The sequence below is a fragment of the Bacillus sp. MZGC1 genome (assembly GCF_002998605.1).
Taxonomy (GTDB): Bacteria; Bacillota; Bacilli; order Bacillales; family Bacillaceae; genus Bacillus.
Genome location: NZ_PVRE01000001.1, coordinates 403,700 through 519,042, shown reverse-complemented (window position 1 = coordinate 519,042; position 115,343 = coordinate 403,700). Strand labels below are relative to the sequence as shown.

The following is a 115,343-nucleotide window of genomic DNA, read 5'->3' as shown; positions in this document are numbered from 1 at the left end:
CATCGGGACACCACGTGATGCATCTTCGTCAAATAATTCAAAAATACGTGAAATGGCTTTTTTCCGTGTACGAATCTTCTCAAAAGGGACAATTAGCTTGTTGTCAAAATGCAGTATAGGCTTTACCTTTAAGAGGCTCCCAATAAAAGCCTGAGCACCATTTAATCTGCCGCCTCTTTGTAAATGAGTTAAATCGTCTACCATAAAATAAGCTCTCTGATTCTCTTTCAGATAATTGAGATGGGCTAACACTTCTTCTAGAGAAGCACCACCTTGGATTTTTTCAGCAGCTTCTATCGCATAAAAACCTTGCGCCATACAGCTAGTTTCTGTATCAAACGGATAAATATCAATCCCGTCAACTAGGTCATTTGCTGAGGCTGCACTATTATATGTTCCACTAATTCCGCTTGAAAGGTGAATACTAATCACGGCATCGTATGTTTCACTTAGTTTTTCATATAATTCTATTAACTCACCGAAAGCAGGCTGAGAGGTGGTTGGAAGGTCTTTATGCTTTTTGACTTCTTCATAATATGTCTTCCAATCCATTTCTATTTCTTCACGGTATGATTCGTTGCCAAAAATGACATTAAGAGGGATCATATGAATATGATGTTTATCACGCAGTTCTTGTGGTATATAAGCAGTACTGTCTGTTACAACGGCTATTTTCATTCTTAAATACCTTCCTTATCCGTTAAGTTGCTCTTTTTTATTTTCAAAGAATGATCATTGTTATTCATTAGATTTATAATAGTAATCAAAAAAGCCTGCCTAATCAATAGGCAAGCCCGTTATATCCGAAAAAGACTCCTTATCTACCTATCATTTCTCTCCAATTAACATGTGAGAGAACCAAAAACAGGCGAAAAAGGAGTACTTGTCCGGAACATTATCTCATTTCTACCCAGCCGTTTTTAATTGCTACAACAACAGCTTGTGTACGGTCGTTTACATTCATTTTTTGTAAAATGTTACTCACGTGGTTTTTGACTGTTTTCTCACTAATAAAGAGCGACTCACCAATTCCTCTATTGCTCTTTCCGTCAGCTAACATTTGAAGAACTTCGCACTCACGTCTCGTTAAGATATGAAGTGGTCTGCGAATTTCAGGATATACCTCGTGCTGCGGATGTGCTGAAACGCCACTAGTCGCTAGGCGTCGGAATTCATTTACTAAGTTATGAGTAACTTTCGGATGTAAATAAGATCCTCCGTCAGCTACGACTTTCACTGCTTCAATGAGCGTGTCTGCATCCATTTCTTTTAACAGGTAGCCTCTTGCCCCTGTTTTCAATGCATGTGTCACATAGTTTTCATCGTCATGAATAGATAGAATAATGACTTTTGATTCGGGATAAAGCTCAACTAGCTGCTTTGTAGCCTCTACACCATTTACATTCGGCATATTAATGTCCATAATGACAACATCCGGATGATAGTGTTCTACGATACGTGCAGCTTCGTCACCGTCGTCTCCTTCTGCAACTACTTCAAAAGTAGGTTCAAAATCTAAAATCCGTTTGACACCTTCACGGAATAATTGGTGATCATCAATAATTACAATATTTACTTTAGTCACAAGCTACGCCTCCCCATGTTTATTGTTCTACACCTGAACTTTATGGTCAATATGTCTTTTGTCTCTATTTTACAATTTTATTTTGCAATGTTAATGGCACGCGAATCATGATGAATGTCCCTAGACCTATTTTTGAGTCTATGGTCATTTTACCTTCCAGTAAGTCTACGCGTTCTTTCATGCCAAGTAAACCGAAGGATTTGTTTTTGTTTGTTTTCACATCTTTCATATCAAAGCCTTTTCCATCGTCTTTGATAATTAACGTGACAAAGTCTTTCGTCACTTCTACTTTTACAGAGATTTCTTCAGCTTCGGAATGCTTTAGTGAATTTGTGACAGCTTCTTGGGCTAGTCTAAACAGTGCCACTTCAAATTGAGAAGCAATTCTTTCGCTTTCTGTATCCCCTAGGCATTGGAACGTAATCTTGGTTTTTCCATCATACTCTTCGATTGTGTTTAAATATTTTCTTAGCGTCGGAATGAGACCCAAATCATCTAAAGCCATTGGTCTTAAATCATAAATGATTCTTCTCACTTCGTACAGAGCATTTCGCACATTCTGTCTGAGACTTCTAATTTCTTTAAAGCCTTCTTCTGTCCCACGGTCTCTGAAAATCCGTTCAATTAATTCGGAACGCATCATCACGTTTGCCAGCATCTGGGCCGGACCGTCATGAATTTCCCGGGACACCCTTTTGCGTTCTTCTTCTTGGGCTTCAATAATTCTTAGTCCAAAATCTTGTTTTGCCTGAGCATCTTCAAGTAACACGCCAACTTGGCGTAAGTCCTGATTGAGATAGTTGAGAACAACTGTGATCTGACTCACAAGCGTTTCAGAGCGTTCAATGACGTCTTGCAGGCTTAACAATCGTCTTTCCAGATCGTCTCTTCTTTCTCTCAGCTGCTTTTCGCGCTGCTGGATCATGGTGAGTTCCACTTGTAGATTATGTGCTTTTTCGTAGGCCTCCCGTATTTCTTCTTCGCTAAATTTGTTGAAGTTTCTGCTGACCTCAGATAAGCGATTTCTAGCATGTCTCGTATGGACTTCGAGTTTATCCCCAAAATCAATTACTTCGTTTACTTGCTGCTTGATTTGCTTCAGCTCTTCTACTAGGCTTTCATATTGTTGACGGGACTGTTCGCCTATCCTAAATACTTCGTCCTTGCTGCCATCAACTGTACTTAGCATTTTCATGATGATTGAATCCAATAATTTCGGATCCATTTTAGGTGTTGTCATGGCTTTTCCCTCCCGTAACAGTGATGTCATCTTTTTTTATTATAAATGTCATTGATCTGCATTTTATGTCGAATTATAATGAAAGAATGCGTATAAATCATGAAGTTTTTATGACGACCCTTTTTCCGCCCCTATCATCATAACAAAATACGCTGTAAAATTCTAAAATCAATGCAAATTTTCTCTAGTCTTACAATTTGCTTGTCAGGAGGGTAAGTCTTTTGCTGAATCGCTATCTTACAGTAAAAAGTCGTGGCGAGCATGAGATCGTCATTGAAAAATCACGTTTTATTTGTCATATACAGCGTGCTGTCTCAGAAGAAGAAGCACAAGCATTTATACAATCCATTAAAAAACAACATTGGAATGCCACACATAATTGTTCTGCCTATCTCATTGGAGAACATGACCTGATTCAAAAAGCGAATGATGATGGTGAACCAAGCGGTACAGCAGGTGTGCCAATGCTTGAAGTGTTAAAAAAACGGAAGCTGAAAGATACAGTCGTAGTGGTCACTCGTTATTTCGGCGGTATTAAGCTAGGCGCCGGTGGATTGATTCGTGCCTACGGAAAATCTGTATCAGAAGCCATCAACCATGTTGGTATGGTAGAACGCTGTTTAATGCGTACGATGCACACAACAATAGATTATACATGGCTTGGAAAGGTAGAGAATGAGCTTAGAGCCTCATCTTTTCAGCTAAAAGAAATTCATTATGCAGAAGATGTTATTTTTGAGACGTATGTAGAAGAAACACAAACAGAGCAGTTCATTGAATGGATGACTGAGCTGACAAATGGAAAGAGTGTTACAAAAGAAGGCGAACTGATTTATTTAGAAAAGGACATTGGTCCGATAAAGGAGACAGATGAATGGCACAACGAGTAAGAGTGCGTGTACGAAAGAAAAAGAGTAAGAAGAAGAAAATTTTCAAACGTATCCTGGTCTTATTTTTACTTCTTATCATCTGCATGGGCGGATTTGCAGTATATAAAATAGTCAATACACTTCAGGCTGCTGACAAAACATATGATGAGCTAGACCGAGGAGAGAAATCGAAGCTTCGTGATGCGGTCATTGATATTAAGAAGAAACCTTTCTCTGTACTATTTGTCGGAATTGAGGATTATGCCACAGATGGTGATCATGGCCGTTCAGATTCACTCATTGTCGCAACGATTAACCCTCAAGACAAAACGATGAAAATGGTTAGTATCCCTCGTGACACACGCGTACAGCTTGCAAGTGACACGACAGGAAATAAAGAAAAGATCAATGCAGCATTTGCTAAAGGTGGAAAAGACGAGACGATTGAAACTGTCGAACAATTCTTGCATATTCCGATTGATAAATATGCAACCGTTGATTTTGACGGATTCAAGGATGTTATTGATGAAGTCGGCGGAATTGATATCGATGTTCCATTTGACTTCAATGAAAAAAGTGATGTGAAAAAATCGAAAAAGATTTACTTCAAAAAAGGCAATATGCATTTAAACGGGGAAGAAGCACTTGCTTACGCGCGGATGAGAAAACAAGATCCACGCGGTGATTTCGGACGTAATGATCGTCAGAAACAAATTTTACGCGCAATGATTGATCAAATGTCGAAGGCAAATAACATTGCGAACGTCGATAATATCGCTAAAGAAGTAAGTGATCACATTACAACCAACTTCCGTATCACAGAAGGTCTTGCGCTTCAGCAAATCTACAGCGGATTTAAAGGAAACGACACAGAAACACTTTCTATTAAAGGAACAGACCTTTATTTAGGACCAAATCGAACGTATTACTTTGAGCCAGATCAAACCAATCTAGCTAACGTACAAAATGAATTACGGACGCATTTAAAGCTTCCTGCTGAATCCTCGAGTGAAACAGATTCACAAACCAATCCACCCTCTGGTGAAACAGGGTCAAGTGATACAACTAATCCTTCGACCAGCACACCAGGACAATAATAAAAACAGCCCAGTTCCTAGGAACGGGCTGTTTTTTATTGTCTTTTCACCATTCGTTTATAGAATTTCGTAAATGGTTTGAACTCTTCGTTGACCAAACCCGTGACTTCCGCAATCACTTGCATAAACATTACCAGTAAAAAGATAATGATGAGCGATAACCAAATGGTGGCGCTTGTCAGCAAAATCGCACTTAAGCTAAAGACTAAGCCAATCATGTAAATCACGATAACCGCCATGCGATGGGACAAGCCAAAGGCCATTAGTCTATGATGAATATGGGATTTGTCCGGCGCTGAAATCGGCTGTTTGTTTAATATGCGTCTAATGATTGCAAAGGTCGTATCAAATATAGGAACACCTAGAATGATCACAGGGACAACGACGCTAAACAAAGTGACACTTTTGTATAATCCTAAAAGTGACAGCACCGAGATCATATACCCTAAAAATAGCGAACCGGTATCCCCCATAAAAATCTTCGCTGGATGAAAGTTGTAAAAGAGAAAGCCGATCGTACTGCCAATGACGACAAGAGATAAAGAAAGAATCAGAATCTTATCAGCAGAGAATGCCATCACTGCAATCGTTGATAAACCGATGACAGAAATACCGGCAGCTAGTCCATCAAGACCGTCAATTAAATTAATGGCATTTGTGATGCCGACAATCCATAGCACGGTGAGGGGATATGCCATCCAGCCTAACTCAATTCGATCTGTTAAAAAAGGAACAGAGAAAAAATCCATTTTTAAGCCTGTGCTCACAATCAAACAAGCAACAAGAACTTGTACGAGAAATTTAAATTTTGCACTTAAATTATATTTATCATCAAATATACCTAAAATGACGATGAGTACGGCACCAACTGAAATTGCTGTAATTTTATTATGTAGAAACAGCCCGCCTGCTAATGCTCCAGCCGCTACCCCAATAAAAATTGCCAAACCACCCATTCGAGGCATTACTTTATCATGAACTTTTCGTTTATTCGGCTGGTCCACTGCACCAATCTTAATTGCAAACTTTTTGACGATTGGTGTCACAATTAAAACTGTAGCCAGAGAGACAAAAAACGCTAATAAGGCGCGTTCGTAATCCATAGGTCAGTCTCCTTCTAAATTGAAATCTGTATTTTGTATATTGGCCGCTCTTTCCATTATACAATTGAATAGAGGATGATCACAAGCTCCCCCGGTGAAGAAGAAACAAATAAAAACGCACAATCCCGAATGAATTATGCGTTTTCTTTAATATTCGTTAGTTCCACCATGTTTGTGAACAGCGCGTGCCAATCTTTTTTCATTGCACGGCTTTGTCTTAGATGTCTATAGGTCGTGTCGTCTTTTTTGCTGATCACTTTCAGGCAGGCTTCTACGAAGAGCGCAGGATCATCGCCCTCTAAATATTCATACACATCCTTCTCTTTTAGCCTTTCCGTTGACGGGAGATTTAAACCGACAACCGGTATTCCAGCTGCTAAAAATTCATAAAGCTTGAGAGGGAACACCGCTTGATTGTAAGGGGATTGTTTGTATGGCATCATGCCTACATCAATCAGCTTCATATAAGCAGGTACTTCTTCTGGTGCAACAGCTCCTGTCCAAATCACATTTGGCAGTTTGAGTGCATGCTGAAAAGATGGATCTCCATTCGTTCCATCCGGACCGACAAATAAAAATGTCCAATCAGGCCGCATGCGAGCAGCTTCAGCCATCATGTCAAAATCGAGCTTTGGCTTGATTCCTCCGATAAAACCAAGCACGGTTCCTTCTCTTCCTTCCAGCACATCTTCTTTACATGGAAGATTGCTTTTCGCAAATACATCGTACTCGACGCCATTTTCCACAGTAAACACATCTTTCGGTTCTCCCATAAGACGTTTTTTGATTTGATCGTGTAAATATTGAGAAGAGCATGTAATGCTGTGTGCGTATTTAATGATTCGATTTTCTGCTTTGACAATGACACGCTGCCTCATATAAGAAAGAATGTTGTGTTTGCCGCTTATCGGCTCTCCCCACAGGTCACTGCAATCATAGACAATGTGTTTCCATTCAAATAAGGAAGATAAGAGCGGAAAGCCCGGAAACGTATACCATAAACAAACAGCAATCCCCTTCATTTCCTCCATCCGCAAATGCTCAAGAAGAGGGGACAATTTATGAATATAGAACATGTCTTGATATCGGCCAAAGCGAAATAATTTACTCTTGAGCACATCAGGAATGGCCAATTGCTTCATTCGATCTGTTATGGGCTGAAAGGGAGCTGTATGACGAGATGATGACGGGCATACCCAGATGACCTCTTTCGTTTCCGGATCAGATGCTAAAAATTCGGCCAACCGATGCCGTCTGTACCTCAGTCCGTCCTGTCCCCATTCTCCCGTCGCTACGACAACATGTATGATCGAGTCTGCTTTCACCTTTATCACCTTTTTTCCCTTCTGTTTATAAGCGCTTCTTCACAGCATTTGTCGCATAGTGCATAAAACACCAGGACGCTTTGACAAAATGAAGCTGCTCAATTTCTCTGTAGACAAACCACGTTTTTTTCGCTGCTTTCCACTTGTTGCTAGAGATGGAGTTTCCAACGATGCGATATTCACTGAGCGGTTCGCTCATACCATAGGCTGTAAATCCTCTTTTTAATATAGACAGCCATGTAGCTAAATCCTGCCTTGTGCGAATGTTCGGCATTTCCACATGTCCTACCTTTTGAAGATCAAGCATGACCGTTAAACAGCCGATAATGGTATTTTTCAAGGCTTCATTATAATCTAATCTCGCTGGCGCAGTGACGGTTTTTTCTAACGGTTCTCCATTTTCTGCAATGATGTCATATGCCGTAAATGTAAAGGCATAATCATTTGTCAGCATGAAGTCTACCTGTTTTTCAAGCTTCGTCTCTTTCCACTTATCATCGCTGTCTAAAAAAGCAATAAAGCGCCCTTTTGCCTGGTTGATGGCTGCGTTTCTAGCAATGGCAGCTCCCCCATTTTCCTCTAAATAAATGACGTTGATTCTGTCGTCCGCTTGACTTAAATCCCCTAATAGCTTTCTCGTTCCATCTGTAGAACAATCATCTGCAATGATCAGCTCCCAATTGGAATAGGTTTGGGCAAGGACGGAATGAACTGTATCCGTTAAATAACGTTCCGCATTATACGCCGGTGTAATGATGGATACTAACGGTTGATTGTTCACCTAAGACTCATCTCCAGTTCATCATTAAGATTCTTTGAACACTTCGGGTAAGACCACAAACATGAGCGAGATGCTAAAGCCAATGACAAGCCCAAGCAGTGCACGTTTTTTGGCTGACATGCCTTTATTGCCCTCATCAAGTACTTGTGCAGGATCGACAATCTTTGCCTGCTTCATTCCAAGCTTTGTCGACTCCAATTCATATAAGAATCGTTCTTTATCGACTTTGGAATCATTGCTGACAGATTCGTCTTCAAGAGCAGCTAATCTACTTTCAATCACCTGCTGCCTTTTTGTAAATAATGCTTTGTCTTGCTTAAGAAATGTATCCGACACCTGCTTCACGACAGCCAAAGCGCGATCCTTATTGGCATCTGTGAAAGACAGCTGTAATTGTGTATCTGATTGATTGGTAAGGATGAGACGGGTTTTCACATCCTGCCTTTCTTCTTCTTTGACATCACTGAGTGCTTCATTTAGAAATGCATCGCTTTTTAATAGAGATGTCACTTCTGCCATATTGTTATACACCCCATCATCATATTTACCAAGAGTGAGGGTAACAGCAGCTGTGTAACTGGACTGCTGCGTAGTTCCTTTAGCAAAAAAGAAACCAAAGGCGCCTAATATGACAGGCAGCAGGATGAGCCATACGATGTACTTTTTGATTCGCTTCCCTATCCTAGATATGAAACCAGACATGTTCATTCTCCCAACATTGACGTATTTGCTCTTTCACTAGTGTAGCCATACACACGCAGCATCACACACGGTTTACCACAGCTTGAGTCGTTGTTTATTTTTCAACATATTCACCGCTGCGATCACCAGTCCTAAAAATACCCAGTGGAAATATAAATTCGAGACGGAGCTAGGACTGATACTTGAAACGAGAAAGCTCAGCATGGCTGCAAACAACCCCTCAATGATCATTTTTGCCGATCTTGTGTCAGCCCATTGGTATTGTTTGTACAGTGTGAACATGAGATAGGCGTATACTGAGATATAGCCCAGCATGACTGCAAACCCAAAGTTCGTCATCAATTCCAGCAGCCAATTGTGCACTTCTACGACCTGGTCTGTATCAAAGATCGAAAAGTGAGCTAAGTAGTAAGACACATTCCCCGCTCCAACCCCGAATCCGTATGAATTCGTAAAGAAGTGCCAAGCATTTTTGATCAAATTCGCTCTCGCGATGTTAGACGGGAGTGGTTCACTAAAAGAATGTGCGACCTGAGAAGCGAGAAACAAGTCATAAAAAACCGAATAAATCTTGGCTGAAAAGACAGCGATACCGATGACTACAAGTCCGCTTGCTGCAATGATTGACCACTTTTTGAGAAATCGCGGCAGCAGCAGCCATACATAGACCGCCACTCCTGCAAATATGCCAAGCAGACTGGCTCGGGATTCGGTTAACAAAATGAGATACAGTGCGGCGATTGCCCCTAATAATCCAAACGCTTTGATATAACCGTTTTTCATTTGACGCATGCACGCTAGATATAAAAAGAAACTAATCGATAAAAACGTCGCAAAGTCATTTTGATTAAAAAAGACAGATGTAGGATAGTGCTGTTTATACGCTGGTCCTAGATACAATGAGGTATTCGGTAAATGGTTCAATGTAAAGTGATTATAGAAACCAATCCCCATCACAAACACAGTCATGACCAGCCAAATGCTATAAAAGGTCACCACTTGATCCATTCGCTGAATGAACATGACGACAAGAAAGACAAACCCCATCCCCATTGCAAGCAGGGACATATATTTCAGGCCGTCTGTGACCGAATGAGCCCAAAGCAGTGAGATGAGCCCGTAAAGAAACCATGCAGCGAAAAAACCAAGAATTCCTTTGACACGAATCTGCTGCCACTGCGATATGTACGTCCCCTTATCTCTCATCCGCCATATGAATAAAGCAAAGACGGCGATAAGCATAATACGGTAGAGAAAAAGACTAAAGAATCCGGCACTAATAGAAAAGAAAGCGTTGTTGAGAAAAGTCAATGCAATCAAAAGATAGATGGCTGACATGAAGATTTGCTCACCATTCATGTATAGCTTCATCAACACGAGAGCAGCCGACAGGATCAAAAGTATAACCGGAACAGCCACCATCTTCTTTAACCCGACGGGCTGGGCGGTTGCCATTTGTACAAGCCCGATCCCTGCTGCAAACAAAATACATCCAATCATGATTTGCCATGCTGTTTGTTTCACACTCATACCCATTTTCCTCCTAAGCAACCCATCCGATTTGAGGGATTAAGCCTTGACTTCCTGTTCATAGTAGGAAATGGTACGAGCCAAACCTTCCTGTAAACTCACAACAGGCTCCCATGCTAAGACTTGTTTCGTTTCCTCATTTGCCAATGTACTATGCACAATATCTCCTGCACGCTGCGGCTTGTAAATTGGTTCAAGATGCGACCTCGTCACCCGCTTCATCGTTTGAAACAGCTCATTCACAGTGATCGAATCACCACATGAAATATTTAAACAAACGTTTGATTGAGCTGTTAAAGCCGCAACATTCGCTGCTGCTAGATCACCTACATAAATGAAATCTCTTGTTTGTTCCCCGTCTCCAAAAATGAAAGGAGCCTCATCTTTTGCAAACTTATCAGAGAAAATAGAGACAACTCCACCCTCGCCAAGTGCGTCTTGTCGCGGACCATAAACATTGCTGTACCGTAGAATACAATAGTCCACATCATACAGTGATTTTGCCATTTCTAAGTATCGCTCTACTGTGAGTTTCGCTAACCCATAAGGCGAACCAGGCTTTAGCCGGTGAGCGGTATCCACTGGCAGATACACTGGATCTCCATAGACAGCTGCTGATGAGGCAAATACCACTTTCTTGACACCAGCCTCTGAAGCCGCTTTGATCACATGCAAAGATCCTTTAATATTCACTTCTTGATCATATATATAATCATTGACCGATACTGCGACACTTACTTGTGCAGCAAGATGAATGATGTAGTCTGGTGCGATTTGTTTAATGATTTCAATCACTTCTGGTTTTGTTACATCCTCTTCAATACATGGAACAGATAAATGTGCAATATTTTCCTTCCTACCTGTTGAAAAGTTATCAAGCACGATGGCTTCATATCCCTTTTCTATTAATTTTTCAACAGTATGTGAACCTATAAATCCACTACCTCCAGTAACCAATACTTTCTTCATCCAAGTTCCTCCTAAAATCAAGCTTCTAATAACATCTTAACATCCTGTACATGAGGACGACCGATCGAATGATAAATAAAACCGTTTTTTCTCATTTGTTCTGGTTCAAATATATTACGTCCATCAATGATAACTGGACGTTGAAGTAGTCTTCTGACTTTCTCCATATCCATTTTTAATACTTCTTCCCATTCAGTCAAGATTAAACAGGCATCTGAATGTTCTATTGTTTGATATAGATTGTCACTAAATATCGTTTGGTTCCCAAGGATCTTCTTCGCTTCTAAGTGAGCAATTGGGTCATACGCTTTTACATAAGCTCCTAGATCTTGCAGCATTGGAATAATATCAAGAGCAGGAGAGGATCTTAAATCATTTGTATTAGGTTTAAATGCCAATCCTAATACAGAGATCGTTTTCCCCTTTATTTCACCATAGACATCCATCAATTTCTTTACGAGATACGCTCGTTGATGTGTATTTGTTTCGACAACTGATTCAATTAGTTTAAAACGATAGCCTACTGTTTCAGCTATTTTTAATAGCGCCTTGGTATCTTTTGGGAAGCAGGAACCTCCAAACCCGACTCCAGCTTTTAAAAACTTCTGCCCAATTCGGCTATCTAGGCCAACGCCTTCTGATACTTTTTCAACATCTGCGCCCACCCGATCGCAAATATTGGCAATATCATTGATAAAGGAAATTTTGGTTGCAAGCATCGCATTTGCTGCGTATTTAATCATCTCTGCACTTTCTAGATTGGTTTCAACCACTGCTGTTTGAAATGGTTCATGTAACTCCTTAATGATCTCCAATGCATGAGAGCTTGTAGACCCTATGACCACTCGCTCCATACTCATCGTATCTTTAATAGCAGAGCCTTCTCTAAGAAATTCTGGATTTGACACAACGTCAAAGGGGTATTTACTTCGTGAAGCTTTCTCTACTATGGCCTTAACAAGCCGGCCTGTTCCAACGGGCACTGTGCTTTTATTAACGATGATTTTATAGCCATTTAGATGTTCACCAATTGTTTGAGCGACGGCTTTCACGAACGTTAAATCTGCTTCCCCCTGTGCTGTCATCGGTGTCCCTACAGCAATATAGATAATCTCTGATTCCCTGATAGCGGCAGGAATATTGGTTGTAAAAAACAGTCTTCCTTCCTCCGTATTCTTTTCAATCAATTCCTTTAAACCCGGTTCATAAATGGGAACGACACCACTTTTTAAGCTGTTGATTTTTGATTCATCGATGTCACAGCAGATGACACGATTTCCGATATCAGCAAAACAAGTACCCGATACTAACCCGACATACCCTGTTCCAATCACAGCAATTTTCTTCAACATTTTTCATCCTCTCAGTAAAAGCATATTGTCCGTTCCAAGCGGTTTATCTATCTATCATTCTTTGCACATTTCATCTTGTTTAAACGATGGATATTGATTGATTAAGCACCTTTTCATATTGCTGTATGAGCTGTTTCGCATTATTTGCTGATGAATATTCTGTGTGAACGATTTGATGAAGATCGTTCTTCACTTGCTCATTCCATCTGTTTTCATAAAGATAGGCGTGAATGGCCTCTTTTAACTGATTCGTCGAACGCGGATCAACGAGCAGGTGTTGATAGCTAGAAAATAAAGATGGGAGACCACCGACTCGTGTCGCAATGACAGGTACTTTTAAAGCAAGCGCCTCTAGGACGACGGTAGGCATTCCTTCACTATAGGAAGGAAGTGCAAACAGATCAGCTGCCATTAAGTAGTCTTTCACCTGCTCATTCGGCACCTGTCCTGGGAGTACAATGGATGCTCCAGCCCGTTCTTCCAGCTCCTTTGCAAGGGGGCCTTTTCCAACAAAGACTGCTTTCACACCATCCATGCCGCTGACAGCATCAGCTAATTCAAGTAAGCCCTTCTCTTTGACTAATCGCCCGACGAAGACAACGAGCTTGTCGTGAAGGGGTAAGCCTAACTTTTTCCTGATGCCTTGTTGATCTTCTTCCGTTTTAGAAAATGACTGAAGCGGAATACCGAGCGGGAGACATTGCGCTTCCACCTTTGTCATGTCATTTGTCTTTTTAGCAAGCTCCTCGCTCACCGTCAGAACAGCAGATGCCTGTTTCACCGCCGTTTCAAAGGCTGCATGTGCCCCTTTGCTATAGCCCGGATACACGTTCACATCACTGCCATGTAAGGTCAAAAGATAAGGAATTTGCGTTTCTTTCTGAATCACAGCCGCCGCTCCGCCAGACGGCATCGCAAAGTGCGCATGGATAAAATCTGGTGACAGCTGAAAACGCTGCATGGCGCCTAGAACAGAAGCCGCTATTCGTTTACTCGGCTGTGCCCATTTCAGCTGTCCAGGGAGCGCTGTATAGGGCGGCCTGTATACTGTCACTCCGGTTCTCACTTCCTGTTCAAGCAGATTTTTTTTCTGCCGATAGGACGCCTTCAGCATCCGCAAAACCGGTGGAATTACCGGATTGGGACATACGACGGTCACTTGTATTCCTTGTTTGAGCAGCTCTTGCACTTGCGTTTCATGGAATACACCTTCACTTGGATGTTTTTCACTAGGATATACACTTGTCAGCCATAGCACCTTCATGACGAACGACCTCTTCTCAATAATCTGCCTGCCACCTGCGGATACATTTTGATGAGCAGCAAGCCATACAATGCAGCACTGACACAAATCGTCAATCCTAATTGAAGTAAAATATCCGCTGACGTCAGCTTCATGCCTTGATGCAAGAAAACCGCACAGGCGGCCATCAACAGCGTCATGACAGCAGGCTTTCCAAGTGATTTTAAATACACCTTCATATCAAGCTGAATGACATACGCCATGAGCCATCTGCCAACAATAAAGTTGAGCAGGCTGACACCTGAGTAAACCCAAGCTACTGTGAGCAGACTGCCTGTGCTGACACCTGCATATAAGGCGCATCCATACACGATGAGCATCCCCGTATCCCAATAAAAGGCTAAGTCCGCTCTCCCTTTGGCAAGAAGTATTGAACCGTTTGGATTCATCAGCACACGCAAAAGGCCGACAATGCACAAAATGTTAAGAACCGGAACGGCTACGAGCCATTTCTCTCCAAACACTACTTCTATAAAGCTATCTGATACGGCAGCAAGACCGATTAATAATGGAAAACTAATCAATGCGAGCATATTCGTCATACTGAGGAAGCCCTCTCGCAGCATGGAGTGATCACGCTGACTTTTTGCGAAAACAGGGAAAGCCACTCTCGTCACGATTGGGTTAATCTTCAGCACCGGGATCGTTACAATTTGATACGCCAAGCTGTAAATACCTAATGCTTCTGCTCCAAGAAAACGGCCAATTAAAATCATGTCTATGTTCGATCCTGCTCGATTGACCAGTCTGGATGCGAGCTGAAATGCTCCAAATGAGAAAAATTCTTTCACTTCCCCTAATGCAAAAACAGGTGCTGGGCGCCACTTCTTCCAATAAGCTGCGGCATACATTAGCCCTTTTCCTGATTGCAGCAGCACTTGAGAAATGACATAGGCAATAATCGGATTGATGAAGAAGGCCAAAGCGAGTAAAACAAACAGCGATATCATGGTTGCAATGGCTTCAATGGTACTTAATGTTTTAAAGGCTAAGTCCTTTTGCATCATGTATTGGTATTGCTGGCCAATTGGTGCAATCAGAAACATGATGGATAATAGTTTGAGCAAACCCTCCAGCTCCGGCCGGTTATAAAAGGCGGCAATCATTGGGCTTACTAGAATGAGTAAACAGAATAAGACAATTCCAGTGAGCAAATTGATCCAATATAATGTAGATAATTGACGTTCTGTTGTTTGTTCCTTTTGGATGATCGCTGCCCCAATCCCTAGATCAAGTAAAATCTGCGTAAATATTGTGACAGTTGTGATCATGCCAACGAGTCCAAACTCCTTCAGTGACATCACGTTCCCTAAAAAAGCGAACTGTGCGATTTGGATAATCGTAATGATGAATGCGGACAAGCTTGTCCATTTTGCCCCGCCTAGCATGCGTTTTTTCATACTTGCCATTTCTCTTCCCTACTTTACTTATCTGGCTCCGTCACCCGTCATGATGACTTTTAACGTTTTTACCATAATCTTCGTGTCGAGAGAAAATGTCAAGTTTTGAATATACTGTAAGTCGTGCGTTAATTTTTCGCTCGGACTCATTTCATATCCGCCATTTACTTGAGCAAGACCTGTCAATCCCGGCTTGACCGCTAATCTTTTCGTAAAACCTGGAATCGTCCGATTAAATTCTGCGGTAAACATCGGTCTTTCCGGCCGCGGACCTACGATACTCATTTCTCCTTTTAACACGTTGATAAATTGCGGAAGTTCATCGATTCTTGTTTTACGAATGAAGGCTCCCACTTTGGTGATACGCGGGTCATTTTTTTGTGCCCATTTCGCTCCTCCGCTTTCAGCGTCGGTTCTCATCGATCTGAGCTTCCATAATTTAAAGTAAACACCGTCTTTCCCGACCCTCTCCTGCATATAAAAGGCTGATCCCGGTGTTTCCAGCTTAATCAAGAGAGCAAACAGCAAAATGATTGGCGTACTCAACATCAATCCGATGAACGAGAACATTAAATCTATGAAACGTTTTGCAAATAAATAACGAACCATATGTTCTGTTAAGGCAAAAGAGTGGTTTCGTCTCACTTCATATTCTCTATAAAGATTCATCGCTTTCTCTGCACTCACTGACCTGCACCTCACCATCTAAAGTAGTTGTTGTGTAAAGAGATGTTCTATGAAAGTCAGTTTATCAGAGCAACATTAAGCAAATGTAAATGCGCTGTTAAGTCTTGTAAAACTGTGTTAAGAATGTGCACTTATATCAAGTTATGCCCTTTTCAACGTAAAAAAGACCCGCAATTCTGCGGGTCTTTGGGTCTTTTCTTTATTTTGCTTTGACGGATTCGATGGTTTTTAATCGAAGGGTTCCGTTTGCATCTTTTGTATAGGTTACTTTCACTTTTGATTCTTCTTTTAAGCTGTTCACTTGTTTAGAAAACGCATTTCCGAACTGAATAGCTACTTCTTTGCCATCAATGTTCACAGCAATGGTATGTCCATCAGCCAAACCGACATATGTGCCTTCTTTGGTGACTTCATTTTTCTTATTTGTTGTTGATTCTTTCTTTGTTTTAGAATCAGCTTTTGATTGATCCTTAGCAGGTTCTTCTTTTGTGATTTCTTTACTTGAGCTGTCTTTTGCCGCTTCATCAGATTGACCAGCTTGCTCTTCTTTTTGAGCAGCTGTTTCTTTGCTTTGATCATCTGCTTTTTCATTAGATGACTGATCTTCTGTTTTTTCCTCTGAAGCATTTTCTTTCTTTTGATCAGCCGCTTCGGTTGTTTCCTTTTTGCTGTCATCCTTATTGTTGTCGCTTGATTGATTTGTTGTGCCGCATGCTGTAAGTACTACACCTAGAAGCAATACTAGAAACGGCATTGTGATTAATTTTTTCAAGATCGTCACCTCTTCATGATTTGTCGATTTGCTGTCGCTTGAAGATTCATGCGTAAACCATTCACCTTCTATGTTTCAATTATAACAAAGATAACCAAAAATGAAATGTATTTTTAACTTGACACTCATCCGTCAGTTCATCTTGTGTCAAAATAAGAGAATGCCAGAAGCAAGTTGATCTCTTGTAGCAAGATCATGATTAGTACATACATTTGATACCATATGAAAACATCTACTTTAAAATAAATTCTTGCTCTTGTACGATTGATCAAAAAGGCTGCCGAGAGACGTTCTCGAGCAGCCTAAGAGGAGCAACTTAGGCATCCCTCATGTTTATGTTTTCTTATTTAAAATAACCTGACACACCACTTGAAATACCTGAAGCTAATCGATCTTTATATGTCGCCGATTTCAAAATATTTGAATCAACTGGGCTAGTGATAAAGCCAGTTTCAAGCAAGACACTCGGCATCTTTGAATACTTAATAACATAGAAACCTGCTGTTTTCACACCACGATCTCTTGTACCTAGTGCACTAACCATTTTAGGCTGGATGTTTTGCGCAAGTTTCAAGCTGTTCGAAGCCGCATATGTTTTGTCATAATACGTTTCTGTTCCATTTGCGCTGCTGTTGTCATTTGCATTCGCATGGATACTAATAAAGATATCTGCGTTCGCAGAAGCACCTTTACTTACTCGCGTTTGAAGACTGTCAAATGTATCTGATGTACGTGACATAACGGGCAGTGCTCCAGAACTATTTAATTTTGTATTGAGACGCTTAGCGACATCAAGGTTCACGTTCTTCTCAAGAAGACCATATCCAGTGGCACCAGAATCTTGGTTTCCATGTCCAGGATCAATAAACACTTTCTTCCCAACAACTGGACTTTTCAATTGGGAAATCACAGTATTCGTCACAGTTGATGTACCACCTAGAACACTAAATGAAGTGATCTTCTTTGAACCAATGATTTGTCTAGTTGCTTTCGGTAATGTTTTTTCATTTGTGAAAATAAAAGCTTTACCTTGCTTAGCAGCAATACTAGCTCCTGAAGCGGCATCCGCATAGGCAAAACCATTACTAATATACGTATTACTTGTACTCATATTGTATTTCTTTACAATATTTGCTGCGACTTCATAACGATTTGCTCCGCCAATTCTTCCAGGTGAAGGCAACTTAGCATAAGCTGATTTATTTACACTAGACTCCCCACCAATGACAATGGTCTTTTTAATCCCTCGGCTTTTCATCACCGATGAAGTTTCCGAACGTAAACCTTTATCATTTGTTAATAAGATTGGATAGCCTTGCTTTGCAGCATAAGGTGCAATCGCAACTGCATCTGCATAAGCAAAGCCGTTTGCTACAACAGCCGTACTAGAGCTTTTCATTTGTTTGGCGATATTTGCTGCTAAGTCATAACGGTTCTTACCACTAATACGTTTCACAGAGATACCCATTGATTTTAGCTGAGTTGTCACCTTGCTAGAGACACTCTTTGTTCCACCGAGAATAGTCACATTCTTTGTTTTTAGACCTTGAAGGCCTTTTTTTGTATCTGTAGATAAACTGCTACTGTTTGTAAAAAGAACAGGTGCATTTTTTTGGTATGCATAAGGAACCGCACTTAATGCATCCGCATATGCATCTTTCCCTACAAGAACAGCCGTGCTTGATGTTGCCCAGCCTTTTTTCGCCGCATTCACCGCAACAACATACCGGTTCTTTCCATCAATTCTTGTGACTGAATTGTCAGCAAGTGCAGATGGAAGAAACAAACACATGGTTATTACACTTAAAAATACAACTTTTATGATAGAGCGCACGTTTATAACCTCCTTTGATGTTTTAATTTGTTGTTAATTTTGCACCCGGATAATAGAATGACAAAATACTTGAGTATGAGCTTCCTGATTCAGCTCTCATTTTCGCTCCATATTGGCTCATCCCAACTCCATGTCCATATCCTTTTCCTGAGATAGTGAAATCATTGGTGTTGTTCTTCACCGAAGCATACGTGCTTTTTAAATTAGTGGCACCAAGAATTGATCTAAATTCAGTCATTTTAAAGCTAAGTGTCGCTGATTTATTCATACTATAGGAACCCGTTTTATTTTTTAAGTGATAGCTGACTTTCAAAGAGGCTGTTTTTGCTCTCTGCCCTTTTGTTTTTCCAGAAAAGGTTACACTAGAAATATTAGCTATCTTGATGTCTGAAGCTGACGTTTCTTTATTTTTTAGAATCCAGCTCTTCAAGCCTTTCAACTGACTTGCATTTGTTTCTGTTGTCTTACTCCACCAAGATGCTGGTGATGACGTACTTAGTGATGTACTCAATTGTTTTTTTGATAGTTTAAGTGTCCAAGCATTCTTTGGATCTTTTGTATCTGTTTTTGCGACCAGGTAAGGAAATGCACTTGACCATACTTCTTCACTAGCCTCAGTGTAGCCCCCATTACTAGAATAATAGGTTGCAGAAATCAGTTTATTATTATATTTTAGTACCTTGCCTTTTGTAGCATCTACAGCTTTCGTAGAGTTTGTATACCAGTTATATCCTCCATATACTTGGAATGCTGTAGTATCTGGTACAACCTTCCCTATACTGTTTACAGAATATGTACGTGCTGCAACAGCCTGTGCTTTTAATGCCTCAACATGCCAGCTTGCTGGCATTTCATTCGGTACAACCCCTTTAAGATAATCTTCAAAAGGGATGTTTTCATTTGTTGGTCGAATATAGCCTGATTCTACAGCAAAATTCATGTTCCCCAAGTATGCTTTCCCAGCAACTCGAATGACATTTGTAGTTGAATATTTCTCTGGAACAACTCTTACTGAAGATCCAAACGTCTTGATGCCTTTGATTGAAATTTTCCCGTTAGAAACATTCAATTGATAATCCTTATTATTCTTCAAATAAAATTCTTTTGATAATTTTGCTTGTACACTTGCTGAAATGGATTTTATTCCGCCAGACAATTGAAACGAGTACGTCCCCTGTTTTTTGACAATTGATGTCACAGGTGATGTTAGACTATTTTCTTTTACAAGTACCATTGGGCTGTTATTCTTGGCTGCTAAAAGCGAAAATGTAATAGCATCTGTAAAGATAGAACCATTTGCTAGGTATAGCTTATTAGCATTCATGTTTAATTCAGTTACAATATTTGCTGAGACCTCATATCTATTTGCTCCACCTATTCTTTTCACTGTGGACGTTTTTTTAATTTGAGATTCAACTTTTTTACTAACACTCTTTTCTCCACCAACAATGACAACATTTTTTGGAAGTTTGTAAGTTGGTAAACTGTCTTTCTTCGTTAACAGAATAGGATAGCCGTTTCTTGCAGCGTATGGTGTTACTGACGCACTGTCAGTAAAAATGCTTCCTGTTGCCACTATAGCTTGACTATAGTTCCCCATCTCTTTTGCGATATTTTGGGAAACGGCGTATCGGGATTTACCACTGATTCTTTTGATCTTTCCGTATTTCTTCAATGTTTTCTCAGTTGCTGAAGAAACACTTGTTGTACCACCGATAATGAGAATATTATCAGGACTCATTTTTTTAATTTGCTTTTCAGTGGTTTTTGTTAATTTTTCGGCATTCGTATATAAAATAGGTGCATTCAACTTATAAGCTAAAGGTGTAGCGGAAATAGCATCTGCAAACGCGTCACGATTTACAATGACAATGGTAGATGGATTTTTCCAACCTGCTGAAGCGATACTATTGGCTACCTCATAACGGTTCTTACCATCATATCGAGCGATTGAAGATACATTTGTACCAGTTACTTTGTATAAGCCTGATGATGATATGTTAAAGTTGGTTTTATTCCCAACATAGTTTGATAATTTAACAGAAATTGTTGAGCTTGCCGCTGCAGCATCATTTGGCATAAATACAAGCAATAGTAAGATGAACGTTGTAAAAGTTAGACTTAATTTTTTCAATTTAATGATCCCACCAACTCTCTATTGAACTTTTTTAATTTCTTGGATTTCCTTTTGACCACTGTCATTGATAAAGTAAGAGATTTCTACTGTGTCTCCTGGTTTGAATTCATTTAACACATCTTTAAAATTATCCGTAAATTCATAGCTTAAGGTCGTATTCACTTTTTTCACTTCGACTGTATGTGCATCAGCCATTCCAATAAATTCAGCTTTTTCTTCCAGCACCTGAGGAGTTGAACTGCTTGTCTTGTTTTCTCCCGAGGACTGCTCAGCCGTTCCACATGCTGTGAGCACGATACCAAGTAGTAGTATTAAGAACGGTAAAACGACGATTTTCTTCATTTTTTTCACCTCATGTCTTTGTATCGTCTTATAACTTAATATTTTAAGGTAAATTTAAGGTTTTTTGAAACCTTTTTTTTGTTACAACGTCTATATCTAGGTTCAGAGTAAAAAAATAACTTGTTTATCAAGATTCGTAAACCTATAATCATGGAAGAATCATAGAAAAGGTGAGGGACATTATGAGAGCTGAAAGAAAACGAAAGAAAAAGAAGGTTCTTTGGATTGTTTTATCGATTATTGGCTTATTCGTATTAGCAACTGGCGGATATGCATATCATCTTTGGAATACAGCAGCATCAACCGTGGCAGGCATTCAGGAGAATTTAAAGAAGTCAGATAAGCGTGACAAAGATGTCGATTTAAATAAGAAAGACCCGATTTCTATTTTAGTCATGGGTGTGGACGAAAGAAAAAATGACCGAGGCCGTGCGGATACATTAATATACATGACCGTTAACCCAAAAACCAAAACGACCGAGATGGTGAGTATCCCGCGTGATACGTATACAAAAATTGTCGGAAAAGGCACAATGGATAAAATCAACCACTCCTATGCATTCGGCGGCACACAAATGGCAGCAGATACAGTAGAGGAATTGCTTGATGTACCTGTTGATTACTTTGTGAAAGTCAATATGGAAAGCTTTAAGGATATTGTCGATACACTTGGCGGCATTACAGTGAACAGCACATTTGCTTTCAGCTATGACGGCCATTCATTTGGTACAGGAGAAATTAATCTAAATGGTGATCAAGCCCTTGCCTACACAAGAATGAGAAAGCAAGATCCAAAGGGTGACTTCGGACGTCAGCAAAGGCAGCGCCAAGTCATTGAAGGCATCATTGCAAAAGGGGCAAACATTTCATCTATTACGAAGTTCGGCGATATGTTCAAAGTCGTGGAAAACAATATGAAGACCAACATGTCATTTGATGATATGTGGACGATGATGAATGACTACCGTGACGCAAGACAGCGTGTGGAGCAGCATGAGCTGAAAGGAACAGGAGCACGCATCAATAACATCTATTATTATCAGCTTGATGATAACAGTCTGGCTAAGGTGAAGAAGGAATTGAAGGAAAGTTTGGAAGCCTCATAATTAAAAAACACCTTTCATTAGACTGACATAGCAGAATGAGACACAAATAAAACACCCTTATTAGGCTGACATGCTACCAAATGTTTTTGGTGCGTGGTAGCCTAATTTTTCTTGGATACGCTCTTCATTATAATACTTGATGTAACGGTCGATTCGTTGTCTGACACCTTTTTCTGATATAGAGTTGAACTTTGTAAACATAAATTCCTCTGATTTTAAGCTAGAATGGAATGATTCAATTACTGCGTTATCCCAACAGTTACCTCGTCTGGACATACTGCTTGTGAGGTTCCTTGCCCCCAGCTCCTTTTGATATGCTTACGAACTGTATACACTTCTTTGATCTGAATGCACAAGTACACCTTTAGGAAAATTTCTTTTCTCTAAAGCCGCCCTCAATGTGTCCAATATGAGTGACGTCTGTTGGTGGTCATCTAGGGTATAGGCAACAACTTCGTTGTTGTACAAATCCATAATGGTCGAAAGGTAGAGCGTTCTCGGTCCATACTGAATATAAGTAATATCTGTTACCCATTTTACATTCGGGTGTATTGCGGTGAAGTTCCGATTTCATATATTTGAGGCAATGATGACAGATTCCCCTTGTGATTTCCATTTCCTTTTACGCTTCACACGACATTGAAGATGGTATTTTTGCATGATACGCTGTACAGTATTTCGGTTTCGTTTGATACCATATTGACGCTGAAGTAGCTTTCGGATCTTACGGTGCCCGTACCGGAACGATGTTTCGGTACATAAGGTAATAACAGCCTTCTCCACTTGTTATTTTTTACGTATTCCTTCGGATACCCAACGATAATAGGTCGATCTGGCGACCTGCAAAATACTTAAGACAGACGTTACTGTATATTTCTCCCTTTTATTTCTCGATCAAATACAAGGTTACTCCCTTTTCAACCCCTCTACGATCTCCAAATACTTTTTTAGAATTTCATTCTCCATCTTAAGCTGTTCAACCTGCCTATTCACTTTTTCCTCTTTGGATACATTGTCAGGTCCATGCCCGAAGCTATATTGTTTTCCGATTGGCTGATCGAATTGATGTAACTGATTTCCTCGATACCACTTCATCCATGTTTTAATCTGAGATACATTCTTGGTATGATATTTATCCATAATTTGTTGATTGGTAAACTGTCCGCTTAATTTATCTTTCACAACCGCCCATTTTATTTCAGCTGAATATTTGTTTTTTTTCATAAAAAATACCCTCCAAATCAGCACTTAGTTTAAGTGTATCACTTGAAGGGTGTTTTTTTATGTCCCATTTGACTAGGTTAGTCTACATGGAGAAAGGTGTTTTCTTTTTAAAGACTTTCTTTTTGCTCTACTAAGATTGCATCCACTACTCTTTTACTCGACTGACCATCCAAATCATCAAAGAAGTAATGTACAAACGAATCTAACTTCTCGAATTCATACTGATTATTTTTAACAATTGACACTAGCTCATTACATGTTTTAGCAAGTGGTCCTGGAATAAAGGAAAAATACTCATAATAAAAATCACGTGTCCTAATATACTCGTCCACATCATAGCTAAAGAAAATCATTGGTTTTTGCAGCAATGCATATTCGAAACAAACAGATGAATAGTCACTTATCAGAACGTCTGCAATTAAAAGCAATTCATTAATCTCTCTAAAATCAGAGAAATCATAGAAAAATTCACTATATTGATAAGGAATGTTTATTTGATTTTTAACAAAAGGATGAATCTTAAACAAAAAGACATATTCATCATTCAGCTCTTGATAGAGCTGATCATAATTTAATACTTCAAACGGATAATGTGCAGACTGCTGACCATTCCCTCTAAATGTCGGGGCAAATAAAATCACTTTTTTCCCTTTTAAAAAAGGATATTCTTCATATAATCTAGATCTGACTTCTTCTTTTTTTAATTCATCGAAAAAAAAGTCTGTTCTAGGTATTCCAGTCGGAATGACATTTTCAATATCTACCCCAAAGCCTTCCGCATAATGCTTGCGGATATGATCAGAACTGACAATAACCTTTGTATAATTCTTATGATTTTTTGATGTTGGTGACGGTCCGCCTGGCAGACCTATTCGGCTGTAACCAAACGTCTTAAATGCGCCCACTGCATGCCATAATTGGACAAGATCCGCGTTTTTACGAATTTTCAATGGATAGATGATTGGGTAGAAATCATCGATTAAAATATGCCGACTTGTAGCAAAATGATAAGCCATTCGTATATATTCCGCTATGCTTTTTTTAGTATTAATGCTTTCTTTTAAGAAAAACTGAAAATTAAACGTTTCTTCTCTATTTAAAAGCTCTTGATAGACAAATTCAAAGTTTCCTGATAAATCAATGCGGCTATCAGACGCGAAAGTGATTTTCTTCTGTTGTAATGGCAGGAAACAAAATAGTTGATATAAGATTTGAAACATTACACGCTTCATTTTACGCATGATTCGATTTTCATTTTTCATAGTAGTTTCTATTGCACCTTGGTCAATTTCTTGGAGTTTATGGGATGATACATGTGCGGTTTTTTCCTCTTCATCATATGTGACAATGAAATTATATTTCACTCTTTTCTTAGCTGAAAAGTGTTCCATTTTCGTAGCATAGATATCCTGCTTCAGAAATTGATTGATGTTGCCCAGCGTGTGGGTCTCATGGTACTTGATATTATTTTCATCTAGCACTTCTAATTCTAAATATAAATGAAAGTTTCCCTGCGGTAATGGCTTCCCCGTATTTACCTTTGAAAAGTTTATTTCCTGGTAGAAACCAGCCCATTCATATTCTTCTGAAAGCCCTAGCCTTTGTCTATTCGTTTCGTTTAATCTTTGATTTTTTAAAGGAATGGATTTTATAATATCCCCTTTTTGAACAATCAATAACTTTTTTCTTACTGTATCTTCCCTTTGTAAGGGAATGTCATTAATGTACATATATCCCTCAATCGTTAAAAATGATTCATTCCATTGAAACTGTGTGATTGCTCTTTGAGGAATATTTTTATTCACGATTACATCTTCTGCTTTATCGAACAGTGAGAATACCTTTTCTTCACTCACTTCCTCTACATGGTCAAGATTTTTTTGAACACTCCTTTTCTTAAATAGTGTCCCTAGTTTAAATTTCAAAAACTCTCTCTCCTTCATTCGTTGTTTCATTTATTAAACTTAGTATTAGTGAAACAACTCGCTCTGTAGAATGTCCATCACAACGATTCATGAAACGATCTGAAAATGAATGATAATTCATTTGTTTTTCATGTAACTTTATATTCCTCAAATCCTCTATCAGAGGCTCTACTTTAGTTCTTATAGGTCCTGGTGCAAACTCTGGAAATGAATAATAAAAATCTCTTTCCTTCACATAAGTCTCTAAATCAGGACAATAGAAAAACATTGGCTTATTCAAAAGACTATATTCAAAAATAACTGAAGAGTAGTCTGTAATCAATACATCAGAAACAATCATTAATTCGTACAAAGAAAACTTTTCAGATAAATTGACATCTCCAAAAACACCTTTTTGCATATAAGGGTGAACCTTAATTAAAAACTCATAATGCTCCCTGCTCAAATGCTTAAAAAGCGTTTCTTGATTCAATAGAAATTGCTCACCATATTGTTTATTTACTCCTCCTCTATAAGTTGGAGCGTATAATACTTTCACTTTATTCTTTAATTCGGGATATTCTTTATGAAACCTCTTTTTCACTTCATGTATGTGTTCTTCAGAATAGAAAAAATCTGTTCTCGGGACACCTGTTGCCAAAATTTTCTGCTTTGGCATATTGAATGCTTCAGAAAATGGAGCAATTGCTTCTACTGAACTAACAATTGCATAATCATAATTAGAATGAACAGGAACTATTTTTAAATATTCAGATGAAGGTCCTCCCTGTTTGTCTTTAATACTGTGACCAAATTTTTTAAACGCACCACAGGCATGCCAAATTTGAACTACCTTTGTTTCCGGCCGCTTTTTAATTAAATAAAGAGGATAATAGTAATCATCTAATAAGAGCACCTTACAAGTAGCAATGTGATACAGAGATTTGAATAAATAAAGAGTATAGTAAAGCTTACCCAAAAACCCGCCTTCCGACTTTCTAAATAAGAGAATAATCTTCAAACGGGGGTGGCTTTTCAATTCATCATAGACGTTTTTGAAATTTTCGTTTATCTCATTATCTCTATAAGAAGCAATCACAATTTTATGCTGAATCACTTGACATAACTTGGAAAAAATCGCATAGACTATTTGGAAAAAGAATTTCAGAATTTTTGTCATGTGCATCGTTTTTAGATTTCCCATTTCATGATTGTTTTCCCCCAAGAAGAAGTCAGATCTTCTTCAAATGCCTTTCCAATGTCCTCTATTCTTCTCACTGTATGGACTGTTCCAATCAATGTCTCCAAATAATCTATTATCTCAGGAAATTCATTTAGTAGATTTACTGTATTTGCAAAATCTTTACTACCACTTCTACTGCTTCCAATGAGAATAATTCCTTTCTCAAGAATCATTCTTGTGGCAACCTTCACAGGGTATTCAGACACACCTAATAAAGCAACAGAGGCCTCTGGTTGAGTGAAATCAATAATTTGTTCAATTGCACTTTCACTGCCACGTCCACCGACGCATTCAAATGCATGATCAACACGAACTTCTTTTGGGATGTCATTAATTTGGTAAACTTCATCAACAAAAGAGAAATGCTCTAGCTTATATTGGTTTTTCCCAAAAACGTATACTCTACAAGTTGGATAACGTTTTTTTAGAATTAAGGAGGTAATAAATCCTAGATTACCATCGCCCCAAACCCCAAATACATCTCGCTTTTGGTGAGCCACTCTTTCAAATCTACTCATCGCATGAACTGCAATAGTGATCAATTCAATAAAAGCGGCAACATGAAGGTTCATTTGCTCCGGTAAAGCTACAAGGCGATCTGGGTTCATGAACATATAATCCTGCATAAACCCATCAAAACCACTTGATCTAAAATAGCTTGAGCGCAAGTAGTTTTCTGCAATAAATTCATTTTCTTCATTTGGTATATTCGGAACCATCACCACATTTGTGCCAACTTTGAACGTCCCTGTAGGATCATACATTACTTTCCCTACACCCTCATGAATCAGAGCCATCGGAAGTTTTTTATCCATTGCTTCCTTCCCTCTTGTTCCTGTAAAATAGCGCTGATCTGCGGCACATATTGACAGATGGGTCGGTCTAACAACGACTTGGCCAGACGTAAATTCCTTGTCCTTATAAGTCACTTCAAATTGTCTAGCAGAAACCAATCGATATGTTTGATTAATCATTTTTTATATTCTCCTGTAAAATAGCATTCGCCACTTTTAAATCGTATGGTGTCGTTACTTTTATATTAAATACCTCGCCACGAACTAAGTTCACTTTCTGCCCTGCTAAAATACAAATTTTACAAGCATCTGAAAGCACTTTTTTCTGTTCTTCTGTTAGTTCGCCATACAGCCGTTTTAAGAGAGATATCTTAAAACTTTGAGGTGTTTGGCCTTGATACATGTTGTCACGTACAGGTATATCAGTGATATTTGCACCGTCTTCTGAAGTCACAATTGTATCTATAGCAGGTATAACAGTATCGACAGCATCATGTTCTAGAACGGCATTGATATTTTCCTCAATAATTCTATGGGTTAAAAATGGTCTTACTGAATCGTGTGTAACAATGACATCATCAGAATTTAGTCCATACTCTTTTTCAATAAAACGAACCCCACTCATGATCGATTCGTTTCGATCTATTCCACCCTCGATTACTACTAATCTATCATCAGCATGTATGTATTTTTCCAGTATATTCTTCGTATGGTTAATCCATTCTTTAGGAGTTACAATGATAATTTTTTCAAAACGATCATTTAATAGGAATTTTTCAACAGTGTGAATAATGATAGGGCGATTATTTAACGGCAAGAACTGTTTTGGCATATTGACATTACCCATTCTAGAGCCTTTCCCACCAGCTAATATTTCTGCATAAATCATACTTAATACCCCTCTCAATCATGTCAAATAAAAAATGGCAATATTTCAATATGAATAGATTGTAAATTATATTACAAAAAAACCATTCATATCTTAATATATGCCATTATAATACCACATTTTTATCATTTTTTAATGAATGTTTTAGAAAATATAACACCTTTCGACAAATTCCCTTAAACTGTAATTATCATCAGTTTTTAGAAAGACATTGGCTTTGTATTCGTCAAGCCATATTGGTATAGAAGCATCTCAACAATTCGTTTCGATGCTTGTCCGTCACCATAAGGATTAGACGCCTTCGACATGTTGTCATACTCTTTCTGGTCTACTAGGAGCTCTTTTGCCATTTTGTAAATGGTGTTTTCATCTGTACCTGCTAGCTTAAGCGTACCGGCTTTCACGCCTTCTGGGCGTTCTGTTGTATCACGGAGTACTAGTACTGGCTTCCCTAGAGAAGGTGCTTCTTCTTGTACACCGCCAGAATCCGTTAAGATAAAGTGCGAAGCGGCAGCAAAGTTATGGAAATCAACGACTTCGAGCGGTTCAATTAAGTGTACACGATCGAGATCACTGAATTCTGTCTGAGCTGCGTCACGTACGGCAGGGTTTAAATGAACAGGATAAACGACCTGAACATCTTCAAATTCTTCTACAACACGTCTAATGGCTCTAAACATATTTTTCATCGGCTGTCCAAGATTCTCTCTGCGATGGGCCGTTAACAAGATCATTTTATCCGTGCCTATTTTCTCTAAAATAGGGTGTTGATACTGCTCAGTAACCGTTGTTTGCAGGGCGTCAATGGCTGTATTCCCAGTTACAAAAATTGTTTCTTCTTTTTTATTTTCTGTTAGAAGATTCTGTTTCGCTTCATGTGTAGGTGCAAAATGAATATCGGCAATACTCCCAGTCATTAGACGGTTCAATTCCTCTGGAAATGGCGAGTACTTATTGTGAGTTCTTAGTCCCGCTTCAACGTGTCCAACTGAGATTTGATGATAAAATGCGGCCAAGCTTCCAGCAAAGGTTGTTGTTGTATCCCCATGAACAAGGACAATATCAGGTTTTTCTTCTTGGAATAATTGATCTAGCTTTAACAGTGCATTTGATGTAATTTCAGATAACGTCTGGCGTTCTTTCATAATATTTAAATCATGATCCGGTTGAATGTCAAAGGCTTTCAGCACTTGATCAAGCATTTGCCGATGCTGAGCAGTCACAGTGACAGAGGATTTGATTTGCGGATGTTTTTTTAGTTCAAGGACAAGGGGGGCCATTTTGATCGCTTCAGGTCTCGTCCCGAATACAGTCATTACATGTAATGTTTTCAATAGTCGATGCCTCTTTCCTTCTCATTTATCATATGTTTATTATACAAAAGAATAGAAACGAATCCTAATCATTCAATTTTCAATCTTTACATCGCCTTTACCCTTTTCAACATAAAAATTTACACGGACTCTTTACAATAGATGTTGTATCAGATCATCATACATTTATCGTAAATCATTTGTCATTTCTATCATTTGTAAGTTACACTTTATGAAAGATGAAAAATGAAGTCAAATCATTTTTTCAATATGTAAGGAAGGTGCAAAGTTCATTGAAAAAAGTACGTAAAGCCATTATCCCAGCTGCAGGTCTTGGGACACGTTTCCTCCCTGCAACAAAAGCTATGCCTAAAGAAATGCTGCCAATCGTTGATAAACCAACCATTCAATATATTATTGAAGAAGCTGTTGAATCAGGAATTGAAGACATTATTATCGTCACTGGAAAAGGAAAAAGAGCCATTGAGGATCATTTTGATTTTGCACCAGAGCTAGAGCGCAACCTGGAGGAAAAAGGAAAGAGCGAGCTTTTAGAAAAGGTGAGAAAATCCTCTAACATTGCTGACATTCATTACATACGTCAAAAGGAACCTAAAGGACTTGGACACGCCGTTTGGTGCGCACGCAACTTTATCGGTGATGAACCTTTCGCCGTTTTATTAGGTGATGATATTGTTCAAGCCGAAACACCCGGACTTCGCCAGCTGATGGATGAATACGAAAAGACTCTTTCATCTGTGATCGGTGTTCAGCAGGTGGCAGACAGCGATACACATCGCTACGGGATCATTGATCCTCTTACACAAGAAGGACGCCGCTACCAAGTGAAAAACTTTGTTGAAAAGCCGCCGCAAGGTACAGCACCATCCAATTTAGCCATCTTAGGACGCTACATTTTCACGCCAGAGATCTTTATGTACCTTGATCAGCAAGAAATTGGTGCAGGCGGAGAAATTCAACTGACAGATGCCATCCAAAAGCTGAATGACATTCAGCGCGTATTCGCCTATGATTTCGAAGGAAAACGATACGATGTCGGTGAAAAGCAAGGCTTCATCGAGACGACTCTAGAGTTCGCCCTTCAAGATGAGGATCTAAAAAAGAAACTCATTCCATTTATGAAACAGCTTCTCGAAAAAGAAGAAGTGAATTAAAAAAAGCTGCCGGGATCGGCAGCTCAGGCTGTCGAGAAAATCTCGACAGCTTTATTTTTTTCTTAAAGTTTCCATTCCTCCATTTTATAATAGATAAAAGCATACTAAAGGAAGGTGTTTTTTCTCGTGTTCCACACTAGAAATTCTTCTCAGCACGAAGCCGAATTTGTATTGCTAGATCAACTGGTCGAAGAGGATCACCTGCTTCGTAAAATTGATCAGTACATTGATTTTTCATTTATCGTAGATAAAGTAAAACCGTATTATAGCGAGAATAAAGGTCACCCTTCTCTTGATCCACTTATTTTGTTCAAAATGATGTTTATCGGATACCTGTACGGTATCCGTTCTGAAAGACAACTTGAAAAAGAAATTTACTATAACATGGCGTATAGATGGTTTTTAGGTTTGAACATCAATGACCCCGTTCCTCATCACTCGACCATTAGCTGGAATCGTCGTACTCGATTCAAAGATACAACGATTTTCCAAGATATTTTTGATGAAATTGTGCTTCAAGCCATCAATCATGATATGGTAGGAGGCCGCGTTCTTTTTACTGATTCAACTCATCTTAAAGCCAATGCCAATAAACATAAATATACGAGAAAAACGATTGAACAAGATACCCAGAACTATATAAATGAATTAGAAGAAGCGATCCAAGAAGATCGGGTGGCACACGGAAAAAAGCCCTTAAAGATAAAAGAGGAGGTGAAAACAAAAAAAGACATTCGTCAAAGTATGACTGACCCTGAAAGTGGCTATCTTTATCGTGAAAATAAACCGGAAGGCTTTTTCTACCTAGACCACCGTACAACGGATATGAAGTACAATATTATCACGGATGCCCATGTCACCCCCGGCAATATCCATGATTCTATTCCGTATCTTGATCGATTGGATCACCAAATCGCCCGATTTGGTTTTCAAGTAGAAGCTGTTGCCCTTGATTCTGGTTATTTGACAACCTCAATCTGTAAAGGTTTATCGGATCGCCATATTTTTGGTGTCATCGCACATAGACGCTTTCATCCAACAAGAGGATTATTTGAGAAGTGGAAATTTCAGTATGATTCTGAATCTGATCACTACATCTGCCCAAATGGCGAGAAGCTATTATATACGACAACTGATCGAAAAGGTTATAGGTTCTACAAATCAGACCCTAAAAAATGCGTATCGTGTCCTTTCCTTGAGAGCTGTACAAGATCGAAAAATCATCAAAAAGTGATCTCAAGACATGTATGGGAGGAACACAAAGAAAAGATCAGACAAAATCGTCTGTCTGCCTCTGGAAAAGAGCTATATAAAAAAAGAAAAGAAAAAATAGAGCGAAGCTTTGCAGATTCAAAACAACTGCACGGGCTTCGCTACTGCCGGTTGAGGGGAAAACAAAATGTGAGTGAGCAAGTGCTTCTCACAGCTGCGTGTCAGAACATGAAGAAGATTGCCACACACCTAACCTAGCTTCGCTAGGTTAGGTGTGTGGGAGGCCTTTTTCATTAAATCTCATCCATCATAATTACGCTGAAAATAAAAAAGATTGTAGAAAAACATGAGTTTCTCTACAATCTGAGCTGCCGGGATCGGCAGCTTTTTATTTGATCACTGAAATCGTCAGTGTATGCTGTTCATTATCAATGACAAACAAGTTGTTTTCGCCCTTCACTGCGAATTTCGTTTGTTTCTCATTCAGCCAAACGTTCTGTTCTGTCAGTCCAAGTGTTGAAGGAGAGATTGACATGATCTCACGGAATACCATCGTATTCGCCTGTCCATTTTGAATCACATAATCAGTTTTCTCCGTGGTCAGCCGCTCAATAGCAGCACCTTGTTCACTTTTGATCGAACTCAGGGTTTGCATTCTTTGCTTAAGCACAGATTCTTCTTTTCCAAGGAAAGAAAGTAAATACTCATATGAGCCTGCAGATGCGGGCGATACATAGGAATTGAACTGACCTGGTCCAATGGATAAAGACTTTAATTCCTCTGCATGTTGAAGCCCATCAGGTTTGACAAAATACGTCTCTGATGCATTTTTGATTTGAACGGTTTGTTTATTTTCAGCGACAGCTTGTACCTCTTGCCCAAATGGTAAAGTGACATCCGCCTTTTTTTTCATGGCTTGATCTTTGTAGACCGTGAGTGGATCTGACGTGACAATTGCCTGTCGATCGACCTTTTTCATATCAGGCGATCCCTTCGTCTGCGGATTCTTTGTATGAGACGTTCCTGTCTGATCTGATGGGATTGCACCAAATGTAGCCAGCGTACGAAGCGGGCGATCCGAAAACATAGATAAAGCAAGTAAGATAGTTAAAACAGCAATAATCGTCACTTGAAAGGCTGGTCCAAAAAATGAACGTCGTTTCCCACTTTCTTTATAACGGGTGACTTTTTCCGTCTTTTGAACGCCTTTTCTACCTTCCTTATGTTCCAATTGGTATTTTTGTTTCTCTTTTTTGGAAAGCTTGTTAAACCAGTCAACAAACTCCTTATACTCTTTCACAACCTTCTTCGTTTCATCAAACATGCGAAGCTCACCATAGTGCATCCAAGCCACCCGGTCACAGATTTTTTGAATTTGGCTAATGGAATGACTGACAAAAAAGATCGTTTTCCCTTGTTCCTTAAATTCTGTGATTCGATCCACACATTTTTGGTAGAAGGTTTGGTCTCCAACAGACAATGCTTCATCAATAATCAATATATCTGGATCAATATGCGCTGAAATGGCGAAGCCAAGACGTGATTTCATTCCGCTTGAGTAGCTCTTTACCGGCTGATCAATAAAATCACCGATATCCGCAAACTCTACGATTTTTTCATACAGCTCGTCTATTTCTTTATTCGTCAGCCCCATCATTAAGCACTTTAGGCGAATGTTGTCTTTCCCGCTCAACTGATTGTTCAGCCCTGCCGCAATGGCAATTAAAGAAGGCTGTCCGTCCATATCAATTTCACCACTTGTTGGTGGAATGATTTTCGCAAGAAGGTTCGACATCGTTGATTTTCCAGATCCATTGATCCCTACAAAACCAATTGTCTCGCCTTCATATACATCAAAGGACACATCACGAATAGCAAAGAAACCTTTTTCATTTTTATTGGGTAAAAACAGCCCCTTAATCTTATCTGACTGCTTTTTATATAGGACGTATTGCTTGGATACGTTTCGAAACGAAACCTTTAGTTTCATCGTATAATCTCCTTACTTTTTAAAGAAAATCGACAAATTTATCCCTAAATTTCATATGAAGCAATGAACCGACTGTTAAAAGAAGCAGCGTGATCAGCCAAAAATAAAGCGTATATTTCACATCATGGAAGAACCATTCTCCCTTTAACAAGCTATTTCTAAAACCATCAATAATGTAGAAAAGAGGATTCAATCTTAATATATCCCCGATCCATGCTTTGTCTCCAGTGAGCTTCTCTGAGATATTCCAAAAAATCGGCAGCAAAAAGAAAAGTAAACGTGTCACGGATTGTAAAAGAAATTGATAGTCTCTCACGAGTACGCTAATCGTGGAATTAAACAAACTAAACGAAAACATAAACGCGATCATACAAATAAGATAGTATATATATTGCAGCCAGTGCGCATCAGGATATATGCCATAGGAAATGAGCACAATCAGATAGACACCCATCATGACAAAGTAGCTGAACAAGTTGGACATAATCACCACAGACGGCAGCGCACTAATCGGGAAATTCATTTTCGATACCATATTAATGCGTTTAAACACACTGTTTGATCCATCAAGTATCGTCGGACTAATGAAGAACCAAGGGATTAACCCCGCAAGCATCCAGATGATAAATGGAACTTCCATCCCTCCAATGACAATTGGCTGTCCTCCGCGAATCCCCAGACCAAAAACAAACCAGTAAGCCAGCATTTGAATCAATGGATTTAAAAACTGCCATAAAACACCTAAATAATTCATCTGATATTTTGATTTTGTTTCATAAACAGCAAGTCGCATAATCAGCGGAAATGAGCTGATTTGCTCCTTTAGTATCGTCAACATTGCGTTCATTCTAATCTTCCTTAGATATAAGTTTTTGGAATTACTTTTTTTAAAAAGCACCGCTCATAATTGTAACAGATGTTGAGAATTATTTCACTGATTAACAAATCCATCACTAGGTCTTCCCTAAATTTAATTCTACAATACTAATGATCTGTTCATTCATTCTAATTTGTTGTAATCTATTTATAGGATATTAATCACTTTTAAGATAATATCTATCTGATTATCAATTAAATTGATTTACCCATACATTAAGACAAAAGTGAGGAAGAAAATGAACTTTAATTACGATATGACTGTAATTATTCCTTTGTTTAATTCAGAGGAATATGTAGAAGATACCATTAAATCAATTATGAAGCAGACACATGATTTCACAAAAATCCAGATCATTTTTGTGGATGATGGTTCCACAGACAGCAGCTTTGATATTTGCAATGAATATGTAAAGCAGTACCAAAACATGGAGATTTATAGACAAGAAAATCTTGGCGTTTCAGCAGCTAGAAACATCGGCTTAAAACAAGCAACGGGCAAGTATATTCTTTTCTTAGATTCAGACGATTTAATTGGAAGTAACACAATTCAAGAATTATATAACTACTTTAATCAAGTTGAAGATGAGGTTTCAATTGTCGCTTACCCTCTATATTCTCTGGTGAACGGCAAAGTGAAAGATCATCCTAGGACAAAGAACTATTCGAAAACCGGTGTTTATGATGTGTCTGTTTATCCTAATATAAATCAAACAACCATAAACGTTTGTGTAAAGAATTTACCTCCTAATGAACGCATTTATTTCGACACAGATCTCGCATATGCTGAAGATGCAACTTTTAATACGGCTTATTTAATGAAAACCGGGAGAATTGGAATTTGTTCCACTGGAAGATATATATATCGCACACACCAATCTTCAACAGTTATGAAGTACAGAAGCCCCGTACACTCTTACAATATGCTTCTCTTGTACTTCGAAAAAATGATGGATTCATATTCAGATAATAATGTTGTGCACCCTTATGTCCAAAGTATGATTTTATACGAATTGAATTGGAGATTTAAGTCAAAATCCTTAATACCATTTCATCTAGATCAAGAGGACTTTTCAGATTGGAAAAAACGGATGTTTAATATCATAGAAAAGCTTGAGGATAAAATAATTTTAAATCATGATTTTATTGATATATATCATAAAGCCTCTTTGTTAAGTTTGAAACAACCTAAGCCTAATATAAAATATGATTCTCAAGGTATCTATGTTTATCGCGATGATCAGCTACTGTTTAAACAGCACCGGTTTGAGTTAGTTATGACCCAATTCACTATTAAGGATGATCAATTATTAGTAGCTGGTTTTATTAAAAGTCCGCTTAATGAATTCTTAGATTTAAGATTACAGATTGAAGTTAACGGACAACCCTTTGTGCCTAGACTCTCTTCATCTAACCATGGCTACTACAAAACAAGAATGAAAACAAATAAATTCCATAGATTCAGTTGGAAAAAAGAGCTCAATGAACAAGCATTAGATTTGAAATTCAGCATCAATTATAAAAATTACGATTATCCTGTTTCTTTTTATTTTATCAATGACGTCGTATTTCAGAGCTTTATGAAGCATAAAGCATTCAAGAAAGGTTATGCTTTAAGATTCTTGCCTAAACAACAAAAAATCATTGTTAAAAAAGCTAATAAGGACGAGGCTAATTCATATACAAAAGAGTTTGATAAAATAGTTAGAAAACATGACAAAAAGCTATATTTAGCTAGAAAGTTAATAAACAAAAAGAAAAAAGGCATTTGGCTATATAATGACAGAAAGAATATTATAGATAATGCATATTATCAGTTTAAGCATGATTTCCACAAAAAAGACGGTATAAAAAGATATTATGTATACGATGGCGATAGTATCGATCTAGAAAATATGTTTAATCAAGAAGAAAGAAAAAATGTCATTAAATTCAGGTCTCGACAGCATAAATATTTATTTCTAAATGCTACTAAAATTTTAACATCATTCAGGACAGTTCAAGAGTATAGTGCTTTTTCAGAAAAGAGAATGAAATTTATTAATGACCGTCTAGACTTTGAATTAGTTTACTTACAGCATGGTATTCTACATGCGCACACTCCTTGGATCTACTCAAGTGAAAAGAATAAAATAGATAAATTTGTAGTCTCCAGTAATTTTGAAAAACAAAATTTAATTAAGAATTACAATTACAGACCAGAAAGCATAATTGAAACTGGGATGGCCAGATTTGATTTTGTTAAAAGTCTTAAACCTACCAGCAATAAAATTATTTTTGCTCCTTCTTGGAGAGTCTCATTAGTTAACTCCTCTAAAGGTGGAGAATGGGCTATAAAAGAAGAAGCTTTTAAGAATTCTTCTTATTATACAGAAATAAATACATTAATTTCTTCTAAAGAGTTTACTGATTTACTTGAAAAAGAAGACCTATACTTTGAATTAAAGTTACATCCTATTTTTAATTCTGTTATAAATGAATTCAAAACAGATCATCCAAGAATTAAATTTGTAACAAAAGATATCAATCTAAGTGATTACAAATTATTCATGACCGATTTTTCTTCATTTGTATTTGATTTTGCATTTATAAATCGAGCTGTTTTATTCTTTATACCCGATTATGCAGAGTTTATTTGTGGAAACCACCTGTATAACAAACTAGACTTGGATTTAGATGACAGCTTCGGACGCCTAGTTACAAATAGTTCGTCAGTTATTAAGGAAATCGCTAACTTAGCGAAAAATGATTTCCAAATGGAAACTATACACAAAGAGAGAATGGATGGTTTCTTCTATCAACATAAAAGCTATCGCGAAGCACTTTATCAAAAGTTAACAAACCTAACACTTTAAAAAAGCTGTCGAGCTATGGGGCTAGTAGCCCTATATTCTCGACAGCTTTTTATCTTATTGCTATTACTTTAGAAATACTTCCACCACACGCTTCGAAGACTCCCCGCTCTCTAAATAGCAGAATTTTTCATAAAACGGTGCGAAGGAAGCTGGCAAAGTAAAGGTTGGCTGTTCTGTTTCTCTTACCCAGTCAATGACGCTCGCTGTTTCTTTCACAAGAGGTCCAGGTGCTTCTTGTTCAAAGTCGAAGTAGAAGCCTCTCAGCTTGTCACGATATGTTTCAATGTCTGGCACATAGAATAGCATCGGACGTTTGAGGTTTGCATAATCAAAGAACACAGAAGAGTAGTCAGTGATGAGCAGATCAGAAATCATATAAAGATCCCTAATATCTTCGTAATGAGAGAAGTCATAGGCAAAGCCTTCATATGGTCCTAAATCAAAGTTTTCAGCGACTAGATAGTGCATACGCAAAATGATAATATATTCGTCTCCGATAGCGGCTCTCAGCTCATGCAGATCAAGGTCTAAATCAAATTTGTACTGCCCTTTTTTATAAAATTGATCGTCTCTCCATGTCGGTGCGTATAAGATCAATTTTTTATCAAGCGGCAGGTTCATTTTTTGTTTGAGTGCTCTCATCGTTTCTTCATTGTTTTGATTATGAAGGAAGTCATTTCTCGGATATCCTGACTCAATCATGGTCTTTTGAAATTGGAATGCACGTGTAAAGATTTCAGTCGAGTAAGCATTTGGAGAAATGAGATAGTCCCAATTCGATGCTTCTTTCGTGAAATTCTTTTTGTATTTCTTCGTGTTTGTTCCAGGCATATGCACCTCGTCCATATCCATCGCAAGTCGTTTTAACGGCGTACCGTGCCATGTCTGCAAGTATGTTGTATGCTCTGGTTTTGGAATCCATAGCGGCAAACGGCTGTTGACGACCCAATACTCGGCTCTTGCCATCGCAAAAATCCATTTCAATGATAGACGGTTGATATAGTAGATGTCCTTTTCCTTGAACGGTGCTTCATGCCCTTTTTTCACACTCCAGATCAACGTATATTCAGGATGATTTTCTTTCATATACTCATAGATCCCACGCGGATTACAGCTGAATTGTTTTCCATTAAAGCTTTCAAAAACAACCGTTTTCTTTTTCACAGACAGCTTACTCGCCATCTTAAAGGTCGTTTGGAAGGTCCTTGTCACAAGGCGGTTACGGACTTTTTTTATTTTGCCAATTTTCTTTTTGAATTTCTTCCACTTGCTTTTGACGTAGTACTTCGCTCGTGTTTTCATTGTATAATCATTAATTCGAATGCCAAGCGTTTGTCTCTTTTTCTTTCGATACACCTCATATCGAATCGGTACATTGTTCTTCTTTTGTATTTGGACGAGCCCTTTTAATTGATTAGACCGATCTCCAAGCACAAGAGATGGTGTTGTTAAAGTCTCTTCTGTTCCGTTAACTTCACATATAAATTCAAAATACATTCTATAGATATATCTCTCGTCTGTAGAATAGGTTAATACTCCTAAAGGAACTTCAACATTGAATGGATATACTTCCGGCATCTCCCCATCCGTTCTATAACCATCAATATCACTTTTTTGCTGATAGTTTACGGGGAATCGATGCTCTACTTCGTCCCTTTTGAAAAGAATTTGGATTTTTTTGATTCGATAAGAGTGCTCAGCACTTATGACACCACAATATCCACTTACAGTAAGAAGATTGGTCTCATCGAGTGCTATCTGGTTTGTTTTCGTGATCTTCATCTCTCGCTTGACCTTAATAGAAGCATTACCTTTATCTGTACGATATGGCACAGCAAGCAGCAGAGCGTTTTTATTTTCTATGAAACAGAGTTCAGGCATTTCCACATCAAGCTTTAGACGATGCTTATAATAGGGATTGTCGTCTTCATCTAGGAATTGGCCATCTCCCTCTTCCAATTCAGCCTCTTCGTCATCTCCATCGGAATCATATGAGGAGTCTTCGGTTTCATCTTCGCTCTCACTGCTATCAGTCATTTCAGAAAAATCCGTCACATATAAGTTATACGTTTGCCCTTCTTCCATTTGATTCGAGAAAGAATCTTCATGAATCTCTATTTTAAACTGATTTTCCACTAGATGTTTAAGAGGAAGGTAAACTTCCTGCTTTGAGATCCTTTCTCTCATGAGTAAGTAAAATAATCGACCTTCTAACGGCCTATCATCATCTATCCTCAATAAAATTTCTATTTTTTCGTCGTGGTTCTTTAAACTTTCAACAACACTATTCTTCTGAACGCTCTCTTCAATCATTAATCATTTATCTCCTCTGTTCATCGAAATCTTATGCTTCTTCTCATACTTATAAAACGATGTATGATAAATAAAAGTTTCTATTATTTATTTATTCACCTTCCAAGAATAATTCCCTTTAATTGTCTTGTAAGAAACACCGTCAACTTTTGACACATCTTTTTCATTGAGTAAATGCTCGGCAATTGGCAAACGCTTATTGATTTCGTTGTATTCTTCGTCTCTCATTCTCATATAGAAATCAACATATTTTGTTTTGTTTCGTTTCAATGCCGCTTGTATGGATGCATGTCCAATTGGGAAGGACACCTTTAAACTTTCGACTTTTTTAGAGAATAGCTCAGCATGGTTACGCCGATCATAACCGACAAGTTCTAATATAACCTTTTTTCGTTTTTCAATGACACCTTCCATTTGCAAATCCAATGAAAGAATATGATGTTCAACACCAATTTTCACTAATTTGAAATGAATAGGCTTCATCATCCTTTGAATTTGGTCTCTTTTTTCTCGCACTTCTATCATTTTGTGAAGTGCCGCTATCCAGTTTTCATAATAGTTAGGGATTGAATATACCTCTGCAATCTCCTGACAATTTTCTGAAAAAATCTGATACTGTTCATCGTTTTTCAACAATTCAATGATTTTGTTAGCAAGCTGTTTCACTTCATATTGCTCAACAACAAAGCCATTAAACTGATTTTTCACAAGTGTGCTAGCACCATAATCGTAATTATAGGTAATCACAGGGCAATTGTTAACAATTGATTCCATGATGGACAATGGACAGCCTTCAAAGACAGAGGTAGAGATAGACATTCTAGCTGTTCTAAATTCAGCATCAGGATTTTGAGTGAATCCTTTTAAAAAGACATTCTTTTCTAAGTTTAACCTTTTAATTTCTTGTTTTAGGTGCTTTTCTTGAGGACCTGAACCAAAGATTTCAAGCCTCGCATTTGGTACTTCTTTTATCACAAATTCAAATGAACGGATGGCATCTATGACATTTTTTATTTTAGTTAATCTCGCCATCATCAGAACCTTATTCGGATCCGCAGTATAGTGATCTTGTACTTGATGTGACGAACGATCTAATGTATGTGGTGTTAAAAAGAAGATATTTTGATGACCAAATTGTTTCTCTACGTCTGTTTTCTGCTCTTCAGTGATAAAAAAGACGGCATCTACTTTTTGTTTTCTTATTTGGGTAAATAATTCATTATAATCAGAACGTAATTCTGTCTTTTCTGTTTCATAGTGTTTACTGTGAATAATTGCTGAAAAATAAGAAGAACTTCTTTTTTTCAATTGGAACACATACTTATCCTGTTTCCGGCTATCAACTAAAAAGAGCTTTTTTCGATCATTTTTATACTGAATAGTCGTAAGCCACTCTTGTCTTAATGCTTTTTCATTTTTAAAGGTTTTTATCCCTTCATGGGCATACCAAATGATGTCTCTCAATTTACTTTTAGATTCTTCCTTAAGATCCGCATACTCTTTTTTCATATAAACATAAGTGTGCTCATAAATGAATAGTTCTCGATAGACATTTCCAGTTTCCTGAGAGAAATAGGAAACTTTATGCAACTGCCCTTGTGAATTATATTCCTCTCGCTTCTCCAATTGCTGATTTGGAAGAAAATAATCAACCATCTCAATTTGATTAGATTTTTCATTCCTAATAAAACGAACAGAAGGATCTTCTTGATCACATACCACTTTATTGATGTTGTCAGCGTGATAAGATGGCTGATACTGTTCCTTTGGTTTACAATTTGGAATAAGAAAATCCACATACATATTTTGGATTTTTGTCATTTTAGGATCCACTTTCTGTTTATCAATGATCCCTTTCACTTTCTGAGAAAATTCTTGATCATATGAAAAGGTTAAAAAATGAGTTGAAACATTCTTTAACCCAAATAAGTTCGCACGTAGCAATAACGACTTCGTCATACCACCATATTTTTCTTTAATTCTTCCAGTAATAAAGTAGTACTCCATATCAGGAATTTGCAATTGTTGTTGCGGTTGACTTTGATTATTATCATGTGTCTTTTTTCTAAGCTTGTTAAACCATTTTTGGATCAAAACACTCAACCTTTCATTGTTGTCCATTTATTCCGTCGATATTTAAATAAATTTTTAAACGATATGTTAACATAAAAAAGCACTTCTCACCAAAAGATAAGAAGCACTATCTTAAATAATTAAAGTCCAGCAATTTCTTCCTTAATTTGAGTTGTCGAGATGCCTTCTGTTCTCTTCAAGTACACGACTTCGCAATGCTCTTTTAAGAAATCGAATTTACCTTCCCAGTCATCTCCCATGACAAACACATCAATATCGTGCTCCTGCACGTCACGGACTTTTTGATCCCAGCTGTTTTCTGGAATGACTTCGTCTACATAACGAATCGTTTCAAGAATCAGCTTTCGATGCTCGTAGCTATGATAAGCCTTTTTTGATTTTTGTAAGTTAAACTCATCTGTCGAAATGGCCACCACTAAGTAATCTCCAAGCTGCTTTGCACGTTCGAGCAGCTTAATGTGCCCCCAGTGTAATAAATCAAATGTACCGTAAGTAATAACTTTCTTCATTGCAAACATGAACTCCTTTCTTCATTCCTTATTCAACTGCTTTCATGCAGTAATGTTTATCCGTAATCCTATTATCATCGTTCGTATTTTTTCGCTCTTCGGAACCTCATTATATCACAGCGCCCATCAAACGTTAAGCAGATGTAAAGACAAACTATTTCCAATTTATTGGGCGGAGAAGGGAAAGTCCGAAGAATCAATGTTTCTCGCAGCATCCTTCATATGAATTGATGAAAATGTCATGAAATTTAAAGGTTTGTAAAGTTATTGTTAATATTTCATGGAGCATCTGTGATAAAATGATGAGTAGACGAAGAATGAATTTACAATGAACGTTCATAGATAACAAGATGAAAAAGGAGGTCTAAACAATGCAAACAGAAGTGGTCTCTAACCTTTCTTATGTAAACGGCGACCTAGATGAATTTATCAGCTATATGAATCACCATCATATTTCTCAAAGAAGAGGCGCCATGATTGCGACTGTCAATCCAGAGATTGGCTATACTGTTATGAAGGATCGTGCGTACCATCAAGTCGTCTCTTCTGCGGATTATGTTCTGCCGGATGGTGTAGGCGTCGTCTTGATGTCACGTTTGACACAAAGTCCGCTGAAGTCAAGAATTGCTGGCTTTGATGTCTTCATGTCTATGCTTGATCTAGCAAACAAGCAGTCTAAAAGTATCTTTTTATATGGGGCGAAAAAAGAAGTGCTTGAGGCTGTTAAACAGCGAATTGATACGGAATATCCAAATGTGGTCATCGCGGGCAGCTGTGACGGCTATCAAGCCGATAAACGTTTCGTAGCGAAGCAAATCGCCCGCTCGAAAGCAGATATGGTGTTCGTTGCTTTAGGTTATCCAAATCAGGAGAACTTTATTTATGAATACCGTCATTTATTCCCGCAGGCTGTTTGCATCGGTTTAGGCGGAAGCTTTGATGTATTTAGCGGAACGGTGAAGCGTGCACCACGATGGATGATTAAAACAAATACAGAATGGCTGTACAGACTTGTTGTGAATCCATGGAGATGGAAACGAATGCTGAACATTCCTAAATACGCTTTTGCCGTATTGAAAGAAAACAAAGGAAAAAAACGTTACTATCCTGAGCAAGTAAAGGATCAGACGAAGCAGCTGTGAGAGACTGACCAATGATGAATATACGCTCAATGATCATTTCATGCTATGCAGCTTTCGTTTCTTTAATTGGATGGCTGATGAGCGGCGTGAAACCGCGTGAAAACCAGGTGACGCTGCTTGTTTCATTTCAAGAGAATGCAGCTGCTCTCATTGATACTTATCAACAACAGGCGAACATGACGATGAAGCTTACAGTCCTCTATACGAAGCATGCTTCTGCGATAGAAAAGGACGGGTTTCATCTGTCATTTCGCTATTTTCATGAAAAAAATCCTCTCCATCTCATTCAATGTATTTATACGATGTTTAAAAGCAAGGTTGTCGTGACAGATAATTACTTTCTCATGACAAGTGTACTCAGAAAACGGCCTTCTACCACCTGTATTCAAGTATGGCATGCCAATGGGGCTTTGAAAAAATTCGGTCTTGAAGATGCATCAAATTCGGAACGAAGTCCACGTGATATCGAACGCTTTAAACGAGTCTATGCGTCTTTCGATTATATCGTTACAGGCTCAGATCACATGCGCGAGATTTTTAAGTCTTCGTTTGGGGTCAATGATGAACGTTTTTTACCAACAGGTGTACCGATGACGGATGTGTACTTTGACCAGTGCCTGCCTTCCTTGAGGCCGAATGATTTTCCTAAAGGGAAAAAGCTCCTGCTTTATGCACCGACCTATCGAGACTTTGCAATGGACGATCTTGTCCTGCCTTTTTCAAAAGAGCAATTGCAAACAGAGCTAAATGGAGACTATATTCTGCTCGTCAAGCTTCATCCTGCGGTCAAACATTTAGCAAAGGCGGAAACAGACGGTGAATGGATATTTGATGTGTCCGATCAGCCGCTCTATCCATTGCTTTGTACTTGCGATGTACTCATGACAGATTATTCGTCGATTGTGTTTGAATATGCGCTGCTTGAAAAGCCTGTTTTGTTCTTCACTTATGACTTAGACACTTATCGAGCGAAACGCGGCTTAGTCGATCGGTATGAGGACATCATTCCTGGAAAGGCTTGCGTCACTCAAGACATGCTCTTGAAGGAGCTGCTTCATCTAAACGAATCAGATCACAGAGAACGAATCAAAACCTTCGCTGAGGAATGGAACCAATATTCAAAGGGCGAGTCTAGTCAGCAGCTTCTATCATTTATTGAACAGCAGCTCTTACACAAAAAACGTCCGGCTTCTCATTAGGAAGCACGGACGTTTTTTTATTTGTTATAAACCGGGATGTCGTAATAGAGCGTATAGTTATCAAGTAAGTTATACAAGCTATACATACGAGTGACTTGCTTATAAGCCCAGCCAATATCTGTTGCATATTGATGAGTCGCTGCACTAGACCAGCGCATTTTATAAATCGTATCTTGCTTGTATGTGGCGTGATTGATATAGCTGTTGCCAATGAATTTTGCCCCGCCAATAATCGCTGCCTCTGGCGTGAACCATTGTTGTTCATACGCATACTTTGCACCGAGGTAATTCGGATTGCTGTCGTATGCGCCAATGCCATACATGTTATATACTTTCTTCCCATTAAACATCGTACCATTCGCTAAAATCGAACTTCCGTTACCCGTTTCAAGCAACGCATGAGAAATGAGATAAATTTCGTTGATATGATACGTTTTCGCTGCCGTAATAAAGGCTTGTCCTTTACCTGCAAGAATCCCTTTACCTGCTAGAATTTTGGAATTGACTTCTGCCGGATTGAGATTCGCAGCTTCAGAGAGTTTCAGAAATTGAAAATAAGATTGAGTGCCCTCAGCAATATTGGCTGGGTCTACATATTTTTGCACCTCTGCTGAACTTGCATTTCTCCAGCCCAAGCTGATCTTGATCCAGTTTCCTTCTTTCCCAAGCTGTCTTACTTTTGTTCCTTTGTTCAGCTGCGCCACGATGTTGCTTGCAGAGCTCGAATCAGGTGTAGAACGAACATTTAAGCCGTCCGTATTCACAGTTGACGTCGCCGGGTCTACATATGCTGCATAGACATAGGCTGCACCATCTGTCTGTGGTGACACCTTCATTTGCTTGTTCACCATCTCATTGACAGTGAGGTTGTAGTTCGTTTGCATGACCATTGGGCCATTTTTGATTTTTACAGCTGTGGCTGTCCAGCCATATTGGCTTTTCACAAAAGCAATCGCCGCATTTACAGTTGGTAATCCTGTGAATTGCTGCGTAATGTTGATTTTGTAGGTTGGTTTCGTTGTTGTTTTATAAGCAGCTGGTTCATTCCGTTTTTTGAAAAATGCCAGGCCTTGGTCGCGCAATGCAGCTGTGGAAATGACACCGGTTTTAATCTGATATTGACCATAATCAGTTGTACCTGTTTTTTGAGCAGCTGCTTTCATTTTTTGTTTCGTTAAATAGCTTAATGCTTGATTCAGTTTTGTCTGATTCACCGTCGGCTCTGTCGTGATCCGGTATTGCTTAACCGCTTCTGTCAGCGTTTTTGTACTGCTGGCAACGCCATTTTTCTTGATAATCTCTTGAGCCTGTTTGACTTTACTTTGCTCATATACAGGTGTTGTCTTGAGACTATACGTTTTGCTGACAGCTTGTCCCTTACCTGTTGTGATGCTGCTTGTCACCTTCTGCGTTTTTAAATATGCGGCACCTTTATTCATTTTCGCTTGGTCTGCTGATTGATTGACGACAAGTCGATACGTGCTGTCAGATACCTTACCCGTTTTTTTCGTTGTCGCAGATACCTTTTTCTTTTGGAAGAAAGCCGCTGCTTTTTTCGCTTGATCATCTCCTAATAGGTTTCCAGTCACTACTTGATATGGCTGTGTAGAAGAGATCTTTTTGGATGTGTAGCGCCATTTCTTTTTCTTGAAAAAGGCTACCGTTTTTCCGTATGCTGTATCGTTCAGTTGATTGAGTTTCACGATATAATTTTTTGTTTTTCCCACTCGCTGCACAGTCCCTGCAGCGCCGGTTTGTTTCTTGATCTGAGCCGCAGCTGAGGATGCTTGTTTGTTGTCTTTGAAATAGCCTGATTCCAAGCGATAAACATTTTTTAAAGCGCCTGTCTTTTGAATCTTCCCGCTGATCTTTGCTTCTCTTTGCAGCTGGGTAAGGAGCGTCTGTGCTTTTGACTGGCTGGCTTGTGCAGCTGATGTGACGATGTAATATGGCTTGCCTGCTGTCACCGTTTGAAGCACTGCTTTTAAACCAGACTCCTTTTGAAAGCCTTGCAGGATGGTATTCGCCTTACTTTGCCCAACGATACCGCCTGAAATCAGCTGATACACAGCGCCAGCTTTGTTTTCAGTTTGGTATGTACTGGTGACACCGGCCTGCTTTTGTAATTCGGTTTGAATATTTTTGACTTTCGTTTCAGAATCAATGGTTCCTGATATGACCTGATAAGAAGGTCTGCTTTGATTGATGACTTCATAGGTGCTATTGAGCCCTGATGTTTTCGTTAGCTCGAGCGAGAGCTTTTTTGCCTGAGCTTCATCATTGACTGGGTCAGATACGACCTTTTGTAAAGGCAGGCGGTCACCTACTGGAGACACCGTACCGCTCATGCCCGTCTCTTTTTTTAATGCAGCTGCACTTGCACTCGCTGCTGTTTGCGACTCATATCCTGAGGCAGTGAGCTGATAGGTCGACGTGTTTCCTGAGGTTTGATAAGTGGCTGTCCACTTTTTGTCCTTCTTCAATGTTTCCACTGCTTTTTTCACTTCTGATTCTGTTGTAAATACCTTTGAGGTGTTCATCGTATAAATGGATTGATCGACATAGGAGGCTGCTTGCGCTTCTTTGCCCGTCTGTACTGTCATACCAAAGGCAGCTGCGAGTAACATAATCTTGATGGTTTTTTTCACGTTCCCTGTCCCTCTCTTAACTTTGCATAATAGTCTACTAATCTCTTTATCGACAAAAACAAGTACTCTTTCAAGTCATTTATGCAATAGAAAAATAGAGGACCCCTTCGAAGTCCTCTTTTCCTTTATATATGCGACACAATCAGTTCACAAGTTCCTTCAATTGAGAAGCTCCCTGTTTCAGCCGGCAGGATAAAATGAGCTCCTTTAGGCAGTGGATATGTATGTCCATCATGCGTTAAAGACCCTTCTCCATGAATTACACTGCACAGCAAAAACGGATAATCTTGCGAAAGCTCTACTGTTTGATCAATTTCCCATTTATACACAGAGAAATACTCTGCTTCAACAAAAGTTCGAATGGTCAGCCCACGGCGTGTTTCAACTGATTCATCTGTATAACCGTCTACATGAGGAACCGTTGTGACATCAATGGCTTGCACAAAATGAAGTTCACGTTCATTGCCATCCTGATCTTTTCGTTCATAATCATATACCCGATAGGTTGTGTCTGAGCTTTGCTGCGTTTCAAGGACAAGCGTTCCTTCGCACAGCGCATGAATGGTTCCGCTTGGCACATAATAAAAATCACCAGGCTTAATCTTCACACGACGCAAAAGACCTTCCCAATCTCCACTGTTCATCATGGTCACAAGCTCAGTTCTTGTTCTTGCATTGTGCCCATAGATCATTTCTGCCCCTTCTTTGCAGTCAATGATATACCAGCACTCTGTTTTTCCAAGCTCTCCATTTTCATGTCTTTCCGCATAATCATCATCCGGATGAACTTGAACGGACAAGTCTTGGTTTGCATCTAAAATTTTGGTTAACAGCGGGAATCGATCGCCTTCTATTCCCCCGAACAATTCTCTGTGATTGTCCCATAGTTCGATCAGCGTTTTCCCTTTATATGGACCGTCTTGCACGACACTTGGTCCGTTTGGATGAGCAGAAATTGCCCAGCATTCTCCCGTTTGATCAGAAGGAATATCATAGCCAAATTGATCCCTTAAGGCTGTACCTCCCCATATTCTCTCCTTCAATTCAGGCAGTAAAAAAATTGGTGACTGCTTCATTCAGGATGACTCCTCCCTTTGCTACCCTTTGATAATCCTTGCCAAGCTTGATGAAAACTAGCAAGTCTCAACTTTTATTATGACGCTATCTAAAGAGAAGTCAATCCTTTCAGTACACCAAATGAAAACGATAACACAAAAATATTTCATCCTTTGACAGAGCCTGCGAGAAGCCCTTTGACAAAGTATTTTCCGAGCAGAATATAGACCAAAAGTGTCGGCAGTGCGGCCAATATCGCCCCTGCCATTTGGACGTTCCATTGCACAATTTGACTGCCTGATAGATTTTGCAAGGCGACCATCACCGGCTGATGCTCCGCAGTGGTCATCGTGACTGCAAATAAGAACTCATTCCACACATTTGTGAACTGCCAAATGGCGACCACAACAAACCCTGTGATCGAAAGCGGAAGAATCATATGTCTGAAAATCCCGATAAACCCTGCGCCATCCATTTTTGCCGATTCAATCATTTCATCAGGGATGCTCACATAGAAGTTTCGGAACATGAGCGTTGTGATCGGGAGTCCATATACGACATGGACAAGCACCAGACCTGGAATCGAATTATACAATCCGACTTCACGCAAAAATTGAATGAGTGGTATGAGGATACTTTGATATGGAATAAACATCCCAAACAGCATCAGCGTAAAGACCACTTCTGACCCTTTGAAACGCCATTTTGATAGGACATAGCCATTCATCGCTCCTAGTACAGCTGACAATAAGGTAGCCGGAATGACAAGATAAAGTGAATTCATTAAATTGGGCGCTAGCTTTTCAAATGCGATTTGATAGCTTGAAAAATCGAGTGTTGATGGCAGCGCCCACATTTTCTCAAGGGTCACTTCACCTAATGGCTTCAAGCTTGTGACGAGCATGACATAAACTGGCATCAGAAAAAAAAGACTGCACAAAATCAATAAAGCATAAAGGACTGGACGGACAAACCATCTAGCTGTCATGATGACGCCCCCTTCCGGCTCGACAGGAGATACGGCACGATAAAGACAGCAACAGAGATCAGCATAACAATCGCAATGGCGGCACCGCCTGCATAATGGTTTCCTCTAAAGGTCATTTCAAACATGTAAACGCCCGGAACATCTGTGACAAAGTTTGCACCCGGTCCTGTCATCGAGTAAATCAAATCGAAAATCTTTAATGAAATATGAGCCATGATGATAATGACACTTGCAGTAATCGGTTTCAATAGAGGAAAAATAATCTTCCGGTAAATCTGCCATTCGGTTGCGCCATCCATTCTAGCAGCCTCTCTTACTTCCTCTGGAATTCCTCTCAAACCCGCCAAATACATCGCTAGAGAAAATCCAGTCATCTGCCAAACCGCTGCAATCACGACTGCAATCATTGCCGCAGGGACACCAAACTCAATTTTCCCCCAGACAAATCCGGCTAAAATGTTCGTATCCGTGTACCACTTAGGCTGGATACCAAGCGTTTTTAAAAACAGATTCACCCCAGTTGACGGGTTTAAAATCCATTGCCAGACGACCCCTGTCACAACGAAGGAAAGGGCCATCGGAAAGAAAAATAAATTCCGAAATAGAGATTCACCCTTGATCTTCTGATCTAGTAAAATCGCAAGTGCGAGTCCAGAGGCAATGACGGCTCCAATAAAAAATAGAGTAAAAAAGACCGTATTTCGAAGATCTGACTGAAAGCGGAAATCTTGAAACAGCATGATATAATTTTGAAGACCTGCAAAAGAGAAATTCGGAACAAGCGAGGTCCAGTTTGATAATGACACATACCCTGTCCAGCCAATAAAGCCGTAAACAAAGATGAATAATAAAACAGCCGACGGGGTTAAAAATAGCAGCGCAAGCAGCTGATCCCCATTCCATTTTTTCCGAACACGTTTGACTTTAGGTGTTGCTGCTTTTGTGATCGGCGATGTGTCCATGCGCATGAAGCTACACTCCTTTTCAAAAAAGAGGCGGTGCTTAGCCGCCTCCTCGTCTTTATTTCATTGCATCTTTTAAAGATGAAACAAACTGGCTGCTGTCTTTTTGCGTGACGAAGATATTCACGGCTTGATTCGCTTTTGTCACAAACCCTTCTTCAGCAGCTGAACCATGTGCGAGAGACGGCGCCAGCTTTGATTCTTTAAATGCCTTCATCGCCGATTTTCCGTATTCATCATATTTAGAAACATCTGCATCCACACGTGCCGGAATCGATCCCTTCAGCGGATTAAATGCATCCTGCCCTTCCACAGATCCTAAAACAGATAAGAATTTCTTCACGTTTTCTGGCTGTTTCACGCCCTTTGGCAGTCCGAATGTATCGGTGATCACCATAAAGCTTCCCTCGGTTCCAGGAGTCGCCGCGTATCCAAAGTCTTGATTCACCTTCAGATCGAGATCATTCACAAAGTACCCCTTTGCCCAGTCTCCCATGACATTCATTGCTGCTTCCCCTTTTGCCACGAGCTGCGAGGCATCCTGCCAGTTACGGGAGCTGTGATCATTATTGACGTATTCGAGCATACGCCCAAAGATGTCTGCCGCTTCCTTCACTTTTGCGTCATCCATTTTCATGTCGCCAGCCCAAAGTTTTTGATATCCGTCAGCGCCTAAAACGCCGAGCAGCACACTCTCAAACAAATGCGTCGCTGCCCAAGGCTCTTTATCACCAAGTGCAAGCGGTGTAATGCCTTTTTTCTTTAAGGCATCTGCTGTTTTGAAAAATTCATCAAAGGTCGTTGGCGGCTCTAAGCCTGCATCATCAAATACCTTCTTGTTATACCAAAGCACATTGCCTCGGTGAATATTCACTGGTACTGAATAGATTTTCCCATCTTTGCTGACAAGGTCGATGAGTGATTCCGGAAATTTGTCCTTCCAGCCTTCTTTTTCATATAGATCATCCAGCGGCTCCATTTTGCCTGCTGCGACCCAGCTCTCATTCAGCTCCGCTCCGCCATGTACTTGGAACGTAGCTGGCGGGTCATTCCCTTGCATCCGGCTAGTCAAAACAGCCTTTGCATTTGTACCAGCACCACCTGCGACAGCTGCATTTTCAATTGGGATGTCTTTATTTTTCTCTTCAAACAATTGAATGAGTGCTTTCAGTCCGTCCTCCTCACCTGCTCCAGTCCACCAAGAGAAAATGTCTAGTTTCTCTGCTCCGCCCTCTTTTTTTGCATCTGAGTTGGTCGATGAACTACAGGCAGTGACGATAAGCATACAGAGCGCTAACAGCGTAAAACCTAATTTGAACTTCATGATTGATCCCCCATCCCTATTTTGTAAGCGTTATCAAAATAAGTATAATGGCAGATCCTCGCTTTTTTTCAGCAAACTTCTTCACTTTTTTATGAAATTCTTCACTTTTTTACGGTCTGTTTTCGATATTCCTTCGGTGAACAGCCGACCATCTTCTTAAACACACGGCTGACGTAATTGGGGTCTGTATATCCTGCCTGATAGGTAATTTCTTTTAAACTAAGCGAGCTGTCTTTGAGAAGCTTTTTGATTTTATCCAGCCGGCAGGTTGTCACATACTCTTTAAATGTCAGCCCTGTCTCGTCTTTAAAGCGCTTTGTGAAATAGGTTGGACTTAAATCAACATAGGCGGCAGTCTGCTCAAGCGTGATCTGTTCACAAAAATGCGTTTTGATGTAGCGTTTTGCCCGCTCAATGTCATTCACGGTCTGGGTTCTCGCTTCGTACACGTCAAATAAGTGTTCACAGCACTCACGGCATTCAGCTGCGGTGCTGATCGTTAATATTGGCCAGTCTGTTCGGAGCCGTGATTTAAATAAAATCAGCAGCTCTTTTAGTTGTGAAATGGTCGCTCCCTCCAGTTCAAATGCATCGAATAAAGCCAGCGCATCCTCTCTTCTCCCTTCTTCCATTGCCTGCATCATATCGTCTGCAAGCTCCGGCAGATGGATCAATGGATGGGACTGTTCTTCTGTTTGGTAAAAACCATAACGAACAACGCCGGGACTCTTTTTTCGCTGATAATAGGAAAGCTTCGCCTCTGCTGCACTTTTCTGAAGATAAAGCGGGTTTGAGACCGGGTGTCCCATGCCAACGACAGGTGAAGGCTGATCGATTGTTGTGGCAGTTCGAATCGCATGTAGGACATCTGCCTTTAACTGACCAGGCGCTTGGTGGCGATAAATGAGACATGTAAACAGCTCACCACTCACCTGAATCGGTACCGTATGAAAAAGGGGAGATGTCTGTAAATCAATCAACAGTTGATCCCCGATTGTCCGCTGAACAGCGATGACAAGACCTGCTTCATATTCGTGAAACATTTGTTGAAACTCCGTGGAGGTATAGGACTGACCATTTATGACATGAGCTTCGAGCCACTTTGACTGCTGACCAGCCGCCACCGCCTGCCGCTGAGACGCCTCCTGCTGAATCTCTGCCGCAACCGTTCGAATGGCGGCGATGGTTTCATCTTTGTCAGCCGGTTTAACGAGATATTGCTTCACCCCTTCCTGCATCGCTTGCTTGGCATAATCGAACGTATCGTACGCTGTCAGCATAATGAATTTTGTATGAGGACTGCTCGCTTTGATCTGCTTGATCGCTGTCAATCCGTCCATTCCAGGCATCTGAATATCCATGAGCACAAGATGAACGGGCTCAGTTCGCACGAATTCAACCGCCTTCTTTCCATTTTCAGCTTCTCCTGATATATGACACTCTGGAAGCCAATCGGTCATGAATTTCCGCATCGCTAGTCGTTCTATTTTTTCATCATCCACAATCAGCACGTTCAGCATGCCGATCCCTCCTTCATCGGAATAGCCAATTGAATGGTGGTGCCTTCGTTTGGCTTTGAGTCAATTTGTAGGGCATCTTTTACCCCGTAAAACAAATGCAGCCTTGACATCACATTTCGAAGACCGATCCCTGTCGAGTGCCCTTTACTCAAGGTGTTTGGACTTTCCTCTTCTTTTTCTGATAGCAATCTCCTTATCTCTTGTTCATTGATCCCCATCCCATTGTCCCGAATCCGAATCATCACATAGCCGCCTTCTTGATAGATCGAGAGTTCGACAAGCCCGTCTTCCTCCTTTGGTTCAACGCCATGAATAAAGGCATTTTCGACAAGCGGCTGTAAGGTGAGACTTGGGATATGTACAGATAAACATGATTCATCTATGGTCGTTTTGCATGTAATACGATCGGCAAATCTTGTTTCTTGTATATGAAAATATTCTTTGACCACTTTTACTTCTTGCTCCAACGTAACAGATGCACTGAGAGCTGACAGCGAATACCGCATCAACGTGGAAACGGATTGGATCAACCTCGATGTGGCATCCGCTGATTCTAAGTAAGCCATGCGTGAGACGATGTTTAATGTATTAAATAAAAAATGTGGATTCATTTGGTTTTGCAGCGTTTTCAGCTTCATGTCTTTGATTTTTTGATCTAAGGCTGCCTTTTGTTTCATCTCTTCAATCATCATTTTCATCTCTTGACGCATTCGCTGAAAGGCCTCATTTAATACAGAAATTTCATCCTTTGAGGTGACATGCAAGTCCGCTCCATCAAAATTCCCTTCTGATACTTCCTTTACGCTTCGAGACAGATGGACGATCGGCTTTGATATCCCTCCAGCAATCATATACGCCATCCATAATGCGACCCCAATGGACAGCGTAAACAAACATAAGGTAAAGAGTGCATAGGTTTGGTGTCTTTTTTGCAGAGATTGATAGAGTACTTGATACTCAGACAATTCATCATCAAGCAGGGTCATCGTTTGCTCTTGTATGTAGGAGGAGACGGTTCTCACCTCCTTTACACTTGCTGCATATTCTTTGATTTTCCCTTCTTTTACATGTGTCATGGTCGCATCACTTTCATTGATGAGCGTCCGCATCATATATTGGTATTTTTCAATAGAAGGAATCGCCGCATGAAGCCCGGCATCCTTTCGCAATGCCTGATCATAGGATTTCATTTTCTGTTTTGAGGCCAGATATTCTTTGGCAAACTGCCGATCCTTTTCAATCGCATACGCATTGACCTTTTCATACATCGTTTTTGCCTCGGTCGATATATCATTGAGCAGGAGAAAGGAACGAAAGCTTCTGCTATATTCTGATGTGATGTTCGAGCTGCTCCAATAGACGAAAAAAGCGGCCACGTTGCCAAGGAACACAAGGATTAAAAATGCCAATAACAATTTACTTCGAATCCTTCTCATGGCTGCACCCCCTGCCTTCTGTCTGTTTGCTGCAGAGGCAGATCCTCGCGCCGAATCACACTCGTTCCTGTGTACTGGAGTGGTTCTTCTTTTTCACCTTTCTGCAAACGTACAAGCGATTCCACTGCTTGATAGCCCATTTCATAAGGGTGCTGAACAACCACTGCATCAATCTTTCCATCATCGAGCGCCTGAATCGTATCTGGTAATGTGTCAAATGCGAGCACATAAAAATCTGTGGACGATCGATATTGTGCTGTTGCTTGAATGATACCTGCACCATCTAATGCACTCGTGCCGTAAAATGCGGTGAGCTTCGCATGATCGTTTAATAGTTTATACGCGGCACCGGAGGCCCCTGACTTCGTAATGGCTGATTCTTCTATTCCAGCAATATGAATACGTTTTTCAGCGGCGACGGCATCTCGAAATCCTTTGACACGCTGCTTTTGATGAACGGCATCAAGCCTGCCTGTGACAATTCCTACATACTGTTCGCCTTTTGTATCTGCGATGAGTGCCTGTCCTGCGATAAAGCCTGAATAATAATTGTCCGTGCCTACATACACTTGACGCTTGCTCCCCTCTGCATCCGTATCGACGGTGACAACATCAATGCCTTTTTCCCTCGCCTTCTGAAAAAGCGGTTTGTATTTTTTCGCATCAAGTCCCTGCGTCATAATGCCATCGACATGCCCTGCGATCGCCATATCAATGGTTTTCAGATGATCGTCTATATCTGCTTGCTTCGGACCCAAATATTCTAGATACACGCGATGAACGGCTGCCGCATCAGCAGCTCCCCTTTGTACCAGCTGCCAATATTCATTATCAAGTTCCTCCGGTACAAGGACAAAGTGATATTGATAGGTTGATGACGCTTTTTCGGGAGCGCTTTCAATTTTAAATAAATCTTGACCTAATAATGTTAAAAAAATAACAGATACGACACAAAAAGTGAGAAAGGCGCCCATCCCGATCCACTTTAATCTTTTCACCACATCCTCCCCCTTTCAAATATTGCGCATAAAAAAAGAGCTGCTTATAAGCATACTCTCTCGACCTCTATAATTCCTTTGTCATAAATAAACTGTTTGGATCTTCTTGATATGAATCGAAAGGCGGGCAAATATAAAAACCAACACTCTCATATAGTTTTCTTGCTGGCTCAAAGAAAGACATCGCACCTGTCTCTAAGCTGACACGTGAATAACCGCGCCTTTTCGCCTCTTGGAGAAGATGGTTCAGCATATACCTTGCTACACCTTTTCGCATATGGAGAGCTGCGGTCCTCATTGATTTGATTTCGCCGTGATCACTTGACAGCTCCTTTAACGCTCCGCAGCCAAGAAGCTCCTCTCCTTCCCGCACACTCCACACTGTGACATCTTGCTTTTTCAAATCAGCTAACGGAAGGGCATGAATGCTTTCTGGCGGGGAATGCTCTTTCATTTCTTCTATATGAGCGGTAATCAGCTGCTCTATTTGTCCATCCGTGAGTGTATCTTGTTGAATGTACATGTCTATCACTCCTTCACGATCATTGTACGTGAAGAGTCAGCATTCACCTGCTGTTATGTCAGATAAACGAACAAACAACCGGCCTCCATCCGCCAGTTGTTCGTTTGATATCAACTATTTATGAAGAAAGTACCGCTTGTAACTCTTCTGCTGTACTGCTTTCAAGCTGACTTCCGACTCCTACTGCCACTGCACCAGCTTTCAGCCATTTTGGCACATCGGCTGGATGAATACCGCCCGTTGGAATAAATTCAATCTCTGGAAACGGACCTTGTAAGTTTTTCATATAGGATAAACCGAAGGAACCGCTTGGAAAAAGCTTGAGCAAGCAGTAGCCATCTGCTTTTGCCTGCATGATTTCACTTGGGGTGAGGACACCTGGTACATAGAGTGTGTCGTGAAATGAGAGATGCTCTCCGATCACAGGGAGATATCCTGGACTGACAATAAATTGTGAGCCTGCGTCAATGGCTGATTGTGCCTGCTCAAGGGTTGTGATTGTGCCTGCTCCTACAATCAGATCTTGCTCACGCTGAAAGGACGCGATGATGTGTTCAGCATTAGGCGTGGTATACGTCACTTCAATGGCTCGAACGCCTTTTTTCTTTAAACGCTCAATGGTCTCAATGCCTTCTGCTTCACTCCCCGCTCTCACCACTGCGATCAGCTTACAAGCCGCGAGCTGCTCTTTAACGCTCAAACTTGCTGACTTGCCCATATCCTTCATCTCCCTTCATATATTCTCGTCTGTGATATCGTTTGGCTTCTTTCATAAAAGCCTGAAGCTCTTCCCGAGTAGGCAGTCCGTCTTTATCGCCAGGAGACATCACCGCAAGAGCCCCTACAGCATTGCCTCTTGTCACAGATTTTTCATATGATAAACCGTCCAATAAGCCGCTGATGACCCCCACGGCAAATCCATCACCGGCACCGACTGTATCAACGACATCTGGCACATAAAATCCGCTCACAATCCCCTGACTGGCTGCACTTTTATAAAAGGCACCTTCTGCACCGAGCTTCATGACCACAAGCTTGACGCCTTTTTGCAAATAAACATCGGCAATCTCTTCCGGCTCGTGACAGCCTGTGAGCCTTTGCCCTTCTGCAAGCCCCGGAAAAAACCAATCCACTTGAAAAGCCATTTGATTCACCGTATGGATCATATCTTCCTCCTCTTCCCATAGCTGCAGCCGAAGGTTTGGATCAAATGAAATGGTTTTGCCTGCTTCTTTCATTTTTTGAAGAGCACAAAAAGAAAACGCTCTCATTTCACTGGATAATGCAGGCGGAATACCTGTCATATGGAGGTGTCCTGCCTGTTTGAAATAGCTGGCGGGAAAGTCGCTTGGACTCATTGTGCTCGCAGCAGAGCCTTTACGATAATACGTGACGTCAGGGTCTCCATCCATCACTTTTGATTTAAGTAAAATCCCTGTTTGAGACCCATCATTTGAACGGATCACTGCACTTGTATCGACCCCTTCTTTTTGAAGCTCTTCTAAAATAAATGTGCCAAGTGAATCTGCTCCGACTTTGCTCATCCATCCCACATCAAAGTCAAGCCTTGCCAAACCGACTGCCACGTTACTTTCGGCACCAGCAAGCGCCTTTTGAAATGTCTGCACTTGATGAAGCTCTCCGGCTTCTTTTGCGTAAAACATCGCCATTGATTCCCCAAATGTGACTGCATCCAATGCTTTCACTCATTTCTCCCCTCTCTTGGTACCGGTTTCAAATCAGCTGAAAAAGAGAGAGTATGCACGTATGTATACTCTTCTCTTCTATCGTTTATAAAGATTTTCTTACGATGATTTCTCCATCAAGCTGAATGGTTTGGGGCGCACTTTCATCCCCTTCAAGCCGTGTCTTGATTTTTTGCATTGCGGCTTTCCCCATTTCATGAGATGGCTGGGCAACCGTTGTAATTCCAGGCCCAATCAGCTTATACCATTCTGTATCATCAAACCCTGCAATGCCTATCTCCTCTGGAATCTTTATCCCAAGCTCTACAAGTTCACTTATCAGCTTCAGCATGAGTAATCCATTGGCTGCTAAAATCGCTTTTTTCTGTTGGTTTAGTTGTACAAAACGGACAAGCTCTTCTCGCAATTGCTCCTTTTTCTTCAAATCAATTTCTGCAATAATGGACGGCTTATGTTTACTCATAGCTGTCTGTTCATATGCTTCTTTTCGTTCTTCACGAGGACTGATTCCATCGACCGGCTCAGTAAAGAAGGCGATGTGCTCATAGCCTTTCTCATACATTTGTTGAAGCAGCCGGATCGTGATATCACGGTTATTCGTTGTCACTGTGTCGACTTTTAGTTCAGGTAACTTCCGGTCAACAAGGACAATCGGTACACCGTTTTTCTTAAAATCCTGCAGAATGTCATTGTTCTGGCCTGTCGTATTGATGATGAGCCCTTCAATATAATGCGCATTCAGCTTGAGGAGCATTTCTCGTTCTTTTTCTGGACGGTTATCTGTGTTGCACACCATGATGCTGTATCCATATTCATCACAAATTTCTTCGACACCGCGAAGTGTCGCTACAGAGAATGGATTCGTAATGTCGGCTACAATAAACCCAATGACCTTGCTTTTTCTTACTTTCAATCCTTGAGCGAGCTGACTCGGACGATAATGGAGTTCCTCAATGGCTTTCTTGATTTTTTTTACCTTATCAGCAGAAATTTCATTTGTTCTGCCATTGATATATCTAGATACAGTTGATTTTGAAACACCTGCATAAGCGGCCACTTCGTTGATGGTGACTTTCGTTTGCTTTTTCTCTTTCATTCAAAAAACTCCCACAATCGATATCTTCTCATTTGTTTCGAAACCGATTTCAAATAACTTAAAAAGAGCATATCATAATTTCTTGTATTCCAGAAGATTTTTTTGCATGAAGAGGGCAAAAAATCATCTAAATAAATAAAAAGAAAACGATTTCAAAATAACGGTTGACGGCGTTCTCTTTTTCCTCTAGAATTTTCCTTGAAACCGATACCAAATAAAACATCAATATTTTGTTTCAGATGGAAAGGGAGGCTTATCTCAAATGGAAAATCGTTATGCTGTACACCCTGAGCAGGTCAAACGTTTTACAACAGAGGAACTTCGTCGTCATTTTCATATTCCTACGCTATTCGTCAGTGGTGAATTAAAGCTCTACTATTCGCATGAGGATCGCGTGGTGATTGGCGGAGTCAAGCCGTCTGCAGAGCCGCTCAAATTAGATGCCGGAGACTTTTTACGTACGGAATATTTCCTTGAAAGACGAGAGATCGGCATTGTAAATGTCGGCGGTCAAGGAACGGTCACTGTCGATGGTGAAGCCTTTGTACTGGAGCACAAAGATTTCTTATATATTGGGCTTGGACACGAAGATGTACAGTTTGCTAGTTCATCAGGCGAAGAGGCCAAGTTCTATCTTGTATCAGCCACGGCTCATCAAGCGTACCCTACACAAAAAGCAGCCATCGCTGAATTAACACCGAATCACTTAGGAGAAGCGTCTGCTTCAAACGTACGAAACCTGTATCAAGTCATCCACGCAAACGGCATCCAAAGCTGTCAGCTCATGATGGGAATCACTCAGCTGGAAACCAATAACACGTGGAATACGATGCCCGCTCATATTCATGATCGGCGTATGGAAGTGTACTTATATCTTGATATCGAAGAAGATGCTCGTGTCTTTCATTTTATGGGAGAGCCATCTGAAACAAGACATCTCGTTGTCGCAAATGAGGAAGCGGTCATTTCTCCTGCCTGGTCCATTCATTCAGGCTCGGGTACAGCGAATTATTCATTTATTTGGGCGATGGCGGGCGAGAACTATACGTTCAAAGATATGGACTTTGTCCCAATGGACCAGCTGAGGTAATGTGATGACGACGATATCCTATGTAGCGTCCCTCTTTTCTCTTGAAGGTAAAACAGCCCTTGTGACAGGTCCAGGAACCGGCATTGGGCAGGGCATTGCTGTGGCGCTTGCCCGGTCAGGCGCAGATATCATCGGCACATACCATCACACACCGCTTGAGGAAACGAAAGCGCTAGTCGAACAGGCGGGCCGCTCATTTCATGCGGTTCAGGTTGACTTTTCCGACCCTCAAACGGCAAAGCAGGCTGTCGATGCCATGTTACAAAAGCATACGATCGATATTTTAATCAATAATGCTGGCACCATTAAAAGAGAGCAGGCCGCTCATTATTCAGAGGAAGATTGGCATACGGTCATGGATGTGAATATCAATAGTCTCTTTTTACTCACCCAAAGGGTTGGACAGCAGATGCTGAAAAACAGGCAAGGGAAAATCGTCAATATCGCCTCCCTTCTTTCGTTTCAAGGCGGCGTCTTTGTCCCCGCCTATACAGCAAGTAAACACGCAGTCGCAGGGCTGACGAAGGCTTTTGCAAACGAATGGGCGAGCCAGCATATACAAGTGAATGCGATCGCTCCTGGTTACATTGCGACCAATAACACGCAAGCCATTCGGGACGATGAGAATCGAAATGAAGAGATTCTCAAACGAATCCCTGCCGGGCGCTGGGGAAAGCCTGAGGATCTAGCCGGCGCGGCTGTTTTCCTTAGCTCACCAGCCTCCGATTATATGAACGGTCATATTTTAGCTGTTGATGGCGGCTGGCTTGCGAGATAAACAGGCGAGAGAATTCCTATTTTGAGGGATTCTCTTTTTTTCTATTTGCATAATTCTCCTCCTTCCGAGTCACTCTATAAAAAAACATGACATGAGGGGTGAGGTATTATGAAAAGTCGTATTGAACAAGATATAGCGTCCGTCATCAAGCGTGTCAAAAGCTTTGCCGGGAAAAGTGATGATATCGTGTTCCACTCATTTTCATTTGGCCCTTCTGCTATCTCTGCATGTCTCATGTACGTTGAAGGACTCACAGAATTTGAGATGCTTTCTAAGCAAATCATTTCACCCATGCAAAAGGAATTGGATATCAACGAGGTTGATTCTAGTACGCTTCCGGCCCTGTCTAAAACGTTCTTTGGCATCCAAAATGATGTGCTGGAGGATATGAACCTTGCCATCGAGCAATTATATAGCGGCAGGGCTATTTTATTTGTAGATGGAGCGGCTCAAGCACTTGCGCTCCAAACGAACCTTTTTCAATTTAGAGAAGTAGAAGAGCCGCAATCGGAAGTCCTTGTAAGAGGGCCTCGGATCGGTTTTATTGAAAATCTTGAAAAAAACACGGCTTTAATCCGTGAGCGGGCAAACGACCCTAACCTTGTCATTCAAAAGGTAAATGTAGGTACTCGCAATAAAAAGTCTGCTGCCCTTGTGTACGTTCGTGATATTGTTGATCCCAAATTAGTAGAAGATGTTCTATCACGCATGACCGAAATCAAAATGGATGACATCCCTGAAACCGGCTATATTGAACAGCTGATTGAGGACAGCCACATCTCCATTTTTCCGCAGATTCAAAATACAGAACGTCCTGACCGGGTGATTGCATCTGTGCTTGAAGGCAAAGTCTCCATTTTGCTCGACGGCACACCTTTTGCCCTCATCATGCCTATGACACTTACAGCCTTGATGCAATCACCGGAGGATTATTATCAAAGATGGACAAGTGCGACTCTTTTGCGCCTACTTCGTTATTTTGCCGTACTGTTAACGATTTTTTTACCAGGGCTCTACATCGCTCTTGTCTCATATCACCCCGGTTTATTACCAACACGAATGGCAATCACCATCGCAGGCAGCCGGCAGAATGTTCCGTTTCCTCCTGTTGTCGAGGCGATTCTTATGTCTTTTACGATTGAGCTGCTGCGAGAAGCTGGACTTCGGCTTCCTAGAGCCATCGGGCAGACAATTGGGCTCATTGGCGGCGTCATCATTGGTCAGGCGGCTGTCCAAGCCAATATCGTCAGTGCCTTAATGGTGATTATTGTGTCGCTGACCGCCTTGGCCGATTTCACTGCCCCTTCGTATGACTTTAGTTTCCCGCTGCGCATCTTGCGCTTTATGGCCATTTTCAGTTCAGCGATGTTTGGGTTATATGGCTTGATCATGTGTTATTTATTTGTGCTTTGTCACCTGATGCAATTAAAGACCTTTGGTTTTGACTATTTCACACCTGTTTTGTCTTCACCGTTTTCAGATTTAAAGGATACGTACGTACGTTTACCAATTGGGCTATTTAAATCGAGACCGAAAACAGCAAAAATAAAAAATCTCAAAAGACAAGGAGATTAAACGATGTACAGAGCTGAGAAGCTATCATTGTTACAAGTCACCATTCTGTGCAGCTCTACAATGATAGGCGCTGGAATTTTAACCATTCCACGCAGTTCTGCCAATTCAGGGTTCCCTGATGGCTGGATCATTGTATTAATACAGGGAGTCATCTTTGCTTTCGTTGCTTTTTTGTTAGGATGGATTGCTGAAAAGAATGCACCGGACACCATTTTTGAGTCAAATACTAAAGGAGCCGGTGCAATCTTTGGCACGTTCTTTAATTTAATGCTGATCGCTTATTTACTAGGCATTGTCGGCTTTGAAGCGCGTGTTCTCGGAGAGGTTGTTCAGTTTTTCCTGCTGCAATCGACTCCCATGGCAGTGATTGTGATGATTTTTCTTCTTGTGGCGATCTATCATTTGAAAAGTGGTATCTTTCCAATAGTGAAAATGGTGACATACATATATCCGATGACGATGATCATTTATATTGGGCTCATGCTGTTTAGTTTGAAAATATTCGATTTTGATTACTTACGCCCGGTGATGGCGAATGGGTTTAAAGATTTCAGTAATTTGTTCTCTCAAACATTTATTCAATTTACAGGCTTTGAGGTCATTTTGTTTGTTGTACCACTCATTTATAAAGACAAATGGTCGAAGGCGAAATGGGCCGCTGCGATCGGGGTCGGAATTACCTCACTTATCTACTCTCTCACGCTCTTTATTGTGATTGGTTCCATGACCGTTGGAGAAACGAAATCCCTCACCTGGCCCACTGTCTCACTCATTCAAGCACTAGAACTTGAAGGGGTCTTCATTGAACGATTTGATATTTTTTTACTGACGATCTGGACTTGCCAGCAGTTCATTTGTATGCTTGGCTTTTTCCAATTTGCCATTAAAGGGTGCCACACAGTCTTTAAGACGACCAATGTAACGAGACTACTTTGGCTGCTGTTTTTGATTACCTCTGCCCTCTCTTTATTTCCGAGAAATATCAATGAAGTCTTTTACTTCTCTACTTTACTCGGCTACGCATTGTTCGCGGTTTTAGCCATTCCTTTTATTACAGCTGTTCTGCTGATGATACGTAAAAAATGGGGAGGTCGTTCTGCATGAGAAGAAGGCGTTTGTTGTTATTTTTTTTGTCCTGCTGTCTTTTCCTTCTATCAGCAGGGTGCTGGGATTTAAAGGATATTGAAAAATTATCATTTGTGCGCGGCATTGGCATTGACGAGGAAGATCAGAAAGGAGTCAAGCTCACCTACCAAAACCTGGTTCCGAAGATGGGTGGGACACAAGAGGCTGATTCTCCTGGCCATGTGAATGTCGTCTCAAAAGGGAAAAATGTGCTGGAGGCTGTCAGTAATGTCGCCTTAAAGGACCCGCCGATCTATAGTGATCATCTGAAAATTTTCTTGTTCGGCAAAAATCAGGCAGAGCATCACGATATTCAAGGAACGCTCAACCACTTTATACGAGATGATGAGGTTCGGCGAAGCAGCTACCTTCTCGTGTCACGAGATGATGCGTCAAAAGTGATCAACCAAAAATTGAAATCACAGCAAAAGGTTCCGGTTGAACATATCTTTGAAACATCCAAAAACCGAAGCTTTAACGGAAAGATTTTGCTGCCAACCCGTATTGGCCGGGCATCTGATTACTTCCAGATGGGCGCTAGCTTCCTTGTCCAAAGTGTAGATGCGATAGACGGTGAACTGATTTATGATGGAGCAGGAATCATTGATGGAAAAACACGAAAGCTGATCGGCTTCATCCCTGCGAAGGATGTCCAATCTTTAAATTGGGTGATGGACCGAATTTCAGGCGGCGTTGTACCTGCCACCTACAAAGACTTTCCGATCACGTATGAAATTAAGAAATCAAAAACCAAGATTGAACCCTATCTGAAGGATGGACATATTTCCTTTAAAATTAATGTCAACACCCAAGGAAAGCTCTCTGAAGATCAGTACCCTGCAGAAAATTCATACGATGAGCAGTACATCAAAAGATATGAGCTTCTTTTTGCGAATAAAATCAAACAGCGAATTCAAAAAGCAGTCCATCATGTGCAAAAAGAGGTGGGCGTTGATCCCATATTTTTAAGCCGGCAGTTTCGTATTAAATACCCTGACTATTGGGAAAAGCATCGAAACGAATGGGACACACTCTTCCAAGAAGCGAATATCGAATATGATGTCAAAGTCAGCATTTTAAACTTTGGGGCAGAAGGTGCAACGAAAAGCTTCAAATGGTAATGCAAAAGGCGGTTATCCCGAAGGAGAGCCGCCTTTTTTACGCACGACAAGTAAAAGCTGATATAGGGTCACTTGATCAGACAACGCTTTTGTTTGAAAGCCAAGTGACGCTCCTACTCTCGCCACCTCGTCAAAAAACAATTGGACGTTCTGATCAATCTGAACATTGATGCGCTGCTCGATCACCCGTTCAAACAAATGGTTTGGGAAAAGCGCACGCATCGTGTTTGGTGTGAAGAACCTCAGATGGGTTCGGTCTAAAATCCCTACATCTTGATACGTAAAATCCCCTGTCATTAACGGGAGAAGCACCTCCGCATGCATCATGTTTGGCAGGCAGCAAATGATCACGCCGCCCGGTTTTAAAGATGCGTGCGCTTGTTCAATGATGTTCCAAGGATCTGACACATGCTCTAAAACATCAGAAAAAATGATGGCATCAAAAAAGGCCTCTTTCTCTAGCCATGGGTACTCATCTGCTTTTGCCTCAATGACTTCTTCGTAATATGCCTTTGCGATTGCTGCTTTTAATGGATCGGCCTCTACCCCGTACATGTCAACAGACTGCCGATTCATTAGTTCAAGCCCTGTGGCCCCTGCGCCGCATCCCACATCAAGTACACATGCAGCGTCTTCAGGCAGCAGAGCCGCAAAGTACGGATGGGGGGTCATCAGATTGAGATCAATGCCCCATTTATCTAAAAACCGAAGCCTGTTCTCAGCAAACAGTGTAGAGATGTTCGTTTCTTGATTCGCACGAAAGGTTGCATGACCGTGATGATGCACAAATGAATCGTGGACGATTTGCAGCTGATATCCCTTGAGCAAGGATCTCAAACAAAGATCGTCATCCTCAAATGATCCATACACGAACCGCTCATCAAATAACCCCACCTCTTCAATGAGCTCTCTTTTCACCAGCAGACAAAACCCCACAAGCCGATGTACATATGTTCTCTGACCTTTTCTCGCAGCCGTATAATTTTTCGCAAAGGCTGGGAGCTCCTTCACATTTGTATACGATGGCTCGACCATTTGAGGACCGCTCACATAATTGGAGACAGGTCCTACCATCCCAATACGTTCTGATGCAAATAACGCCTCTTTTAATGGAGAAAGCCAGTTTTCCGTTACGATCGTGTCGTTATTTAAAAAGAGAATGCTATCCCCTGTCGCTTTTTTCGCTCCTTGATTACAGCCCTTTGCAAAGCCTCGATTTTCTGCATTTTCTATGAAAATCACATCGTTCAGCTCTCTCACATATTCCTTCGTCCCGTCGGTTGACGCATTATCAACGATGATGAGTTCATATTGGTCACTTCGGGTATGCTGCTTGATGCTGTCGATACATTTTTTCGTTAAATGCAGTTCATTGTACGTCAGCATGACAATGCTCGTTTTCCCTTTCATCTCATTTCCACCTTTCGCTCGCCTGTTCCATATGTATGTCATATGCAGCACGTTCAGAAGATGAGAGATTGTCCTTTCTTGATTAAACGTTTGTTTAACAAAGAGAAACCAGCTGCATGCGGGCAGCTGGTCGTTGTTCACACCGTTTTTCCTTCCTCACCTGTGACGGCACGGTTCCTCTTTTTTAAATCTTCTTCAATTTCTTCAAGACTTTTCCCTTTCGTTTCAGTCACCATATATTTCACAAACAAGAAGGCGCCTACGCCGATGACCGCGTAAATGAGGAAAAGATTACTGATACCCATCGCGCTTAATAGAGCTGGGAATGTAAGCGAGATGATTAAATTCCCTGTATGAAGGAGGAAAGTAGAGACGCCTGTACCGATTCCTCTTACATGTACCGGGAACAGCTCCGGAAGCATCACCCAAACGACTGGACCCCAGCTGACAGCAAAGATGACGATGAAGAGTCCTAAACAAATAATGGTTGTCCATCCTGCAGCTGTTGACCCCTCGAAAAATCGATTGACCACTGACAGGACAATTAAACTTAGGACCATGCCAGCATTCCCAAATAAGAGCAGCGCTTTACGCCCTACACGGTCAATGATTTTAATCGCCACAAACGTCATGACGACATTCACTGCCCCAATTCCGACGGTTCCTAAAATAGCCGCTGAATTACCAAAGCCAACGCTTGTGAATGTTTTTGGTGCATAGTAAATAATCGTATTGGTACCGATAAACTGCTGCAGAAAGGCAAGACCGACACCAGCGATTAATGCTGGACGTACCCATGGCTCAAATAATTCCTTAAAACCGCCTTTTTCTTCACTTTCTGCCTGTTGAATATCAGAAATTTCTTCTTCAACTTCTTGCTTACTCTTTCTGAGTTTAGATAATATCTCTTTTGCACGGTCTGCCTGTCCATGGACAAACAGCCAGCGGGGACTTTCCGGCATAAATAAAATCCCACATAATAAAAGCACAGAAGGTACGACCGCAATTCCAAGCATCAGGCGCCATGCTTCTGCATCCGCTAAAGCGTAATTCACAATATAGGCGAGTAGAATACCAAATGTGATCATGAGTTGGTTTAATGAGGACAGTGCTCCTCGCGATTCCTTTGGAGCAAGTTCGGATAAATATAATGGAACAATCGTTGTTGAGCACCCGACAGCAAGTCCTAGTACAATTCGGAATAAGACCATCACTTCCGTATTCGGAGCAAGGGCTGTACCAAATCCACCGATAATAAACAAAATCGCTGCGGCGATGATGGCTTTTTTCCGCCCGAATTGGTCTGTCAGCTTCCCAGAAAGAGAGGAACCGAGCATCGCCCCGATTAAAATCGAGCTGACAACAAGTCCCTCTGTAAACGCGTTTAACCCTAAATCCTCTTTCATAAATAAGATGGCGCCAGAAATGACACCTGTATCATAGCCATATAAGGCGCCGCCAAGTGCGCCGAAGAAATAAAGCCATCCATTCCGATTTTTCATGTTCATAACCCCTCTTTTGTTCTGTATGTACTGGATGTTTCTCTATGGAAAATCATTTTCCTCACTTCCTGTCATTTCAAACATTTCAATGTTTTATGACAAATATATTTCATTTGAAGTATCATTGAAACTTTTTACGATAAGGAAACGTCAATTAAGCGTTAGTGAAAAAAATGTCGCACTATATCCCGTTTTAAGGTATATTTGTTTTAGTTTGTAAGCAAGAAGAAGGACATCTTTACTATAAAAATCATAGCGAGGGTTTAAAATATATGGATCAATCAAGAACTAAACGCAAAGGAAAAAAGCGTTTAAAGCCATGGGTGAAAGTCACTCTATTTATAGTCGGTATTCTTTTACTGACAACCGCTTCTGTCACAGGCTATGCCTACTATAAAGTGACAAGCGCTGCCAAAAAAGCGCAAGTATCTTTAGATCGCGGCGCTCAATCTGTCAAAAGGATTGAAGCATTCGATCCTGGGAAAGACAGCTTTTCTGTCTTGCTGCTTGGCATTGACAGCAGACCGGGCGAAACAGTGAAACAAGCACGAAGCGATGCAATGGTCTTAGCAACCGTCAATCGTACAAATAAAACCGTAAAATTATTAAGCATTCCAAGGGACTCATATGTGAATATTCCAGGGCATGGCTATGACAAAATTACACATGCACACGCATTTGGTGGTGCAGATTTAACCTTAAGTACAGTCGAAGATTTACTAGATATTCCGGTTGATTTTGTGATCCAAAGTAATTTCACAGCATTTAAAGAGATCGTCAATGAACTAAACGGAGTCTCTATTAACGTCAAGGATGAATATGTGGTCAAACAGGTTCTAAAAGATACAAAGGGCAAGGTACAGCTTCAAACAGGAACTCATACACTAGACGGTGATCAAGCTCTCGCATATGTGAGAACAAGAAAGGCAGATAGTGATTTAATGCGCGGACAGCGTCAAATGGAAGTATTAAAAGCCATTTTTGATAAATCAAAATCGTTAACGTCTATTCCGTCATATGACAATATCATTGATACACTTGGTGAGAATGTCTCAACCAATCTTTCAATGAAAGAGCTAGTCGGGCTGTTCCCGCTTCTGACGTCATTGAAATCGGTCGATACCATTCAGCTTAAAGGCTCTGATTACCAGCCAAACGGGGTTTATTATTACCAATTGGATCAAAACCAGCTAAACGAAGTGAAGACTGAATTGAAGAAGCAGCTTGAATTATCATAAACAGAAAGCGTCCCTAAGGGGGCGCTTTCTGTTTGTTGACAAAGGGCTAAAATGGTTTTTATTTTAGCTCTTTGTCTTCTTTTCAGCGTGATTGAAAACCTTTGAATTCTAGGAAGGACGAGCACTGGCGCGGAGCGAATTTGATATTCGTGAGCACCAGCGCGCAGGACTGACAAAGAATGCAAGGGTTTGTCTACACGCTGAAAGCGTCCCTAAGGGGGCGCTTTTCTACTTGTTGACGTTGATGTAGATTTTAACCCTTTGGCTTATTCCCTTGATCATTCGATCTTTTTTGTTTAGCCTTGATAGAGAGGAACAACCATCCTATTGCTCATGAGAATGAAGGAAATCGTACATACTTTGAAGAGGCTATTGCATGCATGAAGGAGGATTTGACAGCGATGAAAAAAATGATTGCGATTGATTTAGACGGTACACTTTTAAATACAAAAAGTGAAATATCTGCTCAAAACCGGGAGGCATTGATTCGTGCGAAGGAAGCGGGATATATTGTCACCATCTGTACAGGGCGGGCGACTTTTGATGTAAAGGAACTGCTTGGCAATTTGGACATCCCCATTATTGCAGCAAACGGCGGAACCGTTCATACCGAAGGATACGAACTTTTCAGCCGTATCACACTTGACCAAGAAGCAGGAAAACGAGCGGCTAAGGCATTAGTAGAACGAAACATTTACTTTGAGGTCTATACGGACGATGCGCTCCTCTCTCCTTTTGATGGAAAAGAGAAGCTGAAAGCAGAATTTGATGTCATCAAAAGTGCGAACCCAAATGAGGATGTAGCTGATTTATGGGAAGGAGCGATGACTCAATTCAAACAATTTGGCATCAAACCAGTAGATGATATTCGCCAGATTTTTGAGTCGAATGAAGCGACCTATAAATTACTCTGCTTCTCATTTGATATGAACAAGCTACAGGAAGCACGAGATCTTCTCGCGGAAATGCCTGAGCTTTCATTGACCTCTTCTGGAAAACATATCATTGAGGTACTGCCAAAAGATTCTGGGAAAGGACATGCTCTCAAAAAGCTCGCAGCTCATTATGGCGTAGACCGCTCACATATTTATGCGATTGGCGACAGCCCCAACGATCTATCCATGTTTGAGGAAGCAGGCCACCGCATTGCAATGGGGAATGCCGTAGATGTTATTAAAGAAAAGAGCACCTTCATCACAAAAGGCAATCATGAAGACGGTGTTGCTTACTTTATTGATCTGCTTTTACAAAATCAATTCCACGAAAAAAAGACGCTAGTCTGATCAGCGCCTAGAGAGAAGTCTAGAAGTCCGATACGAGCGTGGATCGGGCTTTTTCTTTATTTTTTGATTCTAACAGCCGTCTCATACTTATTCTTCCAGTACGTACTTGTTTTCATATTCGTAAGCACGACACCATTTGAGACGGTCACATGAATGACTTGATTTGACCCTGCATAAATCGCCGGCATCAATGACGTTCCACTAAAGAAAACGAGATCTCCCGGCTTCAGCTCCGAACGTTTCACAGGCGTACCTGTCTTGACTTGACCTGACGCATAGCGAGGCAGATCAATACCAAGCACTTCTCGATACACGTACTGTGTGAACCCTGCTGTGTCAAATCCCTCTTCTGGATTCGTCCCGCCTTTGACATAAGGAACTTCACCAATATACGTAGCGGCTTTTGAGACAACCGGATCTTCTTTTGATAATTTCAGGTCCGTTAATCGTTTCGCACCTGTCCATTTCTCGCGCCAATACGATTCAGACAAATAAGAAATCGTGACACTTTCCGAACGGCTCGCATGAATAAAACGATCGCCCCCAATATACATCCCTACATGAGAAATGCCTGGCTTATATGTGTTGCTAAAAAAGACAAAATCCCCAGGACGTATATCATCTAATGCCACTTTTTCTCCAACCATCCACTGCTGTTCAGCACTTCGAGGTAAATAAATCCCTAGTGATTTTTCAAATACATATTGTAAAAAGCCTGAACAATCAAAGCCAACCTTAGGGTCTGCTGCACCAAATACATAAGGAATACCTACATATTTCATCGCATCTTTCACAAGACGGTCATCAGAGATTTCTGGTGTGCCGGGCAGTCGTTTGACTGCATAAAATCGGTCCGTCCAGTATTTGCTTTTGCTGACATCTGTTCTCACCACACCCTGACTGAGCGTGATGTGGATGACCTGATCGTTACCAGCGTACAGCGCCACATGCGTCGGGATATCCTTTGTTTCTTCAAGGCTGCGGAAATATACAAGGTCACCGGGCCGGGCTTTGTCCCACGATACCTTTTCCCCAATCTGATACTGGTCGATCACCTTCCGCGGCAAATCAAATGCTCCTGATGTCTTGTACGCATATTGAATAAACCCAGATGCGTCAAAGCCCGTTTTTGGATCGGTTCCTCCTTTATGATAAGGTGTTCCAATCAGCTTTTCCGCTTGCTCCAAAGGAGACGCTGTTTGAGCAGATACTTCTGATTGAGACATGAACATCAGCCCTACGAGCACACACCCACCAATCAACATTCCTTTCCATTTCATGATCTTTCCCCTCCTTTCTTCTATAGTTTCGGCATGACACCTTTCATTTTACACCTTTTTTCGACAAAAAAGAGCACGCAATGCGCGCCCTCTATGCTCTTTAAAATTATTTACTTGCTTCCGTTTTTGATTGCTTTTGCTGTTCGATTTTCTGCATTTCAACCGAGATCTTTTGTTTTTCATGATCTGTGAGGCTGTCACTAAATTTAAAAGCAGACATAAAGACAAAGACTAAAATTAACGCAACAAACGGCCAGCTTGCTTTTAGGAATTTCATTTCTTCTCTTTCCCTCCGTTTTCTTTTAAGTGTTTAACTTTATCAGCGTGATCTACTTCAAAGAAAATGTGTCCGTCTTTTTCTTTCCAATCCGCATTCGTACCATTTGTCAGCATACGGATAATGGATTTTGATTCAAAAGATCCTGCTTTAACCGGAGCAGGTGTTGCTTCCTTGATATACATTGGGACAACTTCAAATGTCGCTTTTCCATCTTCATTCAGATGATACTGAACAAGTGCAGAATCACGTGTTCTTGACCAGCCTTGGTCAAAAATAAAGTTCCCTAAGCTATAGAAGATCGCCGTGCCGTTATAGACTTCCATTGGCTCAAGAACGTGCGGATGAGCACCAATAATGATATCAGCACCAGCTTTTGACATCGCTCTTGCCAATTCTCTTTGTCTATCGTTTACCTCATTGTTGTACTCCTGTCCCCAGTGAGCATGAACAACGACGATATCTGCCTTTTCAGCAGCCTGCGAGATCATCGGAATAAAGATAGATGGATCGGCTGGCAAGATACCCGCCTGGCGATTCGTTGCTTTAAAATCTTTCCCATACACATCAGTAAAACCAAGTGTAGCGATTTTGACACCATTTACTTCTTTGTACGAAATGTTCTGCTTCGCATCCTGAAGGTTACGGCCTGCGCCTGTATAATCCATGCCAGCATGTTCAAAGGCATCAATCGTGTTGTTCAGCCCTTTTTCACCATAGTCTGCCGCATGGTTATTCGCAAAGTTTAATACAGAGAAATTCAAATCCTTCAATGCTTTGACAGAATCTTCGTCTGTTTTCAAATGAATATTCTTTTGTGCCGCTTGTTCTTTATCTGATGCGACTGGATGCTCAAAGTTACCAGTCACATAATCTGACACATCAAAATATGGCTTGGCGTAACGAAAGAGATGCTGTTTTCCATAACGGTCTGTTACTTTCTCTACGTTTCTTCCAAACATAATGTCACCGACAAACGAAGCGGTCAGGATGTTTTCTGGATTCTTTTGTACAGTTGGCACTTGTGCTTTCCCGATAAACGTAAATAGAAATGTACAAGCAATGACAATCGGTAAAGCAATCAGTACGTGTTTATTCGTCTTTTTCTTTTGGTTCTTTGTGATTTTCAGCAGCTTTTCCTGAAAGCTCAATTTTTTATTCATCATTGGACACACCTTATCTTAAAATAGATAGTAAACATACATGATGGCAAATGTTGCACCACTTAGAAGTAACGTGCTTCCAAGGGTAATCGTAAGACCCTGCTTTTGAATCGTATTTGCAATCAATCCAGGAACGATAATACCGATTCCGCGGAATTCTGCTATTTCAAATGGAACCACTGGATAGAAGAAATCAAATACAAGCTTTAAGGCGATCCCTGTAATTAGCATCGCAGCAAACTTTCTGCGTCCGTATAAAATCATAAATTTCGATAGACCAAAGCGAACGATGACATACGTAAGCAAGCTGACAGATAAGACGACTAAAATAAAGACTGGCTGGTTAAATACAAGCGCCAGATAACCTGGGACAACAAGTCCAGCTGGTACGATTCCTGTTTTTTCTGCAAAGATTAAACTAAGTAGAACACCTAAAATTAACGAGATATAAAGATCTGATCCGAACATTTTCTATATTTCCTCCTAGCTGACAAGCTGCTTAATTTTGTATTCTTGAATTTTTTCGATTAACGGTTCAGCGGCACCATGAATATTGCCGACTCCATAAACCACTCGATTATGAAGCTTTTTCTCAAGCATATTCATAATTTCTTCTGTAGATTGATATTCAAGGTTGTGTAAGTGGTCAGCCGGAATTTTCCCATCCTCATATGCCTTCACAATTGGATCTGTTGTTTCACCAATCAAGACAAGATCACTTGCTTCAATATAAGGAAGTACATCCTCCGCAAACTGGATCGTTCTATCTACACGATCCGCACGGCAGTTCATGATAATAATCGGTTCATCTGTTGGATATCCAATCTCTTTCACACGCTTCCAAATGTTCAATGTAGATGATGCGTCATTTGCCGCAAAACCATTTACAAAGTGTCCAGGTGTTTTCGCGTCCATTAATGGAAGAATTCTCATCGCTCCTGGATCAGGTGGCGCATTTAACATTCCTCTGAATGCCGTATCTTCATCAATTCCTAATGCCTGTGCAACACCAAGTGCAAGTGAGGCATTATCTGGGAAGACCATGTACTCAAATTTCCGTAAATACTCATCAGAAATCTTGGAATTATCTGCAACAATGACTTCTGTGTTGCGTTTTTTCGCAATCTCTTTAAAGAATTCCGTATATTCACTATCCGTAATAACCAAGTGTCCATTGTAAGGAATTGTCGCTGTAAAGGCTTCTGCTATTTCATCAAGTGTCGGCCCCATTACGTCCATATGATCTTCAAGAACGTTTACGATCACGCCAATATTCGCTTGAAGCAGCTCTTCCTGAAAGATAATTTGGTAATCTGGATTTACTGCCATACATTCACTGACGATGGCATTTGCTCCTCTTTCAACGGTTTCTCTCATAACTTCCTTCTGCTCACCGATATTTGGTCCTTGCGGTTTCCTTTTAATCGGTTTCTCCTCTGGCGTATCCCAATAAATCATTCTTGCATCTGTTCCCGTTGTTTTGCCGACAGTTTTATAACCTGCCTCCATTAAGATACCGGTTGTCAATCTTGTAACGGTAGACTTTCCGCGAATACCATTAATATTGACGCGCACCGGCAAGGCATCGATATTTTTCTGGTGACGCTTCTTTTCAATAAAGCCAATCCCTAACATGATGACACAGGCTATAACGATTAACCACATCGCTTATCTACATCTCCTTTTTTTATGAGTGTGATATGTAAATTCAATCAACAGTATATATGTTCAGCATAAAATCACAATCGGTATTATGTAACATAATCTTTCACTTCCTCGTATGCCAAATTCCTCTAATCAGAAGGCGGATTTGCCTAGCTCTTCTTTAAATGAAAAGGCCAAAAGGCGGACAAAAATTGGTATGAATTTCAGCTTCAATCAAGAGAAAGCGTTACCATCAAGCATCGGAAAATCTTTTGTCCTTTTCTCCCTAAATTTTTTGACAATTATTAAGATGTATTTTGAATCAATGTTTTAAAGCCCTTTAAACTCTATAACATCAGTCATATCAGCGCTTTAAATGAATAGTGCGTGTTTTGGAATGTTTTCGATTTTTGAAGGAACAGGTTAGAAAGTCATCCTCATCGGTCAGAATGCTACGCGTTGACCTATGACAAAGGTCACCTCTAAAAAAATCAAGTCATATGCTTATTTTCGGGTCACAAAAAATTGGGATAAGATGTAAACTATTGATCATTTCGGAATACCTGCTTTTTACGATATTCGCTCCTTATGACCTAAACAATGAAACATTATTCATTTGTTTTTATCAAGATTCATCATTTCTTAACATTTTTAATATGATTTTAGTTGAAAGTTGTCAATTCATGTCATGCTTTCCCCAAAGATGACGAATAAAATCAGCTTCTCCGCTTACACTAAGGTTAAAAAATCTGTGAGAGGAGGCTAAAGATGCCAAACAGCAATGAGCAAACACGGTTGCATTTTTTATCAGGCAGCTTCGAGGAAAAAATCCGGATTCTGAAAAAAACATTTCAGCAAAGCGGGGATTTTGAATACCGAGAGTTAATGGTGAATGAAACGAAATCTGTCCTGTTTTTTATTAAAACAAGAGTAGATGAAGGCAAATTAAATGATTTCATTATCGGCAACTTGTTAGGACCTCCTGGAAAGCAGGAATATACGAAATCTCTCAGTACACTCGAAACTGGTGACTTGACGCTGATTACAGACAGTATTATTGCTGGAAGCATTGCGTTTCTTGATGAAAATTCCTCACAGATCAAATTGTTTTCTGTCGGTCAGCCGCCGCTGCGCTCTATTTCTGAACCTTCATCTGAAAGTATTATTGCTGGAGCACATGACGGATTTGTTGAAAGTCTTGATACCAACATCTACTTACTGCGTTCGCATTTAAATGATCGAAAGCTCGCCATTCAGTATCATAAGATTGGTACAAAATCTGAAACAAAGCTTGCGACTGTTTATATATCTGATATCGCTAATCAAGAAAAGGTAGAAGAGGTAAACAAACGGATTTCTTCTATTAAAGTAGACACGCTGCTAAGTCCTGGCTCTATTGTTGAGGCGATTGAGGATGATTCATTTTCTATTTTCCCGCAGCTTATTGATACAGAGCGCCCTGATAAGGTGAGATCTGCAATCCTTGAAGGGCGAATTGTGGTGATGATGGATGGCAGTCCGATGGCTATCATTCTTCCTGTCACCTTCTTTAGCTTCTTTCAATCACCTGATGATTATAATAGCCGCTGGATTCCGGCTACGTTTATCCGTGTTCTCCGCTATCTTGCCTGTATCATCGCAGTCATTTTGCCATCTTTTTATATCGCTGTCATTGGCTTTCATTATGAGGTCGTCCCAGATGAATTAGCCATAACGATGAAAAATTCAATTATCGGTATCCCATTTCCTCCTTTGATAGAAGCGATGCTAATGGAAATCACCATTGAACTCATTCGTGAGGCAGGGGTGCGTCTACCTAGACCAATTGGTCAAACCATTGGTATCGTAGGTGGTTTGGTCATTGGGGATGCTGTTGTACAAGCAGGACTCATCTCAAATGTTCTTGTCATCGTGGTCGCCGTGACCGCTGTCGCTTCCTTTGTCCTTCCATCATTTGAAATGACGGCCACCATTAGGATGCTGCGTTTCCCGCTCATGTTCATGGCATCAATGTTTGGTTTTATTGGCATTTCATTTGGATTATCCATCATTCTCATGAATTTATGCCGCCTTGAATCACTAGGGGTACCATACTTATCACCTGTTACTCCATTTAACTGGCAGGATTTAAAAGATACTGTAATTCGCCTCCCAATGTGGATGTACAAAAATCGCCCTGTTTATTTAAATCCGCAAAAGAAAAAGCAAATTGAACATTTGAGAGGATGGAAAAAGAAAAATGAAAAATAAAATATCTCCACCTCAAGCTGTCTTTTTTCTCATTCAATCTCAAATTGGTGTCGGTATTTTATCGCTCCCCCACTTTTTGATGAAAGACATGGGACACGATGGCTGGATGGCGATCATTGTCGCCTGTTTTTTTATCCAAATCATCAATACAATTTTCATTTACATCATTCATAAATATCCAGAAACATCATTCTTCCAAGCATTAATTGATGTATTTGGTCAATGGATTGGGAAATTACTGATTGCACTGTATATACTGTATTTTGCCTCCGTCTGTATTGTCGTTTTATCCATTTTCACCAGAATTATTGGTATGTGGGTTCTGCCGCTGACGCCAAACTGGGTCATCAATCTATTACTCATTACTTCCATTGTTTATATTGCGAAGGAGCAAATTACAGCCATTGTCAGGTTTAACTTTATCTTAACTCCCCTTCTCCTTTTGCTTTCCTTGCTGATGTTCTATTCATTAAAAGGGACCAATATCGATTATCTGATGCCTTTTTTTCAAACAGACATTTCTCAGTTTCAGCTTGGGCTGAAGGACGTCGTCCTATCGATGAATGGATTTGAGATGATCCTTATTCTTTCTCCCTTTATGAAAGGCACGATTAAGGAACGGTATAAAATCATGACCATTTCAAATATATGCACGACGCTTTACTACCTATTTATTACATTGATTTGTTTTATGTTTTTTAGTCCAATTGAGCTTGATGTGATTCCCAACCCTGTTCTTTACTTATTAAAAACCATTTCCTTCGGTATCATTGAGCGGACAGATTTAATTTTTCTTAGCTTCTGGGTGTTTATTATTCTTGCCACATTGAGTAACTATCTGTACTTTTGTGCAAATGGCATTTCCAGTTTACTGAAGAAAAAGGATCACAAAAAATATGTTTATTGTTTCGCCATTCTGATATATGCGTCTAGCTGTTTTTTGGCAGTCGATAACTTTCGCATTCAGCGTTTCAATGATTTTACAACGATTGCTCAGTATTCGTTCATTTACACACTTCCAGCATTCATGGCGATCGTTATCTTTATCAAACAACGTAAAAAGAAGGTGAAATCACATGCGTCATAAATATGTCCTGACTCTCCTCATGTGCGTGTCTCTCACCATGATGCCTGGCTGCTGGGATCAAAACCTATTAAAAAACATCTCCCTTGTCCTTACTTCCGCCATTGATCAAGGGGAAGATGATAACGCAAAAGTATCGATTACCTACCGAAAAGTACAACAGTCTCAAAGTATGCAGCAAGGAAGTTCAGGTACTTATTCAACCACTGTACTGACAACCAATGCTCCAACTTTACGTAAAGCGGGAACAGACTTCGGCCGAATGGTTGACCAAAAGATTGATATGTCAAAAATGAGGATTTTACTGATCGGTGATGAATTCTCTCAAAATCAACTTCTTCCCTACTTAGACATGTTCTATCGCGATCCGAAAAGTCCTTTGCTTGCCAATTTAGCCGTTGTGAAAGGCGGTTCAAGCATTGATGTGATCAACAAATTACTAAAAGAACAGCTCATTGTCAGTGACTATTTAAACAATCTCATTACAACTGCCTCAAGAGGTTCACAAGTGACCGCTGGAAATATTCAAAGCATACGCTCAAAGATGCTCCAAACAGGAGAAGACTTTACCCTGCCTTTAATTGTATTTGATCAGTCTAAACAACTAATCAAAGTAGCAGGTGTGGCTTTATTCGATAATGAGAAAAAAACTGGTGAGCTTTATGGTCAAGATGCCATGCTTCTCAATCTCATGAATAATAAAATCGGGAAATATGCAAATTTCACTAAAAAGATCAGAAATGATATGGAGTTGAAGGGAAATAACTATATTACCATCCAAGTCACCGACTTAAAACGAGATATTCGTATTCTCAATTCTGATCATCGAAACGTGACAATTGGGCTAGATTTCGAATTCAAAACAGCTGTCGTTGAATATCCGAAAGACAATTTAGATAGTACGAAAAAGATCGATGAACTAAACAAACGATTATCAGCTATTTTCACAAAGGAAGCAGAAAAAGTAATCTCTGTTTTGCAGAAATCAAACTCCGACGTGTTAAGTCTTGGAAGAAAGTATCGCGTTAAAAATTATGATGAATATGTAAAAATGAATTGGAAAACTGATTATCCAAATGTAAAAATCATCCCAAAAATCAAAGTGAATATTACAGAAACAGGGATTACTAGTTAATAAAAGGAAGATATCATCTTTCTTTTCTTTTTTTATTTTTTTAAGATTGTCATTTAAAAGCTTTCGTGATAATCTATTTGTGTAAACGGTTACACATTGACGAAGGGAGGCACTCCATTGGCTACAATTAAAGATGTTGCAAAAGCTGCACAAGTGTCTGTTGCCACTGTTTCACGCGTGCTTAACGATACTGGATATGTCCATACAGATACGAAAACCCGCGTGACACAAGCGATGCAGGAGCTGAACTACTTTCCCAATGAAGTGGCTAGATCCCTTTTCAAAAGAGAATCACGCTTAATCGGTTTGATTTTACCTGATATTACGAATCCCTTCTTCCCTCAGCTCGCTAGAGGCGTTGAGGACGAAATTCATGCGCATGGTTTTCGATTATTATTCGGAAACAGTGATGAAGATCGAGAGAAGGAAATGGCCTATTTACAAACCTTTAAACAAAATCAAGTGGTCGGTGTCATCGCTGTCACAAACGAACCTGAATCAGATATATACAATGATGATGAATTACCGGTTGTGTTCTTAGATCGAACCGTTCCACATGCACCTTCTGTGTTTGCAGATGCTGCAGCTGGCGGGAAAATGGCCGCAATGGAATTAATCAGACGCGGCAGCCGGCAGATCACACTGCTAAAAGGACCTGCCCACCTTCAAACAGCGAGGCAGCGATTCAAGGGCGCACTCGATGTACTGACGGAAAAAGGAGTCGACTTTCATGTGATGTCTAATGCTTCATTTTCCTTTCAAGAAGCCCGCAAGAGCGCCAAGGCTCTTTTCCAGCTGTACCCTGAAACAGATGGCATCATTGCCAGCAATGACATCGTCGCAACAGCGGTCATACACGAAGCGCTTCGGATCGGAAAAGCCATTCCAGATGATGTTCAAATCATTGGGTTTGATGATATTCCGCAAAGCGAGCTGCTCTTCCCTTCCTTATCTACGATTAGGCAGCCTGCCTATGAGATGGGAAAAGAAGCGGCACAGCTGTTAATCAAAGCGATTCAGAAACAACCTATAGATCAACCAGTTATCCAAATGCCCGTCTCTTTTATTGAACGAGAGACCACAAGAAAGGTGGATTCACAATGAGTCATATTGTCGTAGTAGGAAGCTGTTCTATGGATTTAGTCGTCACATCGGATAAACGGCCAAATGCCGGTGAAACGGTGTTAGGCGAATCATTTAAAACCGTCCCAGGGGGAAAAGGCGCCAATCAAGCAGTCGCAAGTGCCAGACTCGGTGCAGATGTATACATGGTCGGCCGAGTCGGTGATGATGCTTATGGTCAGGATATTGTCAGCAATCTACAAGATCAAGGGGTCCGCACCCCATATATGAAACCGGTTACCGAAATGGAAAGCGGCACCGCTCATATCATTTTAGCAGAAGGTGATAACAGCATTGTCGTGGTCAAAGGAGCAAATGACGAGGTCACTCCTGACTATGTTAGAGAGGCACTTTCTACAATAGATGATATTGGGATAGTTCTCGTTCAGCAGGAAATACCTGAAGAAACAGTCGAAGCTGTCTGCTCCATTTGCAGCGACAAAGAAATCCCTGTGATTTTAAACCCTGCACCTGCCCGCAAAGTATCGCAGCAGGTTTTAGACCAGGCTGCCTATATTACACCGAATGAGCACGAAGCTGTTCTCATGTTTGATGGACTCCCAATTGAAGACGCCTTGCGTCAATACCCTAACAAATTACTCATCACAGAAGGGAAAAATGGGGTTCGATTTTTTGACGGATTGAAAGAAGTGCTAGTTCCAGGCTTTCCTGTTGAAGCAGTTGATACAACAGGAGCAGGCGATACCTTTAACGGAGCCTTGGCTGTAGCCTTAACAGAGGGCAAATCTCTCTATGACGCACTTGCCTATGCCAACCTTGCAGCATCAATGTCTGTCACAAAGTTCGGTGCACAAGGCGGCATGCCAACAAGAGAAGAACTGGAGAAAAAGAAATGAAAAAAAACGGCATCTTAAACAGTCATATCGCCAAGGTACTTGCTGACCTTGGTCATACAGATACAATCGTCATCGCAGACTGCGGTCTTCCTATTCCAGAAGGTCCAGTCAAAATCGACCTGGCGTTATCAATCGGCACACCGTCCTTTCAGGAGGTCACCTCTCTCCTTCTTCAGGAAATGGCGGTTGAACACATTACTGTGGCTAGTGAAATCAAAGAAGCCAATGAGCGAGATCATCTATTTCTAAAGAAAGCGTTCTCACAGCCATTACATGATGTAGACCACGAGACGTTCAAAAACATGACCAAGCAGGCAAAAGCAGTCATTCGCACGGGTGAAGCCACCCCATACGCAAACTGCATTCTTCATGCCGGTGTCATCTTTTAAAAGGAGGAGCCAGATATGAACATTGAGATGCATAACATCCATAAGGCCTTTGGAAAAAACACCGTTCTTTCCGGGGTCTCCTTTGACCTCGTCACAGGTGAGGTCCACGCGCTCATGGGCGAAAATGGCGCGGGAAAATCAACTTTAATGAACCTGCTCACAGGTCTTTATTCATTAGATCAAGGAACGATTCAAATCGACGGAAAAGAAACCGCTTTCAAAAATCCGAAGGAAGCGGAACAACACGGCATCGCCTTTATTCATCAGGAGCTCAACATATGGCCGGATATGACCGTCTTGGAAAACCTATTCATCGGGAAAGAAATCTATACGAAGTTTGGATTGCTAGACACAAAGAAAATGAAGGTTCTTGCCCAAAGCCAGTTGGACCGATTGTCTGTGAACCTCTCGCTTGATCAAGAGGCAGGCAGCTGCTCTGTTGGACAAAAACAGATGATTGAGATTGCAAAGGCATTAATGACTGATGCGAAGGTGATCATCATGGATGAGCCAACAGCAGCTCTAACAGACCGTGAGATTGAAAAGCTCTTTCAGGTCATTGAATCTCTCAAAAAAGAAGGCGTATCCATTGTCTATATTTCTCACCGTATGGAGGAAATCTTTGCGATCTGTGACCGGATTACAATCATGCGCGATGGGAAAACAGTCGATACGAAAGCCATACCTGAAACGAATTTCCATGAGGTCGTCAAAAAAATGGTCGGCCGCGAATTAACAGATCGATACCCTGAGAGATTGCCTTCTCTAGGAGATATTGTCCTTGAGGTGAAGCAAGCGACAAGAAAAGGACAATTCCATGATATCAGTTTCTCAGTCAAAGCTGGAGAAATCGTCGGTGTTGCAGGCTTAATGGGCGCTGGCAGAACCGAAATGATGCGGTCGCTGTTTGGTCTTGATCCTCTTGATCAAGGTGAAATCTGGGTCCATGGGAAAAAGGCTGTCATTAAAAAACCAAGTGATGCCGTCAAGCTCGGTATCGGCTTTATCACAGAGGATCGCAAAGATGAAGGACTCATGCTGGATGCATCCATCCGAGAAAACATTGGACTGCCAAACTTAGAAAGCTTCTCTCCAAAAGGACTGATTGATAAGAAAAACGAACAGGATTTTGTCGACCTGCTCATCAAAAGACTGACAATTAAAACGGCTTCCTCTGAAATTTCTGCTCGAAGTCTCTCTGGTGGAAATCAGCAAAAAGTCGTCATCGCCAAATGGATCGGCATCCAGCCGAAGGTCTTAATTTTAGATGAACCGACAAGAGGTGTCGATGTCGGAGCGAAACGAGAAATCTACCAGTTAATGAATGAACTGACTGATCGAGGTGTTGCCATTTTAATGGTCTCCTCTGAGCTCCCAGAAATTCTAGGGATGAGCGATCGAGTGCTTGTCATTCATGAAGGAACCATCAGCGGAGAATTAAATAAATCAGACGCAACACAAGAACGAATTATGACATTAGCTACAGGAGGGAAGTAACATGAAACCACTTACTTCAAATGGACGATTTGACAACATCATGCAAAAGCTTGGGCCATTCTTAGGACTCATCATCCTTGTCGCAATTGTTTCTATTTTAAACCCAGCCTTTTTAGAGCCATTAAACATCTTAAACTTACTGAGACAAATCTCCATTAATGCCCTCATTGCCTTTGGAATGACGTTTGTTATTTTAACCGGAGGAATTGATTTGTCTGTCGGTGCCATTTTAGCACTTTCTAGTGCTCTGACTGCCGGATTTATCGTGTCTGGTATGGACCCGATTTTAGCTATTATCGTTGGCTGTATCATCGGCGCTCTTCTTGGGATGGTCAACGGTCTTTTAATTACAAAAGGAAAAATGGCTCCTTTTATCGCAACACTTGCCACGATGACCATTTTTAGAGGATTAACACTTGTTTATACAGACGGAAACCCGATTACAGGACTCGGTTCTAACTATGCCTTTCAGTTATTCGGCCGCGGGTATTTCTTAGGCATTCCTGTTCCAGCAATCACGATGCTTCTCACCTTTATCGTACTTTGGGTGCTGCTTCATAAAACACCTTTCGGCAGAAGAACGTATGCCATCGGCGGAAATGAAAAAGCTGCGCTCATTTCAGGAATCAAAGTACCGCGCGTAAAAATTATGATCTATTCACTGGCAGGTTTCATGTCTGCTTTAGCGGGTGCCATTTTGACCTCTCGCCTAAACTCAGCTCAGCCAACAGCTGGCACATCCTATGAGCTTGATGCGATTGCTGCTGTTGTACTTGGCGGGACAAGCCTGTCTGGCGGAAGAGGGCGAATTGTCGGCACACTGATCGGGGTGCTCATCATCGGTGTCTTGAACAATGGTATGAACTTACTTGGTGTATCATCATTCTATCAATCTGTTGTGAAAGGGATTGTCATCTTGATTGCAGTCCTACTAGACAGAAAGAAATCTGCTTAAGGAGGCAGCTGCTATGAAAAAATATCTCATTCTCATTCTGACTCTCTCATTATTCATGCTTTCTGCCTGCTCGCTAGAACCGCCAGAGTGGGCCAAATCAACAAAAGATGGAAAGAAAAAAGACATCAAAATCGGGCTCTCGATCTCGACCTTAAATAATCCATTTTTCGTTTCTCTCAAAAATGGTGTGACGAAAGAAGCGAAAAAGCTCGGCATCGAAGTGGTCATTGCAGATGCACAAAATGATTCAGCTAAACAAACCAGTGACGTAGAAGATTTAATTCAGCAAGGGGTTGACGCATTACTCATCAACCCAGCGGATTCATCTGCTATCTCAACCGCTGTCGAATCAGCGAATGCTTCAGATATTCCTGTCATCACATTAGACCGTTCAGCAGAAAGCGGTAAGGTAGAAGCACTGGTCGCCTCAGATAACGTCAAAGGCGGCGAAATGGCAGCTAACTTTATCATCGACAAGGTCGGTAAAGGAGCAAAAGTCGCTGAACTAGAAGGTGTACCAGGCGCTTCCGCTACACGTGAGCGCGGAAAAGGATTCCATCAAATAGCGGATAAAGATCTAAAAGTGACAGCAAAACAAGCGGCTGACTTCGACCGGACAAAAGGACTGAATGTCATGGAAAACCTCCTTCAAGGAAACCCTGACATCAAAGCCGTTTTTGCCCATAATGATGAAATGGCACTTGGCGCTCTAGAGGCGATTCAAAGCTCTGGAAAAGACATTCTCGTCGTTGGCTTTGACGGAAACGAAGATGCACTCAACTCGATCAAAGCAGGAAAACTATCTGCCACAGTCGCCCAGCAGCCAGAGCTGATCGGGAAACTGGCAGTCGGCGCTGCAAACGACGTCCTAAAAGGGAAAAAAGTAGAAAAGAACATCGCAGCTCCACTGAAACTAGAACAGAAAAAATAAACACAAAACCCCCGATAGCTCTCGGGGGTTTTTCCTATTATTCCGGTCTTTTCAACACAAATGACGTCCCTAAATGGGCGTAATCATTTCCCGCTAAACGGGCGACTGGCTTTAGTTCATGAGTCGAAACATATCCTTTTTCTGCATCATACACATCCTCATCTAAATGCGCACACACAACCCGGCCAATGATATGATCGACCGTGATCTCTCCTTCATCATTTTGAAAGGTAAGATGCTTTTCAAGCTGACATTCAAAGCGAATACGTGCTTCCTGAATTCCCGGCACTGACACGACATGGCTCTTTACTTGATGAAGACCGGTTCGATCCAGCTCACTCTCTTCCTGTGGCAGCGTAGCAGCTGTTTCGTTTATATCTTCTATTATCGCTTCATCACTCACATGGACCACAAATTCTCCCCTGTCAATCATATGCTGCGCTGTATCTTTCATCTGACCTTCGCGTCGTCCGATAGAAACTGCGAGGAGCGGCGGGTGTCCGCTGATGACATTAAAGAAACTAAATGGTGCGGCATTGACGACATCATCTTTAGACAGACTTGTAATAAACGCAATCGGTCGTGGAACAATAGAGCCCGATAATAATTTATATGCTTCTTTTCTTGATAGCTGATCCATTTGCAACGTAATCAATTCAGACACGCCTCCTTTTGGTGTATCGACATCATACCATACCCCTTTTTTCTATGCCTCTGATTCCGGCTCGGTGCGATGCAGGATATGGTGGACAAGATGAAATAAAGCAGGATTATGATTCTCTCGTCTATAGGAAATCGTCCATTCCGCCAGAAGCTGTTCACCTTCAATGGACCGATATACAACATCTAGATTAAATAAACGCCGGGCTGATTTTGGAATGACCGCAATACCGATACCAGCTGTGACAAGGCCAATAACCATTTGATATTCCGCTGCTTCCTGCACAATATTCGGAGAAAATCCGTACTTTTCACATAGCAGGACAAAGTGTTGATAAAGGGACGGCCATGATTCCTTTGATAAAGAAATGATCGGTTCATGCCGGATATCTTCGATCGTGACCGCCTCTTTTTTCGCCAGCGGATGATTTTTCGGAATCGCAAAAATACATTCACTTTGCTTCATCAAACGGCTGACAAGTTCTTCATGCGGAGATGTAGGATGTAAAAAACCGATATCAATCTCCCCATTTAAAAGCGCCCCTAGCTGCTGCGGAACAGAAAGCTGCTTCAGCTCAATACTGACAGAGGGATACAGCTCTCTGAATTCGCGTACAACTGGCGGCAGAATATCATACGTCGCTGTTCCAACAAACCCTATGATGATTTTCCCCAGCTCTCCTCTTGCTGTATGCCGTGCATGATCAACGGCTTTATCAAGCTGCTGCAGCACACCACGCACCTCATGTAAAAAGACCTTTCCAGCAGCTGTTAACTCCACCACTCGCTTCGACCGGTGAAACAAAGGAAACCCCAATTCTTCTTCAAACTGCTTAATTTGCTGACTAAGTGGAGGCTGTGTCATATTCAACCGTGCGGCTGCTCTGCCAAAATGCAGCTCCTCCGCTACTGTGACAAAATACTGCAAATGTCTCAGTTCCATCCTTTCACTCCTCGCACACTTATTCGTGAAACATATTAAAACCACGTTAAACATATATTGGAAAATTTTCTTTTTGAAATGTATAGTAAATCATATCATGAAAATATATTTTCATAAAAAATTTTACTTGCCGAAAGGAGTGCGGGGTAAATGAATTCTCAAGCACAACCCCTAACAAGACGAGGAGCAGAATTGATTGTCGATACGCTGATTACTCAAGGTGTGACCCATGTTTTTGCGATTCCAGGTGCAAAAATTGATGCCGTATTTGATGTATTAAAAGACAGAGGCCCAGAACTTGTCCTATGCAGACACGAACAAAATGCAGCCTTTATGGCAGCCGCTGTCGGCCGCTTAACCGGCAAACCAGGTGTTTGTCTCGTCACATCAGGTCCTGGCGCATCTAATTTAGCAACAGGTCTATTAACAGCCAATACAGAAGGTGACCCTGTTGTCGCAATCGCTGGAAACGTCATTCGTGCGGATCGGCTGAAACGAACACATCAATCACTCGACAATGCGGCATTATTCAAACCAGTCACAAAATACAGTGTTGAAGTACAAGACGTTCATAATATACCTGAAGCCTTAACAAATGCTTTTCGCGCGGCACAAAAGGGGCAGGCTGGAGCAGCATTTATCAGCTTTCCACAAGATGTCGTGACAGAACACACCACACAAACACCAGTGTCTGCTCACCCTTCTCCAGAACTAGGTCCTGCACCGGATGCTCTCATCAGTTCGGCCATCGCCAAAATTCAAAATGCACACTTACCTGTTGCGATTGTGGGAATGAAAGCAAGTCGTCCAGCTGCTGCAAACGCCACTAGAACATTATTGAAAACACTTGGGATTCCATTTGTCGAAACGTACCAAGGAGCCGGCGTTCTCTCAAGAGAGCTTGAGTCTCAATATGTAGGCAGAATCGGCTTATTCCGGAATCAGCCGGGGGATCTACTCATTGAACAAGCAGATGTCCTTTTGACCATCGGCTTTGATCCAATCGAATATGATCCGAAGCATTGGAATATTCAGCCGCAGCAGCGCCAGATCATCCATGTGGATGACATGCAGGCAGATATTGATCATTTTTATGAGCCAGCGCTTGAGCTTGTAGGCAATATAGCTGAAACCGTTAAACATCTAGCCCATGACAGTGTTCCACTTTCTCTATGCAAAGAACAAATTGATTTAGTCACTGAATTACAGGAGCTGTTAAGCGACATTGAAAAAGCACCAGAAAGAGACAGTCATCTATCTCACCCGCTGAATGTCATTCATACATTAAGACGCCTAATTCCTGATGACACGAAGGTCACGTGTGATATCGGATCTCACGCGATTTGGATGTCGCGTCACTTCCGCGTCTATGAGCCGAACACATTCCTGGTGAGCAATGGAATGCAAACATTAGGCGTCGCCTTACCATGGGCAATTGCGGCTTCCATACTGAATCCAGATGAAAAGATCATTTCGGTCTCAGGTGATGGCGGTTTTCTCTTCTCTGCAATGGAGCTTGAAACAGCCGTCCGCATGAAAACAAATCTCGTTCACCTTGTTTGGAATGACAGCACATACGACATGGTGGCGTTTCAGCAGGAAATGAAATATGACCGCACATCCTGCGTTGAATTCGGACAGATCGACTTAGTGAAATATGCGGAAAGCTTTGGAGCGACTGGATTACGGGTTAACTCACCTGAAGAGCTTTCAACTGTCCTTCAAAAGGGTATAAACATAGAAGGACCCGTTATTATTGATATTCCGATTGACTATCAAGACAACCCAGACCTCGCCAGTCAAAAATGGCCAGAAGTCTTTCGTGAAAAACACACATTGAACGTCAGATAAGATGTCCATACATTACATCAAAGGAGTGAGCGGATATGGGTATGATGCACCCAATGAATCAACAGAACGACACAAGACAACATGACAAACAGCAAGAGGTTTATCAAGTATCGACGATGACCTCTTTGCTGGAAGCCGTATATGATGGAGATTTCTCCCTTGCACATATTCCCAAGCACGGTGATTTCGGCATTGGTACATTCAATCAATTAGATGGAGAGCTGATCGGCTTTGACGGCGCATTTTATCGACTGCGCTCGGATGGAACAGCGACACCGGTTACCGATCAAGACTATTCACCATTCTGCTCTCTAGCATTCTTTGAAACAGATATCGTTCATCGAATTGATGCAACCATGACGTCCAAAGAGCTAGAAGAAGAAATCGACCGCATTTTACCTAGTAAGAATGTTTTTTATGCGATCCGCATTGATGGATCATTCAAAAAGGTTCAAACACGTACGGTCGAAAAACAGGAAAAACCTTACGTTCCGATGGTGGAAGCAGTCAAGTCACAGCCTATTTTCGATTTCGAGGATATTCAAGGAACGATCGCTGGTTTCCGTACACCGCAGTACGCACATGGTATTGCGGTGAGTGGATATCATCTTCATTTCATTGATGATGATCGAAGTGTCGGCGGACACGTATTTGATTACACCGTTGATCAAGTGACCATCCGCATTTCTCAAAAACGTCATATGAATTTACATCTGCCAAATACGCAGGAATTCTTCCAAGCAGACATTGATCGAGCTGACCTTGCACAACAAATTGCCAGTGCGGAAAGCAGCCCAGATCAATAAAATGAAGACACCCCGTTGATTCCGGGGTGTCTTTTTATGCAAAAAGATTATTTATCACTCCATGATATTTCATTTCGTTAGTAAATTGAAATTCATTCATTCTATTCGTAATTAAATATGATAAAATACCAACAGAAGAAAGGTGGTTATACGGTGTCAAACGACTATAGCATTCCGAACCTAACATTAGATGAAAGGGATAAACAAATTTTATCCCTATTACACGAGGACGGGCGTATGTCCTATACAGATCTCGGGAAACAAGTCGGTCTTTCACGTGTAGCTGTGCAAGCCCGCATTCAGCAGCTGATTGAAGCAGGCGTCATTGAACGATTCACCACTGTGATTAACCCTGCTAAGATCGGCATTCACGTCTCTGTCTTCTTTAATGTAGAAGTGGAACCGAAATTTTTAGAAGCAGTAGCCCTTCAACTTGAGCAGGAAACAGCTGTCACAAGCCTTTATCACATGACAGGGCCAAGCAAGCTGCATATGCATGGCATTTTTCAAAATGAACAGGAAATGGAGGCATTCCTGACAAAAAAGCTATACCCGCTAGAAGGCGTCGTGAGTGTGGACTGCCAAATGCTCATTAAACGATACAAAAGCCGAATGGGCATGAAATTGTAGACAGGAGTTGAAGCACTTGCAATCATATATTGAACTCATCATCGCTATGGTGCGAACCGGTATTCTCGGTTTTGGCGGAGGCCCTTCCGTCATACCGCTCATTCGCCATGAAGCGGTGGTGAAATATCAATGGATCAATGATGACGAGTTTGGAGAAACACTCGCCATCGCCAATGCATTACCAGGTCCGATCGCGACCAAAATGTCTGCATATCTCGGCTATCGATTGAAGGGCGTATCCGGCGCAATTGTCGCAACAGCTGCTCATATTTTACCAACATGTCTCGCCATGGTGGCACTCGTCACACTTGTCAGCGTCTTAAGCTCCTCACAAATCATTCAAAATATGATTGGCGCCGTAACACCAGTTATTGCCGTTCTGCTAGGCATCATGGCATATGAGTTTGGACAAAAAACGCTGAAAGGCTTCGGAACGATCTTCGGTATCGCTCTATTCCTTCTTGCCTTTATCGGACTGCAGGTGCTGTCCATTCATCCAGGAATCATTGTCATCATCTTTTTATTCTATGGCGCCTTTCATTTCAAACTGAAACAACGCTGGAATCGAACAAATAAAGAGAAAGGAGTGTCTTCATGATGCTGATTCTCTTTTTATTCTGGGCATTCTTCTTGTCCAATCTATTAGGATATGGCGGAGGACCTGCATCCATCCCGCTCAATTATGAAGAAATCGTCAATCATTTTCATTGGATGACGAACGAAGGGTTCTCCAATATGCTTGCATTAGCCAATGCACTGCCAGGACCAATTGCTACGAAGATCGCGGCATATGTAGGCTATGACGTCATGGGCTGGCCGGGCTTTATCGTGGCACTGCTTGCAACTGTACTGCCATCAGCCATTGGATTGATTTTATTGCTCAAGCTGATTGACCGCTTTCGCCAATCCCCTGTCGTAAAAGGCATGACCTTATCCGTACAGCCCGTCATTGCGATGATGATGCTTTTATTAACATGGGAAATCGGCGGAGATGCAGTGAAAGCCATCGGCTGGACGCAATCATTCGCCATTGCCGCGATCTCCTTTTTCTTTATGACCAAATTCAAAATGCACCCCGCCTTTCTCATTGTGGCTGCCTTTTTATATGGCGGATTCATTCTGCCGCATTAAAAAAACCGATAACATGGCCTGTTATCGGTTTTCTTTTACATATAAATTGGAGAAACCGGTCTGCGCCCAATCGAATGATACTCGACCCCTGCTTGTTCTGCCGCTTCAAGCGTGTGACAGTTTCGCCCATCAAAAATAAGCGGCTGTCTCATCCATTCCTTGTAGGACGTGAGCGGAAACGTCTGAATCTCCGTCCACTCTGTTAATATACAAACTGCATGGACATCCTTTATCGCTTCTTCAATCGTTTGAGCAAACAAGACTTGATCCGGCAGTTCACGAGCGGCATGACGTGTAGCAACAGGATCATAAGCCACAAGCTCCGCGCCTAATTGATGGAGTTCATGAGCGATCGGAACCGACGGCGCCTCCCTCATATCGTCTGTATTCGGTTTAAAGGACAGGCCAAGAAGCGCAATTCGCTTCCCTTCAAGATTTGCCCCCAGTCTCTCCTGAATGCTTCGGATAAAACCAGCTCGCTGCTCATTGTTTACTTTAATGACAGCCTTTAGCAGCTCAAAATCGTGGGACACATGCCCTGCGATTTGGACAAGTGCATTTGTATCCTTTGGAAAACAAGAACCTCCGTAGCCAATCCCCGCCTTGAGAAACGAAGAACCGATCCGCTGATCGAGCCCCATTCCCCGCGCAACCCATTCAACATCAGCACCTGTTTTTTCACAAATGGAAGCAATCTCATTCATAAAGCTGATTTTAGTCGCAAGAAAAGCATTTGATGCATACTTGATCATTTCGGCACTTTTTCGGTCTGTTTTGACCACTGGCAGGTGGAAATCAGCATACATCTCCTCTAGCTGGTCTAATACGGCTTTTGTTTCAGCCCCAATGACAAGCCGATCTGCCCTCAAAGTATCTGAAATGGCAGAGCCTTCCCGTAAAAATTCTGGGTTAGATGCAATAGATAACGGCTCATTCCGTCCTAATTCTTGATGTATCATCTGATCGATTTGATCACCCGTTCCGACAGGCACCGTACTTTTCACCACAAGAACCGCACCTGATTTCGCTTTTGTGCCCATCTCCTTTGCAGCCCGAAACACATACTGTAAATCAGCTTGGCCGTCTGCCTGCTGCGGGGTGCCGACCGCAATCATTAACACATCAGCCCGCGGGTAGGCTGCCGCTCCATTTATGTAAAATTGAATTCGTCCTTGCTCAAGATTGCGTTTCAGCAATTCTTTTAATCCTGGCTCATACATTGGTGGATGTCCTTGTTTCAGCTGCATGACCTTTTTCCGGTCAATATCAATACACGCCACATTGTGCCCTGCCTCCGCTAAACACACACCTGTGACCAACCCCACATATCCACAGCCTGCAATTGCAATATTCATGACACCATCAGCTCCCCATACGCCTTATGCTTGTAATGACATCGTATGCCGGGAGCTTTCGTTCCATTCATAAAAGCATACAAAAACCCCCTGCCATCACTAGCAGGGGGTCACTTTTATGAAACAAGACCATTTCGAATATGAGCAATCAGATTTTCAAGCATTTCTTTTGTGGTGACATCATTTGAATTCTCACCAATATCATGAGCGTACATCAAAATTTTTAAAAACTCTTCTTGATTTAAACCCTTATTGTCCATGTCTGTATCCTTTCGATTCCACTAATTTCATTATTATATGCTGTATGGTTGGTTTATGCAATACTCTAATACATCATTCGACAGCTTTTGAAATTTATGACCATTTTCATGAAAAACTTTTTTATAAATCACCATTGAGCTATAATAAAAGAATTGGAATCTTTTACTTGGTTAGGAGCGGATCAAATGCTTCAGCACAACATCAACGAAGAAGAAATCAAACAAACAGCCGAACAGCTCAAAGAACTTCTTCCTGCAACAGATGAAAACAAACAACTCATCAAAAAAGCATTGATTACTTATAGACAGGACAGTGTATATCGTCTCAAGCAAGAATCTGATACGGAATGGTCAGCTTATGTACATGATGTCGTGGCAGCAAGAGTCCACCTTCATGTGCTGTTTCCTGTGAGAAGCAGCTGCTCATGTCCGGCGGATGGACTTTGTAAACACATTCTCGCTGTCTTCTTTTCGCTATACGCTCAAGTAGAGAGTGTGACCGGATTTACAGAAAATTGGTCAGAAAAGGATGAATTACAACGTAGCAAAGAATTGATTCGCCAGCACTTCCAAGTGAAGCGCCCAGACGAACAATCACTCCAAAGCTGGCTGAATTTTTTCCAAGAGGAATTTAACCTCTGGCTGAAACGGACACCAAAGCACCAGCAAACACCGCAGCATTTGTATTACGGCTATTTATCAATCCTAAAAAAACACGCACCTCATTCACCTGAATTCAAGAGTTTGTATGCGATTCATACCTCAATCGATGTGTGGTTAAGGATTCATCAATTGATCGACCTCGAACGGCTTGATGCCGAGAAGGATTTTTATTCCATGAATCCATATGTAGAACAGCTCATGAACACCATTTTCGATTCAGTGGATCACTTGAAGACATACGCCCTTTCCTTTTCCCTCGATCCGTTTCTTGAAAACACACCAACTGCCGTTCGGGCACTTCTTCAAATAAACGGACCTTTCCAGCATGAACGAGTAGCGGTCTTTATGGAGATTTGGGGCACCATATTAAATAGAGGGAAATGGGTTAAAAAAGAAACAGAATTACTGAAGAACGCTCAGCAGCAAGAACAAACGGTTGAACGTACCATCGGGCTGATGCACATGGATTATTTACAGAAAGAAGACGAAAGCCTCTTTCAGCAATTACAGCTGCTCAATGCAGATATGCTGCCAAATGTGCTCAATTGGCTGAAGGATCTCACAAACCGCAAGGACTGGAAGCGGCTCAAGCTCTGGTATCATGAGATCACCTATATTTTAGAGGAATATTGCCAGCTCGACCTTTCCTATAGAGAACTGCGAGGAGCCGTCAGTGATTTCTTCTTTTATTTAGACGCATACTTTAAGCAGACGAAGGATCATCATTTATATGAACGCTACCTCCAAATCTGCATGCCCTATGCGTTTACTGAATATAGTCAGCTATTATATGCACAGCAGCGTTATGCAGAATGGATTGAGATTCACAGCCTTGTTGGTTTCTCCATCAGTGAACTGGAGAAGGATCTGATCAAACAAATTGCAAAAGAGGAGCCTGAAGCGCTCATTCCATCGTACCACCGTGAAATCTCACTGCTTCTCGATCAAAAGAATCGAAGTGCTTATCGAGAATCTGTGAAAATGCTAAAAAAACTACGCACGCTTTATCATAAAACGAAAAAAACCGCGATTTGGGAAAGATATGTCAAGCAGCTGCAGGATTCAACGAAACGGCTGCGTGCGTTCCAAGAGGAAATGAAGAAAGGAAAATTAATTGATGACACGCCATAAACAAATTGTCATTCATGCAGAACAAACAGAAGATTTCTCTTTCACCATTTCAGCGCAAGCAGAGGACGGACACCCTGTTCCACTTAATGAAATGAAGAGGCAGCTTTTCCAATGGCACGAATCGTCTTTTTACGGAACATTTTTAGAAGATGTGAGCTTTATTGGCACACCTGCCTTCCTGTTAAGCCCTTGGATGACCGTTGAATTACTAGGAAAAAATTCATTTAATACCTTTAGTCATGTGACATTAACGGATGAAACGGAACCACTGATGAAGACAGCCTCCACCATTTACGAATTCATCGAGGACGAAGATTTCGTTCCCGATTACGAGGCGTGGACAGAAGGTGTGCTTCGGTTTAAAGACAAAGAAGGACTATTAGATGGCTATACGGCTGATTGGTTCTCCTTTGCCGTACAGGATTACATTCAATATGATGATGCCTTGCAGCACAAATGGAACCGCATGACAGCACAATCGCCTGCGCTCTCATCCTTCCAAGGACACTTTTTGGATGAGCAGGATTTCTTGGAGACGATTGGCTGGATTGATGACGAGACGCCTTTCACTGTCGGCTTGCGCTTAAATGAACCGGATTTCGACGGAGATGATTGGAAAATCGAATTGTTTTTGCGTAATAAGAAAAACAGCGACCTTCACTTTTTTGAGGGTATCCGTTCATTGAAAAGGTCTTGGCATCCGTATCAAGATAAAATCTCAAGAGAGCTGGAGCGATTCAGTCAAATTGTACCTTGGCTCTCTTTCACATCTGGCACCACGCTCATGTCAGAAGACGAAGCATGGCTCTTCCTGTCTGAAGCAAGTGAAACACTTGTGAATATGGGCATTGAGATCCTGCTCCCATCGTGGTGGCAAATCGTCAAAGAAAGCACCATGATGCTAAAAGCAAGGATTTCCTCTACCCCGCGAGGCGAGTCGCATGTCGGAATGGATGCCTTGATGGACTTTAATTGGCGCTTTGCTACAAACGGCATCGAGCTGACAGAAGATGAGTTCAACGAGCTTGTCCAAAGTAAACGGCGCCTTGTCAACATTCGAGGGCAATGGATCAAAATCGATCCAACCTTCATCCAGCAAATGAAAAAATGGATGGAGCGCGCCGAAAATGAAGGGCTGCACATGTCTGATATTTTGTCACGCGAGCTGGCAGATCAAGAAGCATCCTCTGAATCGATACCAGAACTGCTAGACAGCTCAGCATTTGCACATATTCAATTTGAACTTTCGTCTCAATTAAGAGGACTTGTCCATCAGTTAAATGATACGCATGAGCTGCCTTCCTACGAAATGAGTGAGTCCTTCAAAGGCACACTAAGGCCGTATCAGCAGCATGGTGTCAACTGGCTGTTATTTTTAAGATCTCATGGATTCGGGGCTTGTTTAGCAGATGATATGGGCCTTGGAAAAACGATTCAAATGATTGCGTATTTCACATATCTGAAAGAGCAGAAGCAAAATGCCGCTCCATCTCTCATCATTGCGCCGACCTCTGTTTTAGGAAACTGGCAGCGAGAGCTTGAAACCTTCGCACCACATTTGAATGTCGCTCTGCATTACGGGCCATCGCGCCCTCAAGGGGAACACTTTACAAAGGCATACGAGTCAACAGATATTGTCCTGACGTCTTATGGACTCTCACATTCTGATCGTGATGAATTAACGTCAGCAAAGTGGGATACGATTTGTTTAGACGAAGCCCAAAACATCAAAAACGCCCATACGAAACAATCGAGAGCGATCAGACAGCTCAAAGGGCAGCATCACATTGCCCTTAGCGGGACACCTATGGAAAACCGTTTGACAGAGCTTTGGTCCATTTTCGACTTCGTCAACAAAGGATATCTCGGCAGCCTGACGAGCTTTCATAAGAAGTTCGTCCTGCCGATTGAAAAAGACCGTGATGAAAAAAGAATTGAACAGCTGCAGCAGCTGATAAAGCCCTTCCTATTAAGAAGAACAAAGCAAGATGAAGAGGTCGCCCTGAACCTGCCTGAGAAACTCGAAGAAAAAGAATTCATTCCGCTATCCGCTGAGCAGGCTTCTTTATATGAACAGCTCGTGAAGGATACATTCGAACACATGGCTTCGTTAACAGGAATGCAGCGGAAAGCCATTATTTTAAGTATGCTCGGCAGACTCAAACAGATTTGCGATCACCCGGCTCTCTATTTAAAAGAGAGTGGAACAGATGTGAAACTGCTGAAACGTTCATTAAAAATGGATAAACTCGCAGAGCTGTTAAAAGCAATACATGAGCAAGGAGAAAGCTGCCTCATCTTTACGCAGTATATTGGAATGGGGAACATGATCAAGCAGCTGGCGGAAAAGATGTTTGGAGAACCAGTTCAATTTTTAAATGGCAGTCTGTCAAAACAGGAGCGGGATAAAATGGTGGATCGCTTCCAGAAGAAAGAATTCAACATCTTAATTCTCTCTTTAAAAGCAGGAGGAACAGGACTTAACCTAACTGCCGCAAACCATGTCATTCACTACGACAGATGGTGGAATCCTGCTGTGGAAAACCAAGCGACAGACCGTGCTTATCGGATCGGACAAAAACGATTTGTTCACGTCCATAAGATGATCACAACGGGCACGATTGAGGAAAAAATCGATCAAATGCTCGAAACAAAACAAACGTTAAATGATCAAATTATCCAAAGTGAAAGTTGGATTACTGAGCTATCGACGAACGAACTAGAAGATTTATTCACATTAAGTGCGGCCGCTCAATCATCTTAATCCCAGCAAAAAGAGGACTTTTCTCAAACATGATGAAAAGTCCTCTTTTTTCATTTCATATGAACTTAGGTTAAATGTGCAGCTTTTTCAATGCAGATTTCACGTTCATATACGTATTCAATTCACGGAAGTCCTCTCTCATTTCTCCCATTTTCATCGCAAGATTCGGTTTAATTCCTGTCACAATGAGTTCAGTACCAGTCATTAAAATTAAATCGTTCAGCTTAAAAATTGCATCTGCCACAAATGAATCCACTTCTAATAAACCAGACAGATCGACAATAAAATAATCGTCCTTGGATTGAGAGATATAGGTGGAGACTGTTGAGATAATTTTATGAAATCTTGGCGCTGTTAACGTACCAATGATCGGTAACACAGAAATACCATCTTTCACAGGAACAATTGGAACAGAAATATTCAGCACTTCATCAATCGATTGCTCAAGAAGCTCCTGCTGTTCCTTCTCTTTCGTGACATCTTTTTGCAGACCAACGAAATAAAGACGTTTTCCTTCATTTTCGTCAATCCAAAGAGGAGCCACACTTAGCTCATTCCAAAACATCTGTCCAGATTTTTTATAATTTTTCAGCTGAACAGTGACAGCTTCTTTGTTCTCAATAGCTGTTCTAATTTGATTGAGAGCGATTTGCTCGGTTTCATTTCCTTGAAGGAAACGACAATTTTTCCCCAATACCTCGGGTTCTTGATAGCCTGTCATATCTAAAAAGCCCTTGTTCACATATATTAAAGGATTATCAGGTAAAGACGGGTCCGTCACCGTCAGGCCAACCTGAGTATAATCTAAGGCTTCCTTGATTAAATGCAGATTTTCGGACTTATAAGATTCCAGCGCCATTCGTTTACTCTCCTTAATTTCTTACAAGCGGGTTATGTTCATAATTAAATTATATGATGTTCCACATCAGGTGTAAATAGAAGTAGTTCTGAATTCCTCTTTTGTAGAATGCGCTTTATCCTATGTGATTTATACAACGACATCCGATTCATCTATTTCAAAAGGTGTCGAATCATATGCGCCACACCATGTTCATCATTTGTTAACGTGACATGATCAGCGATTTCCTTCATATCCTGTCTCGCATTGCCCATCGCAACCCCAACACCAGCTGCTAGAAGCATCGATTCGTCATTTAAACTGTCTCCTACAGCCGCTGTCTGGCTTAAAGGAATACCAAGTCGTTCTGCCAGCCTTGTTAATGCCTGCCCTTTAGATGCTTCCTTTGAACCAATTTCAAAGTTATGATCGGCTGAACTAACCATTGTGACATCTGAATCATCACCAAACATATCCCATCCTGCCTTCAATCTGTCTTCAAAGAAAGAGAAACCTAAGATATTGTAGAATGAAAGCTTTCGATCCTCACGGAACAATTCTTTATATGTATCAATATAAGAAAAACCTGACTGACTGTATTGAACTTCTGCCGCTTGTTTTAAAATATTTCGATCCGTTTTTGGATTAGCACTTTTTAAGCGGTCCATTTCAATCGCAAGAAGCTCTCTGCCGCGATTCGGTGTGAAAATGGCTTCGTTTGTAAAAACTTCATAATAATAGTCACGTTCTTCAAGCCATGACAATATATGTTTGGCCTTTTCTTCGTGTAAAATAGCTGAATGGTACACTTGTCCAGCCGGATCATGAATCACAGCTCCATTGGCACTAATCACCCATGTATTCATACCAAGCTGATCAAAAATAGACCTCACATCAAAATACGCTCTTCCTGTTGAAACGACAACTTCCATTCCATTCGCCGCTGCTTCCTTTAATGCCTGCTCATTTTCCCGACTCACTTTGTGTTCACTGTTCAATAAAGTTCCGTCTAAATCCGTTGCGATCAATTGAATGTTTGTCATCGTTCTCTCCTTTTTGTCTCCATTTTCGGCTATCATACTGCTGATAAAATCCATCATCATTATGAAATGAGTATCCACTATTTGCAAGAGGTGATCGGTTTATCAGTGAATAAAAGGGTACCCGGCCACGCTACATGACCGGATACACACAAGGGGATTTACAGGGGACACATGACCTATACAAAGAAGCTATGGTTCTATTACGCAGTGTTCTTATGCACAAGGCAGCGTCTATCAGCTTTAGCTAGAGGGGGGCTGTCAGATGCTAGACGTTACCTTTTGTTTCAAACCGTACCTCCTTTCCTTTCAACTGCCCTTAGTCTACTGAGAAAGGTCGTATGTGACAAAACATGAAAATGACAAAATGATCTCTCAAATTCTCTATTTCCTCTTTAATTTCTGTTTTTTACCGCTTGAGTATAAAACATCATCTTGTTTTGTTTGATGAAAAACTTATTTTTCATAAATTGATAAAAAACGTCTGAATGAATCCAATTACTAGAAGGCATGTGAATATAATCAGCACCGTCCCACGCAAACCAATAAAAACAAAGCTGTCCGTCATGAATTGACAATTGAAATTCAAAGCAGTCCATTTGATCCTCGGTGACGTATTGAAACGTGAGTGACTCGCCTTCTTCCATGTACACATCACAAAATGAAAGAATGTCTCCCCACGAATAAACGCGCATTGTGCTCTTTGCCTTCTCCTCGCCAATATGTATGTTTCGCAATTGATAGGACTCCATAAAACATCTCCTTTCACTCATATGCAGCTCGTTCTAAGCAGGCAGCGGTTTCATTTATAAAGATGTTGTATGCTATAATAATACTTACGAATAATGAACGCTTGTGAGGTGATAAATATGAAAACCTTTAGGCTGATTGATTTAAAAATCGAACTTGATCCAAAGCAAGATAAAATGTCCAGCATTCCCCTTCGTGACGGTTTAATCATTAATAAAGAAGATGGTGAAAATCACTGGATGATCGAGGCACTCATTCCAAAGAAACATAGACAGGTGTTTGAGGTGCTTTTTCAACAGCACACTGAAGTGAAGATTCTTGTGACAATCACAAAAGAAAACAACCGCCCTGTTCATCTATCTGTCCAAGTCAAAAACATTGTTGCTTTAGAAGAAAACATTTCTGTGCTGCTCGATGGTAAAATGATTACAAACCGTTACAGAACAGAAACCGAAGAAGTACTAAAAGACCTCGTCAAAGAGGGGCTTTCCGGAGAAAAACTGCTGGATGCATTTAAACAAAACACATAAAAAAGAGCGGGATTAGCCGCTCTTTTTCTATTGCACATCTTTCGATTGGCTTTGATTTTTCAATAGATCTCTAATTTCAGTTAGTAAAACTTCCGTTTGATCCGGCGTTTCTACAACCTCTTCTTCCTCTACCTTTTTCCGTTTTAATTTATTCAAATAACGAATAAAGATAAAAATGGAAAACGAGATAATCAAGAAATCAATCACTGTTTGAATGAAGCTCCCATATAAAATTTGAGCAGATCCGATCTTAATAGATAGACTGCTAAAATCATGTCCCCCAATAATAATACCGACGAGCGGCATGATCAAATCATTCACAAGAGAAGTGACAATTTTGCCAAATGCTCCCCCAATGATGACACCTACAGCCAAGTCAATGACATTTCCCTTGACTGCAAATTCTCTAAATTCTTTCAGCATCTTTTATCACCTTCATCTTTTTTTGTCTAATATGACGTTTTTTTGTCAAAAATGCAAGTCCTGATCCGTTCAGGCTGGTCGTTTCCATATAAAAAGCGATTCATCCTTGATGAACCGCCAGGCAAATCATGATACTTTAGGACCGATAGAAAATGTTAGTTCTGCTTCACATGCAACTTCGCCATCTACTGTAGCTACTGCTTTTCCTTTTGCAACCGGACCTCGGAGACGCGTCACTTCTACCTCTAAACGAAGCTGATCGCCAGGCTTCACCTGTCTTTTGAAACGGCAGCCGTCAATTCCTGCAAACAAACCAATTTTCCCTTTGTTTTCTTCTTTACCTAACATAATCACCCCAAACACCTGTGCAAGTGCTTCTACAATAAGCACACCCGGCATGACTGGGTATCCTGGGAAATGACCATTAAAAAATTCTTCGTTCACTGTGACATTTTTAATCCCAACCGCTCTTTTCTCTCCCTCAACCTCTAAAATACGGTCGACCAATAAGAATGGATAACGGTGTGGAATAATGTCTTGAATTTGCTGAGCATCAAGCATATCTTGATCTCTCCTTTTTTCTATATCGATGATCTTCATTTGATTCCTATAGAAGTATATTATGAATGCTCGTATTTTTCAACGTCCGCTCTGCATATATGGTAAAAAATAGAATATATCATTACCTATTGTCATCAAATATAATCCACACTACACTCATTGTTTTTTCACAAATATGGTAATATATATTACATCATTGATTGAATAAGAGGGTAAAAATGAATTTTATGAGTGATAAATCCATTAAAAAACTTCTCCATTCGTGGTATACAATGCTGAAGCATCGACATTTTTCGAAGGCTGAAGAAATCAAAACAACTCTATTAAAGCATAAACGTAAAATATCAAAAAAACAGGAACTCTATTTACATTATCAGCTGATGCTTTTTCGCCATCAGCTCTGGATGAATCAGACAGAGGACCTAGAAAAAATCAAACATGAACTGATGCAGCACAAAGATGATATGAACGAAGAACTGGCCTATTACTTTTACTTCTTTCTAGGGCTCTACGAAGCTTTAAACAGCGATCAAAATGATGCGATCTACTATCTCGAAAAGGCGGAAGAACGCCTGTCATTCCTTAACGATGAGCTGGAGGAAGCAGAGTTCCATTTCCGAACAAGTGGTGTTTATTATAACAACCGCTATTCGTTGTTATCAATTCGTCATGTTCAAAAAGCCATGGATATCTTTGCAAAGCATGGGGATGATCATAGCCTCTATCGTTGTAAAATTGTGCTCGGCCTTAATTATAGCGATCAAAAAAAATATGAGGAAGCAGAAGCTATTTTTATTGAGATCATCGAATACGTGAAAATCATTGATGATCAAGAATTGCTCGGTATCGTTTATTATGACGCTGGCTTTATTCAGTCGAGACAAAATCGTCACAAGAAAGCGCTGGAATACTTTAAAAAAGCACTTCGTCTCCCAGCATACCGGAAGTCCGCACACTCCTATATATCGTGCCTCTACGAAACGGTGCGTTCTTGTTATAAAGAAAATTTAACCGATGAAGGAATGAAGTATATTCAAAAAGGATTAAAAGAAGCCGTTGTTTCTCAGTTTGATATTTTAAGAATCAAGTTCCAAATCTTATTTCTTCTCTACAGCCAAACGCCAAAGGCAGATGAGCAGATCGCAAGGCTCGTCACATGTCTTGAACGAAAAGAAGCTTGGATTGATCTTGAGGATCTGCTTGCCGATGTCTCAGATTTTTATAAAAAAAAGGGCGACTTTGAGCGAGCCGCCTTTTTTATCATGAGAGGCTGATGTCAACCTGCTCATTATCGAATTGTATTCACTAATCCAAGCATCTGATCACCCATCGTAATCGTTCTTGAGTTCATCTGATAGGAGCGCTGTGTTGTCATGAGATCTGTTAATTCTTTAGACATGTCCACATTCGACGTTTCAAGTGCACCTTGCTGAAGTTGAATCGCTTGGCGGTTTGCTCCATTTAGTGCCGTTAATGCACCTTGATAAGTACCGTCAACTGAGAACAAATTATCTCCTTCAGAGACAAGTGCTGAAGAGTTATTGACTTGTACAACACCTAGATTCATTTGCTGATTCGGTTGATTATCTCTTGAAATGGCTGTCAGACGTCCATTTTTATCAATTGAAATATCACGGAAATTCGCATTTAAGACGATTTCATTTCCGTTTTCATCAAGAATCGGATGGCCTTCGCTAGTGACAAGCTGCACTTGATTACGATTATTGCCTGGCTGTAAGTAAAGAGAACCATCTCTTGTATAACGGATATTACCGCCGACATTGACCTGCATATACTGAGAAGGCGCTCCAAATGCAACATCAAGATCACGGCCTGTTTCTTTAATCGAGCCTTGCAGCGAGTTAATGGACGCATTGACCATCGTACCCGTACCAAGCCTTAGTCCATCAGGTGTCAGACGACTGTTTGCCACCTGCGCATTTTTTTCATCCACCTGGTTGAACTGTTGTCTGATCAGCTCTGAGAAACGGGTATTTTTCGCACGGTACCCTGTTGTTTCACTGTTCGCGATGTTATTACTGATAATATCAAGCTGCTTTTGCACTTCGTTCATTGATACAGCTGCATTGATCATCGTTCTAAGCATGAGAATCCTCCTTTCTTTGTCATTTCTTGATTAGTACACTCTGCCAATTTCATTTACTGCTTTTTCTAAGCTTTTATCATACGCCTGAACCACTTTTTGGTTTGTTTCAAATGCTCGATAGGCGGTTGTCATTTCTGTATATGATTTTGTCACATCCACGTTCGACAGCTCCGATACACCTTGACTTAACGTATAGGACATTTGACCGTTATTGACTGCGCTTGGCAGGGGCTGGTTATCAGCTGTACGGTATAAATCATTTCCTTCTCTCGCTAAGTTCCTTGTATCCATCGCAACACGTACATCAATTTGCCCGAGATTTTGTCCATTTTCACTCACAGTTCCATCTGCGTTCACTTTGAAATTCTCACTCTGAACCGTGATTGGCTGACCTGTCACAGAAAGAAGGGCACGCCCATTGATAGTCAACTGATTTTGTGCGTTCATTGTAATTGAGCTGCTTTTCGTATAACGAACGCCTTCTGGGGTATTGACCGCATAAAAGAGCGCTGATTTCTGATTGGTCTCCGGATTGATCGGCACATTATTTTCGACTAGTGCTACATCCGTTGTTTGATCTGTTGTTTTTAAAGTTCCTTGTGTAAATTGAGGGATTAGTTCCTGCATATATGTTCCCGTATTAATGCCGCCAATCGGCGTTTGCTGCGGAACACTAAAACCTTTTCCTGAGGAAGTTTGAAAACGTCCTGACTCCATTCGGCTTAGCAGCATTTCTGGAAATGCCCGCATGGTCCCCTCATCCGCTTTATATCCTGGCGTATTCGCATTTGCGATATTATTTGAAAGCATTTCTGTCCGCCGCTCTTGAGCGATCATGGCAGATGTTGCGGTGTATAGTCCTTTTAACACGTGCTCACCTCATTAAAATTCTTTCACATGACCTAAACACAATCTTCTATGAAATATATCGGCATATTTGCAGGGTTCTTTAATAAAAATCCCCCATTCTTTCGAAAAAGAATGAGGGACATCATTAGCTGAGTTTACGCTTTGGCAGCTTGTCCATATTATCAAGCATGACGCCAGTACCAACAGCTACACAATCCATCGGATTCTCGGCAACGAAAACTGGTACTTTCAGCTCTTCTGCAAGCAATTGATCAAGCCCGTTTAGAAGAGCTCCGCCACCTGTAATGATGACGCCGCGATCAATAATATCAGCTGATAATTCAGGCGGTGTTCTCTCAAGAACTTGCTTCGCAGCCTGAACAATCGCAGATACAGATTCACGCAATGCTTCTTCTACTTCTTTGCTTGTGACGGTAATCGTTCTTGGTAATCCTGTCACCATGTCTCGTCCACGAATTGAAATCTCTTCGTGACGTGCGTCTGGGAATACCGTTGCAACTTGGATCTTAATATCCTCAGCCGTGCGTTCACCGATCAACAGCTTGTACTCTTTTTTAATGTAGTTGAGAATTTCCAGATCAAATTTGTCTCCAGCCATTTTAATAGAAGAGGCGGTTACAATGTCACCCATTGAGATGACAGCGATATCTGTCGTTCCGCCTCCAATATCTACGACCATGTTTCCACTTGGCTGAAAAATATCCATACCAGCACCAATAGCTGCTACTTTTGGCTCTTCTTCAAGAAATACATGCTTACCGCCGCTTTTTTCAGCAGCTTCTTTGATCGCCTTCTGCTCAACAGATGTAATGTTTGTCGGGCAGCAGATGAGCATACGCGGCTTAGAGAACAGCCCTTTCACATTTAATGAATTAATAAAATGCTTGAGCATCGCTTCAGTTACTTCAAAATCAGCGATTACGCCATCTTTTAATGGACGAATCGCAACAATATTCCCAGGCGTACGTCCAACCATACGTCTAGCCTCTTCTCCAACAGCCAAAACTTTCCCGCTGTTTTTGTCAAGAGCTACAACAGATGGTTCATTTAACACAATTCCTTTTCCTTTGACATGAATCAGTACATTGGCAGTACCAAGATCAATTCCAATATCCCTAGCAAACATCTATATATATCCTCCTTGAAAATCTGTTTCCATAGCAAATACCACATTCTGCCCTAATTATATATTCTATCATAATTTGCAGAAAAAAAGATATTTCTTTACAAAAGTCTTTACAAAATTTGTGGTTAGAAACTACCGATATGAGGAAGATATATATGTCATGTTTATGAACAAAGAACTAAGCTTACTGTTTCACAGGCTCGCCTTCTAAAATTTCTTCTTTTTTATACTTTAATTTAGTGGCTTCTCCTCCTCGCAAGTGGCGGATTGATTTATGATAATCCAGTATCTCCTTCACTTCATTAGCCAGATCTGGATTAATTTCTGGCAGTCTTTCTGTTAGATCCTTGTGTACAGTACTTTTAGAGACTCCAAATTCTTTCGCAATTACACGAACGGTTTTCTTTGTCTCCACGATATACTTTCCTATCTTGATTGTTCGCTCTTTGATGTAATCGTGCACACCACTCGACCTCCCTAAAATGGATGTGAGAAGTGTGAAATGAGATCCGTATCAATATTATCCATTTTCAGGGGCGCTTGTTCGTCTTAATTTCTCATCCATTAGGTAGTAAATGCCAAACACGATCCCTCACCTCAAACACTCTCTTTGTCAGGTTTGTAACAGTGTATTAGCATTGCATAGGGAATATGCTAAAAATGAAGATGGGACAAGGGATTTATCAGAAAATGCAATCATTTCGAGTGGCGAAAATTTTCACTTTACAAGAATGGGTCGAGCACGTAAAATAGGAAAGGTGATTTTATTTACCTAGCTAAATATTTAAAAAAAGGTGAGCATATGGATACGTTAAATAGAGAGTGTTTACATCAAATACACCAAAGCGCCAGGTTGCTGTCTAAAAAGGCGAACGAAGCGCTTGTTGCTTATGACTTGTACATGTCCCAATGGACTGTACTTTTTTGTTTGGATACATTCGGCCCGAAAACCCAAAAAGACATTTGGACATATTTGAACGTCGAAGCCCCAACCATTACCCGAACCGTAACCCGTCTAGAAGCTAATGGCTGGGTGAAACGTGTACAAGGAAAAGACAAACGTGAAAATCTGATCGTGATGACAGATGATGCTAAGGCCCGATTTGAAGAAATCAAACGTACGATGGAACAATTTGAAGAAGAATGTCTTTCAGATTTCACCCACGAAGAAAAACAACTCCTCCATACACTTTTACACAAATTATCAACTGAATAGGAAGTGACATACATCATGAACGAACGCATTTGGACAAGAGACTTTATCATGATTGTCCTGGTGAATTTATTTACGTTCACCTCTTTTTATGCCCTTTTGACCTTGCTGCCTATTTACACAATGGATGAACTAAATGGAACAGAATCACAGGGTGGCCTTCTTGTGACGGTTTTCTTATTGTCTGCTATTGTGACAAGACCGTTTTCTGGAGCCATTATTGAGAAATTCGGCAAAAAACGGATGGCGATTTTCTCGTCAACGGCATTTGCCTTACTCACTTATTTATACATTCCGATTGATCAATTCCATACGCTTCTCATGCTGCGTTTCGTGCAGGGCATCTTTTTTAGCATTTTGACGACAGTAGCCAGTGCCATTGCGGCAGATATGATCCCGAAACATAAACGCGGGGAAGGACTCGGCTACTTTGTCATGTCCATGAACCTTGCTGTGGTTATCGGTCCATTTATTGCATTGAATCAAGTAGGAAAAGTAGGATTCCATTCCTTATTCCTTCTCTTTTCCATTATCGTTACCATCGGTGCCGCTTTTACGATGCTGATCAGACAGCCAGAGCTTGAAGATGGGGGTAGTGTCGTCTTTCGATTTACTTTTTCCCACCTGTTTGAAAAAGGTGCATTAAAAACAGCGGCAGTCGGCATCATTATTTCCTTCTGTTATTCGCCGATCATTTCATTTATTTCAGTCTATGCCAATTCCCTTCACTTGATGGGGGCAAGCAGTTATTTCTTTATTGTGTTTGCGGCAGCCATGCTTGGATCACGTCCTTTTACAGGCAGACTTTTTGACCGAGTAGGACCTCACATTGTGATCTATCCTTCGATCGCTCTTTTTGCGATTGGTTTATGGATGCTGACAGCTACACATTCAGCTACAATGCTTCTTTTATCAGGTGGTGTCATTGGACTTGGCTATGGATCGCTAGTACCATGTTTACAAACACTTGCCATTCAGCACTCACCAGCTCACCGTACAGGCTATGCGACGGCTACTTTCTTCACTTTATATGATACGGGGATTGCTGCTGGCTCATTTGTATTTGGTCTTCTTGTCAGCTTCACCGACTTTTCAAATGTATATCTCATTGCAGGTATTGTTGTCTTGCTCAGTATGATTGTTTTTTATTGGAGCGAACGAAAGCCCCAAGAAGCAAAAGCACAGAAGGTCTCCCTATCAGAATAGGATACTATTTTAAACTTCATCGGAAACATGCTAAAATATAGGATATTTCAAATAGACGATTATTTGAAAAATAGTTGGCATTAAGCGAAGGTATAGGTGATGTTTTGAATTACGAATTGTTTAAAGTCATACACGGGATGGCTCATCATTCTGAGTTTTTAGATCAAGCCATGATTTTCATTACGAAAAAGGCCATTCTTGTGTATGCCCTTGTCTTATTGATTTGCTGGTTTTTAGGTAATCACAAATTTAAGAAGCATGTCTTCTTTTCCGGTGTAACGGGCATCGCGGCACTCATCGTCAATTTTGCGATTACACTGTTTCATTATGAAGAGCGGCCGTTTGTGGCGCATAAAGTCGACACACTCATTCCGCACTCAGCAGACGCTTCCTTCCCAAGTGACCATACAACAGGTGCACTGGCTCTTTCACTTGCCATTAGATCTCGTAATAAAAAGCTTGGCAACATCTTGCTCGTCTTTGGATTACTCACAGGATTCTCCCGCATTTGGGTCGGTCACCATTATCCATTAGATGTCTTAGGCAGCTTAGTCGTATCGATCGTGGTTGTCTTTATCATGAATAAATTATGGAAGTTCTTTGACTCTCCAATTGACCGCATTGTCACTTTCTATGAGACAATTGTAGGGAAAATATTCAGAAGGAAGCAAAAGGATCAGGGCTCTGACCTGTCTAACTCTTAAGCGGCTTGCGATAACGTGATGAAGAATCTTCTTCCACTTATCGCGCCGCTTTTTTTATTGGCTGTCCTCCTCTGACCTTGTTCGAAAAATAAAGACTGACACCGATGCCGGTAAGGGAAATCATGATCAACGTCCAGCCTAACTGCTCAAAATGAGGACCAGCAATTTCATCCCCAAACAGCATACCGAGGACAGCAGACGACAGAATGGAACCAAGGTAACGGCATGTTTGAAAAAGCCCGGAGGACGTGCCAATCATATGCTGAGGACTTGCCTTGAGCATCGCCGCTTGCAGCGCAACATTCCCAATCCCGTAACTCAGTCCAAGCAGCGCTAGAACCACCCCTTTTCCCCATAATGGTGCCGGAATAAAAAAGAAGGTCATCGCAGATGCTCCAGCCAGCATCAATACCGCACTGGCTAATACCGGATGGCGTTCATCCCCGCGGTCCACCCACTTTCCTGTCAGCGGCGACACAATGATGCTCACCCCAGACATGCACAGCATAAAAAGACCCGTCATTTCCACACGCCAGCCTAATTCATCCTGGAAATAGCTCGGCAAACCAAAGAAAAGACAATAGAAAAATATATTTAAAATGATAAATTGCACATACACAAGTGACAGCCGCTGCTCCTGTCTGAACATTCGAATTTGAATAAACGGTTCATCCACCTGATACTCCCACCAGATAAAAGCGCCTGCACTCACGAGACAAAGAATCCCCTGTACATATTGAATCCCATCACCTAGTGATAATAAAAACGAAAGCAGAAGGACAATACAAACTGTAAAAAGAAGCATCCCTGGCAAATCGAGCTTCCGTACCGTTTCACCTATACGAAGCTTTCTCTTTTTCTGCTCCTTTGGAAACAAAGTTAGTCCAAGAAAGAAGCTGATCAAAATAAAAGGCAGGTTCACTAAAAAGATAGCCGGCCAGCCGCCGATTGTCATCAAAAAGCCGCCAAGAGTCGGTCCAAGTGCCGTCATCGCCGAAGCAAAAATGGACAATACCGCTAACGCCGAAGCCTGCTTTTCCTGAATATGATCCCGAATGAGTCCGACACCAGAAGGATAAATGGCACTGCTCCCAATCGCCTGCAGCAGCCGGATCACAATCAGCACTGCAAACGTTGGGGCAAACGGCGCACAGATGGCTGAGACCGCCACAAGACCTAGCCCGAATAAAAATAATGTTCTCCGGCTCATCACATGATCCCCAATCCGGCCGCTCACCGGCTGAGTCACCGCACTGGCTAAATAAAAAGACGAAATAAGCCAAGATACAGTCGTAAATGACAAACCGAATTCATGCTGAATTTGATGCAAGGCCAAAGAAATCATCGAGGAATTCAGCGGATTTAACATCGTTCCAAAGGCAATAGCAGTTAAAAAAACCTTTCGGCTGTCTCTCCATTTGTTCATACACCGACCCCCTTTTTGTGATCTGGCATGTTTTTTGCCAATCCTTCCGTTATTATGAGATTGATTTCCCTTTTTTACCCTAATCAATTCAAGTTCTCTCTCAGAAAAGCAAGACATACATTTTAAAAAGGGCGAGTGTTGGAAAAACACATATAAAATTGAGAATATGAGGAACAAATGGTAAGATGCTACACATATTTAAAAGCCTACTTTCTCCTTATATGGAGAACGGCTGAAAAGGAGGAGAAGCTTATTATTAAAAAAAGACGGTTTTGGGTCCCAGCCCTTTTCTCGGTTGCAGTATTACTTCTGTCTTCGTGTGGTTCAAATGAAACAAATGGGAACGGAGATAAACGTAATTCTACAGCGAAAGGGTCGCCAATTTTGGAGGATGGAAAATTTATATTTGCAGCATCAGGTGAATTTCACCCGTTCAGTTATATGGATGGAAATCAGATGTCAGGCTTTGATATCGATGTAGGCAATGCGATTAGTGACAAACTAGGCCTCGAGCCTATACAGAAAAAATATAAATTCGCAGGCATCGTCGAAGGTGTGAAAGCAGGAAAATTTGATGCGGCAGTTGCAAGTCATACCATCAATGAGGAACGAAAAAAACACGTCCTTTTATCTAAGCCCTATTACTACTCTGGTCCGCAAATTTTCACAAGACCTGGAGCAGACATTCAACATGCTGATGACTTAAAAGACAAAGAAATCGCTGTATCAAAAGGCTCGTCCTACGCTGATATTGCAAAGGAACATAGCGGGCAGGAACCAAAATATTACGACAGTGATGTAGTCGCTTTAGAAGCACTGGCCAACGGAAAACACGATGCAGTCGTGACGGATTTCGCCACAGGTGCGGAAGCCATGAAGAAAAAATTAAAAATCGAAGCGCAGGAAAGACTCGGACTAAGTGAGCAGGCAATCGCTGTATCAAAAGAAAATAAACAGCTCATAGAAGAGATCAACGATGCGATTGACGCACTAAAAAAAGACGGAACATTAAGACAAATTAGCGAGAAATACTTTGACGAAGACATCACGGTCAAACAAAATTAAAACCACGATTGTGCGCCTTTCTTAGGCGCACTTTCTTCAAATGGAGATGATTGTTTTGCCTACTCTATCACATTTTTTTCAGACGCTGATTGATTCTAGAGGTATTTTTTTAGAAGGAATGCTGCTCACCTTACAGCTCACTGTGATCAGCATCTTCATCGGCATGTTCATCGGACTCTTCTTTGCTTTATTGAAAATATCACGCGTGGCTGTCTTCGGTTATATCGCCAACGCCTATATCTTCCTTGTACGCGGAACACCACTGATTGTTCAAATTTTCATCCTATATTTTGGACTGACCGAATTAAATATCCCCGACTTCTGGGCTGCTTCCATTGCGCTCGCCTTTCATAATGGAGCATATATAGCAGAAATATTCAGAGGCGCCATCCAATCGATCGATCAGGGGCAAAAAGAGGCAGGACGCTCTCTTGGCATGGGACGTTTCCTAACAATGAGACGCATCATTCTCCCGCAAGCAATGCGGCGCGCACTCCCCCCTCTTGGCAACCAGTTCATTATCGGCTTAAAAGATTCATCACTCGCCGCCTTTATTAGCGTCAATGAACTATTTAACGTCGCCACGACCCAAGGCTCCAACAGCTTTGACAATATGACCTATTTACTTGTTGTAGCCGTCTATTACTTAGTTCTTGTCCTGCTGTTAACATTCGCTGTCCAAACCTTTGAGAAGAAACTATCGGTCAGTGACCATTAGGAGGAGAAGCATGACAGAATCAAAGGAACTCATTCGTGTTGAAAAACTCAATAAATACTTCGGAGAGCTGCATGTTTTAAAGGATATCGATCTCACCGTTTATGAAAATGATGTAGTCGTCTTAATTGGTGCCAGTGGCTCTGGAAAAAGCACCCTGCTCCGCTGTATGAACTTTTTAGAAATAAAAAATGATGGCCAGATCATCATTGATGGGAATCCAGTACATCCAAAACGAGATCAATTAAACGAGATGAGGCAAAAAATAGGCATGGTGTTTCAGCATTTTAATCTCTTCCCGCATAAAACTGTGCTTGAAAACATCATCGAAGCGCCTGTCATGGTGAGAAAAACAAAAAAGGCTCAAGCTGTATCAGAAGCCAACGTCCTGTTGGAAAAGGTCGGACTTGCGGATAAGGCCAACGTATATCCTTCTAAATTATCAGGTGGTCAAAAGCAGCGTGTGGCCATTGCAAGAGCTCTCGCCATGAAGCCAGATGTCATGTTATTTGACGAACCTACGTCGGCCCTCGATCCAGAGCTTGTAGGCGAGGTACTGCAAACAATGAAAAGTCTCGCAAAAGAAGGCATGACGATGGTCATTGTCACACATGAAATGGGCTTTGCGAAAGAAGTCGCCGATCGTGTCGTCTATATGCACGAAGGCCGCATCGTCGAAGAAGGCACCCCATCAGAATTGTTCGATTCTCCTCAAGAGGAACGAACCAAGCTGTTTCTCAGCTCCATTTTATAGGTCAAACGCCCTTTATTTTTCGTGCTCAATGCACGTTTTTTCTCTTTTTTTACGAACTTTTCATCCATTTATATTGAATATAACCAAAAACCATGTAAGATTAACTCACACGGTTATGTTATATATGACTTTTCTCTCTATAATGAAGAATTAAGAAATCAATTAATTCTGAATGATTCAGGGGGAATGCAGCATGCAAATGGCTGATACAGTATTTATGTTCTTCTGCGCACTACTCGTGTGGTTAATGACACCGGGTTTAGCCTTATTCTACGGAGGACTCGTGAGAAGTAAAAACGTCTTAAGTACAACCATGCACAGCTTAACTTCACTAGCAATCGTCTCCATCGTATGGATCATGTTTGGCTATTCCTTGGCTTTTGCGCCAGGCAATGCATGGATCGGAGGCTTAGACTGGATTGGACTAAAAGGCGTTGGCTTTGAACCTGGTTCCTACAGTGAGACCATTCCACATTCATTGTTCATGATGTTCCAAATGACCTTTGCCGTCTTAACAACAGCCATCATCTCAGGTGCCTTTGCTGAACGAATTCGCTACTCAGCGGTCGTCGTGTTTACACTCCTTTGGGTCACATTTGTATACGCGCCAGTCGCACACTGGGTATGGGGCGGCGGTTGGATTGGCGAAATGGGTGCACTTGACTTTGCTGGAGGAAACGTGGTTCACATTTCATCTGGTGTTGCGGGTCTAGTCGTGGCGATTGTGCTCGGGAAGCGTAAAGAAGCAGCAAACTCTTCTCCTCATAATTTGATCTACACCCTTCTTGGCGGAGCTGTCATTTGGTTTGGATGGTTTGGCTTTAACGTTGGAAGTGCCCTTACATTAGACAGTGTCGCGATGTATGCCTTTATTAACACCAATACAGCTGCTGCTGCAGGAATCATCGGCTGGCTGTTAGTAGAGTGGATGATCAACAAAAAGCCTACTATGCTCGGCGCGATTTCTGGAGCCATCGCAGGTCTTGTCGCGATTACACCTGCCGCAGGTTTTGTCACCCCATTTACTTCTATTATCATCGGAATCATCGGCGGGATCGTGTGTTTCTGGGGAGTCTTCTCACTCAAAGCCAAATTTGGCTATGATGATGCACTGGATGCATTCGGGCTTCACGGAATTGGCGGGACTTGGGGAGGTATTGCAACTGGACTTTTCGCAACAACCTCTGTCAATGACGGCGGAGCCAATGGCTTATTTTACGGAGATGCCAGCTTACTTTGGAAGCAAGTAGTCGCTATTGTTGCCACCTACGCCTTTGTAGCCGTTGTGACATACGTGATCATCAAAGTGGTCAATCTCTTCTTCAAGATTCGTGCAACCGAAGAAGAAGAATCAGTGGGCCTTGATTTAACCATGCACGGTGAAAAAGCCTATCAAGATTAAAGAAAAAGGGGTGTCTCGATGAGCAAAATGTATAAAGTGGAGATTGTCACACGTCCAGCCAATTTTGAAACATTAAAGGTGGAGCTTGGAAAGATTGGTGTCACCTCAATTACCTTTTCGAATGTGCACGGTTGCGGCCTACAAAAGGGACATACAGAGCTATACCGCGGCGTCAAAAAGGAAAGCAATGTGTACGAACGATTAAAGATTGAAATCGTCCTAAGCAAAGTACCTGTCGAACTGGTCGTAGAAACAGCTCAAAAGGTACTTCGTACAGGCGAACCAGGGGATGGGAAAATTTTTATATATGAGATAGAAAATACAATCAACATTCGGACAGGTGAAGAAGGGCCTGCCGCCCTATAAACCATCCTCCGCCAAGTGCGGAGGATTTTTTTAAGACAGAAAAAACCTCTGCATAATTCATACACAGAGGTTGCAAGGCTTTAAGATTGTTTTGTTTCTTCAGATTGACTGCTGTCTTTAGAGGAATCAGAAGACTTTTCTTGATCAGAGGATTTCCCCTTCTCATCAGACTTTTCTTCAGATTTTTCTCCAGCAGGCTCTTTGGCCTTATCTTCAGCAGCAGGTTCCTTCGTTTTTTCATCAGCTTTTGGCTGAGCAGGTTCTTTTGCTTCTTCCGTCACTTCTTGCGCGGCCTTTTCAATAGTCGAAACAGGCTTGTCAATGAAGCTAAGTGGATTAAGCGCTAAACCTTCCATACGAATTTCAAAATGCACATGGTTGCCGCTTTCAGCACCATAAAGATTTTTACCAGAAGCACCGATGACATCATTCTGCTTCACTTCATCGCCTTCTTTGACACTCACTTGTGACAACGATTGATAAACAGTCGATAATCCATCTTCATGTTCAATTTCAACGACGTGACCGAGAACTGGATCTTTTTTCGCTTGAACCACTGTTCCACTAAGAGCAGCTGTGACATCAAACACTTTGCCATCTTTATCTGCAAGATCAATACCTTTGCTCAAGGTATAGGTGTTATTATAGTTTACAAGTGCTGCTTCTTTTTCTTTTTGATCAGCATCTGCTTCATAGAACTTTTTCACGACAGAAACATTATCAGAATTCTGGACCGGCATTGCAACATTTTCAATTGGCTTTCCAACTTCAACGGCATCATCACGCTGTTCTTGCCCTGTTTGATTTCCATCAGATAGTTGGTCTTTCACATCTTTTGATACAGCTTGGTACCAAAGAACGGCTGTTAACACGACCGCTGCGCTGACCAAGTAAATAGCAGGGAATACCCAGCGCTTACGGAAAAATTGCTGAACTTTTGTGATTTTGGAAGTACGTTTCTTTTCTTCCTCTCTCATTTTTCATCACCTCAGCAACATTCTGAACACTTTTCAAAAAATATATACACACGAAATCATTTTTCTTTTTATTTTGCGCAATCGCACCAATAATATGTATGATGAATGAAAAAAAGATGGGGGACTTTATTGTGAAAACTTTCAACCGCATAGCAACAGAAGATGATCTCAAAGCGATCGTTGATATTTACAATTCAACCATTGCTTCAAGAGAAGTAACCGCCGACATAGAACCAGTTTCAGTTGA

The 115,343-nt window shown here is 41.1% G+C and carries 103 protein-coding genes and 1 pseudogene (2 of these 104 running past the window's edge); 42 read left to right on the top strand and 62 right to left on the bottom strand.

Features of this window, described 5'->3' with window-relative positions:
* From C6Y06_RS02540 to degS, 3 genes are all read right to left on the bottom strand, one after another.
* On the bottom strand, positions 1-678 hold the 5' portion of the coding sequence (locus C6Y06_RS02540; RefSeq protein ID WP_034660152.1) for a DegV family protein. 165 nt of this gene lie to the left of the window's left edge; only the first 678 of its 843 coding nucleotides appear in the window; its start codon is at positions 676-678; its stop codon lies beyond the left edge, outside the window.
* 217 nt (positions 679-895) lie between these two features.
* A complete protein-coding gene (degU, locus tag C6Y06_RS02535; RefSeq protein ID WP_008348273.1) occupies positions 896-1,585 on the bottom strand; it encodes a two-component system response regulator DegU in 690 nt (229 codons plus the stop codon).
* 64 nt (positions 1,586-1,649) lie between these two features.
* Complete coding sequence (degS, locus tag C6Y06_RS02530; protein ID WP_003213166.1) at positions 1,650-2,825, bottom strand: two-component sensor histidine kinase DegS; 1,176 nt, start codon at positions 2,823-2,825, stop codon at positions 1,650-1,652.
* A gap of 221 nt (positions 2,826-3,046) precedes the next feature.
* On the opposite strand from degS, the gene C6Y06_RS02525 reads away from it, so the two are divergent.
* Together C6Y06_RS02525 and C6Y06_RS02520 are read left to right on the top strand one after the other, a co-directional pair.
* A complete protein-coding gene (locus tag C6Y06_RS02525) occupies positions 3,047-3,715 on the top strand; it encodes a YigZ family protein (protein ID WP_012011434.1) in 669 nt (222 codons plus the stop codon).
* The gene (locus C6Y06_RS02520; RefSeq protein WP_060597401.1) at positions 3,700-4,791 is read left to right on the top strand and encodes an LCP family protein; all 1,092 of its coding nucleotides are present in this window, start codon (positions 3,700-3,702) and stop codon (positions 4,789-4,791) included. The genes C6Y06_RS02525 and C6Y06_RS02520 overlap by 16 nt, the downstream gene beginning before the upstream one ends.
* 35 nt (positions 4,792-4,826) lie before the next feature.
* On the opposite strand, the gene C6Y06_RS02515 is transcribed toward C6Y06_RS02520, so the two are convergent.
* The 14 genes from C6Y06_RS02515 to C6Y06_RS02450 all read right to left on the bottom strand — a co-directional run bounded on the left by C6Y06_RS02515 (position 4,827) and on the right by C6Y06_RS02450 (position 21,028).
* Positions 4,827-5,894: a glycosyltransferase family 4 protein gene (locus C6Y06_RS02515; RefSeq protein ID WP_034660156.1), complete on the bottom strand. Its 1,068-nt coding sequence runs from the start codon at positions 5,892-5,894 to the stop codon at positions 4,827-4,829.
* 134 nt (positions 5,895-6,028) lie between these two features.
* Positions 6,029-7,225 (bottom strand): teichuronic acid biosynthesis protein TuaH, encoded by a 1,197-nt coding sequence (tuaH, locus tag C6Y06_RS02510; RefSeq protein ID WP_223251431.1) that lies wholly within the window; start codon positions 7,223-7,225, stop codon positions 6,029-6,031.
* A 19-nt stretch (positions 7,226-7,244) separates the two neighbouring features.
* A complete protein-coding gene (gene tuaG / locus C6Y06_RS02505) occupies positions 7,245-8,000 on the bottom strand; it encodes a teichuronic acid biosynthesis protein TuaG (RefSeq protein ID WP_060597403.1) in 756 nt (251 codons plus the stop codon).
* Positions 8,001-8,024: 24 nt separating this feature from the next.
* Positions 8,025-8,702: a teichuronic acid biosynthesis protein TuaF gene (gene tuaF, locus C6Y06_RS02500; protein ID WP_060597405.1), complete on the bottom strand. Its 678-nt coding sequence runs from the start codon at positions 8,700-8,702 to the stop codon at positions 8,025-8,027.
* A gap of 72 nt (positions 8,703-8,774) precedes the next feature.
* Positions 8,775-10,232, bottom strand: a complete 1,458-nt coding sequence (tuaE, locus tag C6Y06_RS02495) for a teichuronic acid biosynthesis protein TuaE (protein WP_066031678.1) — start codon at positions 10,230-10,232, stop codon at positions 8,775-8,777.
* A 39-nt stretch (positions 10,233-10,271) separates the two neighbouring features.
* Positions 10,272-11,201, bottom strand: coding sequence for an NAD-dependent epimerase/dehydratase family protein (locus C6Y06_RS02490; RefSeq protein WP_106036477.1), 930 nt, complete (start codon positions 11,199-11,201; stop codon positions 10,272-10,274).
* A gap of 17 nt (positions 11,202-11,218) precedes the next feature.
* Complete coding sequence (tuaD, locus tag C6Y06_RS02485) at positions 11,219-12,553, bottom strand: UDP-glucose 6-dehydrogenase TuaD (RefSeq protein ID WP_106036476.1); 1,335 nt, start codon at positions 12,551-12,553, stop codon at positions 11,219-11,221.
* Between the two features lie 79 nt (positions 12,554-12,632).
* Entirely contained in the window at positions 12,633-13,817 is a 1,185-nt protein-coding gene (gene tuaC / locus C6Y06_RS02480) for a teichuronic acid biosynthesis protein TuaC (RefSeq protein WP_106036475.1), read from the bottom strand.
* Positions 13,814-15,265, bottom strand: a complete 1,452-nt coding sequence (gene tuaB / locus C6Y06_RS02475; RefSeq protein WP_060597411.1) for a teichuronic acid biosynthesis protein TuaB — start codon at positions 15,263-15,265, stop codon at positions 13,814-13,816. Before tuaB ends, tuaC begins: the two co-directional genes overlap by 4 nt.
* Positions 15,266-15,283: 18 nt before the next feature.
* The gene (locus C6Y06_RS02470; protein ID WP_066031673.1) at positions 15,284-15,943 is read right to left on the bottom strand and encodes a sugar transferase; all 660 of its coding nucleotides are present in this window, start codon (positions 15,941-15,943) and stop codon (positions 15,284-15,286) included.
* Positions 15,944-16,142: 199 nt separating this feature from the next.
* Positions 16,143-16,715: a prolipoprotein diacylglyceryl transferase gene (locus C6Y06_RS02465; protein ID WP_034660168.1), complete on the bottom strand. Its 573-nt coding sequence runs from the start codon at positions 16,713-16,715 to the stop codon at positions 16,143-16,145.
* A gap of 343 nt (positions 16,716-17,058) precedes the next feature.
* Positions 17,059-18,549: an N-acetylmuramoyl-L-alanine amidase gene (locus C6Y06_RS02460; protein WP_066031671.1), complete on the bottom strand. Its 1,491-nt coding sequence runs from the start codon at positions 18,547-18,549 to the stop codon at positions 17,059-17,061.
* Between the two features lie 22 nt (positions 18,550-18,571).
* Complete coding sequence (locus C6Y06_RS02455) at positions 18,572-20,683, bottom strand: SpoIID/LytB domain-containing protein (RefSeq protein WP_106036474.1); 2,112 nt, start codon at positions 20,681-20,683, stop codon at positions 18,572-18,574.
* Between the two features lie 21 nt (positions 20,684-20,704).
* On the bottom strand, positions 20,705-21,028 hold the full coding sequence (locus tag C6Y06_RS02450) for a LytA (protein WP_066031669.1): 324 nt from the start codon (positions 21,026-21,028) through the stop codon (positions 20,705-20,707).
* A gap of 182 nt (positions 21,029-21,210) precedes the next feature.
* Here C6Y06_RS02450 and tagU point away from each other — a divergent pair, with 182 nt between their 5' ends.
* Positions 21,211-22,134 carry a polyisoprenyl-teichoic acid--peptidoglycan teichoic acid transferase TagU gene (gene tagU, locus C6Y06_RS02445; protein WP_066031668.1) on the top strand — a complete coding sequence of 308 codons (924 nt, stop codon included), beginning with the start codon at positions 21,211-21,213 and terminating at the stop codon, positions 22,132-22,134.
* Positions 22,135-22,194: 60 nt separating this feature from the next.
* On the opposite strand, the pseudogene C6Y06_RS02440 reads toward tagU, so the two are convergent.
* The 6 genes and pseudogenes from C6Y06_RS02440 to wecB form a co-directional block, all read right to left on the bottom strand.
* Positions 22,195-23,358: pseudogene (locus C6Y06_RS02440) on the bottom strand (IS3 family transposase).
* Between the two features lie 107 nt (positions 23,359-23,465).
* Entirely contained in the window at positions 23,466-25,283 is a 1,818-nt protein-coding gene (locus tag C6Y06_RS02435; protein ID WP_223251425.1) for a CDP-glycerol glycerophosphotransferase family protein, read from the bottom strand.
* Positions 25,273-26,466 carry a CDP-glycerol glycerophosphotransferase family protein gene (locus C6Y06_RS02430; protein WP_223251424.1) on the bottom strand — a complete coding sequence of 398 codons (1,194 nt, stop codon included), beginning with the start codon at positions 26,464-26,466 and terminating at the stop codon, positions 25,273-25,275. Before C6Y06_RS02430 ends, C6Y06_RS02435 begins: the two co-directional genes overlap by 11 nt.
* Positions 26,454-27,479 (bottom strand): ribitol-5-phosphate dehydrogenase, encoded by a 1,026-nt coding sequence (locus tag C6Y06_RS02425; RefSeq protein WP_066031664.1) that lies wholly within the window; start codon positions 27,477-27,479, stop codon positions 26,454-26,456. The genes C6Y06_RS02430 and C6Y06_RS02425 overlap by 13 nt, the downstream gene beginning before the upstream one ends.
* Positions 27,472-28,188, bottom strand: a complete 717-nt coding sequence (locus tag C6Y06_RS02420; protein ID WP_066031663.1) for an IspD/TarI family cytidylyltransferase — start codon at positions 28,186-28,188, stop codon at positions 27,472-27,474. The genes C6Y06_RS02425 and C6Y06_RS02420 overlap by 8 nt, the downstream gene beginning before the upstream one ends.
* A gap of 200 nt (positions 28,189-28,388) precedes the next feature.
* Positions 28,389-29,522, bottom strand: coding sequence for a non-hydrolyzing UDP-N-acetylglucosamine 2-epimerase (gene wecB / locus C6Y06_RS02415; protein WP_106036471.1), 1,134 nt, complete (start codon positions 29,520-29,522; stop codon positions 28,389-28,391).
* Positions 29,523-29,794: 272 nt separating this feature from the next.
* Between wecB and galU the strand changes: the two genes are divergently transcribed.
* Together galU and C6Y06_RS02405 are read left to right on the top strand one after the other, a co-directional pair.
* The gene (gene galU / locus C6Y06_RS02410; protein ID WP_034660174.1) at positions 29,795-30,676 is read left to right on the top strand and encodes a UTP--glucose-1-phosphate uridylyltransferase GalU; all 882 of its coding nucleotides are present in this window, start codon (positions 29,795-29,797) and stop codon (positions 30,674-30,676) included.
* Between the two features lie 126 nt (positions 30,677-30,802).
* Complete coding sequence (locus C6Y06_RS02405) at positions 30,803-32,146, top strand: IS1182 family transposase (protein WP_106036470.1); 1,344 nt, start codon at positions 30,803-30,805, stop codon at positions 32,144-32,146.
* Between the two features lie 130 nt (positions 32,147-32,276).
* Here C6Y06_RS02405 and tagH read toward each other — a convergent pair whose 3' ends face one another.
* The gene (tagH, locus tag C6Y06_RS02400) at positions 32,277-33,878 is read right to left on the bottom strand and encodes a teichoic acids export ABC transporter ATP-binding subunit TagH (RefSeq protein WP_106036469.1); all 1,602 of its coding nucleotides are present in this window, start codon (positions 33,876-33,878) and stop codon (positions 32,277-32,279) included.
* A 19-nt stretch (positions 33,879-33,897) separates the two neighbouring features.
* Positions 33,898-34,725: an ABC transporter permease gene (locus tag C6Y06_RS02395; protein ID WP_060597419.1), complete on the bottom strand. Its 828-nt coding sequence runs from the start codon at positions 34,723-34,725 to the stop codon at positions 33,898-33,900.
* 268 nt (positions 34,726-34,993) lie between these two features.
* Here C6Y06_RS02395 and C6Y06_RS02390 point away from each other — a divergent pair, with 268 nt between their 5' ends.
* A complete protein-coding gene (locus tag C6Y06_RS02390) occupies positions 34,994-37,609 on the top strand; it encodes a bifunctional glycosyltransferase/CDP-glycerol:glycerophosphate glycerophosphotransferase (protein ID WP_106036468.1) in 2,616 nt (871 codons plus the stop codon).
* Positions 37,610-37,672: 63 nt separating this feature from the next.
* Here the strand turns inward: C6Y06_RS02390 and C6Y06_RS02385 are convergent, their stop codons facing one another.
* From C6Y06_RS02385 to tagD, 3 genes are all read right to left on the bottom strand, one after another.
* The gene (locus C6Y06_RS02385) at positions 37,673-39,922 is read right to left on the bottom strand and encodes a CDP-glycerol glycerophosphotransferase family protein (RefSeq protein WP_106036467.1); all 2,250 of its coding nucleotides are present in this window, start codon (positions 39,920-39,922) and stop codon (positions 37,673-37,675) included.
* Between the two features lie 87 nt (positions 39,923-40,009).
* On the bottom strand, positions 40,010-42,016 hold the full coding sequence (locus tag C6Y06_RS02380; RefSeq protein WP_066031656.1) for a glycosyltransferase: 2,007 nt from the start codon (positions 42,014-42,016) through the stop codon (positions 40,010-40,012).
* Between the two features lie 119 nt (positions 42,017-42,135).
* Positions 42,136-42,525, bottom strand: a complete 390-nt coding sequence (gene tagD / locus C6Y06_RS02375) for a glycerol-3-phosphate cytidylyltransferase (RefSeq protein WP_008343212.1) — start codon at positions 42,523-42,525, stop codon at positions 42,136-42,138.
* 371 nt (positions 42,526-42,896) lie between these two features.
* On the opposite strand from tagD, the gene C6Y06_RS02370 reads away from it, so the two are divergent.
* Positions 42,897-43,667: a WecB/TagA/CpsF family glycosyltransferase gene (locus tag C6Y06_RS02370; protein ID WP_060597421.1), complete on the top strand. Its 771-nt coding sequence runs from the start codon at positions 42,897-42,899 to the stop codon at positions 43,665-43,667.
* Between the two features lie 11 nt (positions 43,668-43,678).
* Positions 43,679-44,866, top strand: coding sequence for a CDP-glycerol glycerophosphotransferase family protein (locus tag C6Y06_RS02365; RefSeq protein WP_106036466.1), 1,188 nt, complete (start codon positions 43,679-43,681; stop codon positions 44,864-44,866).
* A gap of 17 nt (positions 44,867-44,883) precedes the next feature.
* Here C6Y06_RS02365 and C6Y06_RS02360 read toward each other — a convergent pair whose 3' ends face one another.
* From C6Y06_RS02360 to C6Y06_RS02305, 12 genes are all read right to left on the bottom strand, one after another.
* Positions 44,884-47,514 carry a glucosaminidase domain-containing protein gene (locus C6Y06_RS02360; RefSeq protein ID WP_066031654.1) on the bottom strand — a complete coding sequence of 877 codons (2,631 nt, stop codon included), beginning with the start codon at positions 47,512-47,514 and terminating at the stop codon, positions 44,884-44,886.
* Positions 47,515-47,639: 125 nt separating this feature from the next.
* Positions 47,640-48,590, bottom strand: a complete 951-nt coding sequence (manA, locus tag C6Y06_RS02355; RefSeq protein ID WP_066031653.1) for a mannose-6-phosphate isomerase, class I — start codon at positions 48,588-48,590, stop codon at positions 47,640-47,642.
* A 146-nt stretch (positions 48,591-48,736) separates the two neighbouring features.
* Positions 48,737-49,558 carry a carbohydrate ABC transporter permease gene (locus C6Y06_RS02350; RefSeq protein WP_050944374.1) on the bottom strand — a complete coding sequence of 274 codons (822 nt, stop codon included), beginning with the start codon at positions 49,556-49,558 and terminating at the stop codon, positions 48,737-48,739.
* Positions 49,555-50,526: a carbohydrate ABC transporter permease gene (locus C6Y06_RS02345; protein WP_181185425.1), complete on the bottom strand. Its 972-nt coding sequence runs from the start codon at positions 50,524-50,526 to the stop codon at positions 49,555-49,557. The genes C6Y06_RS02350 and C6Y06_RS02345 overlap by 4 nt, the downstream gene beginning before the upstream one ends.
* A gap of 52 nt (positions 50,527-50,578) precedes the next feature.
* Entirely contained in the window at positions 50,579-51,844 is a 1,266-nt protein-coding gene (locus tag C6Y06_RS02340) for an ABC transporter substrate-binding protein (RefSeq protein WP_060597425.1), read from the bottom strand.
* A gap of 101 nt (positions 51,845-51,945) precedes the next feature.
* On the bottom strand, positions 51,946-53,364 hold the full coding sequence (locus tag C6Y06_RS02335) for a response regulator (RefSeq protein ID WP_106036465.1): 1,419 nt from the start codon (positions 53,362-53,364) through the stop codon (positions 51,946-51,948).
* Positions 53,358-54,800, bottom strand: a complete 1,443-nt coding sequence (locus C6Y06_RS02330) for a sensor histidine kinase (protein WP_106036464.1) — start codon at positions 54,798-54,800, stop codon at positions 53,358-53,360. The genes C6Y06_RS02335 and C6Y06_RS02330 overlap by 7 nt, the downstream gene beginning before the upstream one ends.
* On the bottom strand, positions 54,797-55,774 hold the full coding sequence (locus C6Y06_RS02325) for a sugar-binding protein (RefSeq protein ID WP_106036577.1): 978 nt from the start codon (positions 55,772-55,774) through the stop codon (positions 54,797-54,799). The genes C6Y06_RS02330 and C6Y06_RS02325 overlap by 4 nt, the downstream gene beginning before the upstream one ends.
* A gap of 91 nt (positions 55,775-55,865) precedes the next feature.
* Positions 55,866-56,321: a GNAT family N-acetyltransferase gene (locus C6Y06_RS02320; protein WP_034660191.1), complete on the bottom strand. Its 456-nt coding sequence runs from the start codon at positions 56,319-56,321 to the stop codon at positions 55,866-55,868.
* Between the two features lie 118 nt (positions 56,322-56,439).
* Positions 56,440-57,039 carry a bifunctional 4-hydroxy-2-oxoglutarate aldolase/2-dehydro-3-deoxy-phosphogluconate aldolase gene (locus tag C6Y06_RS02315; RefSeq protein ID WP_106036463.1) on the bottom strand — a complete coding sequence of 200 codons (600 nt, stop codon included), beginning with the start codon at positions 57,037-57,039 and terminating at the stop codon, positions 56,440-56,442.
* Entirely contained in the window at positions 57,011-58,027 is a 1,017-nt protein-coding gene (locus tag C6Y06_RS02310) for a sugar kinase (RefSeq protein ID WP_106036462.1), read from the bottom strand. Before C6Y06_RS02310 ends, C6Y06_RS02315 begins: the two co-directional genes overlap by 29 nt.
* 85 nt (positions 58,028-58,112) lie before the next feature.
* On the bottom strand, positions 58,113-59,123 hold the full coding sequence (locus C6Y06_RS02305) for a LacI family DNA-binding transcriptional regulator (protein WP_095285707.1): 1,011 nt from the start codon (positions 59,121-59,123) through the stop codon (positions 58,113-58,115).
* A 262-nt stretch (positions 59,124-59,385) separates the two neighbouring features.
* Here C6Y06_RS02305 and kduI point away from each other — a divergent pair, with 262 nt between their 5' ends.
* The 5 genes from kduI (at position 59,386) to C6Y06_RS02280 (ending at position 64,812) form a co-directional block, all read left to right on the top strand.
* Positions 59,386-60,213: a 5-dehydro-4-deoxy-D-glucuronate isomerase gene (gene kduI / locus C6Y06_RS02300; protein WP_060597432.1), complete on the top strand. Its 828-nt coding sequence runs from the start codon at positions 59,386-59,388 to the stop codon at positions 60,211-60,213.
* Positions 60,214-60,217: 4 nt separating this feature from the next.
* A complete protein-coding gene (gene kduD, locus C6Y06_RS02295) occupies positions 60,218-60,991 on the top strand; it encodes a 2-dehydro-3-deoxy-D-gluconate 5-dehydrogenase KduD (RefSeq protein WP_106036461.1) in 774 nt (257 codons plus the stop codon).
* Between the two features lie 108 nt (positions 60,992-61,099).
* Positions 61,100-62,566, top strand: coding sequence for a spore germination protein (locus tag C6Y06_RS02290; RefSeq protein WP_060597434.1), 1,467 nt, complete (start codon positions 61,100-61,102; stop codon positions 62,564-62,566).
* A 3-nt stretch (positions 62,567-62,569) separates the two neighbouring features.
* Positions 62,570-63,670 carry a GerAB/ArcD/ProY family transporter gene (locus tag C6Y06_RS02285; RefSeq protein ID WP_060597437.1) on the top strand — a complete coding sequence of 367 codons (1,101 nt, stop codon included), beginning with the start codon at positions 62,570-62,572 and terminating at the stop codon, positions 63,668-63,670.
* Positions 63,667-64,812: a Ger(x)C family spore germination protein gene (locus tag C6Y06_RS02280; RefSeq protein ID WP_106036460.1), complete on the top strand. Its 1,146-nt coding sequence runs from the start codon at positions 63,667-63,669 to the stop codon at positions 64,810-64,812. Before C6Y06_RS02285 ends, C6Y06_RS02280 begins: the two co-directional genes overlap by 4 nt.
* A gap of 12 nt (positions 64,813-64,824) precedes the next feature.
* Here the strand turns inward: C6Y06_RS02280 and C6Y06_RS02275 are convergent, their stop codons facing one another.
* Positions 64,825-66,222, bottom strand: coding sequence for a bifunctional glycosyltransferase family 2 protein/class I SAM-dependent methyltransferase (locus tag C6Y06_RS02275; RefSeq protein ID WP_106036576.1), 1,398 nt, complete (start codon positions 66,220-66,222; stop codon positions 64,825-64,827).
* A 137-nt stretch (positions 66,223-66,359) separates the two neighbouring features.
* Positions 66,360-67,724, bottom strand: coding sequence for a sugar porter family MFS transporter (locus C6Y06_RS02270; RefSeq protein ID WP_095285705.1), 1,365 nt, complete (start codon positions 67,722-67,724; stop codon positions 66,360-66,362).
* A gap of 272 nt (positions 67,725-67,996) precedes the next feature.
* Here C6Y06_RS02270 and C6Y06_RS02265 point away from each other — a divergent pair, with 272 nt between their 5' ends.
* Together C6Y06_RS02265 and C6Y06_RS02255 are read left to right on the top strand one after the other, a co-directional pair.
* Positions 67,997-68,962 carry an LCP family protein gene (locus C6Y06_RS02265; RefSeq protein ID WP_106036459.1) on the top strand — a complete coding sequence of 322 codons (966 nt, stop codon included), beginning with the start codon at positions 67,997-67,999 and terminating at the stop codon, positions 68,960-68,962.
* Between the two features lie 401 nt (positions 68,963-69,363).
* Positions 69,364-70,245: a Cof-type HAD-IIB family hydrolase gene (locus C6Y06_RS02255; protein ID WP_189288295.1), complete on the top strand. Its 882-nt coding sequence runs from the start codon at positions 69,364-69,366 to the stop codon at positions 70,243-70,245.
* 56 nt (positions 70,246-70,301) lie between these two features.
* On the opposite strand, the gene C6Y06_RS02250 is transcribed toward C6Y06_RS02255, so the two are convergent.
* The 5 genes from C6Y06_RS02250 to pgsB all read right to left on the bottom strand — a co-directional run bounded on the left by C6Y06_RS02250 (position 70,302) and on the right by pgsB (position 74,630).
* Complete coding sequence (locus C6Y06_RS02250; protein ID WP_106036456.1) at positions 70,302-71,525, bottom strand: C40 family peptidase; 1,224 nt, start codon at positions 71,523-71,525, stop codon at positions 70,302-70,304.
* A gap of 106 nt (positions 71,526-71,631) precedes the next feature.
* Positions 71,632-71,802 (bottom strand): extrachromosomal elements maintenance protein EdmS, encoded by a 171-nt coding sequence (edmS, locus tag C6Y06_RS19980; RefSeq protein ID WP_003213661.1) that lies wholly within the window; start codon positions 71,800-71,802, stop codon positions 71,632-71,634.
* A complete protein-coding gene (locus C6Y06_RS02245; protein ID WP_034660209.1) occupies positions 71,799-72,965 on the bottom strand; it encodes a CapA family protein in 1,167 nt (388 codons plus the stop codon). Before C6Y06_RS02245 ends, edmS begins: the two co-directional genes overlap by 4 nt.
* Positions 72,966-72,983: 18 nt before the next feature.
* Positions 72,984-73,433 carry a poly-gamma-glutamate biosynthesis protein PgsC gene (gene pgsC / locus C6Y06_RS02240; protein ID WP_012011488.1) on the bottom strand — a complete coding sequence of 150 codons (450 nt, stop codon included), beginning with the start codon at positions 73,431-73,433 and terminating at the stop codon, positions 72,984-72,986.
* 15 nt (positions 73,434-73,448) lie between these two features.
* Positions 73,449-74,630 (bottom strand): poly-gamma-glutamate synthase PgsB, encoded by a 1,182-nt coding sequence (gene pgsB / locus C6Y06_RS02235; RefSeq protein WP_034660210.1) that lies wholly within the window; start codon positions 74,628-74,630, stop codon positions 73,449-73,451.
* 747 nt (positions 74,631-75,377) lie between these two features.
* Between pgsB and C6Y06_RS02230 the strand changes: the two genes are divergently transcribed.
* From C6Y06_RS02230 to rbsB, 9 genes are all read left to right on the top strand, one after another.
* Positions 75,378-76,859, top strand: a complete 1,482-nt coding sequence (locus C6Y06_RS02230) for a spore germination protein (protein WP_066031637.1) — start codon at positions 75,378-75,380, stop codon at positions 76,857-76,859.
* Positions 76,849-77,946: a GerAB/ArcD/ProY family transporter gene (locus C6Y06_RS02225; RefSeq protein WP_060597449.1), complete on the top strand. Its 1,098-nt coding sequence runs from the start codon at positions 76,849-76,851 to the stop codon at positions 77,944-77,946. Before C6Y06_RS02230 ends, C6Y06_RS02225 begins: the two co-directional genes overlap by 11 nt.
* The gene (locus C6Y06_RS02220; protein WP_066031636.1) at positions 77,936-79,078 is read left to right on the top strand and encodes a Ger(x)C family spore germination protein; all 1,143 of its coding nucleotides are present in this window, start codon (positions 77,936-77,938) and stop codon (positions 79,076-79,078) included. Before C6Y06_RS02225 ends, C6Y06_RS02220 begins: the two co-directional genes overlap by 11 nt.
* 117 nt (positions 79,079-79,195) lie before the next feature.
* Positions 79,196-80,182, top strand: coding sequence for a LacI family DNA-binding transcriptional regulator (locus C6Y06_RS02215; protein WP_060597451.1), 987 nt, complete (start codon positions 79,196-79,198; stop codon positions 80,180-80,182).
* Positions 80,179-81,057, top strand: a complete 879-nt coding sequence (gene rbsK, locus C6Y06_RS02210) for a ribokinase (protein WP_060597453.1) — start codon at positions 80,179-80,181, stop codon at positions 81,055-81,057. The genes C6Y06_RS02215 and rbsK overlap by 4 nt, the downstream gene beginning before the upstream one ends.
* Complete coding sequence (rbsD, locus tag C6Y06_RS02205; RefSeq protein WP_060597455.1) at positions 81,054-81,446, top strand: D-ribose pyranase; 393 nt, start codon at positions 81,054-81,056, stop codon at positions 81,444-81,446. The genes rbsK and rbsD overlap by 4 nt, the downstream gene beginning before the upstream one ends.
* Positions 81,447-81,461: 15 nt before the next feature.
* Positions 81,462-82,943, top strand: coding sequence for a sugar ABC transporter ATP-binding protein (locus C6Y06_RS02200; RefSeq protein ID WP_106036455.1), 1,482 nt, complete (start codon positions 81,462-81,464; stop codon positions 82,941-82,943).
* A 1-nt stretch (position 82,944) separates the two neighbouring features.
* Entirely contained in the window at positions 82,945-83,898 is a 954-nt protein-coding gene (gene rbsC / locus C6Y06_RS02195; RefSeq protein WP_106036454.1) for a ribose ABC transporter permease RbsC, read from the top strand.
* A 13-nt stretch (positions 83,899-83,911) separates the two neighbouring features.
* A complete protein-coding gene (rbsB, locus tag C6Y06_RS02190; RefSeq protein WP_095285700.1) occupies positions 83,912-84,829 on the top strand; it encodes a ribose ABC transporter substrate-binding protein RbsB in 918 nt (305 codons plus the stop codon).
* Between the two features lie 37 nt (positions 84,830-84,866).
* Here rbsB and C6Y06_RS02185 read toward each other — a convergent pair whose 3' ends face one another.
* A complete protein-coding gene (locus C6Y06_RS02185) occupies positions 84,867-85,469 on the bottom strand; it encodes a flavin reductase family protein (RefSeq protein WP_375567733.1) in 603 nt (200 codons plus the stop codon).
* A 66-nt stretch (positions 85,470-85,535) separates the two neighbouring features.
* Positions 85,536-86,432 (bottom strand): acetoin biosynthesis transcriptional regulator AlsR, encoded by an 897-nt coding sequence (alsR, locus tag C6Y06_RS02180; RefSeq protein WP_060597460.1) that lies wholly within the window; start codon positions 86,430-86,432, stop codon positions 85,536-85,538.
* A 150-nt stretch (positions 86,433-86,582) separates the two neighbouring features.
* On the opposite strand from alsR, the gene alsS reads away from it, so the two are divergent.
* The 5 genes from alsS to chrA all read left to right on the top strand — a co-directional run bounded on the left by alsS (position 86,583) and on the right by chrA (position 90,850).
* Positions 86,583-88,283: an acetolactate synthase AlsS gene (alsS, locus tag C6Y06_RS02175; protein WP_106036453.1), complete on the top strand. Its 1,701-nt coding sequence runs from the start codon at positions 86,583-86,585 to the stop codon at positions 88,281-88,283.
* A gap of 35 nt (positions 88,284-88,318) precedes the next feature.
* Positions 88,319-89,089 (top strand): acetolactate decarboxylase, encoded by a 771-nt coding sequence (budA, locus tag C6Y06_RS02170; RefSeq protein WP_060597462.1) that lies wholly within the window; start codon positions 88,319-88,321, stop codon positions 89,087-89,089.
* Positions 89,090-89,242: 153 nt separating this feature from the next.
* The gene (gene chrS, locus C6Y06_RS02165) at positions 89,243-89,719 is read left to right on the top strand and encodes a chromate efflux transcriptional regulator ChrS (protein WP_106036452.1); all 477 of its coding nucleotides are present in this window, start codon (positions 89,243-89,245) and stop codon (positions 89,717-89,719) included.
* Positions 89,720-89,726: 7 nt separating this feature from the next.
* Positions 89,727-90,317 carry a chromate efflux transporter ChrB gene (gene chrB, locus C6Y06_RS02160; protein ID WP_189288293.1) on the top strand — a complete coding sequence of 197 codons (591 nt, stop codon included), beginning with the start codon at positions 89,727-89,729 and terminating at the stop codon, positions 90,315-90,317.
* Positions 90,317-90,850: a chromate efflux transporter ChrA gene (gene chrA, locus C6Y06_RS02155; RefSeq protein ID WP_060597737.1), complete on the top strand. Its 534-nt coding sequence runs from the start codon at positions 90,317-90,319 to the stop codon at positions 90,848-90,850. Before chrB ends, chrA begins: the two co-directional genes overlap by 1 nt.
* Before the next feature lie 35 nt (positions 90,851-90,885).
* Here the strand turns inward: chrA and C6Y06_RS02150 are convergent, their stop codons facing one another.
* Together C6Y06_RS02150 and C6Y06_RS19975 are read right to left on the bottom strand one after the other, a co-directional pair.
* A complete protein-coding gene (locus C6Y06_RS02150) occupies positions 90,886-92,205 on the bottom strand; it encodes a UDP-glucose dehydrogenase family protein (protein ID WP_106036450.1) in 1,320 nt (439 codons plus the stop codon).
* Between the two features lie 116 nt (positions 92,206-92,321).
* Positions 92,322-92,465, bottom strand: coding sequence for a YwzD family small protein (locus tag C6Y06_RS19975; RefSeq protein WP_003214884.1), 144 nt, complete (start codon positions 92,463-92,465; stop codon positions 92,322-92,324).
* Positions 92,466-92,651: 186 nt separating this feature from the next.
* On the opposite strand from C6Y06_RS19975, the gene C6Y06_RS02145 reads away from it, so the two are divergent.
* Together C6Y06_RS02145 and C6Y06_RS02140 are read left to right on the top strand one after the other, a co-directional pair.
* Entirely contained in the window at positions 92,652-94,259 is a 1,608-nt protein-coding gene (locus tag C6Y06_RS02145; RefSeq protein ID WP_106036449.1) for an SWIM zinc finger family protein, read from the top strand.
* Entirely contained in the window at positions 94,246-97,023 is a 2,778-nt protein-coding gene (locus tag C6Y06_RS02140; RefSeq protein WP_106036448.1) for a DEAD/DEAH box helicase, read from the top strand. The genes C6Y06_RS02145 and C6Y06_RS02140 overlap by 14 nt, the downstream gene beginning before the upstream one ends.
* Positions 97,024-97,093: 70 nt before the next feature.
* Here the strand turns inward: C6Y06_RS02140 and ytvA are convergent, their stop codons facing one another.
* From ytvA to C6Y06_RS02125, 3 genes are all read right to left on the bottom strand, one after another.
* The gene (ytvA, locus tag C6Y06_RS02135; protein ID WP_034660232.1) at positions 97,094-97,882 is read right to left on the bottom strand and encodes a YtvA family blue-light photoreceptor; all 789 of its coding nucleotides are present in this window, start codon (positions 97,880-97,882) and stop codon (positions 97,094-97,096) included.
* 152 nt (positions 97,883-98,034) lie between these two features.
* Positions 98,035-98,895, bottom strand: coding sequence for a Cof-type HAD-IIB family hydrolase (locus C6Y06_RS02130; protein ID WP_212039387.1), 861 nt, complete (start codon positions 98,893-98,895; stop codon positions 98,035-98,037).
* Positions 98,896-99,296: 401 nt separating this feature from the next.
* Positions 99,297-99,653, bottom strand: coding sequence for a hypothetical protein (locus tag C6Y06_RS02125; protein WP_060597468.1), 357 nt, complete (start codon positions 99,651-99,653; stop codon positions 99,297-99,299).
* Between the two features lie 117 nt (positions 99,654-99,770).
* Between C6Y06_RS02125 and C6Y06_RS02120 the strand changes: the two genes are divergently transcribed.
* Positions 99,771-100,181 (top strand): YwpF-like family protein, encoded by a 411-nt coding sequence (locus tag C6Y06_RS02120; RefSeq protein WP_003215215.1) that lies wholly within the window; start codon positions 99,771-99,773, stop codon positions 100,179-100,181.
* A gap of 27 nt (positions 100,182-100,208) precedes the next feature.
* On the opposite strand, the gene mscL is transcribed toward C6Y06_RS02120, so the two are convergent.
* Both mscL and fabZ read right to left on the bottom strand, forming a co-directional pair.
* Positions 100,209-100,604, bottom strand: coding sequence for a large conductance mechanosensitive channel protein MscL (gene mscL, locus C6Y06_RS02115; RefSeq protein ID WP_034660234.1), 396 nt, complete (start codon positions 100,602-100,604; stop codon positions 100,209-100,211).
* Between the two features lie 126 nt (positions 100,605-100,730).
* Positions 100,731-101,165: a 3-hydroxyacyl-ACP dehydratase FabZ gene (gene fabZ, locus C6Y06_RS02110; protein WP_012011512.1), complete on the bottom strand. Its 435-nt coding sequence runs from the start codon at positions 101,163-101,165 to the stop codon at positions 100,731-100,733.
* 218 nt (positions 101,166-101,383) lie between these two features.
* Here fabZ and C6Y06_RS02105 point away from each other — a divergent pair, with 218 nt between their 5' ends.
* On the top strand, positions 101,384-102,439 hold the full coding sequence (locus tag C6Y06_RS02105) for a tetratricopeptide repeat protein (RefSeq protein WP_060597469.1): 1,056 nt from the start codon (positions 101,384-101,386) through the stop codon (positions 102,437-102,439).
* A gap of 14 nt (positions 102,440-102,453) precedes the next feature.
* On the opposite strand, the gene C6Y06_RS02100 is transcribed toward C6Y06_RS02105, so the two are convergent.
* The 4 genes from C6Y06_RS02100 to spoIIID all read right to left on the bottom strand — a co-directional run bounded on the left by C6Y06_RS02100 (position 102,454) and on the right by spoIIID (position 105,731).
* A complete protein-coding gene (locus C6Y06_RS02100; RefSeq protein ID WP_066031629.1) occupies positions 102,454-103,272 on the bottom strand; it encodes a flagellar hook-basal body protein in 819 nt (272 codons plus the stop codon).
* Positions 103,273-103,302: 30 nt separating this feature from the next.
* On the bottom strand, positions 103,303-104,142 hold the full coding sequence (locus C6Y06_RS02095) for a flagellar hook-basal body protein (RefSeq protein WP_003215293.1): 840 nt from the start codon (positions 104,140-104,142) through the stop codon (positions 103,303-103,305).
* A gap of 124 nt (positions 104,143-104,266) precedes the next feature.
* Positions 104,267-105,268 carry a cell shape-determining protein Mbl gene (mbl, locus tag C6Y06_RS02090; RefSeq protein WP_012011515.1) on the bottom strand — a complete coding sequence of 334 codons (1,002 nt, stop codon included), beginning with the start codon at positions 105,266-105,268 and terminating at the stop codon, positions 104,267-104,269.
* A gap of 184 nt (positions 105,269-105,452) precedes the next feature.
* Positions 105,453-105,731: a sporulation transcriptional regulator SpoIIID gene (gene spoIIID / locus C6Y06_RS02085; protein ID WP_008343327.1), complete on the bottom strand. Its 279-nt coding sequence runs from the start codon at positions 105,729-105,731 to the stop codon at positions 105,453-105,455.
* A gap of 339 nt (positions 105,732-106,070) precedes the next feature.
* On the opposite strand from spoIIID, the gene C6Y06_RS02080 reads away from it, so the two are divergent.
* From C6Y06_RS02080 to C6Y06_RS02070, 3 genes are all read left to right on the top strand, one after another.
* Positions 106,071-106,484, top strand: coding sequence for a MarR family winged helix-turn-helix transcriptional regulator (locus C6Y06_RS02080; RefSeq protein WP_060597470.1), 414 nt, complete (start codon positions 106,071-106,073; stop codon positions 106,482-106,484).
* 15 nt (positions 106,485-106,499) lie between these two features.
* Positions 106,500-107,687: an MFS transporter gene (locus tag C6Y06_RS02075; protein WP_060597471.1), complete on the top strand. Its 1,188-nt coding sequence runs from the start codon at positions 106,500-106,502 to the stop codon at positions 107,685-107,687.
* Between the two features lie 104 nt (positions 107,688-107,791).
* Positions 107,792-108,391: an undecaprenyl-diphosphatase gene (locus C6Y06_RS02070; protein ID WP_034660243.1), complete on the top strand. Its 600-nt coding sequence runs from the start codon at positions 107,792-107,794 to the stop codon at positions 108,389-108,391.
* Between the two features lie 37 nt (positions 108,392-108,428).
* Here the strand turns inward: C6Y06_RS02070 and C6Y06_RS02065 are convergent, their stop codons facing one another.
* Positions 108,429-109,817: an MFS transporter gene (locus tag C6Y06_RS02065; protein ID WP_034660246.1), complete on the bottom strand. Its 1,389-nt coding sequence runs from the start codon at positions 109,815-109,817 to the stop codon at positions 108,429-108,431.
* A gap of 177 nt (positions 109,818-109,994) precedes the next feature.
* Here C6Y06_RS02065 and C6Y06_RS02060 point away from each other — a divergent pair, with 177 nt between their 5' ends.
* The 5 genes from C6Y06_RS02060 (at position 109,995) to C6Y06_RS02035 (ending at position 114,119) form a co-directional block, all read left to right on the top strand.
* Complete coding sequence (locus C6Y06_RS02060) at positions 109,995-110,882, top strand: transporter substrate-binding domain-containing protein (RefSeq protein ID WP_034660247.1); 888 nt, start codon at positions 109,995-109,997, stop codon at positions 110,880-110,882.
* Between the two features lie 40 nt (positions 110,883-110,922).
* Positions 110,923-111,600 (top strand): amino acid ABC transporter permease, encoded by a 678-nt coding sequence (locus tag C6Y06_RS02055; protein WP_078061638.1) that lies wholly within the window; start codon positions 110,923-110,925, stop codon positions 111,598-111,600.
* Between the two features lie 10 nt (positions 111,601-111,610).
* Positions 111,611-112,351, top strand: coding sequence for an amino acid ABC transporter ATP-binding protein (locus C6Y06_RS02050; protein WP_034660250.1), 741 nt, complete (start codon positions 111,611-111,613; stop codon positions 112,349-112,351).
* Positions 112,352-112,544: 193 nt separating this feature from the next.
* Positions 112,545-113,753, top strand: coding sequence for an ammonium transporter (locus C6Y06_RS02040; RefSeq protein ID WP_034660251.1), 1,209 nt, complete (start codon positions 112,545-112,547; stop codon positions 113,751-113,753).
* Between the two features lie 18 nt (positions 113,754-113,771).
* Entirely contained in the window at positions 113,772-114,119 is a 348-nt protein-coding gene (locus tag C6Y06_RS02035) for a P-II family nitrogen regulator (RefSeq protein WP_034660252.1), read from the top strand.
* A gap of 80 nt (positions 114,120-114,199) precedes the next feature.
* On the opposite strand, the gene spoIIQ is transcribed toward C6Y06_RS02035, so the two are convergent.
* Positions 114,200-115,096 carry a stage II sporulation protein SpoIIQ gene (gene spoIIQ / locus C6Y06_RS02030; protein ID WP_003214850.1) on the bottom strand — a complete coding sequence of 299 codons (897 nt, stop codon included), beginning with the start codon at positions 115,094-115,096 and terminating at the stop codon, positions 114,200-114,202.
* A 116-nt stretch (positions 115,097-115,212) separates the two neighbouring features.
* Between spoIIQ and C6Y06_RS02025 the strand changes: the two genes are divergently transcribed.
* Positions 115,213-115,343, top strand: partial view of a GNAT family N-acetyltransferase gene (locus tag C6Y06_RS02025; protein ID WP_189288291.1) — the 5' portion only. The gene runs 379 nt beyond the window's last position; 131 of the gene's 510 nt are visible here — the first part of the coding sequence; it begins with the start codon at positions 115,213-115,215; its stop codon lies beyond the right edge, outside the window.

What these genes read in the sequence shown, in the direction of transcription:
- degS (WP_003213166.1), bottom strand. Translation starts at nt 2,825, where the DNA reads ATGACAACACCTAAAATGGATCCGAAATTATTGGATTCAATCATCATG.
- C6Y06_RS02520 (WP_060597401.1), top strand. Translation starts at nt 3,700, where the DNA reads ATGGCACAACGAGTAAGAGTGCGTGTACGAAAGAAAAAGAGTAAGAAG.
- C6Y06_RS02515 (WP_034660156.1), bottom strand. Translation starts at nt 5,894, where the DNA reads ATGGATTACGAACGCGCCTTATTAGCGTTTTTTGTCTCTCTGGCTACA.
- tuaF (WP_060597405.1), bottom strand. Translation starts at nt 8,702, where the DNA reads ATGTCTGGTTTCATATCTAGGATAGGGAAGCGAATCAAAAAGTACATC.
- tuaE (WP_066031678.1), bottom strand. Translation starts at nt 10,232, where the DNA reads ATGAGTGTGAAACAAACAGCATGGCAAATCATGATTGGATGTATTTTG.
- C6Y06_RS02490 (WP_106036477.1), bottom strand. Translation starts at nt 11,201, where the DNA reads ATGAAGAAAGTATTGGTTACTGGAGGTAGTGGATTTATAGGTTCACAT.
- tuaD (WP_106036476.1), bottom strand. Translation starts at nt 12,553, where the DNA reads ATGTTGAAGAAAATTGCTGTGATTGGAACAGGGTATGTCGGGTTAGTA.
- tuaC (WP_106036475.1), bottom strand. Translation starts at nt 13,817, where the DNA reads ATGAAGGTGCTATGGCTGACAAGTGTATATCCTAGTGAAAAACATCCA.
- tuaB (WP_060597411.1), bottom strand. Translation starts at nt 15,265, where the DNA reads ATGGCAAGTATGAAAAAACGCATGCTAGGCGGGGCAAAATGGACAAGC.
- C6Y06_RS02450 (WP_066031669.1), bottom strand. Translation starts at nt 21,028, where the DNA reads ATGAAGAAAATCGTCGTTTTACCGTTCTTAATACTACTACTTGGTATC.
- tagU (WP_066031668.1), top strand. Translation starts at nt 21,211, where the DNA reads ATGAGAGCTGAAAGAAAACGAAAGAAAAAGAAGGTTCTTTGGATTGTT.
- C6Y06_RS02430 (WP_223251424.1), bottom strand. Translation starts at nt 26,466, where the DNA reads ATGGGAAATCTAAAAACGATGCACATGACAAAAATTCTGAAATTCTTT.
- C6Y06_RS02425 (WP_066031664.1), bottom strand. Translation starts at nt 27,479, where the DNA reads ATGATTAATCAAACATATCGATTGGTTTCTGCTAGACAATTTGAAGTG.
- C6Y06_RS02420 (WP_066031663.1), bottom strand. Translation starts at nt 28,188, where the DNA reads ATGATTTATGCAGAAATATTAGCTGGTGGGAAAGGCTCTAGAATGGGT.
- tagH (WP_106036469.1), bottom strand. Translation starts at nt 33,878, where the DNA reads ATGAAACTAAAGGTTTCGTTTCGAAACGTATCCAAGCAATACGTCCTA.
- C6Y06_RS02395 (WP_060597419.1), bottom strand. Translation starts at nt 34,725, where the DNA reads ATGAACGCAATGTTGACGATACTAAAGGAGCAAATCAGCTCATTTCCG.
- C6Y06_RS02390 (WP_106036468.1), top strand. Translation starts at nt 34,994, where the DNA reads ATGAACTTTAATTACGATATGACTGTAATTATTCCTTTGTTTAATTCA.
- C6Y06_RS02385 (WP_106036467.1), bottom strand. Translation starts at nt 39,922, where the DNA reads ATGATTGAAGAGAGCGTTCAGAAGAATAGTGTTGTTGAAAGTTTAAAG.
- tagD (WP_008343212.1), bottom strand. Translation starts at nt 42,525, where the DNA reads ATGAAGAAAGTTATTACTTACGGTACATTTGATTTATTACACTGGGGG.
- C6Y06_RS02370 (WP_060597421.1), top strand. Translation starts at nt 42,897, where the DNA reads ATGCAAACAGAAGTGGTCTCTAACCTTTCTTATGTAAACGGCGACCTA.
- C6Y06_RS02365 (WP_106036466.1), top strand. Translation starts at nt 43,679, where the DNA reads ATGATGAATATACGCTCAATGATCATTTCATGCTATGCAGCTTTCGTT.
- manA (WP_066031653.1), bottom strand. Translation starts at nt 48,590, where the DNA reads ATGAAGCAGTCACCAATTTTTTTACTGCCTGAATTGAAGGAGAGAATA.
- C6Y06_RS02350 (WP_050944374.1), bottom strand. Translation starts at nt 49,558, where the DNA reads ATGACAGCTAGATGGTTTGTCCGTCCAGTCCTTTATGCTTTATTGATT.
- C6Y06_RS02345 (WP_181185425.1), bottom strand. Translation starts at nt 50,526, where the DNA reads ATGCGCATGGACACATCGCCGATCACAAAAGCAGCAACACCTAAAGTC.
- C6Y06_RS02340 (WP_060597425.1), bottom strand. Translation starts at nt 51,844, where the DNA reads ATGAAGTTCAAATTAGGTTTTACGCTGTTAGCGCTCTGTATGCTTATC.
- C6Y06_RS02335 (WP_106036465.1), bottom strand. Translation starts at nt 53,364, where the DNA reads ATGCTGAACGTGCTGATTGTGGATGATGAAAAAATAGAACGACTAGCG.
- C6Y06_RS02330 (WP_106036464.1), bottom strand. Translation starts at nt 54,800, where the DNA reads ATGAGAAGGATTCGAAGTAAATTGTTATTGGCATTTTTAATCCTTGTG.
- C6Y06_RS02325 (WP_106036577.1), bottom strand. Translation starts at nt 55,774, where the DNA reads ATGGGCGCCTTTCTCACTTTTTGTGTCGTATCTGTTATTTTTTTAACA.
- C6Y06_RS02320 (WP_034660191.1), bottom strand. Translation starts at nt 56,321, where the DNA reads ATGTACATTCAACAAGATACACTCACGGATGGACAAATAGAGCAGCTG.
- C6Y06_RS02315 (WP_106036463.1), bottom strand. Translation starts at nt 57,039, where the DNA reads ATGGGCAAGTCAGCAAGTTTGAGCGTTAAAGAGCAGCTCGCGGCTTGT.
- C6Y06_RS02305 (WP_095285707.1), bottom strand. Translation starts at nt 59,123, where the DNA reads ATGAAAGAGAAAAAGCAAACGAAAGTCACCATCAACGAAGTGGCCGCT.
- kduI (WP_060597432.1), top strand. Translation starts at nt 59,386, where the DNA reads ATGGAAAATCGTTATGCTGTACACCCTGAGCAGGTCAAACGTTTTACA.
- kduD (WP_106036461.1), top strand. Translation starts at nt 60,218, where the DNA reads ATGACGACGATATCCTATGTAGCGTCCCTCTTTTCTCTTGAAGGTAAA.
- C6Y06_RS02290 (WP_060597434.1), top strand. Translation starts at nt 61,100, where the DNA reads ATGAAAAGTCGTATTGAACAAGATATAGCGTCCGTCATCAAGCGTGTC.
- C6Y06_RS02285 (WP_060597437.1), top strand. Translation starts at nt 62,570, where the DNA reads ATGTACAGAGCTGAGAAGCTATCATTGTTACAAGTCACCATTCTGTGC.
- C6Y06_RS02280 (WP_106036460.1), top strand. Translation starts at nt 63,667, where the DNA reads ATGAGAAGAAGGCGTTTGTTGTTATTTTTTTTGTCCTGCTGTCTTTTC.
- C6Y06_RS02275 (WP_106036576.1), bottom strand. Translation starts at nt 66,222, where the DNA reads ATGAAAGGGAAAACGAGCATTGTCATGCTGACGTACAATGAACTGCAT.
- C6Y06_RS02270 (WP_095285705.1), bottom strand. Translation starts at nt 67,724, where the DNA reads ATGAAAAATCGGAATGGATGGCTTTATTTCTTCGGCGCACTTGGCGGC.
- C6Y06_RS02265 (WP_106036459.1), top strand. Translation starts at nt 67,997, where the DNA reads ATGGATCAATCAAGAACTAAACGCAAAGGAAAAAAGCGTTTAAAGCCA.
- C6Y06_RS02255 (WP_189288295.1), top strand. Translation starts at nt 69,364, where the DNA reads ATGAAAAAAATGATTGCGATTGATTTAGACGGTACACTTTTAAATACA.
- C6Y06_RS02250 (WP_106036456.1), bottom strand. Translation starts at nt 71,525, where the DNA reads ATGAAATGGAAAGGAATGTTGATTGGTGGGTGTGTGCTCGTAGGGCTG.
- edmS (WP_003213661.1), bottom strand. Translation starts at nt 71,802, where the DNA reads ATGAAATTCCTAAAAGCAAGCTGGCCGTTTGTTGCGTTAATTTTAGTC.
- C6Y06_RS02245 (WP_034660209.1), bottom strand. Translation starts at nt 72,965, where the DNA reads ATGAATAAAAAATTGAGCTTTCAGGAAAAGCTGCTGAAAATCACAAAG.
- pgsC (WP_012011488.1), bottom strand. Translation starts at nt 73,433, where the DNA reads ATGTTCGGATCAGATCTTTATATCTCGTTAATTTTAGGTGTTCTACTT.
- pgsB (WP_034660210.1), bottom strand. Translation starts at nt 74,630, where the DNA reads ATGTGGTTAATCGTTATAGCCTGTGTCATCATGTTAGGGATTGGCTTT.
- C6Y06_RS02230 (WP_066031637.1), top strand. Translation starts at nt 75,378, where the DNA reads ATGCCAAACAGCAATGAGCAAACACGGTTGCATTTTTTATCAGGCAGC.
- C6Y06_RS02225 (WP_060597449.1), top strand. Translation starts at nt 76,849, where the DNA reads ATGAAAAATAAAATATCTCCACCTCAAGCTGTCTTTTTTCTCATTCAA.
- C6Y06_RS02220 (WP_066031636.1), top strand. Translation starts at nt 77,936, where the DNA reads ATGCGTCATAAATATGTCCTGACTCTCCTCATGTGCGTGTCTCTCACC.
- rbsK (WP_060597453.1), top strand. Translation starts at nt 80,179, where the DNA reads ATGAGTCATATTGTCGTAGTAGGAAGCTGTTCTATGGATTTAGTCGTC.
- rbsD (WP_060597455.1), top strand. Translation starts at nt 81,054, where the DNA reads ATGAAAAAAAACGGCATCTTAAACAGTCATATCGCCAAGGTACTTGCT.
- C6Y06_RS02200 (WP_106036455.1), top strand. Translation starts at nt 81,462, where the DNA reads ATGAACATTGAGATGCATAACATCCATAAGGCCTTTGGAAAAAACACC.
- rbsC (WP_106036454.1), top strand. Translation starts at nt 82,945, where the DNA reads ATGAAACCACTTACTTCAAATGGACGATTTGACAACATCATGCAAAAG.
- rbsB (WP_095285700.1), top strand. Translation starts at nt 83,912, where the DNA reads ATGAAAAAATATCTCATTCTCATTCTGACTCTCTCATTATTCATGCTT.
- C6Y06_RS02185 (WP_375567733.1), bottom strand. Translation starts at nt 85,469, where the DNA reads ATGGATCAGCTATCAAGAAAAGAAGCATATAAATTATTATCGGGCTCT.
- alsR (WP_060597460.1), bottom strand. Translation starts at nt 86,432, where the DNA reads ATGGAACTGAGACATTTGCAGTATTTTGTCACAGTAGCGGAGGAGCTG.
- alsS (WP_106036453.1), top strand. Translation starts at nt 86,583, where the DNA reads ATGAATTCTCAAGCACAACCCCTAACAAGACGAGGAGCAGAATTGATT.
- budA (WP_060597462.1), top strand. Translation starts at nt 88,319, where the DNA reads ATGGGTATGATGCACCCAATGAATCAACAGAACGACACAAGACAACAT.
- chrA (WP_060597737.1), top strand. Translation starts at nt 90,317, where the DNA reads ATGCTGATTCTCTTTTTATTCTGGGCATTCTTCTTGTCCAATCTATTA.
- C6Y06_RS02150 (WP_106036450.1), bottom strand. Translation starts at nt 92,205, where the DNA reads ATGAATATTGCAATTGCAGGCTGTGGATATGTGGGGTTGGTCACAGGT.
- C6Y06_RS19975 (WP_003214884.1), bottom strand. Translation starts at nt 92,465, where the DNA reads ATGGACAATAAGGGTTTAAATCAAGAAGAGTTTTTAAAAATTTTGATG.
- C6Y06_RS02145 (WP_106036449.1), top strand. Translation starts at nt 92,652, where the DNA reads ATGCTTCAGCACAACATCAACGAAGAAGAAATCAAACAAACAGCCGAA.
- C6Y06_RS02140 (WP_106036448.1), top strand. Translation starts at nt 94,246, where the DNA reads ATGACACGCCATAAACAAATTGTCATTCATGCAGAACAAACAGAAGAT.
- ytvA (WP_034660232.1), bottom strand. Translation starts at nt 97,882, where the DNA reads ATGGCGCTGGAATCTTATAAGTCCGAAAATCTGCATTTAATCAAGGAA.
- C6Y06_RS02125 (WP_060597468.1), bottom strand. Translation starts at nt 99,653, where the DNA reads ATGGAGTCCTATCAATTGCGAAACATACATATTGGCGAGGAGAAGGCA.
- C6Y06_RS02120 (WP_003215215.1), top strand. Translation starts at nt 99,771, where the DNA reads ATGAAAACCTTTAGGCTGATTGATTTAAAAATCGAACTTGATCCAAAG.
- mscL (WP_034660234.1), bottom strand. Translation starts at nt 100,604, where the DNA reads ATGCTGAAAGAATTTAGAGAATTTGCAGTCAAGGGAAATGTCATTGAC.
- fabZ (WP_012011512.1), bottom strand. Translation starts at nt 101,165, where the DNA reads ATGCTTGATGCTCAGCAAATTCAAGACATTATTCCACACCGTTATCCA.
- C6Y06_RS02105 (WP_060597469.1), top strand. Translation starts at nt 101,384, where the DNA reads ATGAATTTTATGAGTGATAAATCCATTAAAAAACTTCTCCATTCGTGG.
- C6Y06_RS02100 (WP_066031629.1), bottom strand. Translation starts at nt 103,272, where the DNA reads ATGCTTAGAACGATGATCAATGCAGCTGTATCAATGAACGAAGTGCAA.
- mbl (WP_012011515.1), bottom strand. Translation starts at nt 105,268, where the DNA reads ATGTTTGCTAGGGATATTGGAATTGATCTTGGTACTGCCAATGTACTG.
- C6Y06_RS02080 (WP_060597470.1), top strand. Translation starts at nt 106,071, where the DNA reads ATGGATACGTTAAATAGAGAGTGTTTACATCAAATACACCAAAGCGCC.
- C6Y06_RS02075 (WP_060597471.1), top strand. Translation starts at nt 106,500, where the DNA reads ATGAACGAACGCATTTGGACAAGAGACTTTATCATGATTGTCCTGGTG.
- C6Y06_RS02065 (WP_034660246.1), bottom strand. Translation starts at nt 109,817, where the DNA reads ATGAACAAATGGAGAGACAGCCGAAAGGTTTTTTTAACTGCTATTGCC.
- C6Y06_RS02060 (WP_034660247.1), top strand. Translation starts at nt 109,995, where the DNA reads ATGGTAAGATGCTACACATATTTAAAAGCCTACTTTCTCCTTATATGG.
- C6Y06_RS02055 (WP_078061638.1), top strand. Translation starts at nt 110,923, where the DNA reads ATGGAGATGATTGTTTTGCCTACTCTATCACATTTTTTTCAGACGCTG.
- C6Y06_RS02050 (WP_034660250.1), top strand. Translation starts at nt 111,611, where the DNA reads ATGACAGAATCAAAGGAACTCATTCGTGTTGAAAAACTCAATAAATAC.
- C6Y06_RS02040 (WP_034660251.1), top strand. Translation starts at nt 112,545, where the DNA reads ATGCAAATGGCTGATACAGTATTTATGTTCTTCTGCGCACTACTCGTG.
- C6Y06_RS02035 (WP_034660252.1), top strand. Translation starts at nt 113,772, where the DNA reads ATGAGCAAAATGTATAAAGTGGAGATTGTCACACGTCCAGCCAATTTT.
- spoIIQ (WP_003214850.1), bottom strand. Translation starts at nt 115,096, where the DNA reads ATGAGAGAGGAAGAAAAGAAACGTACTTCCAAAATCACAAAAGTTCAG.